Annotated in this window: 92 protein-coding genes, 2 tRNA genes and 3 pseudogenes (2 of these 97 running past the window's edge); 59 read left to right on the plus strand and 38 right to left on the minus strand. The window is 71.3% G+C overall.

Annotated elements, in window-relative coordinates; genetic code table 11:
• From ACICHK_RS21615 to ACICHK_RS21625, 3 genes are all read left to right on the plus strand, one after another.
• Window positions 1-184: the end of an aspartate-semialdehyde dehydrogenase gene (locus ACICHK_RS21615; protein ID WP_406838196.1), read on the plus strand. It extends 878 nt beyond the left edge of the window; 184 of the gene's 1,062 nt are visible here — the last part of the coding sequence; its start codon lies off the left edge, out of view; its stop codon occupies window positions 182-184.
• Between the two features lie 477 nt (window positions 185-661).
• The gene (locus ACICHK_RS21620) at window positions 662-1,288 is read left to right on the plus strand and encodes a SigE family RNA polymerase sigma factor (RefSeq protein WP_151470168.1); all 627 of its coding nucleotides are present in this window, start codon (window positions 662-664) and stop codon (window positions 1,286-1,288) included.
• A complete protein-coding gene (locus tag ACICHK_RS21625) occupies window positions 1,285-2,418 on the plus strand; it encodes a hypothetical protein (RefSeq protein ID WP_406838197.1) in 1,134 nt (377 codons plus the stop codon). Before ACICHK_RS21620 ends, ACICHK_RS21625 begins: the two co-directional genes overlap by 4 nt.
• 85 nt (window positions 2,419-2,503) lie before the next feature.
• Here the strand turns inward: ACICHK_RS21625 and ACICHK_RS21630 are convergent, their stop codons facing one another.
• Both ACICHK_RS21630 and ACICHK_RS21635 read right to left on the minus strand, forming a co-directional pair.
• Entirely contained in the window at window positions 2,504-3,343 is an 840-nt protein-coding gene (locus ACICHK_RS21630; protein ID WP_406838198.1) for an SURF1 family protein, read from the minus strand.
• Window positions 3,344-3,392: 49 nt separating this feature from the next.
• Window positions 3,393-3,767: a nuclear transport factor 2 family protein gene (locus ACICHK_RS21635; protein ID WP_406838199.1), complete on the minus strand. Its 375-nt coding sequence runs from the start codon at window positions 3,765-3,767 to the stop codon at window positions 3,393-3,395.
• A gap of 207 nt (window positions 3,768-3,974) precedes the next feature.
• On the opposite strand from ACICHK_RS21635, the gene ACICHK_RS21640 reads away from it, so the two are divergent.
• Window positions 3,975-5,804 carry a prolyl oligopeptidase family serine peptidase gene (locus ACICHK_RS21640; RefSeq protein ID WP_406838200.1) on the plus strand — a complete coding sequence of 610 codons (1,830 nt, stop codon included), beginning with the start codon at window positions 3,975-3,977 and terminating at the stop codon, window positions 5,802-5,804.
• 115 nt (window positions 5,805-5,919) lie between these two features.
• Here the strand turns inward: ACICHK_RS21640 and ACICHK_RS21645 are convergent, their stop codons facing one another.
• The 3 genes from ACICHK_RS21645 to ACICHK_RS21655 form a co-directional block, all read right to left on the minus strand.
• Window positions 5,920-7,842 carry an NAD-binding protein gene (locus ACICHK_RS21645; RefSeq protein WP_406841280.1) on the minus strand — a complete coding sequence of 641 codons (1,923 nt, stop codon included), beginning with the start codon at window positions 7,840-7,842 and terminating at the stop codon, window positions 5,920-5,922.
• 120 nt (window positions 7,843-7,962) lie between these two features.
• A complete protein-coding gene (locus ACICHK_RS21650; RefSeq protein WP_406838201.1) occupies window positions 7,963-9,648 on the minus strand; it encodes a PQQ-binding-like beta-propeller repeat protein in 1,686 nt (561 codons plus the stop codon).
• A gap of 126 nt (window positions 9,649-9,774) precedes the next feature.
• Complete coding sequence (locus ACICHK_RS21655; RefSeq protein WP_406838202.1) at window positions 9,775-10,785, minus strand: glycoside hydrolase family 26 protein; 1,011 nt, start codon at window positions 10,783-10,785, stop codon at window positions 9,775-9,777.
• A 221-nt stretch (window positions 10,786-11,006) separates the two neighbouring features.
• Here ACICHK_RS21655 and ACICHK_RS21660 point away from each other — a divergent pair, with 221 nt between their 5' ends.
• The 4 genes from ACICHK_RS21660 to ACICHK_RS21675 all read left to right on the plus strand — a co-directional run bounded on the left by ACICHK_RS21660 (window position 11,007) and on the right by ACICHK_RS21675 (window position 16,402).
• Window positions 11,007-11,588 carry a hypothetical protein gene (locus ACICHK_RS21660; protein WP_406838203.1) on the plus strand — a complete coding sequence of 194 codons (582 nt, stop codon included), beginning with the start codon at window positions 11,007-11,009 and terminating at the stop codon, window positions 11,586-11,588.
• A gap of 25 nt (window positions 11,589-11,613) precedes the next feature.
• A complete protein-coding gene (locus ACICHK_RS21665; protein WP_406838204.1) occupies window positions 11,614-13,788 on the plus strand; it encodes a bifunctional polysaccharide deacetylase/glycosyltransferase family 2 protein in 2,175 nt (724 codons plus the stop codon).
• Window positions 13,785-15,074, plus strand: a complete 1,290-nt coding sequence (locus tag ACICHK_RS21670; RefSeq protein WP_406838205.1) for an acyltransferase — start codon at window positions 13,785-13,787, stop codon at window positions 15,072-15,074. The genes ACICHK_RS21665 and ACICHK_RS21670 overlap by 4 nt, the downstream gene beginning before the upstream one ends.
• Before the next feature lie 425 nt (window positions 15,075-15,499).
• The gene (locus ACICHK_RS21675; protein WP_406838206.1) at window positions 15,500-16,402 is read left to right on the plus strand and encodes a hypothetical protein; all 903 of its coding nucleotides are present in this window, start codon (window positions 15,500-15,502) and stop codon (window positions 16,400-16,402) included.
• Window positions 16,403-16,498: 96 nt separating this feature from the next.
• On the opposite strand, the gene ACICHK_RS21680 is transcribed toward ACICHK_RS21675, so the two are convergent.
• Both ACICHK_RS21680 and ACICHK_RS21685 read right to left on the minus strand, forming a co-directional pair.
• Window positions 16,499-17,866: a helix-turn-helix domain-containing protein gene (locus tag ACICHK_RS21680; protein ID WP_406838207.1), complete on the minus strand. Its 1,368-nt coding sequence runs from the start codon at window positions 17,864-17,866 to the stop codon at window positions 16,499-16,501.
• A 223-nt stretch (window positions 17,867-18,089) separates the two neighbouring features.
• Window positions 18,090-18,827 carry an SDR family oxidoreductase gene (locus ACICHK_RS21685; RefSeq protein WP_406838208.1) on the minus strand — a complete coding sequence of 246 codons (738 nt, stop codon included), beginning with the start codon at window positions 18,825-18,827 and terminating at the stop codon, window positions 18,090-18,092.
• Window positions 18,828-18,919: 92 nt separating this feature from the next.
• Here ACICHK_RS21685 and ACICHK_RS21690 point away from each other — a divergent pair, with 92 nt between their 5' ends.
• Both ACICHK_RS21690 and ACICHK_RS21695 read left to right on the plus strand, forming a co-directional pair.
• Window positions 18,920-19,828 (plus strand): LysR family transcriptional regulator, encoded by a 909-nt coding sequence (locus ACICHK_RS21690; protein ID WP_406838209.1) that lies wholly within the window; start codon window positions 18,920-18,922, stop codon window positions 19,826-19,828.
• Between the two features lie 486 nt (window positions 19,829-20,314).
• Complete coding sequence (locus ACICHK_RS21695) at window positions 20,315-21,238, plus strand: GNAT family N-acetyltransferase (RefSeq protein WP_406838210.1); 924 nt, start codon at window positions 20,315-20,317, stop codon at window positions 21,236-21,238.
• 192 nt (window positions 21,239-21,430) lie between these two features.
• On the opposite strand, the gene ACICHK_RS21700 is transcribed toward ACICHK_RS21695, so the two are convergent.
• A complete protein-coding gene (locus ACICHK_RS21700) occupies window positions 21,431-21,628 on the minus strand; it encodes a hypothetical protein (RefSeq protein WP_406838211.1) in 198 nt (65 codons plus the stop codon).
• A gap of 133 nt (window positions 21,629-21,761) precedes the next feature.
• Window positions 21,762-21,923: a hypothetical protein gene (locus ACICHK_RS21705; protein WP_192582441.1), complete on the minus strand. Its 162-nt coding sequence runs from the start codon at window positions 21,921-21,923 to the stop codon at window positions 21,762-21,764.
• A 44-nt stretch (window positions 21,924-21,967) separates the two neighbouring features.
• On the opposite strand from ACICHK_RS21705, the pseudogene ACICHK_RS21710 reads away from it, so the two are divergent.
• A pseudogene (locus ACICHK_RS21710) lies at window positions 21,968-22,342 on the plus strand (sigma-70 family RNA polymerase sigma factor); the annotation flags it as partial.
• Window positions 22,339-23,172, plus strand: coding sequence for an integrase (locus ACICHK_RS21715; RefSeq protein ID WP_406838212.1), 834 nt, complete (start codon window positions 22,339-22,341; stop codon window positions 23,170-23,172). The pseudogene ACICHK_RS21710 and the gene ACICHK_RS21715, both read left to right, overlap by 4 nt.
• A gap of 388 nt (window positions 23,173-23,560) precedes the next feature.
• Here the strand turns inward: ACICHK_RS21715 and ACICHK_RS21720 are convergent, their stop codons facing one another.
• The gene (locus ACICHK_RS21720; RefSeq protein WP_384724218.1) at window positions 23,561-24,130 is read right to left on the minus strand and encodes a DUF4232 domain-containing protein; all 570 of its coding nucleotides are present in this window, start codon (window positions 24,128-24,130) and stop codon (window positions 23,561-23,563) included.
• Between the two features lie 518 nt (window positions 24,131-24,648).
• Between ACICHK_RS21720 and ACICHK_RS21725 the strand changes: the two are divergent.
• Together ACICHK_RS21725 and ACICHK_RS21730 are read left to right on the plus strand one after the other, a co-directional pair.
• Window positions 24,649-24,816, plus strand: a pseudogene (locus ACICHK_RS21725) (hypothetical protein); the annotation flags it as partial.
• A 3-nt stretch (window positions 24,817-24,819) separates the two neighbouring features.
• Window positions 24,820-25,023 (plus strand): hypothetical protein, encoded by a 204-nt coding sequence (locus ACICHK_RS21730; RefSeq protein ID WP_406838213.1) that lies wholly within the window; start codon window positions 24,820-24,822, stop codon window positions 25,021-25,023.
• Window positions 25,024-25,097: 74 nt separating this feature from the next.
• On the opposite strand, the gene ACICHK_RS21735 is transcribed toward ACICHK_RS21730, so the two are convergent.
• From ACICHK_RS21735 to ACICHK_RS21745, 3 genes are all read right to left on the minus strand, one after another.
• A tRNA-Pro gene (locus ACICHK_RS21735) sits at window positions 25,098-25,171 on the minus strand.
• 28 nt (window positions 25,172-25,199) lie between these two features.
• Window positions 25,200-26,000, minus strand: coding sequence for a Pr6Pr family membrane protein (locus tag ACICHK_RS21740; protein WP_406838214.1), 801 nt, complete (start codon window positions 25,998-26,000; stop codon window positions 25,200-25,202).
• Between the two features lie 293 nt (window positions 26,001-26,293).
• Entirely contained in the window at window positions 26,294-27,220 is a 927-nt protein-coding gene (locus tag ACICHK_RS21745; RefSeq protein WP_103550273.1) for a metallophosphoesterase, read from the minus strand.
• A gap of 180 nt (window positions 27,221-27,400) precedes the next feature.
• Between ACICHK_RS21745 and ACICHK_RS21750 the strand changes: the two genes are divergently transcribed.
• Window positions 27,401-27,865 carry a GatB/YqeY domain-containing protein gene (locus ACICHK_RS21750; protein WP_406838215.1) on the plus strand — a complete coding sequence of 155 codons (465 nt, stop codon included), beginning with the start codon at window positions 27,401-27,403 and terminating at the stop codon, window positions 27,863-27,865.
• A gap of 286 nt (window positions 27,866-28,151) precedes the next feature.
• Here the strand turns inward: ACICHK_RS21750 and ACICHK_RS21755 are convergent, their stop codons facing one another.
• Entirely contained in the window at window positions 28,152-30,425 is a 2,274-nt protein-coding gene (locus tag ACICHK_RS21755) for a transglycosylase domain-containing protein (protein WP_406838216.1), read from the minus strand.
• Between the two features lie 406 nt (window positions 30,426-30,831).
• On the opposite strand from ACICHK_RS21755, the gene wblA reads away from it, so the two are divergent.
• The gene (wblA, locus tag ACICHK_RS21760) at window positions 30,832-31,170 is read left to right on the plus strand and encodes a transcriptional regulator WblA (RefSeq protein ID WP_028799159.1); all 339 of its coding nucleotides are present in this window, start codon (window positions 30,832-30,834) and stop codon (window positions 31,168-31,170) included.
• A 162-nt stretch (window positions 31,171-31,332) separates the two neighbouring features.
• On the opposite strand, the gene ACICHK_RS21765 is transcribed toward wblA, so the two are convergent.
• The gene (locus tag ACICHK_RS21765) at window positions 31,333-32,745 is read right to left on the minus strand and encodes an ArsA family ATPase (protein WP_406838217.1); all 1,413 of its coding nucleotides are present in this window, start codon (window positions 32,743-32,745) and stop codon (window positions 31,333-31,335) included.
• Window positions 32,742-33,719, minus strand: coding sequence for an ArsA family ATPase (locus ACICHK_RS21770; protein WP_406838218.1), 978 nt, complete (start codon window positions 33,717-33,719; stop codon window positions 32,742-32,744). The genes ACICHK_RS21765 and ACICHK_RS21770 overlap by 4 nt, the downstream gene beginning before the upstream one ends.
• 126 nt (window positions 33,720-33,845) lie before the next feature.
• Here ACICHK_RS21770 and ACICHK_RS21775 point away from each other — a divergent pair, with 126 nt between their 5' ends.
• From ACICHK_RS21775 to ACICHK_RS21790, 4 genes are all read left to right on the plus strand, one after another.
• Entirely contained in the window at window positions 33,846-34,007 is a 162-nt protein-coding gene (locus tag ACICHK_RS21775; protein WP_075033571.1) for a DUF4177 domain-containing protein, read from the plus strand.
• The gene (locus ACICHK_RS21780; RefSeq protein ID WP_406838219.1) at window positions 34,004-34,474 is read left to right on the plus strand and encodes a RidA family protein; all 471 of its coding nucleotides are present in this window, start codon (window positions 34,004-34,006) and stop codon (window positions 34,472-34,474) included. Before ACICHK_RS21775 ends, ACICHK_RS21780 begins: the two co-directional genes overlap by 4 nt.
• A gap of 369 nt (window positions 34,475-34,843) precedes the next feature.
• The gene (locus ACICHK_RS21785; RefSeq protein ID WP_151472480.1) at window positions 34,844-35,713 is read left to right on the plus strand and encodes an NUDIX hydrolase; all 870 of its coding nucleotides are present in this window, start codon (window positions 34,844-34,846) and stop codon (window positions 35,711-35,713) included.
• Complete coding sequence (locus tag ACICHK_RS21790; protein ID WP_406838220.1) at window positions 35,710-36,540, plus strand: MBL fold metallo-hydrolase; 831 nt, start codon at window positions 35,710-35,712, stop codon at window positions 36,538-36,540. The genes ACICHK_RS21785 and ACICHK_RS21790 overlap by 4 nt, the downstream gene beginning before the upstream one ends.
• Window positions 36,541-36,597: 57 nt before the next feature.
• Here ACICHK_RS21790 and ACICHK_RS21795 read toward each other — a convergent pair whose 3' ends face one another.
• Together ACICHK_RS21795 and ACICHK_RS21800 are read right to left on the minus strand one after the other, a co-directional pair.
• The gene (locus tag ACICHK_RS21795) at window positions 36,598-37,416 is read right to left on the minus strand and encodes a nucleotidyltransferase (RefSeq protein WP_406838221.1); all 819 of its coding nucleotides are present in this window, start codon (window positions 37,414-37,416) and stop codon (window positions 36,598-36,600) included.
• A 153-nt stretch (window positions 37,417-37,569) separates the two neighbouring features.
• Window positions 37,570-38,244, minus strand: coding sequence for a Crp/Fnr family transcriptional regulator (locus ACICHK_RS21800; protein ID WP_006382668.1), 675 nt, complete (start codon window positions 38,242-38,244; stop codon window positions 37,570-37,572).
• A gap of 441 nt (window positions 38,245-38,685) precedes the next feature.
• Here ACICHK_RS21800 and nth point away from each other — a divergent pair, with 441 nt between their 5' ends.
• The 3 genes from nth to ACICHK_RS21815 are packed head-to-tail and all read left to right on the plus strand — an operon-like array spanning window position 38,686 to window position 41,672.
• Complete coding sequence (gene nth, locus ACICHK_RS21805; RefSeq protein WP_406841281.1) at window positions 38,686-39,696, plus strand: endonuclease III; 1,011 nt, start codon at window positions 38,686-38,688, stop codon at window positions 39,694-39,696.
• A 52-nt stretch (window positions 39,697-39,748) separates the two neighbouring features.
• A complete protein-coding gene (locus ACICHK_RS21810; protein WP_406838222.1) occupies window positions 39,749-40,459 on the plus strand; it encodes an NUDIX hydrolase in 711 nt (236 codons plus the stop codon).
• A 13-nt stretch (window positions 40,460-40,472) separates the two neighbouring features.
• Complete coding sequence (locus ACICHK_RS21815; RefSeq protein ID WP_151472485.1) at window positions 40,473-41,672, plus strand: MarP family serine protease; 1,200 nt, start codon at window positions 40,473-40,475, stop codon at window positions 41,670-41,672.
• 41 nt (window positions 41,673-41,713) lie between these two features.
• On the opposite strand, the gene ACICHK_RS21820 is transcribed toward ACICHK_RS21815, so the two are convergent.
• From ACICHK_RS21820 to ACICHK_RS21845, 6 genes are all read right to left on the minus strand, one after another.
• Window positions 41,714-41,893, minus strand: coding sequence for a hypothetical protein (locus tag ACICHK_RS21820; protein ID WP_151472486.1), 180 nt, complete (start codon window positions 41,891-41,893; stop codon window positions 41,714-41,716).
• 162 nt (window positions 41,894-42,055) lie between these two features.
• Window positions 42,056-43,006, minus strand: a complete 951-nt coding sequence (locus ACICHK_RS21825) for an alpha/beta fold hydrolase (RefSeq protein ID WP_406838223.1) — start codon at window positions 43,004-43,006, stop codon at window positions 42,056-42,058.
• Window positions 43,003-43,479: a phage holin family protein gene (locus tag ACICHK_RS21830; RefSeq protein ID WP_151472488.1), complete on the minus strand. Its 477-nt coding sequence runs from the start codon at window positions 43,477-43,479 to the stop codon at window positions 43,003-43,005. The genes ACICHK_RS21825 and ACICHK_RS21830 overlap by 4 nt, the downstream gene beginning before the upstream one ends.
• A gap of 43 nt (window positions 43,480-43,522) precedes the next feature.
• Window positions 43,523-44,875: a Na+/H+ antiporter NhaA gene (gene nhaA / locus ACICHK_RS21835; protein WP_406841282.1), complete on the minus strand. Its 1,353-nt coding sequence runs from the start codon at window positions 44,873-44,875 to the stop codon at window positions 43,523-43,525.
• A 392-nt stretch (window positions 44,876-45,267) separates the two neighbouring features.
• Window positions 45,268-47,268, minus strand: coding sequence for an acetate--CoA ligase (gene acs / locus ACICHK_RS21840; protein ID WP_406838224.1), 2,001 nt, complete (start codon window positions 47,266-47,268; stop codon window positions 45,268-45,270).
• Between the two features lie 494 nt (window positions 47,269-47,762).
• A complete protein-coding gene (locus ACICHK_RS21845) occupies window positions 47,763-50,162 on the minus strand; it encodes a SulP family inorganic anion transporter (protein ID WP_406838225.1) in 2,400 nt (799 codons plus the stop codon).
• 326 nt (window positions 50,163-50,488) lie between these two features.
• Here ACICHK_RS21845 and ACICHK_RS21850 point away from each other — a divergent pair, with 326 nt between their 5' ends.
• Entirely contained in the window at window positions 50,489-51,760 is a 1,272-nt protein-coding gene (locus tag ACICHK_RS21850) for a hypothetical protein (RefSeq protein WP_406838226.1), read from the plus strand.
• 90 nt (window positions 51,761-51,850) lie between these two features.
• Here ACICHK_RS21850 and ACICHK_RS21855 read toward each other — a convergent pair whose 3' ends face one another.
• Window positions 51,851-52,831 (minus strand): ATP-binding protein, encoded by a 981-nt coding sequence (locus ACICHK_RS21855; RefSeq protein ID WP_406838227.1) that lies wholly within the window; start codon window positions 52,829-52,831, stop codon window positions 51,851-51,853.
• Between the two features lie 101 nt (window positions 52,832-52,932).
• On the opposite strand from ACICHK_RS21855, the gene ACICHK_RS21860 reads away from it, so the two are divergent.
• Window positions 52,933-53,757 (plus strand): Fic family protein, encoded by an 825-nt coding sequence (locus ACICHK_RS21860; protein ID WP_151472494.1) that lies wholly within the window; start codon window positions 52,933-52,935, stop codon window positions 53,755-53,757.
• Window positions 53,758-54,124: 367 nt separating this feature from the next.
• On the opposite strand, the gene ACICHK_RS21865 is transcribed toward ACICHK_RS21860, so the two are convergent.
• A complete protein-coding gene (locus tag ACICHK_RS21865) occupies window positions 54,125-54,958 on the minus strand; it encodes an HAD family phosphatase (protein ID WP_151472495.1) in 834 nt (277 codons plus the stop codon).
• 570 nt (window positions 54,959-55,528) lie between these two features.
• Between ACICHK_RS21865 and ssd the strand changes: the two genes are divergently transcribed.
• From ssd to ACICHK_RS21900, 7 genes are all read left to right on the plus strand, one after another.
• Entirely contained in the window at window positions 55,529-56,623 is a 1,095-nt protein-coding gene (gene ssd / locus ACICHK_RS21870; protein WP_406838228.1) for a septum site-determining protein Ssd, read from the plus strand.
• 212 nt (window positions 56,624-56,835) lie between these two features.
• Complete coding sequence (locus ACICHK_RS21875) at window positions 56,836-58,164, plus strand: TadA family conjugal transfer-associated ATPase (RefSeq protein ID WP_406838229.1); 1,329 nt, start codon at window positions 56,836-56,838, stop codon at window positions 58,162-58,164.
• An 11-nt stretch (window positions 58,165-58,175) separates the two neighbouring features.
• Entirely contained in the window at window positions 58,176-59,033 is an 858-nt protein-coding gene (locus tag ACICHK_RS21880; protein ID WP_406838230.1) for a type II secretion system F family protein, read from the plus strand.
• The gene (locus ACICHK_RS21885) at window positions 59,030-59,812 is read left to right on the plus strand and encodes a type II secretion system F family protein (RefSeq protein ID WP_406838231.1); all 783 of its coding nucleotides are present in this window, start codon (window positions 59,030-59,032) and stop codon (window positions 59,810-59,812) included. The genes ACICHK_RS21880 and ACICHK_RS21885 overlap by 4 nt, the downstream gene beginning before the upstream one ends.
• A gap of 142 nt (window positions 59,813-59,954) precedes the next feature.
• Window positions 59,955-60,140 carry a DUF4244 domain-containing protein gene (locus ACICHK_RS21890; protein ID WP_225860790.1) on the plus strand — a complete coding sequence of 62 codons (186 nt, stop codon included), beginning with the start codon at window positions 59,955-59,957 and terminating at the stop codon, window positions 60,138-60,140.
• Window positions 60,127-60,549, plus strand: a complete 423-nt coding sequence (locus ACICHK_RS21895) for a TadE family type IV pilus minor pilin (RefSeq protein WP_406838232.1) — start codon at window positions 60,127-60,129, stop codon at window positions 60,547-60,549. The genes ACICHK_RS21890 and ACICHK_RS21895 overlap by 14 nt, the downstream gene beginning before the upstream one ends.
• Window positions 60,546-61,202 (plus strand): Rv3654c family TadE-like protein, encoded by a 657-nt coding sequence (locus ACICHK_RS21900; RefSeq protein WP_406838233.1) that lies wholly within the window; start codon window positions 60,546-60,548, stop codon window positions 61,200-61,202. Before ACICHK_RS21895 ends, ACICHK_RS21900 begins: the two co-directional genes overlap by 4 nt.
• Window positions 61,203-61,385: 183 nt before the next feature.
• Here the strand turns inward: ACICHK_RS21900 and ACICHK_RS21905 are convergent, their stop codons facing one another.
• The gene (locus ACICHK_RS21905; RefSeq protein WP_406838234.1) at window positions 61,386-63,851 is read right to left on the minus strand and encodes a DEAD/DEAH box helicase; all 2,466 of its coding nucleotides are present in this window, start codon (window positions 63,849-63,851) and stop codon (window positions 61,386-61,388) included.
• Between the two features lie 80 nt (window positions 63,852-63,931).
• Between ACICHK_RS21905 and bldG the strand changes: the two genes are divergently transcribed.
• From bldG to ACICHK_RS21960, 11 genes are all read left to right on the plus strand, one after another.
• Window positions 63,932-64,285 carry an anti-sigma factor antagonist BldG gene (gene bldG, locus ACICHK_RS21910; protein WP_037625427.1) on the plus strand — a complete coding sequence of 118 codons (354 nt, stop codon included), beginning with the start codon at window positions 63,932-63,934 and terminating at the stop codon, window positions 64,283-64,285.
• Window positions 64,286-64,385: 100 nt separating this feature from the next.
• Complete coding sequence (locus tag ACICHK_RS21915) at window positions 64,386-64,823, plus strand: ATP-binding protein (RefSeq protein WP_406838235.1); 438 nt, start codon at window positions 64,386-64,388, stop codon at window positions 64,821-64,823.
• 329 nt (window positions 64,824-65,152) lie between these two features.
• Window positions 65,153-67,561, plus strand: a complete 2,409-nt coding sequence (locus ACICHK_RS21920) for a sodium-translocating pyrophosphatase (protein ID WP_151472502.1) — start codon at window positions 65,153-65,155, stop codon at window positions 67,559-67,561.
• Between the two features lie 229 nt (window positions 67,562-67,790).
• The gene (locus ACICHK_RS21925) at window positions 67,791-68,399 is read left to right on the plus strand and encodes a small secreted protein (protein ID WP_406838236.1); all 609 of its coding nucleotides are present in this window, start codon (window positions 67,791-67,793) and stop codon (window positions 68,397-68,399) included.
• Window positions 68,400-68,600: 201 nt separating this feature from the next.
• Window positions 68,601-70,130: a methyltransferase gene (locus ACICHK_RS21930; protein ID WP_406838237.1), complete on the plus strand. Its 1,530-nt coding sequence runs from the start codon at window positions 68,601-68,603 to the stop codon at window positions 70,128-70,130.
• An 828-nt stretch (window positions 70,131-70,958) separates the two neighbouring features.
• Window positions 70,959-71,156 carry a hypothetical protein gene (locus tag ACICHK_RS21935; protein WP_406838238.1) on the plus strand — a complete coding sequence of 66 codons (198 nt, stop codon included), beginning with the start codon at window positions 70,959-70,961 and terminating at the stop codon, window positions 71,154-71,156.
• A 247-nt stretch (window positions 71,157-71,403) separates the two neighbouring features.
• Entirely contained in the window at window positions 71,404-74,220 is a 2,817-nt protein-coding gene (gene topA / locus ACICHK_RS21940) for a type I DNA topoisomerase (RefSeq protein ID WP_406838239.1), read from the plus strand.
• 113 nt (window positions 74,221-74,333) lie between these two features.
• Complete coding sequence (tmk, locus tag ACICHK_RS21945) at window positions 74,334-77,684, plus strand: dTMP kinase (protein WP_406838240.1); 3,351 nt, start codon at window positions 74,334-74,336, stop codon at window positions 77,682-77,684.
• Window positions 77,685-78,022: 338 nt separating this feature from the next.
• A complete protein-coding gene (locus ACICHK_RS21950; protein WP_406838241.1) occupies window positions 78,023-79,228 on the plus strand; it encodes a DNA polymerase III subunit delta' in 1,206 nt (401 codons plus the stop codon).
• 174 nt (window positions 79,229-79,402) lie between these two features.
• On the plus strand, window positions 79,403-81,010 hold the full coding sequence (locus ACICHK_RS21955) for an alpha/beta hydrolase (protein WP_406838242.1): 1,608 nt from the start codon (window positions 79,403-79,405) through the stop codon (window positions 81,008-81,010).
• 108 nt (window positions 81,011-81,118) lie between these two features.
• Window positions 81,119-81,195: transfer RNA gene (locus tag ACICHK_RS21960), tRNA-Thr, on the plus strand.
• Between the two features lie 73 nt (window positions 81,196-81,268).
• On the opposite strand, the gene ACICHK_RS21965 is transcribed toward ACICHK_RS21960, so the two are convergent.
• A complete protein-coding gene (locus ACICHK_RS21965) occupies window positions 81,269-82,831 on the minus strand; it encodes an APC family permease (protein ID WP_151472526.1) in 1,563 nt (520 codons plus the stop codon).
• 380 nt (window positions 82,832-83,211) lie between these two features.
• On the opposite strand from ACICHK_RS21965, the gene ACICHK_RS21970 reads away from it, so the two are divergent.
• On the plus strand, window positions 83,212-84,126 hold the full coding sequence (locus tag ACICHK_RS21970; protein ID WP_151472527.1) for a glycosyltransferase family 2 protein: 915 nt from the start codon (window positions 83,212-83,214) through the stop codon (window positions 84,124-84,126).
• Window positions 84,127-84,565: 439 nt separating this feature from the next.
• Window positions 84,566-88,354 carry a BTAD domain-containing putative transcriptional regulator gene (locus tag ACICHK_RS21975; protein ID WP_406841283.1) on the plus strand — a complete coding sequence of 1,263 codons (3,789 nt, stop codon included), beginning with the start codon at window positions 84,566-84,568 and terminating at the stop codon, window positions 88,352-88,354.
• Window positions 88,355-88,712: 358 nt separating this feature from the next.
• Here ACICHK_RS21975 and ACICHK_RS21980 read toward each other — a convergent pair whose 3' ends face one another.
• Together ACICHK_RS21980 and ACICHK_RS21985 are read right to left on the minus strand one after the other, a co-directional pair.
• Window positions 88,713-90,407 (minus strand): bifunctional 3'-5' exonuclease/DNA polymerase, encoded by a 1,695-nt coding sequence (locus ACICHK_RS21980; RefSeq protein WP_406838243.1) that lies wholly within the window; start codon window positions 90,405-90,407, stop codon window positions 88,713-88,715.
• Window positions 90,408-90,472: 65 nt separating this feature from the next.
• Window positions 90,473-91,234, minus strand: a complete 762-nt coding sequence (locus ACICHK_RS21985; protein ID WP_406838244.1) for a Clp protease N-terminal domain-containing protein — start codon at window positions 91,232-91,234, stop codon at window positions 90,473-90,475.
• Between the two features lie 241 nt (window positions 91,235-91,475).
• Between ACICHK_RS21985 and ACICHK_RS21990 the strand changes: the two genes are divergently transcribed.
• Entirely contained in the window at window positions 91,476-92,621 is a 1,146-nt protein-coding gene (locus tag ACICHK_RS21990) for a DUF2786 domain-containing protein (protein WP_406838245.1), read from the plus strand.
• Window positions 92,622-92,759: 138 nt separating this feature from the next.
• On the opposite strand, the gene ACICHK_RS21995 is transcribed toward ACICHK_RS21990, so the two are convergent.
• A complete protein-coding gene (locus ACICHK_RS21995; protein ID WP_151472531.1) occupies window positions 92,760-93,314 on the minus strand; it encodes a DUF4232 domain-containing protein in 555 nt (184 codons plus the stop codon).
• A gap of 223 nt (window positions 93,315-93,537) precedes the next feature.
• Window positions 93,538-94,044 carry a hypothetical protein gene (locus ACICHK_RS22000; RefSeq protein ID WP_406838246.1) on the minus strand — a complete coding sequence of 169 codons (507 nt, stop codon included), beginning with the start codon at window positions 94,042-94,044 and terminating at the stop codon, window positions 93,538-93,540.
• Between the two features lie 238 nt (window positions 94,045-94,282).
• On the opposite strand from ACICHK_RS22000, the gene ACICHK_RS22005 reads away from it, so the two are divergent.
• The 4 genes from ACICHK_RS22005 (at window position 94,283) to ACICHK_RS22020 (ending at window position 96,210) form a co-directional block, all read left to right on the plus strand.
• Entirely contained in the window at window positions 94,283-94,669 is a 387-nt protein-coding gene (locus ACICHK_RS22005; protein ID WP_406838247.1) for a VOC family protein, read from the plus strand.
• Between the two features lie 131 nt (window positions 94,670-94,800).
• Complete coding sequence (locus ACICHK_RS22010) at window positions 94,801-95,178, plus strand: ArsR/SmtB family transcription factor (RefSeq protein ID WP_406838248.1); 378 nt, start codon at window positions 94,801-94,803, stop codon at window positions 95,176-95,178.
• A 17-nt stretch (window positions 95,179-95,195) separates the two neighbouring features.
• On the plus strand, window positions 95,196-95,720 hold the full coding sequence (locus ACICHK_RS22015) for an SRPBCC domain-containing protein (protein ID WP_406841284.1): 525 nt from the start codon (window positions 95,196-95,198) through the stop codon (window positions 95,718-95,720).
• A gap of 205 nt (window positions 95,721-95,925) precedes the next feature.
• Window positions 95,926-96,210 (plus strand): DUF397 domain-containing protein, encoded by a 285-nt coding sequence (locus tag ACICHK_RS22020; protein WP_151472535.1) that lies wholly within the window; start codon window positions 95,926-95,928, stop codon window positions 96,208-96,210.
• Between the two features lie 227 nt (window positions 96,211-96,437).
• Here the strand turns inward: ACICHK_RS22020 and ACICHK_RS22025 are convergent, their stop codons facing one another.
• Window positions 96,438-96,959, minus strand: a complete 522-nt coding sequence (locus tag ACICHK_RS22025; protein WP_406838249.1) for an ATP-binding protein — start codon at window positions 96,957-96,959, stop codon at window positions 96,438-96,440.
• 337 nt (window positions 96,960-97,296) lie between these two features.
• On the opposite strand from ACICHK_RS22025, the gene ACICHK_RS22030 reads away from it, so the two are divergent.
• The 3 genes from ACICHK_RS22030 to ACICHK_RS22040 all read left to right on the plus strand — a co-directional run bounded on the left by ACICHK_RS22030 (window position 97,297) and on the right by ACICHK_RS22040 (window position 100,440).
• Window positions 97,297-98,121 (plus strand): helix-turn-helix domain-containing protein, encoded by an 825-nt coding sequence (locus ACICHK_RS22030; protein ID WP_406841285.1) that lies wholly within the window; start codon window positions 97,297-97,299, stop codon window positions 98,119-98,121.
• A gap of 135 nt (window positions 98,122-98,256) precedes the next feature.
• Window positions 98,257-99,717 carry an aldehyde dehydrogenase family protein gene (locus ACICHK_RS22035; RefSeq protein ID WP_151472537.1) on the plus strand — a complete coding sequence of 487 codons (1,461 nt, stop codon included), beginning with the start codon at window positions 98,257-98,259 and terminating at the stop codon, window positions 99,715-99,717.
• 174 nt (window positions 99,718-99,891) lie between these two features.
• Window positions 99,892-100,440 (plus strand): DinB family protein, encoded by a 549-nt coding sequence (locus ACICHK_RS22040; RefSeq protein ID WP_151472538.1) that lies wholly within the window; start codon window positions 99,892-99,894, stop codon window positions 100,438-100,440.
• Between the two features lie 239 nt (window positions 100,441-100,679).
• Here the strand turns inward: ACICHK_RS22040 and ACICHK_RS22045 are convergent, their stop codons facing one another.
• The gene (locus tag ACICHK_RS22045) at window positions 100,680-102,086 is read right to left on the minus strand and encodes a glutamate decarboxylase (protein ID WP_151472539.1); all 1,407 of its coding nucleotides are present in this window, start codon (window positions 102,084-102,086) and stop codon (window positions 100,680-100,682) included.
• 69 nt (window positions 102,087-102,155) lie between these two features.
• The gene (locus ACICHK_RS22050) at window positions 102,156-103,442 is read right to left on the minus strand and encodes an ion channel protein (protein WP_406838250.1); all 1,287 of its coding nucleotides are present in this window, start codon (window positions 103,440-103,442) and stop codon (window positions 102,156-102,158) included.
• Window positions 103,443-103,574: 132 nt separating this feature from the next.
• Here ACICHK_RS22050 and ACICHK_RS22055 point away from each other — a divergent pair.
• Window positions 103,575-104,330 (plus strand): annotated as a pseudogene (locus tag ACICHK_RS22055) (MerR family transcriptional regulator); the annotation flags it as partial.
• A 34-nt stretch (window positions 104,331-104,364) separates the two neighbouring features.
• Here ACICHK_RS22055 and ACICHK_RS22060 read toward each other — a convergent pair.
• Window positions 104,365-104,730 carry a YbjQ family protein gene (locus tag ACICHK_RS22060; protein ID WP_151472542.1) on the minus strand — a complete coding sequence of 122 codons (366 nt, stop codon included), beginning with the start codon at window positions 104,728-104,730 and terminating at the stop codon, window positions 104,365-104,367.
• 142 nt (window positions 104,731-104,872) lie between these two features.
• On the opposite strand from ACICHK_RS22060, the gene ACICHK_RS22065 reads away from it, so the two are divergent.
• Window positions 104,873-106,132 carry a DedA family protein gene (locus ACICHK_RS22065; protein WP_406838251.1) on the plus strand — a complete coding sequence of 420 codons (1,260 nt, stop codon included), beginning with the start codon at window positions 104,873-104,875 and terminating at the stop codon, window positions 106,130-106,132.
• Between the two features lie 60 nt (window positions 106,133-106,192).
• Here ACICHK_RS22065 and ACICHK_RS22070 read toward each other — a convergent pair whose 3' ends face one another.
• Complete coding sequence (locus tag ACICHK_RS22070) at window positions 106,193-107,851, minus strand: threonine/serine exporter ThrE family protein (protein ID WP_406838252.1); 1,659 nt, start codon at window positions 107,849-107,851, stop codon at window positions 106,193-106,195.
• A gap of 157 nt (window positions 107,852-108,008) precedes the next feature.
• Window positions 108,009-108,500 (minus strand): inorganic diphosphatase, encoded by a 492-nt coding sequence (locus tag ACICHK_RS22075; protein ID WP_037625961.1) that lies wholly within the window; start codon window positions 108,498-108,500, stop codon window positions 108,009-108,011.
• 79 nt (window positions 108,501-108,579) lie between these two features.
• Here ACICHK_RS22075 and dacB point away from each other — a divergent pair, with 79 nt between their 5' ends.
• The 4 genes from dacB to hpt form a co-directional block, all read left to right on the plus strand.
• Window positions 108,580-110,136, plus strand: coding sequence for a D-alanyl-D-alanine carboxypeptidase/D-alanyl-D-alanine-endopeptidase (gene dacB / locus ACICHK_RS22080; protein WP_406838253.1), 1,557 nt, complete (start codon window positions 108,580-108,582; stop codon window positions 110,134-110,136).
• Between the two features lie 122 nt (window positions 110,137-110,258).
• Entirely contained in the window at window positions 110,259-111,407 is a 1,149-nt protein-coding gene (locus tag ACICHK_RS22085; RefSeq protein WP_151472546.1) for a zinc-dependent metalloprotease, read from the plus strand.
• Window positions 111,408-111,600: 193 nt separating this feature from the next.
• Entirely contained in the window at window positions 111,601-112,764 is a 1,164-nt protein-coding gene (gene tilS, locus ACICHK_RS22090; protein WP_406838254.1) for a tRNA lysidine(34) synthetase TilS, read from the plus strand.
• 166 nt (window positions 112,765-112,930) lie between these two features.
• Window positions 112,931-113,444: the 5' portion of a hypoxanthine phosphoribosyltransferase gene (gene hpt, locus ACICHK_RS22095; protein WP_151472548.1), read on the plus strand. Its footprint extends 47 nt past the window's final position; the window shows 514 of its 561 coding nt (coding positions 1-514); the start codon lies at window positions 112,931-112,933; its stop codon lies off the right edge, out of view.

The following is a 113,444-nucleotide window of genomic DNA, read 5'->3' on the forward strand; positions in this document are numbered from 1 at the left end:
GTTCCCCACACCCGCGGACGTGGTGGGCACCGACCCGACCTGGGTGGGCCGGGTCCGCCGGGCACTGGACGACACGACGGCTCTCGAACTGTTCGTGTGCGGGGACAACCTGCGCAAGGGAGCCGCCCTGAACACCGCCCAGATCGCCGAACTGGTGGCGGCGGAGATCATCAGGGCTTCGTAGATCCGCCCTTCTTCCTGGTCAGGGCGCTGCCGGGCTATGCTCCAGAGGCCCCGAGGCCGTAATTCCGGTGCCGTGCGGAGGACCGATTTGTAGGATCGCCGACGGTTCGGTGATCAACTTAATGGTCCTGACCACTTGAACGGACTCGTATCGGCGTTCGAAGATTTCGTTGTCGTCCCGCGCAACCGCGAGGTGGTCGACGAGCGTCTTCGCCGTCGCCATTCAGGGGCGTCCGGGGGGCGGCGGAGCATTGGGCACAAGGGAAGAGCTGTTACGCATGAGGGCATCTGGTGCACTGCCGCGCGGGCGCGGCGGCGTAACGGCGGGGGGTCCGGGAGGAGTTCCGGTGGAGCGGATTCCGGCCGATGTGACGCCCGGCGCGATTGTGATGCCCGTCGCGTACAACCCTGTTGGGGGGACGTGTGTCCAACTGGCGTGGCAGAGGTACTCGAATTCACCGCGGTCCAGACGAGGGGCATGGCCCTGCGTCCACCCCGCCGACTCCGCAGCCCCGGCGCGCCCGGCGGCATGCCGGTGATCGCGCCCATGCCCTCGACGCGGCCCGCCCGCATCCCGAATCAGCGTGACGGCGCCCAGGACAGCCTGGCGGCGGGCACGACCGTCGACCATCTGACCGAGACCTACCGGGCGCACTACCGCTCGCTCCTCGGTCTCGCGGCGCTCCTGCTCGACGACACGGCCTCCTGCGAGGACGTCGTCCAGGAGGCCTTCATCCGGGTGCACTCGGCGCGCAAGCGCGTCCGGGACCCGGAGAAGACGCTCGCCTATCTGCGTCAGACCGTCGTCAACCTGTCGCGTTCGGCCCTGCGTCGGCGCATTCTCGGCCTCAAGCTCCTCTCGAAGCCGATGCCCGACATGGCGAGCGCCGAGGAAGGCGCGTACGACCAGTTGGAGCGCGACGCCCTGATCAAGGCGATGAAGGGGCTCCAGCGCCGTCAGCGCGAGGTCCTGGTCCTGCGCTACTTCGCGGACATGACCGAGGCTCAGGTCGCCGAGACGCTCGGTGTCTCCCTGGGTTCGGTGAAGGCGTACGGCTCGCGCGGCATCGCCGCGCTCCGCGTCGCCATGGGGGCCTCGGCATGAGTGAGCACGACGACCGGCGGCGCCCCGACGACGAGGGGCGCCCGGAGCACGAGCACAAGCAATCGCACGCTGGGAACGGAAATGTGAACCACGGCCCCGACGAACAGCTCGGCACACCGGACACGGACGGACCGGGACCCGAAGGGTTCGGCGACGAGCTGGCCCTGCGCCGGCTGCTGCAGGAGGCCGTCCAGGAGATCGAACCCGCCGACGGCACCCTGGAGCACCTGCGCCGGGCGGTACCGGCCAGGCGCGCCCGCAAGCGGCAGGCCCTGGTCGGCATGGCGGCCGCGGCGCTCTTCATGGGCACGGCGATCCCGGCGTTCGTGCACGTCTCCCACTCCTCGGGGTCGAACCCCGACCCGTCCATCGCGGGCAACAGCTCACAGGCCCAGGGCGGCCAGGGCCAGGACAAGGGCTCGGACGGCGGCACCGGCAAGAACACGGGCGGCTCCTCCGGCACGTCCAAGCACGACGGCCCCGGCGGGACCAAGCCGACACCGGGCGGCAAGGACAAGGAGACGGGCGGGGCCACCACGGGCGGCGCCGAACCCACCGCCTCCGCACCGGCCATCACCACGTGCACGGCGGGCCAGCTCGGCGGGGCCTCCGGCACCGCCTCCGCACCGGACTCCACCGGCGCGGTCTACGGCTCCTTCACCGTCTCGAACGTCTCCACCACCGCCTGCACGGTCACCGGCGCCGGCACGGTCACCACGCTCGCCCAGGGCGCGGCGGACCCCGCCAGGATCGGAGTGGCGACGCACGTGGGGGGCGACGCGGCCGCGGGGCTGCCCGATCCCTCCACGGCGGTCACCTCCCTGGTGCTCCAGCCGGGCACCTCGTACGTGGTGAAGTTCGCCTGGGTGCCCTCGTCGACGTGCCCGACCGCGCCGGAGCCCTCACCGGACCCCACCCCGACGGAGGGCACCACCGAGACCGGCGGCGGCACGACCACCAACGCGGCGGTGGCCAGCCCCGCGCCCCAGCTCCTCGTCGAGGGCGGCACGCTGGACGGCAGTGTCGTCGTCTCCAACACGGCGGCGACGGGCGGCGCGACGGCATCGGTGACCGTGCCCAACGCCTGCGCGGGCACGGTGTACCACACGGGCATCCTGGCGTCGTCCTGACGCGGGGCCCGGCACCCGTTCCGACGGATGCGCGACGCCCGGACCGGTCCGGGCGTCGTGTCCCGTCCGGTCCCGCCCCGCTCCGTCAGGCGGTGGCGGACGGCGTCGCCGTCGTGGTGCCGGCCTCCCCGGACTTCTCCCCGGGGGTGTCCTGAGTGCCGGGGACGCCCGGGAGCAGGCCCAGTTCGGCGTCCCGGACGAACTCCACCTCGCGGCGCAGCAGACGGAACCACATGAAGACGACGAAGCCCGCGAAGACGAACCACTCGCCGGTGTAGCCGAGGTTCTGGAACGCCTTGAGGTCGAGCCCGGAGTTCGCCGGCGCGCTCGGAGGCACCGCCTTCATCCCGGCGTCGGCCTTGTCGAGCGTGATCCACGCGTCGTACAGCGTGTACGGCACGAGGTTCACCAGCGAAGCGGAGCTGATCGCGGCCGTCTGCCCCGCGGGAAGTCCGCCGACCGCGCTGACACCGTTCGAACCGGGACTCTCGGACGCCTGGAGCGCACCGGTGACCGTGACCTCGCCGGTGGGCGCGGCCGGGGCCTTCGCCGGGTCGGCGGTACCGGGCAGCCAGCCCCGGACGACGGGCAGCGCCTTGCCGCCGTCGACCCTCAGCAGCGTCAGTACGTAGTACCCGCTCCTGCCGTCCAGTTCCCGGCCGGGCACGAGCAGCTGCTTGCCGTACCGGCCCTTCGCGGTGGTCTGCTTGCCGGACGTCTGCGTGGTCACGGGCAGCATCGCGGCCAGCGGCCGGGCGGGCTCCGACTCGGCCGTGGAGGCCGCGGCCTCCGCCGTCCGGTGGGCCTGAACCCGGTCCTCGAACCGCCCCAACTGCCATGACCCCATGAAGACGCAGAAGGGGATGGCCAACAGCACGAAGACGTTGATCCCCCACCAGCGGGGCGTCAGCAGGAACCGGTACACGCCTTCCACGGTACGGGGCGGCCGGGCCGGACTCGGCCCGGGGGCCCGCTCAGTACCGTTCGGCCAGGTGTTCCCGGCCCGCCGGAGGCTCGTACGGCTCGGGCCAGAAGTCCGTCACCGTGGCTATGCGGCCCCGCGCGTCGGCCGTGAAGAACGTGATCGCGTGCATCTCCTCCAGGCCCACCGTGAAGTGGGTCCAGGTGACGGCCTGACCGGGCTCGGCCACGACCCGTTCGATCCGGACGTGCCAGTCGCCCGGGTACTCGCGGTTGAACTCGACGTACCGCTCCCGTCCGCTGATGCGCTCCCGCGTCTGCGGAAGGGTGTAGACGACGTCCTCGGCGAGCAGCTCGGCGAACGTCCCCCAGTCCCGGGCGTCCGCGGCGGCCCAGTAACCCTCGACGGCCTTGCGTAGATCGGTCATGCGAAAAAGTCTGCACCCCGCCACTGACAACGGCCCCGACCTGTGCGCACGCCCCTGTGGCGCGACCGGTCCCGCCCGCCTCCCGGCAGCGGGGGCGCGGTTTCGCGTGCCGCTCGGCGGACGGCGGGACGGGCGGGGGCCGCGAGGTTGTCCACAGGCTCGGGACCTCGTCGGCGCGAGGCGGGCCGGGCCGGGCACTATGGGGCCATGACTGAGAGCACCAGGCCCACCGAGCCGCAGCAGGCAGACATGCCCGACTGGGAGAAGCGTTTCCGGGCACCGAGGGTGTCACTGCCGGACTGGGCGGAGGACGCCCCGCACCGCTCCCTGTTCGTCTCGAACGCGACGGGGACGTACGAGCTGTACGCGTGGGACCGCGAGACGGGGGAGCAGCGCCAGGTCACCCACCGGGCGAACGGCACGACGGACGGGGTGCTCTCGCCCGACGGCGAGTGGATCTGGTGGTTCGACGACAAGGACGGCGACGAGTTCGGCGTCTGGCGGCGCCGCCCGTTCGGCGCCGCCCTGGTCGTGGGCGAGGCCGACGAGCCGGCCGTCCCCGGTCTCGACGCCTCCTACCCGGCGGGCCTGGCCATCGGCCGCGACGGGCGCACGGCCGTCGTGGGCCGCTCGACGGACGACGACGGATCGACGATCCACCTGGCCCGCGCCGGCGAGGACCCGGTGGAGATCTACCGGCACCGCGAGTCGGCCGGGGTCGGCGACCTCTCGCACGACGGCTCGCTGATCGCCGTCGAGCACACCGAGCACGGCGACGCGATGCACTCGGCGCTCAAGGTGCTGCGCCCGGACGGTTCGCTGGTCGCCGAGCTCGACGACACCGAGGGCGGCACGGTCGAGCTGGGCCTCGAGGTACTGGGCTTCGCCCCCGTCGACGGGGACAGCCGACTGCTCATCGGGCACCAGCGGCGCGGCCGCTGGGAACCCCTGGTGTGGGACGTGGCGACCGGCGAGCAGACCGACCTGGGCCTCGACCTCCCCGGCGACGTGGCCGCCGAGTGGTATCCGGACGGCTCGGCCCTCCTCGTCGCCCACAGCTTCGAGGCGCGCAGCGACCTGTGGCGCTACGACCTCGCCTCCGGCGGGCTGACCCGGGTCGAGACCCCGCCCGGCACGGTCTCCGGGGCGACGGCCCGCCCGGACGGGACGGTGGAGTACCTGTGGTCCTCGGCGGCCGAGCCCTCGACCGTCCGTTCGACGACCGGGGAGATCGTGCTGGACCCGCCCGGCGAGAAGTCCCCGGGATCCGTGCCCGTGGAGGACGTCTGGGTCGATGGACCCGGCGGCCGCATCCACGCCCTGGTCCAGAGGCCGGCCGGCACCACCGGTCCGCTGCCCACCGTCTTCGAGATCCACGGCGGCCCGACCTGGCACGACAGCGACTCGTTCGCGGCGGGCCCGGCGGCCTGGATCGACCACGGCTACGCGGTGGTCCGGGTCAACTACCGCGGCTCCACCGGGTACGGCCGCGCGTGGACCGACGCGCTCAAGCACCGCGTCGGCCTCATCGAGCTGGAGGACATCGCGGCGGTCCGCGAGTGGGCGGTCACGTCCGGCCTGGCCGACCCCGACCGGCTGGTCCTCACCGGCGGTTCCTGGGGCGGCTACCTCACCCTCCTCGGCGTCGGCACCCAGCCCGACGCGTGGGCCCTCGGTATCGCCGCCGTCCCCGTCGCCGACTACGTCACGGCGTACCACGACGAGATGGAGGCGCTGAAGGCCATGGACCGCACGCTCCTCGGCGGCACCCCGGAGGAGGTCCCCGAGCGCTTCGAGGCGTCCTCCCCGCTGACCTACGTCGACGCGGTCAAGGTCCCCGTGTACATCTCGGCCGGTGTCAACGACCCCCGCTGTCCCATCCGCCAGATCGACAACTACGTCACCCGTCTCGCCGCCCGCGAGGCCGTCCACGAGGTCTACCGCTACGACGCGGGCCACGGCTCCCTGGTCGTCGACGAACGCATCAAGCAGGTCCGCCTGGAACTGGACTTCGCGGAGCGGCACCTGGGCAGATGACACCGGTGTGACACCGAGCCCGGCCCCGGGGCCCCGCCGGAGGGCCCCGGGACCCGTCCCGGCTGTCGTCGGGGGGCCGCGCCCCGGGGCCGGCCCCCGCCCCGTCGGGGGGGGGCTACGCCTCCGCCCGTTGCCGGGGGCGTCGGCCGAGCAGTTCCGCCAGACCCCGCCGTGTGGCGGCGAGCACCACGCGGTCCTCGGGCCGCAGGACATGGGTGGAGGGCAGGTCCCACACCAGCCGGGGACCGCTCGGGCCGGACTGCTGGGCCGCCCGGCGCTCTTCGGGGGTCGCGGTGTCCAGCGCGAGCACGCGCCAGGCGCCGGCACGGAACGCCTCCCCCACCGTGCGCCCCTCCAGTTGGGGGTGCCCGCCCACGTCCACCGCGGCGAACAGCAGCACGCGCCGCTCGACGGGAATCGCCCCGAGGATCTGCCGCCCCAGCATCGCCCCGGCGAACGCGGGCGCGGCCAGATGGGACACGCTGCGGCTCCGGGTGAGCGCGCCGGGGTGCGCGGCCCGGAGGGTGCGGTAGACGGCGGTCGCGAAGTCGTCGTCGTACAGCCGCAGGACGACCCGCAGATCGGGCCGCAGCGTACGCGCCGAGAGCACGGCCTCCAGGTTCATCGTGTCCGCGCTGGTCAACGCCAGCAGCGCGTGCGCCCGGTGGATCTTGGCGGCCTCCAGCACGCCTTCCTGCGTGACGTCCCCCAGCACCAGGGGAACCCGCAGGCTCCGCGCCAGCGCGAGCCCCCGGGCCTCGGGATCGGCCTCCACGCACACGACGGGGATGCGCAGTTCACGCAGCCGCGCCAGTACGCGCGTACCGATCTTGCCGACCCCGAGCAGCACCACGTGCCCGGACAGCCCGCGGGGCGGCTTGCGCAGGGCGGTCCCGCTGCGGAAGGTGCCGAGCGCCTCGAGCACGGCGGCCAGCAGCACCGGCAGGAGCAGCAACCCGACCAGTCCCGAGCAGAGTTGGAGGAGCTGCCGTCCGAGAGGCTGCCCGATGGCGGGGTCGTTGATGGCGAAGAGGTCGAGCAGCGTCAGATAGGTCGCCTGGAGCGGCTGCTCCCCGGTGACCAGCATCGACGCCACGGCGAGCCCGACCACGCACGCGACGAGCCCAGCGAACGACCAGCGCAGCCGCCGGGACAGCAGCGAGCCGAACCACGGCACGACACCACGCCCCGGGTTCAGCTGGGGACCGGAGTACGAGACGTTCTCCAGGACGACGATGCCGCGGCCGGTGGCGGCGGCCACCGCCCTTTCGTCGGGCAGGAGTTGAGGACCCTGCGCGCCGCTGCCCTCGGAACCGTCGGCGCCCGCAGGGTCGTTGGTCGTGGCGGACAGCAACGCCAGTGTGCACAGCCCCGGATCGGCGACCTCGCCCGGACCTGGCGGCGGCCGCTCCACCGCGCGCAGCATCAGTCCGTCCGTCTGGACGACCTTGCTGGTGCCGGTCATGGCGGTCGCGGCGAGCGCGGGCGCGGCCGTGTCGGCGTCGGACAGCACGGTGGTGGAGGCGTCGTAGACCTCGGCGTTCCCGTCCGCCCGGGAGCCGTCCGCTCCCGCGCCGGCCCCGGCGGCCAGTGCCGAGGCCTGGTCGAGGAGGGCCTCGATGTGCTGTCCGAGACGCCGGTTGTAGAGCCGCAGGACCAGGCGGATCCGCGGGTTGAGCCGTCGGGCGGTGAGCGCGGCACGGATGTTGGTCTCGTCGTCGTCGTACACGAGGGCGAGCGCGGTGGCCCGCTCGACACCCGCGTAGGCGAGCGCGCCCTCGGTGAGCTCGGCGGCCTCGACGACCCGCTCGGGCGTCTCGTCGCCCCCGGCGGTCACGCCCCCGCCCCCGTTGCCGGAGGCCCGGTTCACCGCCGCGGACACCCGGTCGAACAGGGCCGTGGCCCGGGCCCGCCCGACGACCGGTGGCCGCACACCACCCTGCGCGGGCGGCACGACGAGGGTCACCCGCTCGCCGTACACCCCGCGCAACTCGGCGGCCAGCCGATGGGCCAGGGCGTCGTCCCCGGCCACCACCATGTGCTCGGCGGCGTCACCCGGCGCACTCTGAGACGGAAGATTCCCCACGAGGGAGAAGACTGCCGCACGGACACGGGCGGTTCCAGTGAGGAAGCCGCTCGGCCGCCCCGGCGCGAGGCCCTACCGGTAGAGCCGCACGCCGCCGTCCGACCCGAGGGCGTCGATCTCCAGCACGCCGCCGTCCGGGGTGGCGTACACCGTGCCGGAGGTGAAGTGCCCCTTGCCGGTTCCCGTCGGCAGGACCGCGACCGGGGTGGTGCGACCGGTGCGCGGGTCGATGGTGACGAGCTGCGGGGTGCCGGAGGTGGTGACGGCGTACACCTTGTCGTCCGAGCCGGACGCGGGGACGGCGAGCGCGGCGGAGCGGTGGGTCCAGAGCTTGGCGCCGGTGGTGGTGTCGAAGCCGTCGATCACCGGGTGGCCGGCGGCCGAGGCCGGGGTGACCAGGACGTGGCCGTAGAGCCGGGCGGAGTGGTCGGCGCCGGTGTCGTTGCCGGTGGTGAGTTCGTCGTTGCCCACGGCCAGTCTGCGGCCGGTCCCGGTGGTGCCGAAAACCCGCACGGCGTCCTGGTGGACCGTGTGGACGGCGGCGATCAGCGGTGAGCCGGACAGGAAGTGCGTCACGTCCGCGTGGGCGCTCTCGGACTTCCGCCAGATCACCTTCCCGGTCCTGCCGTCGTACGCGGTGAGGGTGAACCTGGTCTTCCGGTCGAGGCAGAAGTCGTCCACCAGCACGGCGCCTTCGGCGCCCCGGCCGTGGGCGTTGCAGTAGTGGCCGCGCGCCTTGTAGCCCCACACGCGGTCGCCCGTGCGGATGTCCACACCGCCGAGGAAGTTCTGGCCGACGACAGTGGCGACATCGCCCTGCAGATAGGTCGTGGCGGTCGCCGCCTTGGGGTGCTTGGTGTCGGTCAGCGGTACGGACCAGAGGATCTTGCCGGTGGACGCCTTGACACCGGCCAGCCAGGTGCAGGTGCTGCCGTCCTTGCCGAAGGCGACCGTGCCGATGCCCTGGGCGCCGACCTTCGGCGACATCGCGCAGGGGACGTCGCCGCGCTCGGACGCGGCGGCGCCGGACGCGGCGCTCCACACCTGCTTGCCGTCGGTGAGGTCGTAGGCCCGCAGACCGCCTCGGGTGCCGGCCCGGACGAGCAGCTTGTCGGTGAGCCAGCTGCCGATCAGTGTGTCGTCGGCGGGCGCCGGTACCTGCCACGCCTGCGTCAGCTGCTCCGAGGCGACGGCGGCGGCCTCCTCCTGCTTGAGCAGCACGGCGGCGGCCCCGCCGACGGCGGCGAGGACGGCGAGGACGAGCGCGATCCGGCCCACCCGCCTGGTCCTCCCGGCCTGTTCGCCGGCCGCACCCGCAGGGGGCCCCGGCCGCGCGGCGGCGGGTTCGGGACGGCGGAGGGCCGCCTGATCGAGGACGGCGGTCGCCGTCGACGGGTATCCGTGGTGCTGGTGCTGGTGCTGGTGCTGGTGCTGGTCCTGGTCCTGGTAGTGGTACTGGTCCTGATCCGCCGGTTCGCCGGTCCACAGGGTGTGCGGGGGCGTCCGGTGACCCCGTTCGCGCACGGCCTCGTGGGCGCCGGTGCGGGGCTCGGGGGTCCGCAGCGGGACGGTGGAGTCCCACCGCGCGCCGGAGGGTCCGCCGTACGGCTCGTCCCACGACCGGTCGTCCCACGCCCCGGTCGGCTCCGTCGGCCACTGTTCCCGGTACGGCTGCGAACCGGTGGCCGGCGTGCGGGGCCGGAAAGCCCAGCCGTCCTCCTGCGGAGCCCCTTGGCCCGGCGACGATTCCGCCGTCATCTCCGTGATCTCCCCTGGTCGGGCGTCCGCGTGCTCCAGCCGCACTGGTGCGCGATGACGAAAGTCGTTCCCTGCGGGCTCGTGCCCGGATTTCCCTGCTCGCCCTGGAACAGTCGTTATCAGTCGTTATCGGTCGCTCTTGAATGAATGACCGAAACCGTTCCGGGCCGACTCCACCTGGAACGCGGCGAGCGCTCCCACCGAGGTCTTGATCCGCCAGTCCATCAACTGCTTTCCGCCCGGCCAGTCCTTGCGCTGGTCGTACCAGACGACGCCGATGACCCCGGCTTTCGCGGCGCCCCGGAACAGGTCGCGGATGTGCGCCTGCTTCTGGTCGCTCTGCGCCACCCCGGTCTCCGCGATCAGCACCGGCTTGTCGGAGAAGCCCGCGATCTGGCGCATGGTGGGGGTGAACAGGCTGGAGAAGGCGACGCCGTCGATCGGCCCGTAGTAGCCGATGAGGCCGACCCAGTCGACGTAGGCGTCGCCCGGGTAGTAGGGACGCAGCTCGGCGGGCGTGCCCGAGTCGACCACGTGCGGAGTCCACACCCAGATCACGTTGGTGACGCCCCGTTCCTCGAAGACGTCGTGAACGTGCTTCCAGGCCGCGACGAAGCCGGCGGGCTCGGCGTGCTCGGGGCCCCAGGAGTTCCACGGACCGTTCATCTCGCCGGCGAAGGAGAGGGCCAGCGGGCCGTCGTAGGAGGCGATCTGGTCCGCCAGGCGGCGGATGTAGGTGTCGTCCCCGCCCTCGGCGATGTCGGCGAGCGGGGTGTCGGAGGGCACCAGCGCCATCATGGGCAGATGGCCGTGCTTCCACAGGAAGGCGTTGCCCTCCGCGTCGAAGTCGCCGCCCCAGGAGCTGTAGTACTCGCGGATGTCGGGGGCCCGCCCGGCTTCCTCGGTGAAGGTGGTGACGATGCCGTACTGCCAGGGCGTCTTGTCGTCGACGACGCCCAGCGCGCGGCCGGACGGCTCGAGCATCGACGAGACCTCGAAGTGGGCGGCCGGGGTGGTCGTCGTACCCGCCCCCGCGTCACTCCCGCCTCCCGCGCCACAGGCGTTCACCAGGAACGTGACGGCGGCCATGAGGATCGCGGCGGCCGTGAGGCGGCTGCGGCGGCGGGCTATGGCCATGCGTGAGGTTTCCGTTCGGACAAGAAGCAAGCGACTCGCCGGGACTGTACGAGACCCGCGTGACATTCACGGAATCTGCATATTAATCTAGCCGCCTGATTCAGGGGTGGGTCGGATCATGTCTCTTTATCCCCGTATCGATAACTTTTTCAGCACTACTCACTGCTCTCGGCGGCACCGAACCGGCAGACGCGACACGACGAAGGAAGGCCGGGCCGTCGATGACCAGTACTTCCGCGGAGGCTGAGCCGGCTCCCGTCTTCGTCGACGAGACCGGTCTGCGCGGTCGTCGCCTGCGCGGTTTCGGCTGGCTGGTGGGCGTCATCTGCACCGGGTGCGTGGTGGCGATGGTCTCCGGCCTGGTCGGAACCCAGTCGCAGGCACCCGCGCTCACCGTCCCCGGCACCGCGAACACGACGCCGCCCAGCCAGTACCTGAACGCGCCGCTGCCCGCGGCTCCCGGAAAGAGCGCCACCGCCACATCCGAGGCCACCGCGTCCGTCACCGGGACGACCGGAGCCGGCACGGCGGGAGCGGGCACGGTGGGATCCGGCACCACGGCGTCCGTCACCGGTACTGCCGGAACCGGTGCGGCGGGGTCCGATGCCGCCACGTCCGTCACCGGGACGACCGGAGCCGGTACGACGGGGGCCGGTACGGCGGGGGCCGGTACGGCGGGGTCTGGTGCGACGGGATCCGGTACGGCGGGGTCCGGCACCACCACGTCCGTCACCGGGACGACCGGATCAGGCACGGCGGCGTCGGACTCCGTGACCGCCACCGAACCCGCCACCGCGCAGTAGCCAGACGCGACCGACCAGGAAATCCATGTCCCGCTCCCGCAGTCAACGCCGTCGGCAGTCCATCATGCGGCCGCGCCGGCTCGCCGCACCTCCCCTGCGCTTCTTCCTGCCGGTGACCGTACTGGCGACCCTGCTGGCGCTGATGGTGCTCCGGGGCATGGCGAACAACGAGGTCTTCCACGACCAGGGCATCGCCACCTCGGTGGACAAGGCCACCGTCCCGACCAGCGTGCTGGAGGGCGGCCCGGTCGTCGACGCGCGCGGCGACAAGGGCGAGAAGCCGGTCAACTACACGATCCCGGACAAGACCGTCGTCCTCTCCTTCGACGACGGGCCGTCCCCCCAGTGGACGCCGAAGATCCTCGAGGTGCTGAAGGAGGAGGACGTCCGTGCCGACTTCTTCGTCACCGGCTCGATGGTCACCCGCAACCCGGCTCTGATCCGCCGGATCGTGGCCGAAGGCCATCAGATCGGGCTGCACACCTTCACCCACCCCGACCTCGCGCTGCACTCCGGCACCCGGCTCACCTGGGAGCTGGGCGAGACCCAGCTCGCGCTGGCCGGTGTCGCCGGCATCCACTCCAGCCTGTTCCGCCCGCCCTACTCCTCCACCGTGGACGCGCTGGACGACTGGTCGTGGCCGGTGACCAAGCAGGCCGGGTCCGAGGGCTACCTGACCGCGTTCATCGACAAGGACACCGACGACTGGAAGCGCCCCGGCGTCGACGCCATCGTCAAGGCCGCCATGCCCGACCTCCCCGGCCAGGGCGAGATGGTCCTGATGCACGACGCGGGCGGCAACCGGTCGCAGACGCTGGCCGCGCTGCCGATCATCATCGAGAAGCTCAAGGACCAGGGGTACACCTTCAAGACCACCGCCGAGGCGCTCGGCACGGCCTCCGCCAACACCGAGGTCGTCGGCTACAACCTGTGGCTCGGCAAGGCGTTCGTGTGGTGCACCACCTTCTCGGTGGGGCTGATGCCGTGGCTGGTCGTCCTGCTCGCGGTCGTCGGCGTGCTGGTCATGGCGCGGTTCGCGCTGATGCTGCTGCTCTCGGTCATCCACGTGCGGCGCGTCCGCAGGCGGGGATTCTCCTGGGGCGACCCGGTCACCGAACCGGTCACCGTGGTGGTACCCGCGTACAACGAGCAGGAGTGCATCACCAACACCTTGCTCTCCCTGTCCGCGAGCGACCACCCCATCGAAGTGATCGTGGTCGACGACGGGTCGACCGACGACACGTCCGCCATCGTGGAGGAACTCGGCCTGCCGAACGTCCGGCTGATCCGGCAGCAGAACAGCGGCAAGCCGACCGCCCTCAACACCGGTGTGGCCGCCGCCTCGCACGACCTGATCGTCATGATGGACGGCGACACGGTCTTCGAACCGTCCACCGTCCGCGAACTGGTGCAGCCCTTCGCCGACCAGCGTGTCGGCGCGGTGGCCGGGAACGCCAAGGTCGGCAACCGCGACACGCTGATCGGCGCCTGGCAGCACATCGAGTACGTGATGGGCTTCAACCTCGACCGCCGCATGTACGACGTGCTCAACTGCATGCCGACCATCCCCGGCGCCATCGGCGCCTTCCGCCGGACCGCGCTCCAGCAGGCGGGCGGCATGAGCGACGACACGCTCGCCGAGGACACCGACGTGACCATGGCCCTGCACCGGGCCGGCTGGAAGGTCGTCTACGCCGAGGACGCCCGCGCCTGGACCGAGGCGCCCGTCAGCATGAAGCAACTGTGGTCGCAGCGGTACCGCTGGAGCTACGGCACCATGCAGGCGATGTGGAAGCACCGGCACGCGCTGCTGGAGCGCGGCCCGGCCGGCCACTTCGGCCGGGTGGGCCTGCCGTTCGTCTCCCTGTTCATGGTGGTCACCCCGCTCCTCGCGCCCGCGTTCGACATCGGCATGGTCTACGGCGTGGTCTTCGTCGACGCGTACAAGACCCTGGCCGCCTGGTTCGCGGTCATGGCCCTGCAGGCCGTCTGCGCCTGGTGGTCCTTCCACCTGGACAAGGAGAAGGCGTGGCACCTGATCACGCTGCCGGCCCAGCAGGTGGTCTACCGGGTGCTCATGTACATGGTGCTGATGCAGTCCGCCATCACCGCTCTGACCGGGGGCCGGCTGCGCTGGCAGAAGCTGAAGCGCACCGGCGAGGTGGGGCTCGACGTCACGACGGGGGCGATGTCTTCATGAGTACCGGCGATGTCTTCATGAACACCGCGGAACGAGGCGCCTACGGCACCCGCGACTTCTCCGACACCGTCGCCCTGCGGGTGACGGACCTCGCCGCGATTCCCGTGCAGCGCACTCCGGAGCCCGAGGAAGCCGCACCGGCGCCCGCGCGGAAGTCCGGCCGTGACCGCTACCTCGACCTGCTGCGGGCGCTCGCCCTGGTCCGCGTGGTCTTCTACCACACCTTCAACTGGACCTGGCTGCCGATCGTCTTCCCCTCCATGGGCGTCATGTTCGCGCTGGCGGGATCGCTGATGGTGCGCTCCCTCGACCGGCCGGCGCTGAGCGTGATCCGCGGCCGGCTGCGCCGTCTGCTGCCGCCGATGTGGCTGTTCGGCGCGGTCGTGGTGCCGCTGATGGTCCTGGACGGCTGGAGGCCCGACGCCCACCATCCCACCTGGTGGTGGGGCGACCTGGCCTACTGGGTCCTGCCGTTCAGCGAGCCGCCGTTCGGGGTCCCGCTGCACACCTTCGGCGGGCACCTGCCGGCCTCCTGGGCCGAACAGATCTGTGTCCCCCTCTGGTACCTGCGCGCCTACCTCTGGTTCGTACTGCTGTCGCCGCTCATGCTCAAGGCGCTGCGGAAGCTGCCCTGGGTCACCCTGACGGTTCCGCTGGCGCTCGCGTTCGTCATCAACTCCGGCCTGGTCGACCAGTCCGGCCGGCTGATGGAAGCCGCCACCGACTTCACCACCTTCGGCTCCTGCTGGCTGCTCGGCATGGCCCACGGGGAGGGACTGCTCCGCAGGATCCCGCAGTACGTCGTGCCGTCCCTCGCACCGCTGGTGCTCATGTCCGGCTACTGGTGGCTGATGCGGGTGCCGCTGGACAACCCGCGGCTCGGGCACGATCTGGAAGCGGTACCGGTCGCCCAGGCGATCTGGTCGTTCGGTGCGGTGATGCTGCTGCTCCACCTGAGTCCCTCCTGGGAGCAGTGGCCCAAGCCGCTGGAGAAGTTCAACGGCGTGATCAGCCTGCTCAACTCCCGCGCGGTCACCGTCTACCTGTGGCACTGCTGCGCGCTGGTGCTGACGGAGCCGCTGCTCGACCTGCTGTGGAACAACGACTTCTTCTACGACCACGCGCAGTGGCTGCTGCGGAGCCAGTGGACCCAGCTGACGATCGCCGTCCCGCTGATCTGCCTGGCGATCCTCCTCTTCGGCTGGATCGAGGACGTGGCCGCCAAGCGCCGCCCGCGCCTCTTCCCCTACCCCCGCCGCGCCAAGGGCCGCCGCCGCAACCGCTAGAGGACGGCGGCGGATCGCGCGCCGGGGCGGCGCCGGGTACGCGCCGACGGCGTCCGGGAGGCGTCTCCGCATCCCAGGACGGCATCTCAGGCAGTACCTGTCCGCGCAGCTCAGAGTGGGTGGGACGGTTGCGTCGTCGCGGATCGGGCCGCAGTGGTTGCGGTGGGTTCCCGCCGTCTTCGAAGCTGTGGATGTCGCACCGGCCGGGACGGATCGAGGGTCCCGGCAGCAGCCCGGCGACGACTCCCACCCTGTGCCCGTCCACCGGGCATCCGTGTGCCCCGGTACCCGGTGTCCGGCGGCGCCCGCCCCGCGATCTCGGGGCGGGGACGGGTGGCGGGACGTCGGCGGGCACGTCCGGCGGGAGAGCCGGCGGGGGACGGGAGCGACCACTGCTGACCACCGATCAAGAGGGAAGACACGACATGAGCAGGAACATCCACGTACGTCGTCCGGGCCGCCGCGCGGCCTTCGCCGCCGGTCTCGTCCTGGCCGTCGGGCTCGGTGTGTCGACGCAGGCGGCGGCACAGGCGGCCGTCCCGGCCAAGGCGCCCGTCAAGACGTCCGCCGCGGTGCGGTCGGTCCACGGTTTCAACGGTGACGTGGTGACCCAGGTCGCCGACTTCTACGGCGCGTACGTCGATGCGAAGGACGCTCCCCGGGGCCCGGACGCCGCGCTGGCCAAGGCGCTGCGCGGGCACTACCTGGTGCCCGCCTTCGCCAAGAAGCTGGAGGCCTGGGAGAAGACGAACAAGACGGACGGCGTCCTGCGCGCCCAGAACGTCCCGACGCGGTGGACGGTGAGCGAGGGCGGCAACGGCCTCGAGGTCCTCGTCACCCTGACCTTCGGCGGCGCCGGGGAGTCGCCGGTGACGACCACCAGGCTCGCCGTGAAGCTGGACGTGGTCGACGGCATCACCGACATCCGCACCACGAGCGCCGCCCCCGCGAAGGCGTCCCGGTCGGTCAGCGGCCGCACGGGTGACTCGGTGACCCAGGTCGCCGACTTCTACGGCGCGTACGTCGACGCGAAGGACGCTCCCCGGGGCCCGGACGCCGCGCTGGCCAAGGCGCTGCGCGGGCACTACCTGGTGCCCGCCTTCGCCAAGAAGCTGGAGGCCTGGGAGAAGACGAACAAGACGGACGGCGTCCTGCGCGCCCAGAACGTCCCGGTGGACTGGACGGTGAGCGGGGACGGCGAAAGCGGTGAGGTCACCGTCACCCACCGCTTCGGCGGCGGGGAGTCGCCGACGGTGACGACCGACCTCGTCGTGAAGGCGGACGCGGTCGACGGCGTCACCGACATCCGCACCAAGAACGCCCGCTGACGAGGCGTTCGCTGACGAAGCGGCCGCTCCACCCGGTCCGCTCCCGGCTCCGGCCGGGAGCGGACCGCCGGGCGGACTGCGTGATCCGTCGTTCCGTCAGTCGTCGTCTGCCACCGCGCCGTCGGCGAGGGAGGTCGGGACCCAGCGGCTGGGGTGGTAATTGAGACGGTCGTACCGGTAAGCCGGCAGCCCTACGACGCTGGTGCTGCGGAAGGGTCGGCCGTGGTCGTCGATGCGGACCGTGCCGGTGCGGCCTCGTGAGGACCAGTCGAGGTCGAGGTACCAGTCGCAGGTGCAGGACTTGTTGAACGAGGAGACCACCAGGACTTCGGGTTCCTGCAGGGACACCCGGTAGGGGAAGTCGATGGCGGGGGGCGTCGGGCCCGTCCCGTAGCTGTCACCGGGCATCGAAAGAGCCAGGGGCCGGTGCTCGTCGAGGTCCACGGAGAAGAAGCGGGGGATGATGCTGGCGCCGCAGCCGTCGCCCAAGTAGTAGGCGGAGCCCCGGTCGGCGGCGGGGGTGGCGCGGTTGACCACGCGCACGTGCAGGGCCTCCAGGGCGACGGGGGCGGAGCCGCGTCCCTGCACCGTGATCCGCACGTCGGTGCCGCCCCCGTGCACCGCCCGCTGGGAGGCGGCCCACGCCGTGGTGTCCTCCGGGTGCGGGGGCGGCGGAACCTGTTGCGGTGGCTTGGCGACGACGTAGGTCTCGCCGCAGCTGTTGAGTCCGAGTGTGTGCGAGTCGACGGTCCAGGTGAGCGGGGTCGCCGGTGGGGCCGTGCCGGCGTCCGCCCGGTGCTTCCGGGGGCTGCCGCCGGGGTGCGCGGCCGAGGCGGAGGGCTTCGGCGTGGTGCGGGCGGAGGCCGACGGCGAGGCCGTGCGGGTGTTCACCCGGTGCCTCTGAAGACTGCCGCTGCGGTGTGCGGCCGAGGTGGAGGGTTCCGGTGCGGTGCGGGCGGAGGCCGACGACTCACCGCCGGCGGAAAAGGGTCCGGCGAGGAAAGCGGTGAGGCCGGCGAGCGCGACGGCGAGCGGGACCGCAAGCGCCGCCGATCGCACGGACCGTCGTCGGGGGCGCCCGGCGCGGGGCCGCGGATCGGCCGACGGGACCGGCTCGGGTGCCTCGGCCTTCACGGGCACGGCCGGTGCCGCGGTGCTCGTGCCGTCGGAAGGAGTCGGCGCCGGCCGTGCATCGGACGGGCGCGGCCGTTGCCGTGCCGCGACCGCCGCGATCCACCGGCGGTGCAACTCCGTGCGTTCTTCGGGGGAGGCACCGCAGAGCACGGCGAACCGCTCGATCCCGGCGAAGTCCTGCGGGACCGCTTCTCCGGAGCAGTAGCGGTGCAGGGTGGAGGCGTGAACGTCCAGCCGACGGGCCAGTGCCGCGTAGCTGCGGTCGGTGCGCTCCTTCAGCCGCGTCAGCAGTGACGCGAACTGCGCCGTGTCGTCGTGGATCGAATCCATGTGGTCCGTACTCGTATCCGCTCGTGGGCCCGTGCGGGCCCGTGCCGATGGGGTACGGCATCCCAGGCGTTCCCCCTACCCGTAAGCCGATACGCCTGAGACGGTTCCGGGGTTGCACAGCGTGACCCTGCTCACGACCGCCCCACAGAACGCCGAGCCTTCCGGGGACACGGACGACCGCCGTTCTCGTGAGACGCCGCGTCGATTCACGGCGGGTTCGTGATCACCAGGGGACGACGCCGTCGTCCTCGAAGAACGAACCGGTCGGGCCGCCGTCGGGCAGGGTGGCGAGCCGGATCGCCGTGGCCGCGCCCTGCTCAGGGGGGCGGGGCCCTTGGAAGCCTGTGAAGTCGGTCGCGACCAGGCCCGGGCAGGCGGCGTTGATCAGGATGTTCGTACCGGCGAACTGCCGGGCGTACTGCACGGTGAGGGCGTTGAGGAACGACTTCGACGGCGCGTAGGCGGCCATGATCGGGCCGATCTCGATGTCCGGGTCCGATTGCCGGGCCAGGGAGCCGACGCTGCTGGAGACGTTGACGATGCGGGGCGAGGCCGAGCGCCGCAGCAGTGGCAGCATCGCGTTGGTCACCCGGACGACACCCATGACGTTGGTGTCCACGACCGCGCGGAGCACCTCCAGGTCGAGGGCGGTCGGGTCCTGCACCCACCCCGGGTCCATCTCGCCCGAGACGCCAGCGTTGTTGACCAGGGCGTCCAGGCGCCCGGCCAGCCGTTCGACCAGTTCCGCGGCATCGGTGACGCTCTGGTCGTCGGTCACGTCCAGCGGTACCCCGAACGCGTCCACGCCGACGGCGCGCAGCTTCCCGACGGCGGCTTCGCGTCGGGTGGCGTCGCGGGCTCCCACGCCCACGCGGTACCCGAGGCTGCCCAGCCCGGCCGCGATCTCGTACCCGATGCCCTTGTTCGCGCCGGTCACCAGCGCGATCATCGTTTCGCTCATGCTGACGATGCTGGCTCGCGGACGGGTGGCGCGGCCAACACCGATACGGTGCCCTGTCATACCTGCCGGGTATCACCGCGTATGCTGCGGCCGTGGACACCCTGGAGACCCGCGAGCTGAGGTACTTCGTGGCGGTCGCCGAGGAACTGCACTTCGGGCGCGCCGCCGAGCGCCTCGGCATGGCCCAGCCGCCGCTGTCGCGGGCGATCCAGCAGCTCGAACGGCGCCTCGGGGTCTGCCTGCTGCAGCGCAACCGCCGTGGCGTCCGTCTGACCGGAGCCGGAGAAGTGCTGTTGCACGAGGGCCGGGCAGCCCTCGACGCGACCGCTGCCGCCGCCCGCCGCACCCGGCGCTCCGGCGGTGCCGACAGCCCTGGCGGCCCCCGCGGTCGGCTGGTCCTCGCGGTGAAGGCCGCCGCGTCCCACGAACTGCTGCGGAAACTTCTCGACGCCTACGCGGCCGAACCCGACAGTGCCGAGATCGAGGTGCTGCCGTGCGGCATCTGCGAGCAGGAGGAGCTGCTGCGCGACGGACGCGCCGATGTCGCGCTCATGCACACGCCGTGGAACTCCCTCGCCGGGTTCGACAGCGAGGCACTGACGACCGAGGGGCAGGTCGCCGTCCTGCCTGCCGGGCACCCCCTCGCCGCCCGCGAGACCTTGTCCCTGGCCGATGTCAGGGACGTCCCCGATCTGCCGCTCGCGCGCTGGCCCACCCGCGGCACCTACGCACCCGGCCCGGGCCCCGAGGTCCACAACCAGACGCAACTGGCCCAGTTGATCGCCCTCGGACGCACCGTGGCGGTCGTCCCCGACTCCGCCCGCTCCTGGCTGTGGGCCGAGCACACGGCCGTCCCCTTGACCGACGCGCCTCCCGTCGTGACCCACATCGTCTGGCCCGCCCACAGCCGCTCCCTCGCCCTGGCCGGCCTGGTCCGCACGGCTATGACCGGCTCCTGCCTCCCATCGGTCAGCACCCGGGACAGCTCGGACACCACCTGAGCTTGTTCCGCTTCGACAGTCACGCAGTCGGACACACAGCAAAGCCAGAGGGCCCTTACCGATCCGGTAAGGGCCCTCTGGCCTGCTACTCAGCTGTCGGGGTGGCGGGATTCGAACCCACGACCTCTTCGTCCCGGACTCTCGGCGGGCCGGTCATTGATGGTTCTCAGGGTGCTCAATCAGCCGTGGACGGCTTCTGAGGTACAGCCTCGGTCGCTGAGGTTGCCGTACTTCCGTGCTGTACGGCTTCGGCTTGTTCACGGGCGATGGCGAGGTCGTTGCGGATGGTCAGGGCGTTGGGGTAAGCGTTGCCGAGGATCTGAGCCCGAGATTGGGTTCTGGCTCAACTTCTGTGGAGTCGAATCGATCTTCGGCGGTCATGTCCCCTGTGCCTGCCTGGCGTTCGCCCGCACTGCTTGCCCTGCTTCTCTCTCCCCTACGTACCCCGCGTGTTCTGCCGAAGATCGATGAGGAAGGAACCTGAGCATGCTGACAATCCGTACCGCCCGACCCGACGAGATACCCGCGCTGACGACCTTTCCGGACGACGGCGAACGTAATGCCGCCACCGCCGCCTACCTGGCGGGTCTGCTGGAGAGCGGCTGCACCCGGCCGGAGTGGTGTCTGGTGGCCGAGCATGACGGTCGGTTGGCGGGCAACGCGGTGTTGTGGACGATCCCCGGACGCAACGTTCCGATGGACATCGTGCTGCTGGAGCCGGGCGACCCGGACACCGGCCAGGCGCTGTTGGCGTATGCCGCCCAGCAGGCCCGCGAACTCGGCGCGCAGACCCAGGGACACGTGCTGGACATACCGGCCCAGGCTCCACAGTTCCAGAGGAATCCGCAGCTGCGCGAGATGCTGCTCGTCGGCGCCGGGTTCACCGTCGCCCGCGACGGCTGCCGATTCGAATGGACCGTAGACGACCCGATGCCGGCCCAGGACGAGCGGCTGTACTGGCGCTCCATGGCCGACCTGGGCGAGGAGCCATTCGTGGAGCTGTTGGCCGACACGTTCACCGACACCGCGGATTCGATCTTCCAGGCCGAGATCGCCGAGCACGGTCTGCACGGCGCTGCCGAACGCAACGTCGCCGATATGCTGGAGATGGACCACCGGCCCGGCTGGTTCGAGATCGGCTACGACGCGGCGGACACGCCCGTGGCGATCAGCATGCCGGCGCGTACGGCCAGTTCGGCGGTGATCGGCCTGGTCGCGGTCGCGAGGGCCGGCCGGGGCCGGGGCTACGCCACCGCAGTGGTCGCCCGGGGTACGCACGTACTGGCCGACGCGGGCTTCAGCGAGATCCGCGGGGACTGCGACGAGGGCAACACCGGCATGGCCAAGGCGTTCCAGCGCGCCGGCTACCGTAACTTCGCCAACCGGAAGATGTTCACCCGCCCGCTGTGAGGCCATGCCTAACGGGCTCGTGCTCGGCACCTGAGCCCGGTGCCGGGCACAAGCCCGCCAAGATCCCCTACGCCACGCAGTGGGACACCATCCTCCCCGCGGCTACCTGGGGACGGTCCGGCACCCTTCTTCGCGCATCTGAACATGCTCCGAACAGCAAAAGCCCGCACATTCGACAGGGCCCGGGGTTCGCTACGGCCGGTGGTAGGCCTCGGGGTCGACTCCCTCCCAGGGTTCCCTGGAGAAGCTCACATAGACGGGGGACTCGGGATCGCCCACCTGCATGTTGGCGAACTGATCCACATCGTGGTTGGCGAACCGGTGCAGATACTGGAGGAACAACTCCAACTCCGCTTTGGACAGTGCCTCGTCGTGCCGCTCGTTGCGCATGCGTGCACGATACGAGCAGAGCTCGAAGGGACGCCGTGGAGCCGCTCGCTTGCAGCGCCATGTACCCATGGCGCCGACTTCGGGGAGCACCGCATCAGGAGCCCGCTCCGAGCGGGGCGCGCTTCGTGACCGATCAGCGGACGATAGCGACGTCAAAGAACAGCATCCAGATGATCCCTGTGAGCATGAGGAGGACAGTCGGCACGGCGATGATCAACAGAACCACTCCGAGGGTGCGCATAAGGCTTGCGGCGGCCTCATAGAGTGCGTCCTGCACGGGCTCTTGGTCGGTCATGCCCCCTCCTCGCCGGCACTGTACTGCGCGGTCGGTGGAGCCACTACGCCCAGGACCCCGTCCTTGCCTGGGAGCATCCGGACGGTGAGCCGTGGGTCCTGACGGACCGCCGTACCGGCACGTCGTACGGCGCCGGAGCGGACACGGAGCCGTACCGCCCGCATGACGTCGGGTACCTCGGCCGGCTGCCCCGTCCGGACGGGAAGGGCTCGGTGCTCGCCATCGCCGGCATCCACACCGCGGGCTCCCTCGGCGTCGTCCATCTGCTCGCCTCCGACCTCAACACGCTCTGGGGGCAAGTGGGCGAGCGACATTTCTCCACGCTGGTGAGCGTCGACTACGACCCCGAGACCGACGACCCGCGCTCCGTCGAACTGCTCTGCCCCCTCTACCTGCACGACGAGGAGACGACGGCGTGAAGGTCGTCCTCGGCTCGCAGCCGGCCGAACTGTCGCAGGAGAACGAAGACTTCGCCGCCGCCGTTCCCGGTGCGGCCGTCCTCCTTGACGGAGCCGGCGTGGCCGGGGCGGAGACCGGATGTGAACACGGCATCGCGTGGTTCTCCGCGACCCTGGGCGGCCTGCTGCTGAGCGCCATCACCACGCAGTCCGGCCGCTCGCCGAGTGCCTGGCCGACTCGATCCGGGCTGTCCGCTCCCTGCACGGGGGCACCTGCGACCTGGCCCATCGGGCCAGTCCGACCAGTACGGTCGTCGCCGTCCGGGCCGGTGCGGGAGTTCTGGAGTTCTGGAGTTCTGGAGTACCTCGTACTGGGTGACTCGACGCTCCTCCTCGCCGACCTGGACGGGAAGACGACCGCCGTCACAGACCAACGGTTGGACGAGGTGGGTAAGCGCCTTCGCATACCGGTCGATTTGCTGCTCACCGGTTCGGCTGAACACGTGGTCGCCCTGGCGGAGTACCGCGACGCCCTCACGGGGCTGCGGAACCAGCCGGGCGGTTTCTGGATCGCCGGGCCTGACCCGCTGGCGGCCGAGCACGCCTTCACCGGGACGGCACCGGTGGAGTCGCTTACCTCGGTGACACTGCTGAGCGACGGCGCAACGAGACTTGTCGACCTCTTCGAACTCGCCACCTGGCACGATACGTTGACCGTTCTCGGGTCGGTCGGACCCGACGGGCTGATCCGCCATGTGCGGGAAGCAGAGGCAGACGACCCTGAGGGTCGGCGTTTGCCGCGAGGCAAGGCGCAGGATGACGCGACGGTCCTGCATTGGGTTCTGGCGTAGCGCCGCGCCAGCTTTGTCAGGACTGACGGCGTGCGAAGAGGACCGCACCTGGAACGCTCTCGTCGGGGGCGATCAGCATGTGGGCCTCGACGATGAACCCGGCATCGCGTAGCCAGGCCGTCACTTGCCCAGGCCGGCGGCGGTGCACAACGATCAGGGTTCGATGACGCAGGCCAGCTGTCCCGCGCCACTGGATCTTGACCGTTTGTCATCGGACTTTGATGGACGCGAGTTTGTGTCATCGGAGTTTGATCACCGCAGGTCAGCGACTCAGCGCACCGAGGGGACATTGAGTCGCTGACCTGCACTTATGTGCAGTTCCTCGTAAACGTGTAGGTCAGAGCCTTGCGATCGTCATGCAGGCTGCTCGATTTGTGGGGACGGGGGGTCAGGAAGGCTTGACCGCCGAGACCGGGGTGACGGTCACCTTGTTGTCGCACTCGGCCCACCACCCGTCGTTCAGGGCGACCTGGTGCTTCCCGGAGTGCGGCAGCCCGATGACCATCGTCGGATACACCGCCGGGGTCTTGCCCGACACGCAGTAGCCGTCGCCCTCCCCCTGGACCTGGACGAAGGTCAGCTTCACCCACGCCTTGCCGTGCGGCCGGACCGTCACGGTGGCCGCCCTGCCGGTGGGGGTGACCTTGAGCGGGGTGTTGTGGGCGGGGGAGCCGTTGCCGGCGCCCGCGACCGTCGGATGGCCCTTCAGGACGCACGTCTTCCGGGAGACGTTGGTGAACTGCACGACCGCCGCCCCGGTCCCGGTCCCGACGGGCGGGTGGGCGGCCTGCCGGGCGCTGACCTGGAGGGCAGAGGCCGGGCAGGCGGGCGGCGGGGTGGAGGTGGTGGTGCTCGCCGCCATGGCGGTGCCGGGCAGGATGCCGGTCACCGCCGCCGCGACGGCCGTGACCGCCGTCGTCGCCAGAGCCGCCCTGCGAATGCCGTTGCTGTGACGCATGCTGTCGTCCCCCTGAGTCGTCTCGTCCGCGGGTTTCGGTCGTCGGTTGTTGCCCCGCGGTACGCGTGGTCGTGGTACGTGAGTGCAGATAGGGCGGGAGAGCGGCAGGTTCCGTGCGGCGACTGCTTGTGACGGAACGGTGACGACGGGCTGCACCCGTGCAGGTGGCCGTCAAGGCGGACAGAAACGCCTCCAGCGCGCCATGGGCTTTACCACGCCCCCGGCGCGCACCGAAGGTGCGCTGAGTCGCTGACCTGAGGTGATCAAACTCCGATGACACAAACTCGCGTCCGTCAAAGTCCGATGACAAACGGTCAAGATCCAGTGGCACGGGACACCAGCGGGGGTGTCGTTCCGCTGTCACTCGCTGCTCCGGCCGACACCTCTTTGATGCATCCCGACATGACGGAGGCCTCGGAGGCGGTGCTCCCGCTGCCTGACGTCTGCCTGACCGCTCTCCGGCTCCGCCAGAAGGAGCAGCAAGCGGCTAAGGAGCGAGCCGCGGATCTCTGGACGGAATCAGACCTCGTCTTCACCACCCGCTACGGCACCCGGTCGAGCCGAGGAACTTCACCCGTGAGTTCGACCGCCGCTGCGAGCGCGCCGGCGTCCGCCGTATCCGGGTCCACGACACCCGCCACACCTGCGCCTCGCTCCTGGCGGCCCTCGACGTCCACCCCCGGCTCGCGATGCAGATCCTCCGCCACTCGGAGATCGCGGTCACGATGGAGGTCTACACGCACGTGCCCTCCGCCGAGACCCGCCGGGCGCTCCGCAAGCTCGGCAAGGCGCTGGGCGGCGGCAGCAAGCAGAAGAAGGAAAAGAAGGGGAAGCGCAAGCAGCAGGAGCGGGCGGAGAAGCCATCGGCCGAGGACGGCCAGCAAGAGTCATAGCGGTTGCTGTACTCCGCTGCTGTACGCACGACAGAGGCCCATTCGCGATCAAGCGAATGGGCCTCTGACCAGTGTCGGGGTGGCGGGATTTGAACCCACGACCTCTTCGTCCCGAACGAAGCGCGCTGCCAAGCTGCGCTACACCCCGATTGTCGCTGCTCTCGCGGCGACGTCGTTTACTTTAGCCCACCGGTGGCCTGAGACGAAATCCGGTTTTCTGGGCCTCGGACGCGGCGTCGGACCGGGTCGGGGCGTACGTGGTCGAGGACGACGACGAGGAGGCCCAGGGCGTAGAAGGCGACGCCCAGGATGGCGGTGTTGCCGAGGACGCCTCCGTAGCCGTGCCGGTCCACGTCGACGAAGGGGTAGAGGTAGCGCGCCGGGGTGCCGGGTGCCAGCATCGCGCCGCGGGCGAGGCAGAAGACCAGGTAGGCGAGGGGGTAGATCAGCCACGTCGCCGCGTTGCGCAGGGCCAGCGGGGTCGGGCGGGTCAGCAGCAGCCAGTCGAGGGCCACGGCGATCGGCGTGATCGTGTGGAGGAGCTGATGGGCGACCGCGGGCCAGCCGGAGAGCGTGTCGTCGCTTCCGGTCATGGAGAACGGGGTCGACTCGTTCACCAGGATCAGGTGGTAGACCAGGCCCGTGATCGAGGCGTAGATCAGTGTGCCGCCGGTCAGCACCCCGGGCAGGGGCCTGCGCGCCGACCAGGCCCGGCGGGCCGACGCCGCGAAGACCACGGCGACGAGCAGGTTGGTCTGGATCGTGAAGTAGCTCAGCACCCGTGCCGGGGCGCCCAGCTTCATCTCGACGGCCACGCCCGTCGCCGCCGCGAGGGCCACCAGGGCGCGGTAGGCCGCCGTGACCGGGCGGCGGGACGGGGCCACCACCGCCGTCGCGGGGACGAAGGAGTGGGTCGAAGGGATGATGCCCGGTATCGCGGGGAGATCGGGTATGTCCCTCGGCATAGGGGTGATCATGCCCTCACGCTAAGCGGATCGGGGCATTCGGGCGATATGGGTCGACCGGGCGGGTTACGCGGCCGTTCGGTGGCGTCATCCGGTGACGCCGCCCGGTCACGTTTCGTGTCGGCGGGACTCTGTACCGTCTCCGGTTCGCAACAGTCGAGTTCGTGTCGGCCAGGGTCGGCCGTGGCCTGTGGGATTTCCCCGTTTCGGCTCGCCCGGCCATTGCGCAGCTTCGACCGCCGTACGGTCTCCGGTCGACGCCTTCCAGCTGTCGACCGGGCACCGTCCTCAGGGGCCCCGAACCCCTACTGCCGCTCCACCAGCGTCAGCAGTGACGCCTCCGGCGGGCAGGCGAAGCGGACCGGCGTGTAGCGGCTCGCGCCGCAGCCCGCCGAGACGTGCATGTACGAGGTCCGGCCCTCCGCCGTATGCCTGGAGAGGCCCTTGACGCGGTCCGTGTCCAGGTCGCAGTTCGTGACGAAGGCGCCGTAGAAGGGGAGGCAGATCTGGCCGCCGTGGGTGTGGCCCGCCAGGATCAGGGGGTAGCCGTCGGCGGTGAAGGCGTCCAGGCTGCGCAGGTACGGGGCGTGCACCACACCCATCGAGAAGGCGGCGGACTCGGACGGACCGCCAGCCACGCGTGCGTAGCGGTCGCGCTTGATGTGCGGGTCGTCGAGACCGGTCAGCTCGATCTCCGTGCCCTCTATCTTCAGCGTCCCCCGGGTGTTCGTCAGGTTCAGCCAGCCCGCGGTGTCGAAGCCGTCGCGCAGGTCCTCCCACGGGTTGTGGACGGCGCCCACGACCGGCTTGTTGCCGTTCAGCCCGTGACGGCCCGCCGCCTTCTCGAACAAGTAGCGGGCGGGGTTGCGGAGCGTGGGGCCGTAGTAGTCGTTCGAACCGAAGACGTAGGCGCCCGGGAACTCCATCAGGGGGCCGAGCGCGTCCAGTACCTCGGGCACGCCCTCCGGGTCCGAGAGGTTGTCCCCGGTGTTGATCACGAAGTCGGGGCGCAGGCCGGCCAGGGAACGCAGCCAGCGCTGCTTCTTGCGCTGTCCGCTCACCATGTGGATGTCCGAGACCTGCAGGACGCGCAGCGGCCGCATCCCCGGCGGCAGGACCGGGACGGTCACCCGCCGCAGGCGGAAGGAACGGGCCTCGAACCCCGCCGAGTACAGCAGACCGGCGGCACCCACCGCCGTGATTCCCAGGGGTACTTTGTATCGCGCGCGCATGCGCCCATCGTGTCAGACTCCGGCGAGCGCTCTCACCCGCCTGTGGACGGCCCGGAAGCCCGTCCGGGATCGCGGGGGAAGGGGAGGGGAGGGCGGGTCCCGGGCGGCTTCCGGGCGACCGGCGGGCGCGCTGCGAAATCAACAGGCGTCCGCATCACCGCACCTGCGACACTTGGCGGCATGACCACGCTCAAGTCGAAGTTGCAGGAAGACCTCAACGCCGCGATCAAGGGGCGCGACGAGCTCCGCTCCTCGACGCTCCGGCTGACCCTCTCCGCGATCACCAATGAGGAGGTCGCGGGCAAGTCCAAGCGCGAACTCTCCGACGACGAAGTACAGAAGGTGATCGCCCGCGAGGCGAAGAAGCGCCGCGAGGCCGCCGAGGCCTTCACGCAGGGCGGGCGCCCCGAGTCGGCCGAGCGTGAGCGGGCGGAGGGCGAGGTGCTCGCCGTGTATCTGCCCAAGCAGCTGTCCGACGAGGAGCTCCAGCAGATCGTCGCCCAGGCCGTCGAGGAGGCGAAGGCGGCCGGTGCCGAGGGCCCGCGCGCGATGGGCGCCGTCATGAAGATCGTGAACCCGAAGGTGGCCGGGCAGGCCGAGGGCGGCCGCGTCGCCGCCGTCGTGAAGCAGTTGCTCGCGGGCTGACGCTCTCGTTCGTTCCCGGGCCGGCCGACCGGTGTCATCGGCGGGCCGGCGGGCCGGGCGACCGGCGGCCCGACGGACCGGGTGACGTCGCGCGTACGAGTGCCTCGCGGGCCGTACGGACGGATGTCTCATGGATGCCCGCCCCGCGCGGCGCGTTCGCCCCGTGGATGTACGTCCCACCCTGCTCCGCCCGCCCCGCGACACCCCGGACGCAGAACGCCCCGTGGGCCAGGATCGACTCCTGGCCCACGGGGCGTTCGGGCGCTCGCGCGCTTCCGGTGGACGGTCAGCGCTGGCCGCCGTTCCCGTTGCCGCTGTTGGTGTTGCCCTGGATGAATCCGTCCGGGAAGGAGAAGGAGGGCGTCGGGAACGTCACCCCGCCGTCGCTCTGGCCGACGATGGTGTTGCCGGTGGTGTTGTCGTTGCCCCGGCCGCCGTGGCGGCCGCGGCCGCGGTTGTCGTCGTCCTGGCCCTTGCCCTTGTCCTTGACGGGGTCGGGAATGTTGATCAGGTTGAAGGACGGGGCGTCCTTGCCCTCGAGCGCGCCCGTCATCAGGTCCCGCCAGATCGGGCCGGGGACCTGACCGCCGTACACCTTGTCGTAGTAGGAGCCGCCGATCTGGATGCCCCTCATCTTGACCTGCTGGGTCGCGCTGCCGACCCAGACGGCGCCGGAGAGGTTCGGCGTGTAGCCGACGAACCAGGCGTTCCTGCGCTCGTCGGTGGTGCCCGTCTTGCCGGCGTTGGCGCGGTCGGTGAGGCCGGCCTGCTGGCCCGTACCGGAGTCGATCACGCCGCTCAGCAGGCTGTTGACGGTGTCCGCGGTCGTCTCGGACATGGCCCGCGAGCAGGTCGACTTGGGCACGTCCAGGGACTTCTCACGCTCGCCGACCTGCTGGCTGATCGACTCGATGGCGATCGGGGTGCAGTACATGCCGCGGGAGGCGAAGGCGGCGTAGGCCGTGGCCATGGTGAGCGGCGAGATGCCCTTGGAGCCCAGGGCGATGGCGGGCACCTCGGGGAGCTTGTCGCCGTTGCCCTGGACCACGCCGAGCTTGTCGATCTGGTTCATCACCGGGCACAGGCCGATGTCGGAGATCATCTGCACGAAGTAGGTGTTGACCGACTTGGCCATCGCCTCCTTCAGCTGGTACGGGCCCTGCTCGGACGCGCTCTCGTTCGGGACCTGCTCGTTCGCCTGGTTCGTCCACGGCTTGCTGCTGCAGGTCTGCACCGGGCTCGGGTACGGCATCTTGTTCGGCGAGGAGTACTCCTGCGTCGCGGGCCGGCCCTGCTCCAGCGCCGCCGCGGCCACGAACGGCTTGAACGTCGAACCGGTCGGGAAGCCGTAGTTCGACCCGCCCATGGCGTAGTTGACCGAGTAGTTGTACTCGGTCTCGTTCTTCCCGTAGCCGTACGGCTTCGACTGGCCCATCCCGAGGATCTTGCCGGTGCCGGGCTCGACCAGGGTGGCCGCCGCGGCGACCTTGTCGGACTTGTAGACGTGATCCTTCAGCGAGTCCTGGATCGACGCCTGGGACTGCGGGTCGAGCGTCGTACGGATCGTCAGGCCGCCCTGGTTCCAGACCTTCGCCCGCTCCTCCTTGGTCTTGCCGAAGACCGGGTCGCTCAGGAAGACCTTCTCCACGTACTTGCAGAAGAAGCTGGCGCCCTTGATCGCCGTGATGCAGCCGTTCTTCGGCTGGCTGACGTGCAGCCCGAGCTTCGTCTCCTTGGCGGCGTCGGCCTGCTCCTGGGAGATGTCGTGCACCTCGGCCATGCGCTGCAGCACGGTGTTGCGGCGCTTGAGGGCCTCCTCCTCGTCGTTGACCGGGTCGTACCGGCTCGGCGACTGGACGATGCCCGCGAGCAGCGCCGCCTCCTGGAGGTTCAGCTTCTTGGCGGGCTTGGAGAAGTACCGCTGGGAGGCGGCCTCGATGCCGTACGCCTGCTCCCCGAAGAACGTGATGTTCAGGTAGTTCTCGAGGATCTTCTTCTTGCCCAGCTTCTCTTCCAGCTGGATCGCGTACTTGAGCTCGCGGATCTTGCGGCCGATGGTCTGCTGGGTGGCCTGGGCGACCTTGGTCGGGTCGTCGCCGGCCTCCTCCACGAAGTAGTTCTTCACCAGCTGCTGGGTCAGGGTCGAGGCACCCTGGGCCACGCCGCCGTTCTGCGCGTTCTGGTTGACCGCGCGCAGGATGCCCTTCAGGTCGATCGCGCCGTGCTGGTAGAAGCGCGAGTCCTCGATCGCGACGATCGCCTTCTGCATGTAGGGCGAGATGTCCTTGAGGTCGACCACCGTGCGGTCGCGCGAGTAGACGGTCGCGATCTGACCGCCCTTGCTGTCCAGGATCGTCGTCCGCTGGCTCAGCGAAGGACTCTTCAGATTGTCCGGAATGTCATCGAACCCCTGGACCGAGCCCTTGGCCGCCAGACCGAGCGCACCCGCGGCGGGCAGCGCGATTCCGGCCATGACGGCGCCCGCGAGCACGCTGACACCGAGGAACTTGGCGGCCTGCTGCGTAGGGGACAGACCACCACCCGAGCGCTTCTTTGGCATGAGGGCAGCCTACGTTCTCATTCGCCGGACACGCGTATATGCCTTGGCCTAAGCTGCTCTCAACTGTCACAGCAGTGCGGCCACGTATCAATACGTCCGGCGACCCCGAATCGTTCCGGAGGTTCCGCGCTCCTGTGGAGCGGGTGTCCGAATCAGCCTCGTGTGTCATATGGCGTCCGTTGTGGCGCGACTGAACTGTCCCGGTTTGCCGGGATGGTCGCGCATGTCCTCGGCTCACTCCCCCGGGTGATCTGCCGCTTACGCATAGTCCGTTCGGGCCATTCAAGATTGGGCCCGAAGGGGGTGTTGCGCTGTGCCCACCTTCCGTAACGTCCTCAACTGGCGGCGGTGAATATGCCGCTGCCGCCGTGGGGGAGCCTCGAATTCGGGAGAGGACGGCGCCGGTATGGGCTGGGTAACCGACTGGAGTGCGCAGGCGGCCTGCCGCACTACCGATCCGGACGAACTGTTCGTTCAAGGAGCAGCGCAGAACAGGGCCAAGGCAGTGTGCACCGGATGTCCGGTTCGCACGGAGTGCCTCGCCGATGCGCTCGACAACCGCGTCGAATTCGGCGTGTGGGGCGGCATGACCGAGCGCGAGCGCCGCGCGTTGCTGCGGCGGCGGCCGACCGTCACCTCGTGGCGTCGCCTGCTCGAGACCGCGCGCACGGAGTACGAGCGCGGGGCGGGCCTGCTGCCCCTCGACGAGGAAGAGGTGTACGAGCGCTACGCGGCGGTGGGCTGAGGAGGGCCTCTCGCCCCGTCGAGGACCTCCGTCCCGTCACGGTGGCCGGGGCGGGGCCGGGATCGCCGCTCCCGGGCCCTCAGGGCCGTGCGGGCCCCTTCCCGGGCCCGTCGGCGGCCGCCGACGGGCCCGGGCGAGGTCATCCTCCAGGGGCCTCCGCGCTCAGCTTTCGGGAAGCTCCGGCCGGTGGGCCGCGAGCCGGTTCCCGATGTCCCGCAGCCCCGCGAGATCGTGTACGTCGCCGGGCAGCGCGGCGACTTCGGCCACCGGCACCTCCGGGTGGCGCGCGGCGAAGCGGTCACGTGTGCGCTGCTCCCGGGAGAGCAGCTGCATGCGCTCGGCGTGGAGCCTCAGCAGGCCCGCGGTGAGCTGGTCGATGGATCGCTCGGGGTCCGTGGCGGCGGTCCTGTCCATGGCGGTGGGGTGGTCCGTGCCGGCCGTCCTGTCCGTGGGGGCGGGGGAGCCTTCGTCAGGAGCTGATGACCCGGAAGCCGGTGATTCTGAACTGCCGTACGTGCCGGGAGAGTTACGAAGTCCAGCTTTCCCGTCCGCCTGATCCACAATGCGGGCGTCGGCAAGATTTTCTGCGGCGGTGGTTTCAGGACCCCCGGCATCGCCCGCTCCGGGATCTTCCGCGTCGACGGAGTCGAGATCCTCCGCGGCGGCGAGCGCCCGCTCGGCGGACAGCTGGGCGGCCCCGCTGCCGTGCACCCGGTTGAGCACCAGCCCGGCGAACGGCATGTCCTCCGCGGCCAGCCGCTCCACGAAGTACGCGGCCTCGCGCAGCGCGTCCCGCTCGGGCGCCGCCACCACCAGGAACGCGGTGCCGGGTGCCTGGAGCAGCTTGTACGTGGCGTCGGCCCTGGTACGGAAGCCGCCGAAGGTGGTGTCCATGGCCGCGACGAACGTCTGCACGTCCTTGAGGAGCTGCCCCCCGAGCAGCTTGCCCAGGGTGCCCGTCATCATCGACATCCCGACGTTCAGGAACTTCATGCCGGCCCGGCCGCCCAGCTTCGCCGGCGCCGTCAGCAGCCGGATCAGCCGCCCGTCGAGGAAGGAACCGAGCCGCTTCGGGGCGTCCAGGAAGTCCAGCGCCGAGCGGGACGGCGGCGTGTCGACCACGATCAGGTCCCACTCGTCGCGCCCCCGCAGCTGGCCCAGCTTCTCCATCGCCATGTACTCCTGCGTGCCCGCGAAGCCCGCCGAAAGCGACTGGTAGAAGGGGTTGTTGAGGATGGCCGCCGCCCGGTCGCCGTCCGCGTGCGCCTCGACGATCTCGTCGAACGTGCGCTTCATGTCGAGCATCATGGCGTGCAGCTCGCCTGTCCCCTCGACGCCCTTCACCCGGCGCGGGGTGTTGTCGAGGGAGTCGATGCCCATGGACTGCGCCAGCCTGCGCGCGGGATCGATGGTGAGCACGACCACCTTGCGGCCGCGCTCCGCGGCACGCAGCCCGAGGGCCGCCGCCGTGGTCGTCTTGCCGACGCCGCCCGACCCGCAGCACACCACGATGCGGGTTTGCGGGTCGTCGAGCAGCGGGTCGAGATCGAGGACGCGGGCGGGGTCCAGACTCATGACATCCCTTGCTTACGCAGCTGTGCGGCCAGTTCGTACAGGCCCGCCAGATCCAGGCCCTCGGCGAGCAGCGGGAGTTCGTGCGACGGCAGGCCCAGTTCGGCCAGCACGCTCCGCTGTTCGGTCTCCAGCGTGTACCGCTCGGCGTACTCCTCCGCCTGCTGGAGAAGCGGGTCCACCAGACGCTCGGCGAGCCCCCCGCGGCGCGCGCCGCCGAGGCCGGCCGAGGAGAGCGACTTGGCGATCGCCGAACGCGGAGCGGCCTTCGCCAGCTCCAGGTCGGCACCGTCGAGGAGCGCCGGGCGCACCATGTTCACGATGATCCGGCCCACGGGAAGTTTCGCGGCGCGCAGCTCCACGATCCCGTCCGCGGTCTCCTGTACGGGCATCTCCTCCAGCAGCGTCACCAAGTGGACCTCCGTCTCCGGGGACTTGAGGACGCGCATGACGGCCTGGGCCTGATTGTGTATCGGGCCGATCTTGGCGAGGCCGGCGACCTCGTCGTTGACGTTCAGGAAGCGGGTGATGCGGCCGGTGGGCGGCGCGTCCATCACCACGTAGTCGTACGTGAAGCGGCCGCTCTTCTCCTTGCGCCGCACCGCCTCGCAGGCCTTGCCGGTCAGGAGCACGTCCCGCAGTCCGGGCGCGATGGTGGTCGCGAAGTCGATCGCGCCGAGTTTTTTCAGGGCGCGGCCGGCGCCGCCCAGTTTGTAGAACATCTGGAGGTAGTCCAGCAAAGCCAGTTCGGGGTCGATGGCGAGGGCGTACACCTCCCCGCCACCTGGAGCGACGGCGATCTTCCGCTCCTCGTAGGGCAGCGCTTCTGTCTCGAAGAGCTGCGCGATGCCCTGTCTGCCCTCGACCTCGACCAGGAGGGCGCGCTTGCCCTCGGTCGCGAGGGCGAGCGCTAGGGCTGCGGCCACCGTGGTCTTGCCGGTACCGCCCTTGCCGCTGACGACCTGGAGCCTGCTCACGTATTCGAGCCTAACCAGTCCGCCGCCGGAGTAAGCAGGAGGCTGTGGACAAGCGGCGCCGTCGGCGGCGGGGCAGCGGGCGGCTCGGGCGGGAGACGGCGGTCGCCAGCGGCTACAGTCGGCCACATGACCAAATGGGAATACGCCACCGTTCCGCTGCTCGTCCACGCCACGAAGCAGATTCTGGACACCTGGGGAGAGGACGGCTGGGAGCTCGTCCAGGTCGTGCCCGGCCCCAACAACCCCGAGCAGCTCGTGGCCTACCTGAAGCGCGAGAAGTCCGCGTGAGCGGGGCCGTCGATGCGAAGCTCGCCGAACTCGGACTGAGCCTTCCGGACGTCGTTCCGCCGCTGGCCGCGTACCAGCCCGCCGTGCAGTCGGGCGTGTACGTGTACACCGCCGGGCAGCTCCCGATGGTGGACGGGAAGCTGCCGGTCACCGGGAAGGTGGGGGCCGAGGTCACGGCCGAGGAGGCCAAGGAGCTGGCCCGTACGTGCGCGCTGAACGCTCTCGCGGCGGTGAAGTCGGTCGTGGGCGACCTCGACCGGATCGCGCGTGTCGTCAAGGTCGTGGGCTTCGTGGCCTCGGCGTCGGACTTCACCGGGCAGCCGGGTGTGCTGAACGGCGCGAGTGAGCTGCTGGGGGCCGTGCTGGGCGACAAGGGGGTGCACGCCCGGAGCGCCGTCGGCGTGGCCGTGCTGCCGCTGGACGCGCCTGTGGAGGTCGAGATCCAGGTGGAGCTCACGCACGCGTAGCCCTCCGGGGTGTCACCGGGGGCGGTGTCCCTCCGGTGGGGGTCGGGGCCGTGCCGGTGCATCAGCCCGTCGCCGTCGGACGAGAGGTGGGCGTCGGTGGCGACGGGCATCGATGTACCGGCACGGCCCCTTCCGCCGCATCCCGGCTGCGGGTGATCGATGGCTCGGGTGCAGTTCCTCACCGGCGTGAGAATCCAGCCCCTCCGGCGTTCGAGGAGCGGGGTCCGGGGCGGAGCCCCAGGGGTGATGGGGCTCCCCCCTGGTCGAGCGAAGCCGAGACCTTGGGGGAGGGTAGGGGCGGAGTGGCGAAAAGGGCTTGTGGGGCGGTGAGGTCTCGAACATCCGCCCGGCTCGGGATAGCCTCCGGCCATGGGGAATGGGCAATGGTTTCCAGCGGAGTGGCCGGAGCGGATTCGGGCGCTCGCCGAGGGCACGCTGACGCCGGTCGCGCCCCGGCGCGCCGCCACGGTGATGCTGCTCAAGGACGGCGAGGCCGGCCCTGTGGTCCACATGCTGCGCCGACGCGCCTCCATGGCCTTCGCCGGAGGCGCGTACGCCTACCCGGGCGGCGGCGTGGACCCGCGTGACGACGAGCACCAGATCCGCTGGGCTGGGCCCACGCGCGCGTGGTGGGCGCGGCGGCTCGGCGTGGACGAGACATCGGCCCAGGCCGTCGTCTGCGCGGCCGTACGGGAGACGTACGAGGAGGCGGGCGTCCTGCTCGCCGGCCCCAGCCCGGACAGCGTGGTCGGCGACACCACGGGGGACGACTGGGAGGCGGACCGGGCGGCCCTGGTCGCCAGGGACCTGTCCTTCGCCGAGTTCCTCGACCGCAGAGGACTCGTGCTCCGCTCGGACCTGCTCGGGGCCTGGGCCCGCTGGATCACCCCGGAGTTCGAGTCCCGCCGCTACGACACGTGGTTCTTCGTGGCCGTCCTCCCGGAGGGCCAGCGCACGCGGAACGCCTCCACGGAGGCCGACCGTACGGTGTGGATCCGCCCGGCCGACGCGGCGGCCGGGTACGACAAGGGCGAGCTGCTGATGATGCCGCCCACCATCGCGACCCTGCGCGGGATCGTGGAGTACGAGAGCTCCGCCGACGCCCTCGCCGGCGCGGCCGCCCGTGATCTGGCCCCCGTCCTGGCCGAGGCGCGCCTGGAGGACGGCGAGGTCGTCCTCTCCTGGCCCGGACACGACGAGTTCACCAAGCACGTCCCGACCGGCGGAGCCCCCGCATGACCGACGCAGCGGCCCTTCCCGGCCAGCCGCGGGGCACGGTCCTCTCCGGCCCCGCCACCGCGCGCGCGGTGAACGTCCTCGCCCCCAACGCGTCCGCGATGACCCTGGACGGCACGAACACGTGGATCGTGTCCGAGCCGGACTCCGAGCTCGCGGTCGTCATCGACCCGGGCCCCCTGGACGACGTACATCTGCGCAATGTCCTGGACACGGCCGAGAAGGCCGGGAAGCGGGTCGCGCTGACCCTGCTCACGCACGGGCATCCCGATCACGCGGAGGGCGCGTCGCGCTTCGCCGAACTGTCGGGGACCGCCGTGCGCGCCCTGGACCCCGCGCTGCGGCTCGGGGACGAAGGGCTGGCCGCGGGAGACGTGATCGGCCTCGGCGGGCTCGAACTGCGCGTCGTGTCGACTCCCGGGCACACCGCCGACTCGCTGTGCTTCCATCTCCCGGCCGACCGGGCCGTACTGACCGGGGACACCGTCCTGGGACGCGGTACGACCGTGGTGGCCCATCCCGACGGGCGCCTGGGCGACTATCTCGACTCCCTGCGCCGGCTCCGCTCGCTGACGGTCGACGACGGCGTCCACACCGTCCTGCCCGGTCACGGACCGGTCCTCGACGACGCGCAGGGCGCGGTCGAGTTCTACCTCGCCCATCGCGCCCACCGGCTCGCCCAGGTCGAGACCGCCGTCGAGAACGGCCTCCGGTCGCCGGAGGAGGTCGTCGCCCGCGTCTACGCGGACGTGGACCGGTCGCTGTGGCCCGCGGCCGAGCTGTCGGTGCGGGCGCAGATGGACTATCTGCGGGAGCACGGGCTCATCTAGGGCACGGGTCCGGGGCCGCGGCGCCCGAGGCGCTCCGCGGGGTTCTGGAGGGGGTCTTCAGGGGCGGGGCGTCTTGATGCCGTGCACGCGCGCGTACTCCCCGGCCAGCCACGGTCCCAGCTCGTACGCGTACGAGTGGAGCACGGCCGGGTCGCCGGTCGGTTCGTGTCCGCGTACGGCCGCGCCGCGCATGTCGGCGGCCCGCTCCGGGTAGTACGCGCCGAACGCCCCGGCCATCTCCCCGAGGTCGCTGGTCCAGCCGTTCCAGCGCGGCATGACGAGCGTGAAGCCGGTGCGGACGAGGTGCCGGGACATCGAGCGGACCAGCGGGCGCCTGGCCTCGTCGGTGTCCGCGGCCGCGGCGATCCGTTCGCGCCAGCGCGGCAGCAGCAGGGCGAGGTCGCCGTTCGTCTCGCGGGCCAGCAGCGCGTCGGGGCGGTAGCGCGGAAGCCGTCCGGCCAGGTCCTCGCCCAGGAGCGGGGTGCAGAGACAGGCGACGAACCAGCCGAGGTCGTGTCTCTCCAGGTCGCTCAGCAGCCGCGCACGGCTGAACAGCAGCGTTCCCACGCCGTCGATCTCGGTGAACTCCTCGTCGAGCGCCGCTTCGAGCGCGCGGGCGTCGGCACGGTCCGCGCCGGTCGGCTCGTCCCGCAGGGACAGCAGCAGATCGAGGTCGGAGCGTCCCACGCGCGCGGTGCCGCGCGGGATCGAGCCGTAGAGGTACGCGCCGTCCAGCCGGGACCCGAAGACGTCCAGGAGGCGCTCACGGGCCGCCGCGACGAGGGGCCGGAAGGCGTACGGGACGAGCGCGAGTGATCCCTCGCGCTCGATGTGTCCCCGGGCGTCGAGTCCTCTGCGATGTCTCTGCGCGGCCATGCGCCCACTGTGCCGCGAGGGCTGCCGCAGCGCAGATCATTTATGGCTGCGCGGCTGGCGGCGGACGGCCGCGGGCGTCTTCGGCCCGGGGACACGCCGACGGGGTCCCGCCTCGGAAGGAGGCGGGACCCCGTCGGCGTACGGGCGGAAGCGTCAGCGCGAGCGCTTGGCGAGTCTCTCCACGTCCAGGAGGATCACCGCGCGGGCCTCCAGGCGGAGCCAGCCGCGGCCCGCGAAGTCGGCGAGCGCCTTGTTGACGGTCTCGCGGGAGGCGCCGACCAGCTGGGCCAGCTCCTCCTGCGTGAGGTCGTGCACGACGTGGATGCCCTCTTCGGACTGCACGCCGAAGCGGCGCGACAGGTCGAGCAGGGCGCGCGCGACACGGCCGGGCACGTCGGAGAAGACCAGGTCGGACATCTGGTCGTTGGTCTTGCGCAGGCGCCGGGCGACGGCGCGCAGCAGGGCGGCGGCCACCTCGGGCCGCGCGTTCAGCCACGGCTGGAGATCGCCGTGGCCGAGGCCGAGCAGCTTGACCTCGGTGAGCGCGGTGGCGGTCGCCGTGCGCGGACCCGGGTCGAACAGCGACAGTTCGCCGATCAGCTCACCGGGGCCGAGGACGGCCAGCATGTTCTCGCGCCCGTCGGGGGAGGTGCGGTGGAGCTTCACCTTGCCCTCGGTGACCACATAGAGGCGGTCGCCGGGGTCGCCCTCATGGAAGAGGGCGTCGCCTCGCGCGAGGGTCACCTCACTCATGGAGGCGCGGAGCTCCGCGGCCTGCTCGTCATCGAGCGCCGCGAAGAGCGGGGCGCGCCGCAGAACGTCGTCCACGAGTTCTCTCCTTGTCGGCCTGCTCAGGGGATCTTGCTCCCCCTTGGTACCAGGGGACCGTGTTCCCCATCTTGCCGGACGGTCCAAACAGTGTGATCAGTCACAAGTCTGCCGCACTGACGTCCCAACCAGTGCGGCAGGGGGCCAATTGGGGGCCGATCTTCGGGGTCCGGGGCGGATGCCGGTGCCGGGCTTTAGGCTGGCCGGGTGTCCAAAACGCCGGTGAGAGCACAGGCCAAGGGGGCTGGGCAGGTGGCCGCACACCACGATTCCGCTGTGGGCGAACAGGCCCCCGGCGGAACCAAAGAAACGACAGAAGAGACAGAAGCGACACCGGTGAAGGCGGTGCGGAAGACGGCGCCCGAGGCCGTGTCCGAGGGGGCGTCGGCTGCGGCCGGCGGGAAGAGCGCGAAGAAGGCCGCCCCTCGGACCGCCAAGAAGGTGACACCCGCGAGAACGGCCGCCGGGAAGACGGCACCGGCGGGAGCGGCCTCCAAGAAGGCTGCACCGGCGGGAGCGGCCTCCAAGAAGGCTGCCGCCGGGAGAACCGCCGCAGGGAAGGCCACTCCGGTGAAGGCGGCTGGGAAAGCGGCCTCCAGGAAGAAGACGAAGACGGCGTCCGGTGAGGCCCTCTCCGGGAAGGCCGCGTCCGTACGGCCCGCCGCCGCGCCGCCGCGCGACGAGTCCCGCACCGCCCTCGTCCGCCGTGCCCGCCGCATCAACCGCGAACTCGCCGAGGTGTACCCGTACGCCCACCCGGAACTGGACTTCGAGAACCCCTTCCAGCTGGTCGTCGCCACGGTCCTGTCCGCCCAGACCACCGACCTGCGGGTGAATCAGACGACGCCCGCGCTCTTCGCCAGGTACCCGACCCCCGAGGACCTCGCCGGGGCCGACCCGGAGGAGGTCGAGGAGATCCTGCGCCCGACCGGGTTCTTCCGGGCCAAGACCAAATCCGTCATAGGGCTTTCCAGGGTCCTGCGGGACGACTTCGGGGGCGAGGTGCCCGGCCGCCTCGAAGACCTCGTGAAACTTCCCGGAGTGGGCCGCAAGACCGCCTTCGTCGTGCTCGGCAACGCCTTCGGGCGGCCCGGGATCACCGTCGACACCCATTTCCAGCGGCTCGTGCGACGCTGGCGGTGGACCGCGGAGACCGATCCGGACAAGATCGAGACGGCCGTCGGCGGGCTCTTCCCGAAGAGCGAGTGGACCATGCTGTCGCATCACGTGATCTTCCACGGCCGCCGCATCTGTCACGCCCGCAAGCCGGCTTGCGGCGCCTGCCCCATCGCCCCGCTCTGCCCGGCGTACGGGGAGGGCGAGACCGACCCCGAAAAGGCGGAGAAGCTCCTGAAGTACGAGAAGGGCGGCTTCCCCGGACAGCGGCTCAACCCCCCGCAGTCCTACCTGGACGCGGGCGGCAGGCCCGCACCCCCGCTGGGCGCCGGATGACGGAACGAACACGGCCTCGGCGGGCGTTGGAAACAGCAGAACGGGGGTGGCGATGAAGCACGCAGGCGGCACACAGGACGCGAGCAACACGCAGGGCGGGCCGATGCTCAGCAAGGACGGTCTGCCCGGCTGGCTGGGGCCGGTCGCGCGGGTCGCGGAGACCGTGGAACCCCTCCAGCTGAGCCGCTTCCTGCCGCCGGCCAACGGCGCGGGCCGCCAGTCCGCGGTGCTCATCCTCTTCGGCGAGGGCCCGCGCGGTCCCGAGCTGCTGCTCATGGAGAGGGCGGGCACCCTCAGGTCGCACGCCGGACAGCCGTCCTTCCCCGGCGGCGCCCTCGACCCCGAGGACGGCGACCCGGCGGCCGACGGACCGTTGAACGCCGCCCTGCGCGAGGCCGAGGAGGAGACCGGTCTCGACCCGAGCGGCGTCCAGCTCTTCGGCGTCCTGCCCAAGCTGTACATCCCGGTCAGCCGTTTCGTGGTCACCCCGGTCCTCGGCTGGTGGCGCCGCCCGACGCCGGTCGGCGTCGTCGACCCGGGCGAGACGGCCCGGGTCTTCACCGTCCCCGTGGTGGATCTCACGGACCCCGCCAACCGCGCGACCACCGTGCACCCCAGCGGTCACCGGGGACCGGCATTTCTGGTCGAATCGGCCCTGGTCTGGGGTTTCACGGCCGGGGTGATCGACAAGATCCTGCATTTCGCGGGCTGGGAGCGCCCGTGGGACCGCGAGAAGCAGGTCCCGCTCGACTGGCGCTCGTGACAAGGTGACCTTCGTGAATGTGCTGGACATCCTGTTGCTGGTCGCCGCCGTGTGGTTCGCGATCGTGGGCTACCGCCAGGGCTTCGTCGTCGGCATCCTGTCGGTGATCGGCTTCCTGGGCGGCGGTCTCGTCGCCGTCTACCTGCTCCCGGTCGTCTGGGACTGGACGACCGACGACAGCAAGGTGAGCACGACCGCCGCCGTCGTCGCCGTGGTCGTCGTCATCGTCTGCGCCTCCGTCGGCCAGGCACTCACCACACACCTCGGCAACAAGCTGCGCCGGTACATCACTTGGTCACCGGCCAGAGCCCTGGACGCGACCGGCGGCGCCCTCGTGAACGTCGTGGCGATGCTGCTCGTCGCCTGGCTGATCGGCTCCGCCCTCGCCGGCACGACGCTGCCGACGCTCGGCAAGGAGGTCCGCAACTCCAAGGTGCTGCTGGGGGTTTCCCGCGCGCTTCCCAACCAGGCCAACACCTGGTTCGCCGACTTCTCCTCGGTCCTCGCGCAGAACGGCTTCCCGCAGGTCTTCAGCCCGTTCGCCAACGAGCCCATCACGGAGGTCCAGCCGCCCGACCCCCGGCTCGCCGCCAGTCCCGTCGCCACCCGCTCGCAGAACTCGATCGTCAAGGTCATGGGCACCGCCCAGAGTTGTGGCAAGGTCCTCGAGGGCACCGGTTTCGTCTTCAGCGACCGCCGTGTGATGACCAACGCGCACGTGGTCGGCGGGGTCGACGAACCCACCGTCCAGATAGGCGGCCGGGGCAAGAAGTACGACGCCACGGTCGTCCTCTACGACTGGGAGCGCGACATCGCCGTACTCGACGTGCCGAACCTGAAGGCGCCCGCGCTGCGGTTCAGCACCGGGGACGCGAGCAGCGGTGACAGCGCGATCGTCGCCGGGTTCCCGCAGAACGGCTCGTACAACGTCCAGCCCGCGCGCGTGCGGGGCCGCATCACGGCCAACGGCCCGGACATCTACCACCGCAAGACCGTGCGCCGCGATGTCTACTCGCTGTACGCGACGGTCCGCCAGGGAAACTCCGGCGGACCGCTGCTCACACCCGAGGGCAAGGTGTACGGCGTGGTCTTCGCGAAGTCGCTCGACGACGCCGAGACCGGCTACGCGCTCACCGCGGACGAGGTCCGGCAGGACATCGCCAAGGGGCGCACGGCCGACCAGCAGGTGGACAGCGACAGCTGCGCGCTCTGACCGGTGGGCGGGGCCTCGGCCGCGGGTCTCGGCCTCGGGTCTCAGCCGCGTGGATGGCGCAGCCGCACGGAGACCCAGCGGGCCCGGCGCCGCAGAATGCGCGGAATCCCCACGCGGGGATCCGTGCCCGTCAGCTGCGGGTCGCCTCCTCGATGAGAGCTCGGACCTGCGGCCGAGCGGCGATCGCGTGCTGCGTCACTGTAGTCGTGCGTCCAGCCCATACCCCGACGTCTGCCCCCGCCCCAAGGTCGATAACCTCGCCCCGGCCCCTCAATTGGCCTATGCGCCGGGCAATTGGCCTTTCGTAGGACGGGTGTTCACGGTCCGCGTTCCGGACACGGCACCGGGTGTGTCCGGACGGTCGCGCGCGGGTGACCGAGGTGTCACCGATCGGGTTCCGGATCCTTCAGCCAGTTGATCAGTTCGGTGGAGAATGCGACCGGATCCTCTTCGTGCGGGAAGTGGCCGAGCCCGTCGAACAGCCGCCAGCGGTAAGGCGCTTCGACGTACTCCCCGGAGCCCGCCGCACTCCGCGTCCGCATCACCGGATCGAGCGAACCGTGCAGATGCAGTGTCGGCACCCGCACAGGCCGCTTCATGCGCCGGTTGAACTGGATGCCGTCCGGGCGCGCCATGGACCGCACCATCCAGCGGTACGGCTCGATGGAGCAGTGCGCGGTCGAGGGGATGCGCATGGCCCGGCGGTACGTCTCCAGGGTCTCCTCGTCCGGCTGCCGGGGGCCCGACCAGTCGCTCACCAGACGGCCCACCAGGGCGGCGTCGTCGGCGAGGAGTTGGCGCTCCGGGATCCAGGGGCGCTGGAATCCCCAGACGTACGAGCCCGCCGCCGTCTGTCTGACGTCGGAGAGCATCGCGGAACGCCAGCGCCGCGGATGCGGCATGGACGACACCGCGAGCCGGCGGACCAGCTTGGGCCGCATGGCGGCCGCCGTCCACGCCAGATAGCCGCCGAGGTCGTGTCCGACCAGGGCGGCGTCGGGCTCGCCGAGGGAACGCACGACCCCGGTGATGTCGAGCGCGAGGTTGGCGGGGTCGTAGCCGCGCGGGGTGCGGTCGCTGCCGCCGACGCCCCGCAGGTCCATGGCGACGGCCCGGAACCCGGCGTCGGCGAGCGCGACGAGCTGGTGCCGCCAGGTCCACCAGAACTGCGGGAAGCCGTGCAGCAGCAGGACGAGCGGTCCGTCGCCGAGCTCGGCGATGTGGAAACGCGCGCCGTTGGCGGCCACGTCGCGGTGCGTGACCTTGCGGCCGCCGGGAAGGTCGATCCGTACGACCGAGGTGGGTTGAGCCGAAGGTGTGGCGGGGTCCGTCATGAGGATGAGCGTGCCACAGCCTCGACGGCGTCCTCGACCGGTTCGGGCCGGGGGTGCGGCTTGGCGTTCTGCAGAACACCCGCCGTCTCCTTCACGGAGGCGGCGACCTTCTGCGGTCCCTTGCCCTTCTTGGCCTTCTTGGCGAAGACCGTGCCGATCAGCGCGAGCACGGCCGCGACCAGCACGTTCGCCGCGAACGACAGCAGGAAGCAGATCGCGAGGTTCCAGTCGCTCCAGGTCCGGATGCCGTACGCGAGGGCGAAACTGAGCATCGGCAGGGAGAAGATCAGGACCGCCCCGGCCGCCGAGAACGCGCCGCCGCTGACCGCGCCGCGCTTGACGTCCTGCTTGAGCTGCGCCTTCGCCAGCGCGATCTCGTCGTGCACCAGCGCGGACATCTCGGTCGTCGCCGCGGCGACCAACTGGCCGATACTGCGTTCGGCACCGACCGGCGTCCCGTCGGGTGCGCTCATCGCGATCTCCCTCTTCTGCATGTGTTTGTACAGTCCTGTCAGATCATGCCGGACCGTCGTCCCCCTCGCCTGCCCCACCCGCCACTTCGCCAAGCCTGCGGTGTTCCGCGGCCTTCCGTTCATAGATCTCGGCCATGCGCAGGTGGTACGCGGGATTGTCCTTCTCGTAGATGTCGGGGATGCCGTCGAGGTCGTCGTCGCGCTCCTCGGCCTCGCACAGCGAGCGGTACTTGGAGTTGCGTATCTTCAGCAGCGCCGTGGCGAGCACGGCCGCGACGAACGAGCCGATCAGGACGGCCGCCTTGGTCTCCTCGGTGAGGATCGGGTTGCCCTCGTAGGCGAGTTCGCCGATGAGGAGGGAGACGGTGAAGCCGATGCCGGCGAGGGTGGCGACGGCGACGACGTCGGCCCATTCCAGGTCGTCGCTGAGCGAGGCCCTGGTGAACCGGGCCGTCAGCCAGGTGCCGCCGAAGATGCCGACCGCCTTGCCGACGACGAGTCCGAGCACCACGCCGAGCGTCTCGGGCCGGGTGAACACGTCGTGGATCGCGCCGCCGGAGACCACGACGCCCGCGCTGAACAGGGCGAACAGCGGCACGGCGATCCCCGCCGACACCGGGCGCACGAGATGCTCGATGTGCTCGCCCGGGGAGTGCTCCTCGCCTTCGCGCTGGTGGCAGCGGAGCATCAGGCCCATGGCGACACCGGCGATGGTGGCGTGGATGCCGCTGTTGTACATCAGGGCCCAGATGACCAGCGCGAGCGGGACGTACACGTACCAGCCGCGTACTTCCTTGCGCAGCAGCAGCCAGAAGAGGCCGAGGCCGAGGAGGGACCCGCCGAGCGCCGCGAGGTCGATGGAGGACGTGAAGAACACGGCGATGATCAGGATCGCGAACAGGTCGTCGACCACGGCGAGGGTGAGGAGGAAAGCGCGCAGGGCGGACGGCAACGACGTCCCGATGACGGCGAGCACGGCGAGCGCGAAGGCGATGTCGGTGGCGGTGGGGACGGCCCATCCTTCGAGCGAGCCGTGGCCGGAGACGTTGGTCAGGACATAGACGACCGCGGGAACGGCCATGCCGCAGACCGCGGCGGCCACGGGCAGCACGGCGGCCTTCGGGTCCCGCAGATCCCCGGCCACCAGCTCGCGCTTCAGCTCGATGCCGGCGACGAAGAAGAAGATGGCGAGCAGCCCGTCGGCCGCCCAGTGCTCCACGGACAGGTCGAGCCCGATGGCGGCCGGTCCGAAGTGGTAGTGGGAGACGGTCTCGTAGCTGTGCGGCAGGGTGTTCGCCCAGATCAGCGCCGCGACCGCGGCGATCAGCAGGAGCACTCCGCCCACGGTCTCGGTGCGCAGCGCGTCCGCCACGAAGTTCCGCTCCGGCAGGGACATCAGGCCGAGGAACTTGCGGGGGGCGGTGCCGGTGGGTGTGGCCACGGGGAGGACCTCCGGTCGAGCAGGCAGGACGGAGCACTCGCCGACCAGACTTCCCGGCACACCATGAACGATCTTGTCACGTCTTTGACGCTTTGCTCACCTTACCCACGGTGCGGCCGGCTCGGTGGGGGGATCTTCACGTTACGGCCGAACCGGGCACGGGGCCTGTCGGCTGGGCCGATGGGGCGCCGCGGCGACGACCGCCGACGGATCGGGCCTCGCGGGCCCCGCGGTCGTCGTGGGCGCGGGCGGAAACACCTGAGGGGGTGGAAACACCTGAGGGGTGCGGGAGCACGGTGACCGTGCTCCCGCACCCCTCAGGGCCGGGCCGGCGGGGTGAGCCCGCCTCAGTCCTCGCTGGGCGCGGCCGGCAGCTTCGCCTGGATCAGATCCATGACCGTGCTGTCGGTCAGCGTCGTGACGTCACCGAGTTCACGGTTCTCGGCGACGTCGCGCAACAGACGACGCATGATCTTCCCGGACCGGGTCTTCGGCAGCTCGGCCACCGGCAGGACCCGCTTCGGCTTGGCGATGGGACCGAGCGTGGTGCCCACGTGGTTGCGCAGCTCCGCCACCAGTCCCTCGTCCTCGGCGGAAGCCGTCCCGCGCAGGATGACGAAGGCGACGATCGCCTGCCCGGTGGTCTCGTCCGCGGCGCCCACGACGGCCGCCTCGGCGACCGCCGGGTGGGAGACGAGGGCCGACTCGACCTCGGTCGTCGAGATGTTGTGCCCGGACACGAGCATCACGTCGTCGACGCGCCCGAGCAGCCAGACGTCACCGTCGTCGTCCTTCTTGGCGCCGTCACCGGCGAAGTACTTGCCCTCGAAGCGGGACCAGTACGTGTCGAGGAACCGCTGGTCGTCACCCCAGATCGTGCGGAGCATCGACGGCCACGGCTCGGTCAGCACGAGGTAGCCGCCACCGCCGTCGGGCACCTCGTTCGCCTCGTCGTCGACGACCGTGGCGGAGATGCCGGGCAGCGCCCGCTGTGCCGAGCCGGGCTTCGTCTCAGTGACCCCGGGCAGCGGCGAGATCATCATCGCGCCGGTCTCGGTCTGCCACCAGGTGTCGACGATCGGCGTCCGGTCCCCGCCGATGTGCTTGCGGTACCAGATCCACGCCTCGGGGTTGATCGGCTCGCCGACCGACCCGAGCACCCGCAGCGAGGTGAGGTCGAACTTCGCGGGGATGTCGTCGCCCCACTTCATGAACGTGCGGATGGCCGTGGGCGCCGTGTAGAGGATCGTCACCCCGTACTTCTGCACGATCTCCCAGAACCGGCCCTGGTGCGGCGTGTCCGGGGTGCCCTCGTACATGACCTGCGTCGCGCCGTTCGAGAGCGGCCCGTACGTGATGTACGAGTGCCCGGTGACCCAGCCGATGTCGGCCGTGCACCAGTACACGTCCGTCTCCGGCTTGAGGTCGAAGACGGCGTGGTGGGTGTACGAGGCCTGCGTGAGGTAGCCGCCCGAGGTGTGCAGGATGCCCTTGGGCTTCCCGGTGGTCCCGGAGGTGTAGAGGATGAACAGCGGGTGCTCGGCGTCGAACGCCTCCGGCGTGTGCTCGGCCGACTGCCGTCCGACGACGTCGTGCCACCACACGTCGCGGCCCTCGGTCCAGGCGACGTCCTCACCGGTGCGGCGCACCACCAGCACCTTGTCGACGCCGTCGACCCGGCTCACCGCGTCGTCGACGGCGGGCTTGAGCGCGGACGGCTTCCCGCGCCGGTAACCGCCGTCGGCGGTGATGACCAGCTTGGCGTCGGCGTCCTGGATGCGGGTGGCGATCGCGTCGGCGGAGAAACCGCCGAAGACCACCGAGTGCGCCGCGCCGATACGGGCGCACGCCAGCATCGAGACGACGGCCTCGGGGATCATCGGCAGGTACACGGCGACCCGGTCGCCCTTGCCGACGCCCAGCTCGGTGAGGGCGTTCGCGGCCTTCGACACCTCGTCCTTGAGCTCGGCGTAGGTGATGGCCCGGCTGTCGCCCGGCTCACCCTCGAAGTGGATGGCGACGCGGTCACCGTTCCCGGCCTCGACGTGCCGGTCCACGCAGTTGTACGCGACGTTCAGCTTCCCGTCGGCGAACCACTTCGCGAACGGCGGGTTGGACCAGTCCAGTGTCTCGGTCGGCTCGGTGGCCCAGGTCAGCCGACGGGCCTGCTCGGCCCAGAAGCCGAGCCTGTCAGCCTTGGCCTGCTCATACGCCTCCGCGGTGACATTGGCGTTCGCCGCCAGGTCGGCGGGCGGCGCGAACCTGCGCTCTTCCTTCAGCAGGTTGGCCAGGCTTTCGTTGCTCACGACATCTCCCTTTCCCAGGGTGTCCGTTGTGTCCCAGGCCACAGCTCATCAGACCGGGGGCCCGGTGACAAGGGTCGATCGTAAATTGGTTTAGACCTATCCTGTGTCGTCGGGCCGGGCCTCGGCCCGCGCCGTACGTCCTCGCCCCGCGGTACGGCCCCGCTGCCCTTCGCGAGACCACACGGGTCCGCACGAGTCTGCCCCTTCGGGACACGTCCGTACCGCCCGTCGGATTCATACTTCGGGTTCGCCCCGTCCGCGCCCACGGGAACGTGCCGCCCCGGTTTTCTCAACCCCCACTCCGCCCCGTACCCCGGCTCCCCGTGCCCCGGTTCCCCGCCCCCTTCCCCCGCCCCGTGCCCCCGCCCCCGCCCTCCTTCCCCTCGTGCTTCCCCGTCCGGCGCCGCGAGCCCCGGCACTCCGTCGTGCAACCGGGCGGACCGGCGCCTCGCCCGGCGACCGGGACCGGAACGCCGGCGGCGGAGGTCGTTCGTGGTGCGCGGCCCCGCCGACCAGGGCCGCGCACCACCGCCCGATCACACCGGGTGTTGCGGTTCCTCCGCCACGCCCGCGTGATCGAAAGCGCCCACGTGATCGAACAGCTCGGTCCCGTCGACGTCGGCCAGCAGATACGCCTGGGCCTCCCCGACGTGGAAGTACATCCCCTGCAGTTCGAGCGCGCCCTCCCGCAGGGCCCGTGCCACGGACTCATGTGCGCGCAGGTGCTCCAACTGCTGCACCACGTTGCTCAGGCAGAGCTGCTCCACCGCGTCGGCGGGTGCCCGTCCGGCGATCCGTGCCCACGGCCTGTCGTCCGCGGCCATCCGGTCCAGGCTCGGCCGCCCGTGCCGCAGCCACCGCTTGAGCGGTGTGAGCGCCCCTCCGGGCTCGGAGGCCAGCAGGGCCTGCATGGCCCCGCACCCGGAGTGCCCGCACACCGTGATGGACCGCACCTTCAGCACGTCCACCGCGTACTCGATGGCCGCGGCCACCGAGTCGTCCCCGCTCTCCTCTCCGGGCGGCGGCACGAGGTTGCCCACGTTCCGTACGACGAAGAGGTCGCCTGGACCACTGGATGTGATCATCGAGGTGACGAGCCGGGAGTCGGCGCAGGTCAGGAACAGCTGGGAGGGCCGTTGTCCTTCCCGGGCCAGCCGGGCCAGCTCGTCGCGCACCAGGGGTGCGGTGTTGCGCTGGAACGCGCTGATTCCGCGCGCCAGTTGATGTCCGCTCGGTCTGGTCTCGCCGCTCTCCTTCTCCTCCTGTCCGTCCGAGCCGTCCGAAGACGCGTCCGAGGGCGGGGATCCTGGTTCGGCGGCGGCGTCGCACTGGTGGTTCCGCCAAGGTGTCCAGGGCCGGCAGCGGCAGTGTCCGGAGGTCTCGGGCTCGGCGATCCGCGTTCCGCTCCGTCCGCCGAGATCGACCGTGCCTCCTTGGGCGACGTGGGTGCTCTGCCAGTCCTGCAGCGACTCGTACGCGGCGTGGTCCATGAACGAGCCGTCCAGCCGCACGACGGCGTCCGCACCTCGGGGCACGAGGTGCAGGGCGCGGCTGAGCCGGGGCACCGCGAGGAACGTCAACTGACCTCGTACATGTACGTGATGGACTCCTTCCCTCTCTTCGTGTGTGATGCGGGTGCGGCCGAGGCGGTGCAGGGCGACACCGACGGCCACGGAGACACCCAGGGCCACGCCCTCGAGAACCCCGAGGAACACGACGCCGAGCGTGGTGACGGCGTACACCAGCACCTCACGGTGGCGGGTGACCGTGCGGATGTGGAGCAGGGACACCATCTGGATGCCGACGGCCATCACCAGGGCGGCGAGCGATGCGAGGGGGATCAGCTCCAGGATCGGGACCATCAGCAGCGCGGCGATCACTACGAAAACGCCGTGCAGGATCGTGGAGTTCCGGCTGACGGCACCCGCTTGCACATTCGCGGAACTTCGTACCGCGACCCCGGCGACGGGCAGTCCGCCGAGCGCGCCGGAGACGACATTGGCGGCGCCCTGTCCGAGCAGCTCCCGGTCGAGGCGGGAACGGCCCACGCGGCCCTGGAGTTCCGGACGGCCGCTCACCAGCTTGTCCACCGCGACGGCCCCCAGGAGCGACTGCACGCTGCACACCAGCGTCACGGTGAGGACGGCGGCGACGACGCCGAGCACCGGGCCCTCGGGCAGCCCGGCCAGCGCGTGGCTGCTCCAGGACGGCAGTTCGACCCGGGGCAGCTTCAGTCCCGTGGTAGAGGCGGCCAGGGTGGCTCCGGCGACGGCGATCAGCGCGGCGGGGACCTTGCGCAGCACCTGCCCGGCCCGCCCGGGAAGGCGCGGCCAGGCGAACAGCAGCGCCAAGGTCAGCACGCTCATCGACAGTGCCGCGGGGTGCGTGCGAGCCACCTGGTCCGGCAGCGCGACGAGGTTGTCCAGAACGGAGCTCTGCGGGGTGCCTCCCAGCACGATGTGCAGCTGGGCGACGGCGATGGTCACCCCGATTCCGGCGAGCATGCCGTGCACGATGGCGGGGCTGACGGCCAGGGCCGTACGGGCCACGCGCAGGCAGCCGAGGCCCAGCTGGGCGATTCCCGCGAACACGGTGATCGCGCAGGTCGCGCGCCAGCCGTAGTGCTGGATGAGCTCGGCCGTGACGAGGGTGAGTCCGGCGGCGGGCCCGCTCACCTGGAGCGGCGAGCCGCCGAGCCGTCCCACTACCAGTCCGCCGGCGGCGGCGGCGACCAGGCCGGCCTGGAGCGGCGCGCCGGTGGCGAGGGCGATGCCGAGGGACAGGGGAAGGGCGATCAGGAAGACCGCGATCGAGGCGGACAGGTCGGCGCCCGCGACGCGGAAGCGTCGGGGCGGGGTCGGTGGGGGGCTGTGGGGCTGATGGATCTGCGCGGGCCGAGTCGAGTCGGCGGCGCGGGTGGGGACGCAGGCAGACATGGTTCCCGTCTCCTCCGGGGCAGCGCGGTCGCGGAACAGGTGGTCCCCCGTCCGAAGTGGCGGGGGCGGGTCGCGGCCGTGGGTCACGGCGTGCAGCGGCGGGATTTTCAACGTTCGGTAAACGGATCGTAATGCAGAGTAAAGGGTCGATGTCGAAAATAGGAGCAAATGGGGCATTGATTCATCCCCTGGGGTGAAGTGAGCCTTTGATCGGCTTGTCGTACTTATTCCTTCTCGGTCCCGTGAAACCTTGGCGGCGCCGCCGGTGCCCAGCCGCACCGGCGCCCCGACCGGCGCTGCCCGACCGAGGAGAAGGAGGGTGGAACATGGCCGTCACCCAGAGGACCGCCACGGGTGTGGCGCTCGCCGCGGCCTGCGCCACGGCGCTCGCCGGTTGCGCGGGCGGCACCACGGCTTCCCCGGAAGGCGCGCGTGGCGCGAGGAAGGCCGTGGGGGCCCCGGCGCCCAGGGCCCCGGTCCGCCTGATCGGCGACGGTTCCACCTCGTACACCGGGGCGCAGCCGCATCTGCCGCGGCCCGAACGGCTGAAGCCGGGGCAGCGGCCGCCGCAGTTCGTGGTCTTCTCCTGGGACGGTGCCGGCGAGGACGGCCAGAAGCTCTTCTCCCACTTCCGGAAGCTCTCCAGGGCCAACGGGGCGACGATGACGTACTTCCTGAGCGGCGTGTACATGCTGCCGGAGGACAAGCGTGATCTGTACCGGCCGCCGCAGCACTCGCCCGGCAGCTCGGAGATCGGCTTCAACGACGAGCGGGGCATCGCGGACACCGTGAAGCAGCTGCGCGGTGCGTGGCTGGAGGGCGACGAGATCGGCACGCACTTCAACGGTCACTTCTGCGGTGCGGAGGCCGGGGTCGGCCAATGGTCGGTCGCGGACTGGAAGAGCGAGATCGCCCAGGCGAAGTCGTTCGTGAAGTCCTGGAGGACCAACTCGGGCCTGAAGGAAGCGGCTTCGCTGCCCTTCGACTACGACAAGGAGCTCGTCGGAGCCCGCACCCCCTGTCTGGAGGGCCGGGAGAACTTCATGAAGGCGGCCCGTGAGCTGGGCTTCCGCTACGACACCAGCGGCGTCGGCCACCAGGTCTGGCCAGAGAAGAAGGAGGGGCTGTGGGATTTGTCGATGCAGCTCGTGCCCTTCCCCGGGCACTCCTACGAACAGCTCGCCATGGACTACAACTTCATGACCGGCCAGTCGGGCACGCGGACCCAGGGCGACCCGGGCAAGCGGAAGCTCTGGGGTGACCAGATGCGTGACGGACTGCTGAGGGGCTTCGACCGTGCCTATGACGGCAACCGGGCGCCGCTGATCATCGGCAACCACTTCGAGTCGTGGAACGGCGGCACCTACATGCGTGCCGTCGACGAGGTCGTCGAGCGCGTCTGCACCAAGGCCGAGGTGCGGTGTGTCTCCTTCCGGCAGCTGGCCGACTGGCTCGACGCCCAGGACCCGGCCACCCTCGACAAGCTCCGCGGTCTCCAGGTCGGGGAGGCACCGAAGCGGGGCTGGGCCTCCTTCCTCGCCCGCCGTCCGGCTCCGGCCCCGAAGGGCGTCCCCGGGGCGCCGGCGGTCAAGCCTTAGCGGCGCCCCGGGCGGTCCTGCCGCTCGGGCCGTCGTGACGCTCGCGGCCGTCCTGTCACTCAGCACACGGCGGTGCTTCGCGCCGGCCGCTCACGCGGTGGCCAGGGGGCTTTCGCCGAGCACGAAACCGGGGTCCACCTGTTCGGCGAGGTCGGTCCCGGTCCTGGCGTTGCCCCAGCCGACGGCGTTCTTCAGGTGGAACTGCACCATCTGACGTGTGTACCGCTCCCAGTCGCGCAGTCCGTACGTGGCGTCGGTGGCGGTCCGCAAGGCGCGCAGCGAGTGCCGGTTGGTCTCCTCCAGGGTCTCGAACCGGGGAGGGCGGCCCTTCTCCATGGCGCGCACCCAGTCCGAGTGTCCGACCGTGACCAGGAGGTCGTCACCGGTCTCCGCTCGCAGGAAGTCGATGTCGTCCTGGTTCTGAACCTTGTTGCCGACGACCTTCAGGGTGACGCCGAAGTCGCGGGCGTGCTCCTTGTACTGGCGATAGACGGAGACTCCCTTCCGGGTCGGTTCGGCGACGAGGAACGTGATGTCGAAGCGGGTGAACAAGCCGGACGCGAAGGAGTCGGAGCCCGCCGTCATGTCGACGACGACGTACTCGCCGGGGCCGTCGACGAGGTGGTTCAGGCAGAGCTCCACCGCACCGGTCTTGGAGTGGTAGCAGGCCACTCCCACATCGGCCTCGGTGAACGGGCCGGTGACCATCAAACGGACGACGCCGCCGTCGAGTTCCACCGGCCGGGCGCAGGCGTCGTACACCGGATTGGTCTCGTCGACCCGCAGCAGCCGGGAGCCCTCCCCGGGTGGGGTCGTCTTGATCATCGTCTCGGCGGACGCGATGCGCGGATTGGAGCCGCGCAGGTAGTCCTTGATGAGCGGCAGCCGCTCGCCCATGGCGGGGAGCGCCGCGGCCTCCGTCTCTTCGAGCCCGAGCGCGGCTCCCAGATGCTGGTTGATGTCGGCGTCCACGGCGACGACAGGCGCGCCCGAAGCGGCGAGGTGGCGGATGAAGAGCGACGACAGAGTGGTCTTGCCACTGCCGCCCTTCCCGACGAAAGCAATTTTCATGTTCACCAAGAGTAGTGCGATCGTCGCTCCACGTGCTCGCGCGGCGTGAAGAAGACCACTCCTTCGTGGGGCGCGGACCCAGGGTGCGTAATGTCGTACTCATGAGTACGACAGGTGCGACCGCCGATCCGCTCGCGGCCCTCGGTTCGCTTCCCGGAGTGGCCGATTCCGTGGAGTCCGTGCGCAAGGCCGTGGACCGGGTCTACGGACACCGGATCATGCGGCGCCGCAGCAACGAGATCACGTCCGAGGCGGCGTTGCGCGGGGCCCGCGGTTCCGCGGCGCTGTCCGGTGCCGACTGGGCACTCGAAGAGGTGCGCCGGCGTACCGACTTCAGTGCGGCGGAGGAGGACCGTACGGTCGGCGCCGCCCTGCGGCTGACCGCCGAGGCGGGTCAGCTCCTGTCCATCTGGCGGCAGTCGCCCCTGCGTGTGCTGGCCCGGCTCCACCTGGTGGCGGCGGCCGACCGGGGCGACGCGGTGGGCCGGCCGAGGCGGAGCGGGGAGAAGGCCGATGAGCCCCTGGTGGAGCTGCCGCTGCCGGACGCAGACGAGGTCGCCGGCCGTCTCGAAGGCCTGTCGCAGCTGATCATCGCGGGTGGCTCCGCCCCGGCCCTGGTCACGGCGGCCGTCGTCCACGGCGAGCTCATCGCCCTGCGTCCCTTCGCCTCCCACAACGGGCTGGTCGCGCGCGCCGCCGAACGCATCGTCCTGATCGGCAGCGGTCTCGACCCGAAGTCCATCTGTCCGGCGGAGGTCGGCCACGCGGAACTCGGCCGCGCGGCCTATCTCGCGGCACTGGACGGTTACGTCTCCGGCACCCCGGACGGCATGGCCGCCTGGATCGCGCACTGCGGCAGGGCCGTCGAACTGGGCGCGAGGGAGTCGGCAGCGGTCTGCGAGGCGCTGCAGCGAGGCGCCGCGTAAAGGGTGCGGGACGTCCGGAAAAGGGTTGCGGCGGTACGAGAACTCGTACCGCCGCTGGCATGTTCACCGGGTTACCAAGCGTCCTCGAGTGTGTTGCCCATCAGGTCGGGAACTTTTGCCCGCCACCTGGTGCGGCTGGCCCGTAATCGACGGGTCGACGTCGCGTGGGTGCTCGATGTTCATGCTCGGTCCGTGGGGCCTGATTGCGTTTGAAGGTGATCCTCTCGGATGTCCTTGGTCTCGCGGGCCGTTAAACCCTTTGTACTCCAGGTCCCGAGGAAGTGAAACCCCTGGCCGCAGTTCTTTACTTTTAGGTTCAAAATGGTGAGAACCGGACTTCAGTGGGTCGCCGCGTGCGCGTGACGGCTCACACCGCCGTCGCACGCCGTCGGCTGGCGTACCAGACGAGTCCCGCCGTGGCCGCCGCCGCTCCTATCGCGGCCGCGGCGACGAGGGCGGGGCGGGGAGGCACGGACAGGGCGGGCAGTCGCTGCTTCAGCCGGACCGGGCGGTGGAAGTCCAGGATCGGCCACGAACGGGTGACCGCCTCCCGGCGCAGCGCGCGGTCCGGATTCACCGCGTGCGGGTGTCCGACGGACTCCAGCATCGGCAGGTCGGTAGCCGAGTCGCTGTAGGCGTAGCAGCGGGCCAGGTCGTACCCCTCCGACGCGGCCAGCTCCTTGATCGCCTCGGCCTTCGTGGGTCCGTAGGCGTAGTACTCCACCTCCCCGGTGAAGCAGCCGTCCTCGCCGACGACCATGCGGGTCGCCACGACGCGGTCGGCTCCGAGCAGCTCGCCGATCGGCTCGACGACCTCGGCGCCGGACGTGGACACGATCACGACGTCCCGGCCGGCCCTGTGGTGCTGCTCGATGAGCGACGCGGCCTCGTCGTAGATGATCGGGTCGATGAGGTCGTGCAGCGTCTCGGCGACGATCTCCTTGACCTGTTGGACGTTCCAGCCGCGGCACATCGAGGACAGGTACTTGCGCATCCGCTCCATCTGGTCGTGGTCGGCGCCCCCCGCCAGGAACACGAACTGGATGTATGCGGTACGCAAGGCCGCCCTGCGGTTGATCAGTCCGCCTTGGTAGAACGACTTGCTGAAGGTGAGCGTGCTCGACTTCGCAATGACCGTCTTGTCCAGGTCGAAGAAGGCCGCTGTACGAGGCAAGGAGTGGTTTTCCACGAGGTCGAGCATAGGGCCCACCATTCGGCGTAAGGTGAGGCGTGTGGGTTTGCCTGAGAAGGCTCTCGGGTACACCATGGAAGTCACGGATCGTTCGCGACCGTGCTAACCCGGTCCGACTCCTCCCCCCCCGAGTCGGCCGTGGGGACGACCCCCGCTCTCCCCCCCGGCGGGGGTCGTCGCATGTCCGGACGGGTTTTTCCCCTCCTGCGCGGCCCTGGAGCCTTCCCGGCGCGGTTGATTCCGCCCTCTTTGCGCGCTCACGATTCGTCACCGTGCGTAGTCGTCGGGATGCTCTGCGGAAGTCGTTGAGTGTTCACCGGTAGGCGTGAAGGCGATATTCACAGCCGCCGAGTTGTCCACAGTTTTCGACCAAGATCCACACGATTTCCGGGATCGCTGCACCGTGATTCTCACGCGCTCCGTTCGCGGCCAGTTCGTGACCGGTTCCGTTTGTCGGACGCGTTTGACCGGTTCGTATCGGCCGCTCATATGGAGGCCGCTCGCCGGTTCTTCACACGAGCGGGAATCAAGGGGCCCTGGAGGGCCCCGCGCTAGAAGCAGCGAAGGGGGCTGGAGATCGTGGCGGGAGCCATCACCCATGACCGGCCGCCCACCGCCGAGGGGCGGCAGGGCGGACCATTGATCGTCACCGAGGACGTCGACCTCCTCGACGACCTGCTGCGCCTGTGCGCGGCGGCGGGCGCGCGGCCCGAGGTCCATCACGGGATTCCGGAACGCAGGGGCGGCTGGGAGACGGCACCTCTCGTCCTGGTCGGCGACGACGCGGCACGGCGCGTGCGGGGCGCCGTGCGGAGAAGGGGAGTGGTGCTGGTCGGCCGGGACCAGGACGATCCCGGAGTCTGGCGGCGTGCCGTCGAGATCGGCGCCGACCACGTCCTGGTGCTGCCGGACGGCGAGCAATGGCTCGTCGACCGCATCGCCGACGTGGCCGAAGGAGTCGGCCGGCCCGCTCTCACCGTCGGCGTGCTCGGCGGCCGTGGCGGGGCCGGTGCCTCCACGCTCGCCTGCGCGCTCGCCGTCACCTCGGCGCGGGAGGGGAAGCGCACCCTGCTCGTGGACGCGGACCCCCTCGGAGGCGGACTGGACGTACTCCTGGGCGGGGAGGCGGCCGAGGGGCTGCGCTGGCCTGCGTTCGCGGCATCCCGCGGCAGGGTCGGCGGCGGTGCCCTGGAGGAGTCCCTTCCGGAACTGCACGCCCTGCGCGTCCTGAGCTGGGACCGGAGCGACGCGGTCACCGTTCCTCCGCAAGCGGTGCGCGCGGTGCTGGCCGCCGCCAGACGGCGCGGTGGCGCGGTGGTCGTCGACCTGCCCCGTCGCATCGACGAAGGTGTCGCCGAGATCCTCGCCCAGCTCGACATGGGGCTGCTGGTGGTGCCCGCCGACCTGCGCTCCGTCGCGGCGGCCGGGCGGGTGGCGTCCGTGGCCGGCATGGTCCTGCGCGATCTGCGGATCGTGGTCCGCGGCCCCTGCGCGCCGGGTCTCGACGACCGTGAGGTCGCCCGTCTGCTCGACCTGCCCCTGGTGGGCGAACTGCCTTCGGAGTCCCTCCCGCCGGACGGCGGGCCGCCGCCGGGGAGCGCGGCGAAGGGGCCTCTGGCCCGGTTCTGCACGGCCTTCTGGGAGCGGGTTCCGGTCGAAGGAGGGGGCGTATGAGCTGGGACGCGAACCGAGGCACGGACCGCGGCGCGGGAATCGACGGCCGGGCGCGACCTGGGCTCCGGGACCCGTACGAGGGTCGCTCGCCAGGGCGGACGGAGGCGCGGGACGGGCCCGGGCCTCACCTGTCCGGTCGTGTCGCGGCACGGGACGGCACCCGGCAGTACCGTTCCCGGCGGGCGGAGGCGCGGGGCGGCCCCGCAGGCTCCGTGTCCGGGGGAACGGAGGCCCGGTACGGAGCCGGGAGCGGCCCGGACCGAGGCACGGGACTGCTGGACGGCGTGCGGCAATGGCTGGCCGAGAGCGGATCCGAACCCACCCCCGCACGTGTGGCGCAGGCGCTGCGCGAGCAGGGGCGGGTGCTCGGGGACGCCGAGGTCCTCGGCACGGCCGAGCACCTGCGCTCCGAACTGGTCGGCAGCGGTCCCCTGGAACCGCTGCTCGCCGACCCGTCGGTGACCGACGTGCTCGTGTCGGCGCCCGACCGGGTCTGGGTGGACCGCGGGGGCGGTCTGGAGCTGACCTCCGTGTCCTTCCCGGACGCGGCAGCCGTACGACGCCTCGCGCAGCGCCTCGCCGCGGTGGCCGGCAGGAGACTCGACGACGCCCGCCCCTGGGTGGACGCCAGACTGCCGGACGGAACGCGTCTGCACGCGGTGCTGCCGCCGGTCGCCGTCGGTTCCACCTGCCTCTCCCTGCGTGTCGTACGGCCGCGCGCGTTCACCCTCGACGAGCTGGTGGCGGCGGGCACGGTGCCGCCCGGCGGGGACAGGGTGCTCAGGGCGCTGCTGGACGCCCGGTTGTCCTTCCTCATCAGCGGAGGCACGGGCTCGGGGAAGACGACCTTGCTGAGCGCGCTGCTGGGCCTGGTGGGTCCCGGGGAGCGGATCGTGCTCGCGGAGGACTCGGCCGAACTGCGGCCCGACCATCCGCATGTGGTGCGCCTGGAAGGGCGGCCCGCCAACCAGGAGGGCGTCGGCCTCGTCTCGCTCCAGGACCTCGTCCGGCAGGCCCTGCGGATGAGACCGGACCGGCTGGTGGTCGGCGAGGTGCGCGGTCCCGAGGTCGTCTCGCTGCTGGCCGCCCTGAACACAGGACATGAGGGCGGCTCGGGAACCCTTCACGCCAACGCGGCGGCGCAGGTCCCGGCCCGGCTGGAGGCCCTGGGCACCGCGGCCGGACTCGACAGGGCCGCCCTGCACAGCCAGCTGGCGGCGGCACTGTCCGTGGTCCTGCATCTGGTGCGGGACCGGACGGGACGGCGCCGGATCGCCGAGGTGCACGTGCTGGAACGCGACCCGTCGGGGCTGGTGGTGACGGTACCGGCGCTGCGGTGGGGTGAGGACGCCTTCGCGTACGAGCGCGGGTGGGAGCGGCTGCGGGAACTCCTCCGGACCGGAAACCGGGGGCATCGCGGGCGAGTGGACCCGGAAGACAGCAGGGTGCCTTCGGACGGACGGGGTGAGCCCTTCGGCGGTGATGGACACCGGGGCACCGACAGGAACCCGGTGCCGGGATGCGGACGGGGAGCGGGATGAGGATCGGTGAGATGGCGGACGCGCCCGCGGGAGCTGCGGTGGCGTGTGCCGGGATCGCGGCCTGGCTGATCGGCGGGTGCGGCTCGGGAGCGCGCAGAGCGAGGGCGCTGTTCGCCGGTGGCGGGGCGGCGACCGGTCCGCCCCGGTGGGAGTGGGTCCGCGTCGACTGGCGACGGCTGCGCGGACGGTTGCGGCCCGAGGCATGGTCGCTGGTGGCGGGATCGGTGATCGCGGTGCTGGGCGCGTCGGTCGTGCCACTCCTCCTCGGAGCCGTCGGGATGCCCCTGCTGCGCCGGGTGCGGCGGGCGGGAGAGGCCCGGCGCGAGCGGGAGCGGCGTGGCGACGCGGTGATCGTCCTGTGCGGCGCCCTGGCCGGTGAGGTGCGGGCCGGACGTCAGCCCGGCGAGGCACTGCTCGCAGCCGCACGTGACTCGGACGGACTTGCCGACGCGCAGCCGGTGGTGCTGGCCGCGGCGAGGTTCGGTGGGGACGTGCCGGCTGCGCTCACCGAGGCGGCACGGCAGCCCGGCGCCGGCGGACTGGTGGGGCTCGCCGCGTGCTGGCGTGTGGCCGTGGACCGGGGCGCGGGACTCGCGGCGGGACTGGACCGGCTGGAGGCCGCGCTGCGGGCCGAGCGCGATCAAAGAGCTGACATGCGTGCCCAGTTGGCCGGATCCCGCTCGACGGCCTCGATGCTCGCGGGTCTGCCGGTTCTCGGCCTGCTGCTCGGTACCGCACTCGGCGCGGACCCCCTGCACGTGCTGTTGCACACCGGTCCCGGGCTGGGCTGCCTGCTGGTCGGCGGGACGCTGGAGGGCGTGGGTCTGTGGTGGGCGCTGCGGATCGTACGAGGAGCGGAGACGGCATGAGCGCGGAAGTCGCCCACAGGCTGGGGGTACTTGTGTGCGGAGTGCTCCTGGTCGGCGCGTCGGCCCATCGGCTCGGGGCGGTGCGGCGTGCCAGGAGAGTGCGCAGACGGCTGGCCGGATTGCTGCTCCCGGAACCCGCGCCGTCGCCACGGCGCTACGCGGTACGGAGCTACGGCCGGTTGTGGCTGCCCTTGCTGGGAGTGGTGTGTGCCGGCTGGGTCCTGATCGGAGGCCGCGCCGGAGTCCTGGTGGGGGTGGCGGCCGCCTTCGGGGTCCGGTGGTGGCTCCGGCGGAGGAATCAGACACTCCCCGAGGAGTACGACGTGATGTCGGCGGCCCGCCAACTCCCTCTCGCCGCCGATCTGGTGGCCGCCTGCATCGCGGCGGGGGCGAGCCCGGTGGCGGCCGCCCGGGCCGTGGGCGAGGCGCTGGACGGACCGGTGGGTGAACGGCTGGCCCGGGGTGCGGCGGAGGTGCGGCTCGGGGGCGAACCGGCTGACGCGTGGCGGATGTTGGCGTCGCTGCCGGGCGCGTCAGGGCTGGCGAGGCTGCTGGAGCGGGCGGGCGAGTCGGGCGTACCGGCGGCCGTGCCGGTCGGCCGGCTCGCGACGGAGGCCCGTGCCGAGTGGGGGCGCACCGCGACGGCGCGGGCACGCCGGGCGGCCGTCATGGTCACCGCGCCGGTGGGGTTGTGCTTCCTGCCCGCTTTCCTCGCGATCGGCGTGCTGCCCGTGGTGATCGGGCTGGCCGGCGGGTTGCTGCGAGGAGGTGGTGGATGACGGGTGACGGCAGACGACAGCGGTGAGCCGTGAACGGCGACAGGCGAAGTGACCGACAGGGCTGAATCTCAAGGAGGTTGGAATGAGCAGGACGGTGCGGGTTCCCGGAACGGGGCGAGGACGAGGGAAGAAGTGTGCGCGGATGCGGGCCTGGATGCTCGCGTCGATCGCGGCGCGGAGGGACGCTGGAATGGTCACGTCCGAGTACGCGGTGGGCGTCATCGCCGCGGTGGCCTTCGCGGCCGCTCTCTACAAGGTGGTGACGAGCGGGCAGGTCGGTGAGGAACTGCAGGGCATCGTGGGCCGGGCGCTCAATGTCCAGATGTGAAAGGGGCTTGAGGGCGGTCCGGTCGAGGGCCGGTCCGGTCCGGTGCCGGGACGGTGGATTCGTCACCGCGGAGGCCGCCGTGGTGCTGCCCTCCCTGGTGCTCGTCGGCATGGCGCTGGTCTGGGCCCTGCTCGCCGCGTCCGCGCAGATCCGGTGCGTGGACGCGGCGAGGGCGGGCGCCCGGGCGGCGGCGCGCCAGGACCCGCCGGAAGCGGTCCTGGCGACGGTCCGCCGCGCGGCCCCGCCTGACGCGAAGGTCACGGTGAGCCGGGAGGGCGACCTGGTCCGGGTGACGGTCGGAGCGAGAACACCCGGTCCTGCCGCGCTGTCCCTCGAACTGAAGGACGAGGCGGTGGCGTTGGCGGAGGAGACGGTGGAGGACACGGCTGCGGGGGTGAACGGAAGATGAGGAGCCAGAGCCAGAGCCAGAGCCAGAGCCAGAGCCAGAGCCAGAGCCGGAGTCGTCGGCGGAGGCGGCGGTACGCACGGTCACCCGCCGGCAACGGGCGCCGTGCCAGGTGGCGTGTGTCCTCCGACAGGGGATCGGCGACGGTGTGGACGGTGGGCGCGATCGCTGTGCTCTGTGCCGTCTTCGGAGCGGTGCTGTCGATGGGGCAGGCCGTCGTGGTGCGGCACCGGGCGGCAGGGGCCGCGGACTTGGCCGCGCTCGCCGCGGCCGACCACTGGAGCGAGGGCGGCGCGGCGGCCTGCGCCCGGGCGGACCGCGTGGTCCGGGCGCAGAGCGCACGGCTCGTGCGGTGCGAGGTCGAGGGCCAGATCTCGGACGTGACGGCGTCGTCCGGAACCGGACCGATCACCGCCGAGGTCAGATCGAGGGCGGGACCTGCGGCGCCCGCTGATCCTTCGGGGCCTTCAGGTCCTCCGAGACCTCCAGGTCCTGTGGGATCCGCGGATCCTCTGGAGTCTGTTCCAGGACCTGTGGATCGTGCGGGGTCCACGGATCCTCCGGGGCCTCCGCCAGGATCTCCGGAGCCGGTGGGATCCGCGAGTCCTCCGGCTTCTCCCGGTTCTGCGGGGCCGCCGGTTCGCCGGGGTCCGTGAGAACGACGGGACCCGCGGTCCCTCACCCCTCTTCGCCCGGCTTTCCGGGTCCGGCCCTCGTCCCCAGGGCCCCGGCCCGTGACCGTCACGGGCCGGGCGTTCACCCGTTCGGCCCATGCGGGCCCGACTTTCATCCGGCCGGCCGTCGGTCTCACCCGTCCGGCCCTGACTCACCCGCCCGGACTACTTCCGGTCCGGCTCCTCCGGTGCCGTCCGCAGCAGTTCCGTGAGCAGGCGCACGGCGCCCCGCTTGTGCAGCGGGTCGTTCCCGTTGCCGCACTTGGGGGACTGGATGCAGGAGGGGCAGCCAGCGTCGCACTCGCACGAGGCGATGGCCTGACGGGTGGCCGTGAGCCAGGAGCGCGCCGTGTGGAAGGCGCGTTCGGCGAATCCGGCGCCACCCGGGTGGCCGTCGTACACGAAGACGGTGGGCAGGAGGGTGTCCGGGTGGAGCGGGACGGAGACACCGCCGATGTCCCAGCGGTCGCAGGTGGCGAAGAGCGGCAGCATGCCGATCGACGCGTGCTCGGCGGCGTGCAGGGTGCCGCCGAGGATCTCCGGGTTGATCCGGGCCGCGTCCAGCTGGTCCTCGGTGACCGTCCACCAGACGGCACGCGTACGGAGCGTACGGGGAGGGAGGTCGAGCTTCGTCTCGCCGAGCACCTCGCCGGTGATGACGCGCCGGCGCAGGAAGGAGACGACCTGATTGGTGACCTCGACGGAGCCGTAGCACAGCCGGCCTTCGCCCCAGGGGACTTCGACGTCGGTCTCGAGGACGGCGATGGTGGTCGTGTCGCGGGCGACCGTCGAATACGGGGGGCTGGCCTCCTCGACCAGCGCGACGGAGTCGTCCAGGTCCAGTTTGCGCACCAGGTACGTACGGCCCTGGTGCAGATGGACCGCGCCCTCGTGGACCGCCGTGTGCGCGGCGCCCTCGTCGACCGTGCCGAGCAGGCGGCCGGTCCCGGACTCGACGATCTGCACGGGGCTGCCGCCGCCCCCGCGGATGTCGGTCAGGTCGACGGCCCGCTCCCGGCGCGTCCAGTGCCAGGCCGCGGTCCGGCGGCGCAGCAGCTTCGCGGCCTCCAGCTGCGGCAGCAGACCGGCGGCGGCGGGGCCGAAGAGCTTCAGGTCCTCGTCCGTGAGCGGGATCTCGGAGGCGGCGGCGCACAGGTGCGGGGCCAGGACGTACGGGTTGTCCGGGTCGAGGACCGTGGATTCCACCGGTTGGTCGAACAGGGCCTCGGGGTGGTGGACGAGGAAGGTGTCCAGCGGGTCGTCGCGGGCGACCAGGATCGCCAGCGCGCCCTCCCCGGAGCGGCCCGCGCGGCCCGCCTGCTGCCAGAGGGAGGCCCGGGTGCCCGGGTAGCCGGAGATGACGACGGCGTCGAGGCCGGAGATGTCGACGCCGAGTTCGAGGGCGGAGGTGGCGGCGAGGCCGAGGAGGTCTCCCGAGTGCAGCGCGCTCTCCAGGGCGCGGCGTTCCTCGGGGAGGTAACCGCCGCGATAGGCGGCGACGCGCCGGGCCAGTGAGCGGTCGATCTCGGCGAGGCGTTCCTGGGCGATGACCGCGATCAGCTCGGCGCCGCGCCGGGACCGTACGAAGGAGATCGAGCGCATGCCCTGGACGGTGAGGCCGGTCAGCAGGTCGGCCGTCTCGGCGGTGGCGGTACGCCGTACGGGTGCACCTTTCTCGCCGTGCAGTTCGGTGAGCGGGGGCTCCCACAGGGCGAACACGAGTTCCCCCCGTGGGGAGGCGTCGTCGGCGACCTCGACGACCGGGAGGCCGGTCAGGCGGCTCGCCGCGACCGAGGGTTCGGCGGCGGTCGCGGAGGCCAGCAGGAAGACGGGAGAGGCGCCGTAGCGGGCGCAGAGGCGGCGCAGGCGGCGCAGTACCTGGGCGACGTGGGAGCCGAAGACGCCGCGGTAGGTGTGGCACTCGTCGATCACGACATAGCGCAGGGCGCGCAGGAAGGAGGACCAGCGGGGGTGGGAGGGCAGTATCCCGCGGTGCAGCATGTCGGGGTTGGTCAGGACGTAGTTGGCGTACTGGCGCACCCATTCGCGTTCTTCGAAGGGCGTGTCGCCGTCGTACACGGCCGGGCGCACGGCGTTGCCCAGCGGTTGTGAAAGTTCCTTCACCGAGCGTCGCTGGTCGGCCGCCAGAGCCTTCGTGGGAGCCAGGTAGAGGGCGGTGGCACCCCGGCCGTTCGGGGCCTCGGAGCCTTCCAGGAGAGCCGTCAGGACGGGGGCGAGGTAGGCCAGGGACTTGCCGGAGGCGGTCCCGGTGGCCACGATCACCGACTCGCCGTCCAGGGCGTGCTCGGCGACGCGCGCCTGGTGGGCCCAGGGGTGCTCGATGCCCGCGGCCTGTACCGCCGCGACGACCTCCGAACGGATCCGGTCGGGCCAGACGGCATGACGGCCCGCTCGCGGGGGCAAGTGCTCCGTATGAGTGATGCGCGAAGCCCGGCTCGGCCCCGAGGCGAGCCGGTCCAGGACGGTGCTCGGCGAAGGGCGGGAAGCGGTGTCCGCCGAGGGTCGATCGGATCGGTGATTCTTGGCCATCGGCATCGAGTGTGTCACTGGCGTGACGGACAATGGGCCCAAGGCGTCGTGCACGCCTGCCGGTAAGTGATTGAATGCCATCGCGGCTGGCGAACCGTCCCGGGGGCTCTGCCGAGGTGTCCCATGGGGCGACCGCTCGATAGCAAGGTGCTGGAGGATCCGTGGACCTGTCCCTGTCGACTCGCAATGTGTCCGGCCCTAACGGCGACCGTACGGTCGTCGAGGTCGGCGGCGAAATCGATGTATATACCGCGCCCAAGCTGCGGGAGCAGCTGGTCGAGCTGGTGAACGACGGCAGTTTCCACCTCGTCGTCGACATGGAGGGCGTGGACTTCCTCGACTCCACCGGTCTCGGCGTTCTGGTGGGCGGCCTGAAGCGCGTCCGGGCCCATGAAGGCTCGCTGCGTCTGGTCTGCAACCAGGAGCGCATTCTGAAGATCTTCCGTATTACCGGTCTCACCAAGGTGTTCCCGATCCACACCTCGGTGGACGAGGCGGTCAACGCGACCGACTGACGGCCGGTCTCCCGGGTCGTGGGCCCGGCATCGCACACATCGGGGACCGGGCCCACGGCCCGGTCCCCGGACAGCACGCCCGTAGTTCAGAGGGGGATGCATGGCCACCGTTGAACTCCGCTTCAGCGCGCTGCCCGAGCACGTCAGGACCGCCCGACTGGTGGCGGCAGCGGTGGCGCGCAGGGCCGGGGTGGACGAGGCCGTCCTCGACGAGGTCAGGCTCGCCGTGGGTGAGGCCTGTACGCGTGCCGTCGGACTGCATCAGAGCAGCGGTATCTCGGCGCCGGTGCACGTGGCGCTGATCGAGGAGGAGAAGCAGTTCTCCATCGAGGTCGGTGACGAGTCTCCGGGTTCGGTGCCCGGTGGAGCCGCGTCCGGCGCGGCCCCGGACGGCTCCGACGCGGAGGCCGAGGAGGACGAGATGGGCCTCGCGGTCATCAGCGGCCTCGTCGACGACGTGGAAGTCATCGCCGGAGAGCACGGCGGACTGATCAGGATGAGCTGGCCCACCACGCCGCCGGCCGTGGCTCTTCCCTGAGACCGTCCCTCTTCAAAGCTGTCCCGAAGGGCCCTACTCGGTGGGGCCCTTCGGCATGTCCGGGAACCCGCGCTCGTCCATATGGTGATCGTGAACCGCGTTGATCGTGCACGGCGTTTCGTGAATTGATTCACGATCATTCGCGCGATAATTGGATCAAGCGTCAATGCTTCTGGGGCATTACTGCATTTGGCTCCGTGGGCGCCCGCCGATCATTTGCTGAAGGGCAAGTGAAGGCTAATTCCGCTTACCGCGCACTGTTTTGATCAGGTTCCGGTACCTAGAATCCGTCCACATCTTGAGCTCAGCCCAAGCGTCAAGGAGGACGAATGGCGGGGCTTTCTACCCCTCAGCAGTTTGACCACCCCACAACCCTCGCGGCCGCGGTTCTGACGGACGGCAACCGCCTCATCGTGACGGCCGTCGCGATCGTCGCCGTGGCGGCGCTCGTGGTCGCCGGAATCCTGGTGCGCCAGGTTCTCGCGGCCGACGAGGGCACCGACAGCATGAAGAAGATCGCGACGGCGATCCAGGAAGGCGCGAATGCCTACCTGGGACGGCAGATGCGCACGCTCGGCGTATTCGCCGCGGTGGTGTTCTTCCTGCTCATGCTGCTGCCCGCGGACGACTGGAATCAGCGCGCCGGACGGTCGGTCTTCTTCCTGATCGGCGCGGCGTTCTCGGCGGCCACCGGCTATATCGGTATGTGGCTCGCCGTACGGAGCAATGTCCGCGTGGCCGCCGCGGCACGGGAAGCGACCCCGGCGGAGGGTGAGCCCGAAAAGGATCTCACCGCCGTCTCGCACAAAGCCATGAAGATCGCTTTCCGCACCGGTGGCGTCGTCGGCATGTTCACGGTGGGGCTCGGTCTGCTGGGCGCCTCCTGCGTGGTGCTCGTGTACGCGGCCGACGCGCCGAAGGTCCTGGAGGGCTTCGGTCTGGGCGCGGCGCTGATCGCCATGTTCATGCGTGTCGGCGGCGGCATCTTCACCAAGGCGGCCGATGTCGGGGCCGACCTGGTCGGCAAGGTCGAGCAGGGCATTCCGGAGGACGATCCGCGCAATGCCGCGACCATCGCCGACAACGTGGGCGACAACGTGGGCGACTGCGCCGGTATGGCCGCCGACCTCTTCGAGTCGTACGCCGTCACGCTCGTCGCCGCGCTGATCCTCGGCAAGGTGGCGTTCGGTGACTCCGGGCTCGCCTTCCCGCTGATCGTGCCCGCGATCGGCGTGCTCACCGCGATGATCGGCATCTTCGCGGTGGCGCCCCGGCGTTCCGACCGCAGCGGCATGTCCGCGATCAACCGCGGGTTCTTCATCTCCGCGGTGGTCTCGCTCGTGCTGGTCGCTCTCGCCGTCTTCACCTACCTTCCGGACACCTATGCCGAACTGGACGGGGTCACGGACGCGGCGATCAAGGCCAAGGACGGCGATCCCCGGATCCTCGCGCTCGTCGCCGTCGCGATCGGCATCGTGCTGGCGGCGCTCATCCAGCAGTTGACCGGCTACTTCACCGAGACCAGTCGCCGTCCCGTCCGGGACATCGGCAAGAGTTCCCTCACCGGCGCGGCCACCGTCGTCCTCGCCGGCATCTCCGTCGGTCTCGAATCGGCCGTCTACACCGCCCTGTTGATCGGCCTCGGCGTGTACGGGGCGTTCCTGCTGGGCGGTACGTCGATCATGCTGGCGCTGTTCGCCGTGGCGCTCGCCGGAACGGGCCTGCTCACCACGGTCGGTGTCATCGTCGCGATGGACACCTTCGGTCCCGTGTCGGACAACGCACAGGGCATCGCCGAGATGTCCGGCGACGTCGAGGGCGCGGGCGCGCAGGTGCTCACCGACCTGGACGCCGTCGGCAACACCACCAAGGCCATCACCAAGGGCATCGCCATCGCCACCGCCGTCCTCGCGGCCTCTGCCCTCTTCGGCTCGTACCGTGACGCGATCACCACGGCCGCGAGCGACGTGGGGGAGAAGGTCTCGGGCGCGGGTGCGCCGATGAACCTGATGATGGACATCTCGCAGCCCAACAACCTGGTGGGTCTGATCGCGGGCGCCGCGGTCGTCTTCCTCTTCTCGGGGCTGGCGATCAACGCGGTGTCGCGGTCCGCCGGGGCCGTGGTCTACGAGGTGCGACGGCAGTTCAGCGAGCACCCCGGGATCATGGACTACTCGGAGAAACCCGAGTACGGGCGCGTCGTCGACATCTGCACCAAGGACGCGCTGCGCGAACTCGCCACGCCAGGACTGCTCGCGGTGCTCACACCGATCGCGATCGGGTTCACGCTCGGCGTCGGCGCGCTCGGTTCGTTCCTCGCGGGCGCGATCGGCACCGGCACGCTGATGGCGGTCTTCCTCGCCAACTCCGGTGGCGCGTGGGACAACGCCAAGAAACTCGTCGAGGACGGTCACCACGGAGGCAAGGGCAGCGAGGCGCACGCCGCGACGGTGATCGGTGACACGGTCGGCGACCCGTTCAAGGACACGGCGGGTCCCGCGATCAACCCGCTGCTGAAGGTCATGAACCTGGTGTCGCTGCTGATCGCCCCGGCGATCGTCAAATTCTCGTACGGCGACGACAAGAGCGTCGGCGTACGGGTGTTCATCGCCATCCTCGCGTTCATCGTGATCGTGGGCGCCGTGTACGTCTCCAAGCGGCGCGGGATCGCCATGGGCGACGAGGAGGACAACGACGAAGGGATCGCCAAGTCGGCCGATCCGGCGGTCGTTTCATAACTCACCGGTTTCGCACCCGGTCCGGCACGGACTTGCGTGCCGGACCGGGGAACGAGCCAACGGGCGGGTGGACGGCGTGTGCTGACGCGCCGTACGCCCGCCCTGCGCGTGTTCACGTCATCGCGTGAGCCTTCTCTCGCTTGGTGCAAATGGCTTCAACAGATGCCTTAACGGACACTCGCCATGTGGGCGTCGCCCACATGGCGTGTATGTTCCGGGGCCGAGAGCCATGGAAGGGACCAAACCGGTGAACAAGAAGCTCACGGCCGCACTGTCCGGCGGTGCGGTACTGGTGCTCGCGCTGTCGGGTTGCAGCAGCGACGACGGCAGCGGCAGCGGAGGCGGCAACGACAAGCTGAACTCCTGGGCCAAGCAGGTCTGCGACGCGTTGAAGCCGCAGGCCCAGAAGATCCAGGAAGCGAACGCCGCGATCCAGAAGCAGACCTCGGACAACAGCACGCCGGAAGCGGTCCAGAACACCGACGCGCAGGCCTTCCAGGACATGTCCGACGCGTACAAGGCACTGGGCACCGCCGTCGACAACGCGGGACCGCCGGACGTCGAGGACGGCAAGACGAAGCAGGCCAACGCGGTCAAGGAGCTCAACGCCCTCTCCGCGTCGTACGCCGACCTGAAGACGCAGGTCGCCAAGCTCGACACCAAGGACCAGGCCAAGTTCGCCGAGGGCCTCAAGGACGTCGCGACCCAGCTCGGCAAGCTGAGCCAGAGCGGGAACGACCCCCTGAAGCAGCTGGAGCAGGGCGACGTGGGCAAGGCGATGGCGCAGCAGGAGGGCTGCAAGTCGGCGTCCGGGTCCCCGGCGGCGGTCAACGGCTGAGACCGTCCGCGGGACCGGGGAGGGCCCGGCACACGGACGCGCCGGGCTCCCGGCCGGCGCCACGCGTGCCGCGGGCCCACGGGGCCGCCGCCCGGCACGCGCCACGTGCGGCACCCGTTGCGCGCAGCGGGTGCCGCACGCGCTGTCCACAGGCGAGGCTCTGTCCACAGGTGTGGGTGCCGGTGGGCGATAGCGGACACAATGGGAGGCGTGAGTCACACCAGCCTGTCACCGTTGCCCTCGTCCGATCGTGCCGACACCGCCGCCCGGCTGCGGAGAGCCCTCCTCGACGCTTCCTTCACCGCGGACGGTCTCCTCGACCTGCTCGGCGCCCCCGCGTACGCGGCGCTGGCGCGCAGTGAGACCGTGCCCGCGCTCCGGGCGACCCGTGGTGACACACCGCTGGAGACGCTCGTACGGCTGTTCCTGCTGCAGCAGCCCGTGCCGTACGCGCGCGTGGCGGACGTGCTGCCGGCCGAGGACGCCCTGGAAAGCGGCTGGCTGACCCGGACGGGCGGGGACGAGGTCGCGGCGAGCGTCGACATCCGGCCGTACGGCGGGCCCGACGGCGAGGACTGGTTCATCGTGTCCGACCTCGGATGCGCCGTCGGCGGAGCGGGCGGCATCGGCAGCCGGGAGGAAGGGGTCGTCCTCGGAGTGGGGGGCGCCTCGACGACCCTCGCCGGCATCACCGTCCGCGAGCCCGTCGGCTCCGCCCTCGACCTCGGCACCGGCTCCGGAATCCAGGCGCTGCACGTCGCGCAGCACGCCACACGCGTGACGGCGACCGATCTGAACCCCCGGGCGCTGCACATCGCCGCACTCACCCTCGCGCTCTCCGGCGCCCCGGCCGCCGACCTGCGCCAGGGCTCCCTCTTCGAGCCGGTCCGCGCCGACGAGAAGTACGACCTGATCGTCTCTAACCCGCCCTTCGTGATCTCGCCGGGCGCCCGGCTGACGTACCGTGACGGCGGAATGGGCGGGGACGACCTGTGCCGCACGCTCGTCCAGGAGGCGGGAGACCGGCTGAACGAAGGGGGATACGCCCAGTTCCTGGCCAACTGGCAGCACGTGGAGGGCGAGGACTGGCAGGACCGGCTGCGCTCCTGGGTGCCGCGCGGCTGTGACGCGTGGATCGTGCAGCGCGAGGTGCAGGACGTCACGCAGTACGCGGAGCTGTGGCTGCGCGACTCGGGCGACCACCGGGCCGACCCGGCCGACTACCAGGCGCGGTACGACGCGTGGCTCGACGAGTTCGAGGCGCGCAAGGTGAAGGCCGTCGGCTTCGGATGGATCACGCTGCGCAGGACGGCGGCGGCCGAACCCTCGATCACGGTCGAGGAGTGGCCGCACTCCGTCGAGCAGCCCCTCGGCGAGGCCGTACGGGAGCACTTCGACCGGGTCGACTACCTGAGACGGCACGACGACGCGGGTCTGCTCGCCGGTCACTTCAGACTGGTGGCGGAGGTCGTGCAGGAGCAGGTCGGACTGCCCGGTGCCGAGGACCCGGAGCACGTGGTGCTGCGCCAGCACCGGGGAATGCGCCGGGCCACCAAGGTGGACACGGTCGGCGCGGGTTTCGCCGGCGTGTGCGACGGCACGCTGAGCGCCGGGCGGATCCTCGACGCCATTGCCCAACTGGTCGGCGAGGACCCGGTGTTGCTGCGGGACCGGACACCCGCTCAGATCCGTCTGCTGGTCGAGCAGGGATTCCTGGAGCCGGTCGGGTAGCCGTCCCTCGCCGGTGAGGCCGGGGGAGGGCCGGGCCGGTGCCGGGACCGAGGGGGGCAGGTGCGCGGGGGCCGGGTGAGAGCCAGGCCGACGCCTCCTGCGATCCCCCGGCTCCCCGGCCCCTGCTTTTCTCCGGCCCTCGGTCCTCGGCTCTCCGGGCTCCCGCTTTTCTCCGGCCCCTGCTTTTCTCCGGCCCCCTGGTTTCTTCCGGTCCGCTGATTCCACCGGTCCTCCGGCCTGCCCGTTTCTCGGGCTTCCCGACCCGCTGGTCCTTCGGTCTCCCGGTCTGTTTCCCGGTCCTCCGGTACTCCGGTCTCCGTCCTCCGATTTTCCGTTCCTCCGGTTCCCCGGTTCCTTTTGCGGCAGCGACCGGGCCATGGGGAGGAGGCCGGAACTCCCGCCTCCTCCTCTCGCCGCCGAAGTGCCTCCGTCGCCCCGCGCGCACCCCTCCGGACACTTGATCGGGTACTTCGACCGGGAGGGGAAACCGGCCAACATCCGAGGAGCCGCGGATGCGCCCCTTCCCGTGTCCCGCGCTCTTCTCCGTAGCCGGATCCATATCCGTGTCCGTCTCCCTCCCCACGCCCGGGTCCGCCTCCGGTTCCCTCTTCGCCGTCCTCCCCGTTCCCGCTCCTGTCTCCGTCTCCGTGGGGCGGAGCCGCTCCCCGGGCGGCGACGGATTCGCCACAGTCGGGAGCGCCGGGAACCGTGCGGTGCGGGTACCCCCATGGGGTGCCGGTCGCCCGGAGTTCACCGTGGGTTCGCACGCCGGCCGCCGGGACGTGTCAGCCTCCCGGGGCCGAGGACTCGGGGTGAAAGGGCGGAACCATGGAAAGCGGTCCGGCGATCTTCGCGGGGATGGTGTTCGCCCTGTTCGGAGGCGGAATCCTGGCCTGGACGGTGCTCCGGGTGCGGCAGGGCGAGCCGGTCGCCCACGGTGTGAACCGCGTCGCATCGGCGACCCTCGCGAGCGTCGCCGGAAGCGGGGCGCTGGCGCTCGGGGTGTGGTGCTTCACGCGCGTGTGAGACCGCGCGAGGACCGCGGCTCCGGTAACTGGGAAGTTACCCTCCGGATGGGCCCGAAAGAGCGGGTCGACACTCCGGGCGGCAGGAATGGCGGTAGTCGGGTTACCGTTCGAGTGGCCGTTGCGGGCTTTTCCCGTTTGACACGGGGGCGGGATGTACCGTCACACTCCGCAGCGTCAGCATGACCCGATCCCCCGGGATTCAAGCCCCCGGGGAGATTCCGCGTCGACCGGAGAGAAGAGCGAAGTTGTCCCCGACCAGCGACACCGCACACGGCGGCCGCCGACTCGTCATCGTCGAGTCGCCTGCCAAGGCGAAGACGATCAAGGGCTACCTCGGCCCCGGCTATGTCGTCGAAGCGAGCGTCGGGCACATTCGCGACCTCCCCAACGGCGCCGCCGAGGTGCCGGAGAAGTACACCGGCGAGGTCCGCCGCCTCGGTGTGGACGTCGAACACGACTTCCAGCCGATCTATGTGGTCAACGCCGATAAGAAGGCCCAGGTCAAGAAGCTCAAGGACCTGCTGAAGGATTCCGACGAACTCTTCCTCGCCACCGATGAGGACCGCGAGGGCGAGGCCATCGCGTGGCACCTCCTGGAGGTCCTGAAGCCCAAGGTGCCCGTCCACCGGATGGTCTTCCACGAGATCACCAAGGACGCGATCCGCAGCGCCGTCGCCAACCCGCGCGAGCTCAACAAGCGCATGGTCGACGCGCAGGAGACCCGCCGCATCCTCGACCGCCTCTACGGCTACGAGGTCTCGCCGGTCCTGTGGAAGAAGGTCATGCCGCGTCTGTCGGCGGGCCGCGTCCAGTCCGTGGCGACCCGGCTCGTCGTCGAGCGGGAGCGCGAGCGCATCGCCTTCCGGTCCGCCGAGTACTGGGACCTGACCGGCACCTTCGGCACCGGCCGCACCGGTGACGCGAGCGACCCGTCCAGCCTCGTCGCCCGTCTGACCTCGGTCGACGGCAAGCGCGTCGCCCAGGGCCGTGACTTCGACTCGCTCGGCCAGATCAAGAGCGCGAACACGCTCCACCTGGACGAGACGAACGCCCGCACGCTCGCCGCCGCACTCCAGGACACGGACTTCGCCGTCCGCTCGGTCGAGTCCAAGCCCTACCGCCGCTCGCCGTACGCGCCGTTCCGCACGACGACGCTCCAGCAGGAGGCCTCGCGCAAGCTCGGCTTCGGTGCGAAGGCGACCATGCAGGTGGCGCAGAAGCTGTACGAGAACGGCTTCATCACCTATATGCGTACGGACTCCACGACCCTGTCGGACACGGCCGTCGTCGCCGCCCGCGCCCAGGTCACCCAGCTGTACGGCGCCGACTACCTGCCGGCGCAGCCGCGTACGTACGCCGGGAAGGTCAAGAACGCGCAGGAGGCGCACGAGGCGATCCGCCCCTCGGGCGACCGCTTCCGCACCCCCGCCGAGACGGGACTGACCGGCGACCAGTTCAAGCTGTACGAGCTGATCTGGAAGCGGACCGTCGCCTCTCAGATGAAGGACGCGGTCGGCAACTCCGTCACCGTGAAGATCGCCGGCACCTCCGCCGACGGCCGGGACGCCGAGTTCAGCGCGTCCGGCAAGACGATCACTTTCCACGGCTTCCTGAAGGCGTACGTCGAGGGCGCGGACGACCCGAACGCCGAGCTCGACGACCGTGAGCGCCGGCTCCCGCAGGTCGCCGAGGGCGACCCGCTGTCCGCCGAGGAGATCACGGTCGACGGCCACGCCACCAAGCCGCCGGCCCGCTACACCGAGGCCTCCCTGGTCAAGGAGCTCGAGGAGCGCGAGATCGGCCGCCCGTCGACGTACGCGTCGATCATCGGCACGATCCTCGACCGCGGTTACGTCTTCAAGAAGGGGACGGCCCTGGTGCCCTCCTTCCTGTCGTTCGCCGTGGTCAACCTTCTGGAGAAGCACTTCGGGCGGCTCGTCGACTACGACTTCACGGCCAAGATGGAGGACGACCTCGACCGCATCGCCCGCGGTGAGGCGCAGGCCGTGCCGTGGCTCAGGCGCTTCTACTTCGGCGAGGGTGAGGTGACCGGCGCCGCCGACGCGGGCAACGGCGACGGCGACCACCTGGGCGGCCTCAAGGAGCTCGTCACCGACCTGGGCGCCATCGACGCCCGTGAGGTGTCGTCCTTCCCCGTGGGCAACGACATCGTGCTCCGCGTGGGCCGCTACGGTCCGTACGTCGAGCGCGGGGAGAAGGACGCCGAGAACCACCAGCGCGCCGACGTCCCCGAGGACCTGGCCCCGGACGAGCTGACGCTCGACCTCGCCGAGGAGCTGCTCGCCAAGCCGAGCGGTGACTTCGAGCTGGGCGCCGACCCGCAGACGGGTCACCAGATCGTCGCCAAGGCCGGCCGCTACGGCCCCTACGTCACCGAGGTGCTCCCCGAGGGCACCCCGAAGACCGGCAAGAACGCCGTCAAGCCGCGCACCGCCTCGCTCTTCAAGACGATGTCGCTCGACACGGTGACCCTGGAGGACGCGCTCCGGCTCATGTCGCTGCCGCGCGTCGTCGGCGCGGACGCCGAGGGCGTCGAGATCACCGCGCAGAACGGCCGCTACGGCCCGTACCTGAAGAAGGGCACCGACTCGCGGTCGCTGACCACCGAGGACCAGCTCTTCACCATCACGCTGGAAGAGGCGCTGGCGATCTACTCCCAGCCCAAGCAGCGGGGCCGCGCGGCCGCCAAGCCGCCGCTGAAGGAGCTGGGCACCGACCCGGTCAGCGAGAGGCCGGTCGTGGTCAAGGACGGCCGCTTCGGGCCGTACGTGACCGACGGCGAGACCAACGCGACCCTGCGCTCCGGCGACAGCGTCGAGGACATCACGCCGGAGCGCGGCTACGAGCTCCTCGCCGAGAAGCGCGCCAAGGGCCCGGCCAAGAAGACCGCGAAGAAGACGGCCGCGAAGAAGGCGCCCGCCAAGAAGGCACCGGCCAAGAAGACCGTCGCCAAGAAGACGACGGCTTCGAAGACGGCGGCCGCGAAGAAGGCGCCCGCGAAGAAGACCGCCGCGAAGAAGACGGCGTCCTCGGAAGGCTGAGCCACCCGCCGGCCCCTGTCGCAGAGCGGAAGCCCCTACACCATTTGGTGTGGGGGCGTCCGTTTGTTCGGGCACCCCTTCGGGGAGTCAGCGGGTCCGGATAGGCTGGCAGGATGACGCGAGCCGAGCAGCCAACGGCCCACAACTGGGCCCCCGACGAAGCCCTGGTCGCGGATTCGCGCGAGCGTGCCGTCCGCGCACTGTTGCGTCAACCGCAGCTGAAACGGTTGTGGAGCGCACATCTCGTGGGAGGTGTCGCGGACGCGCTGGCCCTGCTCGTCCTGGTCATGCTCGTCCTCCAGGCGGCGGTCTCCGAGGGCTCCTTCGGAGGCGGCGCCCGCGGGGCCGCCCTCGCCGTGTCGGCCGTCTTCGGGGCGCGCGTCCTCGCGACGCTGCTCTTCGGAGCCGTGCTCCTGGGGCCCCTGACGTCACTCACCTCCCCCGACGGCCCCCTCGACCGGCGCTGGACCATGCTGGGGGCCGACGGCCTGCGGGCCGCGCTCCTCATTGTCGCGCCGCTGTTCATCGACTGGACCCCGGACAACGCGCCCGCCGTGCTCCTGGTCATCGTCTTCGTGTCCGGAGTCGCCGAGCGGTTCTGGACGGTGTGCCGGGAGAGCGCGGCGCCCGCGCTGCTGCCCGCGCCGCCCCTGGAGGGTGCCGCCGTGCGCCCGCTGCCGGACCACATGGACGCGCTGCGACGGCTGTCCCTGCGCACCGGGTTCGTCGCGCTGCCGCTCGCGGCCCTCACCCTGGTCGTCGTCTCCCTCGTCAGCAACATGCTGGGAGCCGGGATCGACTGGTTCCACCTGCACCAGGCGGCGCTCGCCTCGTACGTAGCGGCCGGACTGTTCGCGGCCTCCCTGTCGGTGATCACTTTCCTCGAACTGCCCGACGCCCGCACCCCGCGCGCGCGGTCGCCGCTCGAAGGACTGCGCCGCCCGAAGACGGGCACCGCCGGTGACAAGGGCCGCACCGGCGCGATCCCGCTCCTGGTACCGGCCTGCGCGGCCGTCGCCGGGGCGATCTCGGCCGCCGTCGCCGTCTCCGTGCTGGACGCCATCGACCTGGGCGGCGGCCCGGTGACGTACGGGCTGCTGGTGCTCGCCCTGACCGGCGGCGTCGTCGCCGGCATCCGTACGGCCCCCTCTCTGCTCCCGTCGCTGTCGCGGCGCAGGCTGCTCGCGCTCGCGATCGCCTTCACCGGGATCGCGCTGCTGGCCGCCGGTCTCGTCCCGGACGTCACCACCGTGCTGCTGATCGTCGCCTTCGCCGGTTTCGGCGCGGGTGTCGCCGCCAACACCGGGCACGCGCTGCTCGACCAGGAGACCGAGGACTTCCGGCGGGTCCGCACGACCGAGCACCTCCACGCGGTCGTACGGGTCTTCGTGGCGGTCGGCGCGATCGTGGCGCCGCTGGTGGCCGCCGCGATCGGCCCGCACCGTCTGGAGAACGGCAAGTTCGTGTTCGCGCACGGCGGCGCCGCCTTCACCCTGATGCTGGTCGGCGCGCTCCTGCTGCCCGTCGCCGCCCTGGTGCTCGCCAAGGTGGACGACCGTTCCGGCGTGCCGCTGCGCAAGGACCTGCTGGACGCGCTGCGCGGCGGCGACGACCCGGCGCAGGTGCCCGCGACGAGCGGCTTCTTCATCGCCCTGGAGGGCGGCGACGGGGCCGGCAAGTCCACCCAGGCGCAGGCCCTCGCCGACTGGATCCGCGCCAAGGGCCACGAGGTCGTGGTGACCCGTGAGCCGGGCGCCACGCCGGTAGGCAAGCGGCTGCGATCGATCCTCCTCGACGTGTCCTCCGCGGGCCTCTCGCACCGCGCCGAGGCCCTGCTGTACGCCGCCGACCGCGCGGAGCACGTCGACACGGTCGTCCGTCCCGCGCTGGAGCGGGGCGCCATCGTCATCTCCGACCGCTACATCGACTCGTCCGTGGCCTACCAGGGCGCCGGGCGCGACCTGTCGCCCACGGAGATCGCCCGCATCAACCGGTGGGCGACGAACGGGCTCGTACCGCATCTGACCGTTCTGCTGGACGTGTCTCCGGAAGCCGCCCGCGAGCGGTTCACCGAGGCGCCCGACCGGCTGGAGTCGGAGCCGCTCGAGTTCCACGCGCGCGTGCGGTCCGGTTTCCTGACGCTCGCCGCCGCCGACCCGGGCCGTTACCTGGTGGTCGACGCCGCGCAGGAGCCCGAGGCCGTCACCACGGTCGTACGGCACCGGCTCGACGTCATGCTGCCCCTCTCCGAGGCCGAGGTGAAGGCCCAGGAGGAGGCCCGGCGCAAGGCCGAGGAGGAAGCCCGGCGCAAGGCCGAGGAGGAGGCCGCCCGCAAGGCGGAGGAGGAGCGCCTGGAGCGCGAGCGCCAGGAGCAGCTCGCGAAACTGCGCGCCGAGGAGGAGGAGCGCAAGCGGCGCGAGCTGGAAGAGGCCCAGCGGCGCGAGGCCGAGCGCCAGGCGGAGGAGGCCCGGCAGCGCGCCGAGGAGGCCCGCCGCCGCGCCGAGGAGGAGCGGCTCCGCCTTCTCGCCGAGGAAGAGGCCCGCGCCGCGGAGCAGGAGCGGGCCCGCAGGCAGGCCGAGGAGGAGGCGCGGCTGCGCGCCGAGGCCGAGGCGCGCCGTCTGGAGAAGCAGCGCAAGGCCGAGGAGGCGTTGCTGCGGGCGGAGGAGGCCCGTCGGATCGCGGCGGAGGCCGCCGCCGCCTCGGCGGCCGCGGCGGCTTCGGCCGAGGCCGTGGTGTCGGGCGCCGGGACGGCCCCGAGGGCCGAGGGCCCGAAGGGGGCGGAGCCCGGTGCCGGGACGGCACGTGACGCCGGTGAGGCTTCGGCGGCCTCGGTGTCCCCGTCCTCGTCGGCGCCCTCACCGTCCGCCTCCCGTTCCGCCTCCACGCCTTCGTGGGCCGTGGCGGCTTCCGTGTCCGACAACGAGACGACGGTGCCCACGCCCGTCGTCACCGATCCGGCGGCGGTCGACGAGACCGCCGTGCTCCCTCCCGTACGGCCGGACGGGGGCCGCTCGGGCAAGCGCGTGGGATCCCGCTCCGACGTCGAGGACACGGCCACGCTGCCGAAGCCGCCGGTCCCGGGCGGGGCGGCGGACGAGACGGCGGTGCTGCCGCCCGTCTCCCCGGGCCCGGGTGCGGCCGACGAGACGGCCGTCCTTCCTCCGGTACGGGGCAGGGACGCGGGGACCGCCGACGGACCGTCCGGCGACCCCACGGACCGGATGCCCCGGGGCTTCTTCCGCGACGAGCGGCCGGCGGGGTCCGAGGGTCCCTCCGACCGCACGCGGGAACTGCCGCAGGTGGACGAGACGGGCGCGCCGCGCCGCAGGCCCCGCCCCGACTGGGCCGAGGAGACCCCGCTGGACGACCTTCCGACCCTGGCGGACGAACTGCTGGGCCCGCGCGGGGACGAGGACGACTGGGACGAGGGCCGCGAGCAGGGCCGCGGCGGGCGGCGACGCTAGTCGGGCCGAGGCCTGAGGGCTTGAGGGCCGAGGGCAGAAGACCGAGGCCCTGGGCCGGGCCGTCGAACCGGTGGGTGCCGGGCTGCGCCGGATGAAGCCCGGCGGCCGAGGGCCGGACTCGGGCCGGGCCCGGCCCCGGCCCACTGGGGCTGGTGCCCGGCGGGCCGTGGTCCACGGGCGACGGCCCGGTCCGGGTCCGGCTTCGGACCGCCGGGCCAGGCCCGCCCAGGCCCACCCGGCCCGGTTTCGGGCCGGTTGACCGGTCGGGTGTGCCCGCTGTCAGTGGCGACCCGCACAATGGACGACGCGAGACAAAGCACGACGGAAGGGCGGAGCCCATGCCTGTGTGGGACGACCTGGTGGGACAGGAGAAGGTGGGCGAGCAGCTCGCCGCCGCTGCCCGGGACGCCGACGCCCTCGTCACGGCGGCCGCCGCGAACGCCCCGCTCCCCGAGGCGTCCAAGATGACGCACGCCTGGCTGTTCACCGGGCCGCCCGGCTCCGGCCGTTCCACGGCGGCGCGTTCGTTCGCGGCCGCGCTGCAGTGCGTGAGCCCCGACCGCGCGCTCGGCGGGATCCCCGGCTGCGGGTTCTGCGACGGCTGTCACACGAGCCTGGTCGGCACCCACGCCGATGTGGAGATCGTCCGCACCGATCTGCTCTCCATCGGTGTCAAGGAGACCCGGGACCTGGTCCGTCGCGCCCAGCTGTCCCCCGCCGGGGGCCGCTGGCAGGTCATCGTCCTGGAGGACGCGGACCGTCTCACGGAAGGCGCGGGCAACGTCCTGCTCAAGGCCGTCGAGGAGCCCGCTCCCCGCACGGTCTGGCTCCTGTGCGCCCCCTCCATCGAGGACGTGCTGCCCACCATCCGCTCCCGCTGCCGGCTGCTCACGCTGCGCACCCCTCCGGTGGAGGCCGTCGCCGACATCCTCGTGCGCCGTGACGGCATCGAGCCCGACGTCGCGGCGGCCGCCGCGCGCGCGACGCAGGGTCACATCGGGCGGGCCCGTCGCCTGGCGACGGACCCGAGCGCACGTCAGCGCCGCGCCGCCGTCCTCAAGCTCCCGCTGCGGATCGATGACGTCGGAGGCTGCCTCAAGGCCGCCCAGGAGCTGATCGACACGGCGTCGGAGGACGCGAAACAGCTCGCCGAGGAAGTCGACGTCAAGGAGACCGAGGAGCTGAAGGCGGCGCTCGGCGCGGCCCAGGGCGGCCGGATGCCGCGGGGCACGGCGGGCGTCATGAAGGAGCTGGAGGACCGGCAGAAGCGCCGGAGAACGCGTACGCAGCGCGACAGCCTGGATCTGGCCCTGATCGACCTCACCGGTTTCTACCGCGATGTGCTCGCCCTTCAGCTCGGCTCCCGCCTGGCCATCGCCAACGCGGAGGCGGAGGACGTGCTGGAGCGGCTGGCCCGCGGCAGCTCGCCGGAGTCGACCCTGCGCCGTATCGACGCGATCGCCGCGTGCCGCGAGGCACTCGACCGCAACGTCGCTCCGCTGCTGGCGGTGGAGGCGATGACGATGGCGCTCCGGGCGGGCTGACCCCGGCCGGTCGTCCCCTCGCGCCCGCCCCTGGCGGTGGCGGCCGTCCGGTGGCGGGACCCGGCCGGCCCGGCCGCGGGCGGCACGTCCGGGAGCGGGTTGACCGGGTCACTCGTACGAGCCGCTTACGCGACTGAAGGTGATCGAATGATCGCGCAAGGTTACGCTCGCGGGATGCACATGAGGCGCACCCCACGGCAGGCCCGACCCCTCCGAGCGGGCGGCGCCCTGCTGGCCGCCGTGGCGCTGCTCGTCTCCGCCTGCTCCTCGGAAAGCCCTTCGGGAGGCTCCTCCGGGAGTTCCACGAGGACGGCCGCGCCGACCGGGGCGGCGCTCACCCCGCTGCCGCGCGACACACCGTCGGCGCTGGCGCCGTACTACGGGCAGAAGCTGAACTGGCGCAGCTGCGGTGTCCCCGGCTTCGAGTGCGCCACGATGAAGGCACCGCTCGACTACGACAAGCCCGGCTCGGGCGACGTCAGGCTGGCGGTCTCCCGCGCGAAGGCCACGGGACCGGGCAAGCGGCTCGGTTCGCTGCTGGTCAACCCGGGAGGACCGGGCGGTTCGGCGGTCAACTATCTCCAGTCGTACGCGGGCATCGGCTATCCGGCGGAGGTCCGGGCCCGCTACGACATGGTCGCGGTCGACCCGCGGGGAGTGGCCCGCAGCGAACCGGTCGAATGCCTCAACGGCCGGGCGATGGACGCGTACACGCAGACGGACACCACGCCGGACGACGGCCGGGAGACGGATCAGCTCGTCGAGGCCTTCAAGAAGTTCGCCGAGGGCTGCGGGGCGCACTCGCCCGATGTGCTGAGGCACGTCTCCACCGTCGAGGCGGCCCGTGACATGGACATCCTGCGGGCGGTGCTCGGCGACGAGAAGCTGACGTACGTGGGGGCGTCCTACGGGACGTTCCTGGGGGCGACGTACGCGGGCCTCTACCCGGACCGGGTGGGCCGGCTCGTCCTGGACGGCGCGCTGGACCCGTCCCTGGACGCGCGCAGGCTGAACAAGGAGCAGACGGCGGGGTTCGAGACGGCGTTCCAGTCCTTCGCGAAGGACTGCGTGCGGCACAGCGACTGTCCGCTCGGCGACGCGGGCACGAGCCCGGACCAGGTGGGCAGGAACCTGAAGGCGTTCTTCCGGCAGCTGGACAAGAAGCCGATCCCGGCGGGCGACCCGGACGGCCGCAAGCTCGGGGAGGCGCTCGCGACGACCGGGGTGATCACGGCGATGTACGACGAGTCGTCCTGGCCGCAGCTGCGTGACGCGCTCACCTCCGCGATGAGGAGGAACGACGGCGCGGGTCTGCTCGCCCTCTCCGACAGCTACTACGAGCGGGACGCCGACGGGCAGTACGCGAACCTGATGTCCGCCAACGCCGCCGTGAACTGCCTCGACCTGCCCCCCGCCTTCTCCGGCCCGGACCAGGTGGAGCGGTCCCTCCCCGCTTTCGAGAAGGCGTCCCCCGTCTTCGGCGAGGGCCTGGCCTGGGCCTCGCTCAACTGCGCGTACTGGCCCGTCGGGAACACCGGCGAGCCCCGCCGCATCGAGGCGAAGGGCGCGGCGCCGATCCTCGTCGTCGGCACCACCCGCGACCCGGCGACCCCGTACCCCTGGGCCCGGTCCCTCGCCTCCCAGCTCTCCTCCGGCACCCTCCTCACCTACGTCGGCGACGGCCACACCGCTTACGGACGCGGCAGCGCCTGCATCGACTCCGCGATCGATCGCTACCTCCTCCAGGGCGTCCCTCCCGAGAAGGGAAAGCGCTGCTCATAGCCCTGCCGACCACCTGCGGAGCACCCGCCCGGGGGCGTGTACGGAGCACTCCCAGAAACTGTGTAGACTTACCGACGTTGCTGATCGCACCATAAGTGCGGACAGCGCGCCGCCTTAGCTCAGATGGCCAGAGCAACGCACTCGTAATGCGTAGGTCTCGGGTTCGAATCCCGAAGGCGGCTCCATCGGAACCCCAGGTCAGATGTCTCTGACCTGGGGTTTTCTCGTTCGTTCGGAATGCCTCGGGGCGTGAGCGGATCAGTGGCTCGTCCGGTCGTGGGACGAGACCGGGATCGTCTCCTTGTGGAAGTACGACGGGCGGAACGCGCTGTACAGGAACATCAGGACGGCTCCGAGGAGGAGGGCGCCGACACCGGTGACGAAGACGCCGCCGAGCTGCCGGTGCGGCGGGAACGGCAGGGTCCACGAGGTGCTGCCGTAGTCGGCGGCGGCGTACACGAAGCAGGCGTTGACGAAGAAGTAGAGCAGCAGCAGACCGCCGAGGCCCGGCATGATGCCGCGCGTCCACAGGTCGCGCGTGCTGCGGGTGAGGACCTTGCGGTAGTACCAGACGCAGGCGAAGCCCGTGAGTCCGTAGTAGAAGGCGATCATCAGGCCGACCGAGCCGATGGAGTCGGCCAGGACGTTCTCGCTCACCCGGGTCAGCATCACGTAGAAGACGATCGAGGCCAGGCCCATGCCCACGGTGGACCAGGTGGGGGTGAGGAACCGGGGGTGGATGCGGGCGAAGCGCTGCGGGATGGCCTTGAAGGCGGCCATGGACAGGGTGGTGCGGGCCGTGGGGAGGATCGTCGTCTGGGTGGAGGCCGCCGCCGAGGTGAGGACCATGACGATCAGGAGTTTGGTGGCGACCGTGCCCCAGCCCCCCGTGCCGAAGACCTCGGCGCCGAGGCTGGAGAGGACGTCTCCGGAGTTGTCCGGGTTCCCCAGGCCGATGCCCTTGTCGCCGACCCCGGCGAACGCCTGCGCGGACGTGGTGACCATGACGTAGACGAGCAGCAGGACGACGGTCGAGATGACGGCCGCGCGGCCGGGCGTGCGGTCGCGGTCGACGGTCTCCTCGTTCACGGACACCGCGGTGTCCCAGCCCCAGTAGATGAACACTCCGGCGAGGATGCTCTTGGTCAGGTCGTCGAACGAGTCGATCTCGAAGGGGTTGAACCACGACCACGACAGCTCCGAGGAGACGCTCGGCGCCGTGCCCCCGTACACCTTGACCAGTGCGGTGACCGACAGCAGGAGCAGCACCGCGACCTCGATGGTGAGCAGCGCCTTCTGCAGGTTGGCCGAGAGCTCGATGCCGATGTAGCAGATCAGGGTCATCACGGCGATCCACAGGACGCCGACGAAGGTGACCCAGAAGGTGTCCTGCGCCAGCCCGTCCGCGCCGACGAGCTGGAAGCCGTACGCGCCGGCGATCTGGGCCAGGTTGGCCATGACGATGATGTCGGCCGCGACGATGCCCCAGCCGCCCAGCCAGCCGGTCCGGGGGCCGAAGGCCCGCGCCGCCCAGGTGAACGTGGTGCCGCAGTCGGGGTCCGCCCGGTTCAGTTCCTTGTAGCCGTAGGCGATGAGGAACATCGGGACGAACGAGAGGACGACCACGATCGGCGACTGGAAGCCCACGATGCCCACGATGACGCCGAGGGTGGCCGCGAGGCTGTAGGCGGGGGCGGTGGAGGCCAGCCCGATCACCGTGCTGGAGAACAGGCTCAGGGCGCCGCTCTTGAGGCCCTTGTCCGTGGCCCCGGGTCCCAGTGGGGGCAGCGGCGCGGGCGGCGGGACGGATGGTGAGCTCATGGCGCCCTCCGGAACCTGGTGGCGTCCGTCGGCGGTGGACCGGGCGCCCGCTGTCCCCGGCCCGGGAGACCGCGCGCGTCCCCGGTGGTCACCGGGGACGCCCAGGGGCGCCGGGCCGCTCCCACCAGCATGAACCCGCTCCTCGGCAACCGGTAGTCGAGTCGACCGGTGGTCGGGCCGACCGGTGGTCGGGCCCCGTCCCCGGCGGCGGGGACGGGCCGGTCACGGCCGGAATCAGTCCGCCGCCAGGAGAAGCGACGCTCCCTGTCGTGGGCGTATGGGCTGATATAGGTATGTACGTACGACGGACACGGCGGAGTACGTCAGGGGGAATCCCGGTGAACGACTAGCATCGCGGCACAGTCGTCGGCCGGGATGGGGTGGGTGTCGTGTCGCAGGTGGAGGAGGGGCCACGGATCGCCGTTGCCGTGGTGACCATGGGCAACCGGCCCGTCGAGGTCGACGCGCTGCTCACCTCCGTGGCCAAGCAGGACGTCGCGCCCACCCGGATCGTGATCGTCGGCAACGGCTGCCCGCTGCCCGAGTTCGCCGAACGCCTCGGTCTGCCGGGCGAGGTGACCACCATCGAGGTGGACGACAACCTCGGCTGCCCCGGCGGCCGGAACGTGGGCCTGAGCCGGCTCCGTGAGTTCGGGGACGTGGACGTGGTCGTCGAACTCGACGACGACGGGCTCCTCGTCGACGCCGACGTGCTGCGCAAGGTGCGTGATCTGTACGCCGCCCGGCCGCGGCTCGGCATCGTCGGATTCCGCATCGCCGACGAGAACGGGGAGACGCAGCGCCGCCACGTACCGAGGGTCGGGGCCAAGGACCCGATGCGCGGCGGACCGGTCACCGGCTTCCTCGGGGGCGGCCACGCGCTGTCCATGCCGATGCTCGCCGAGACCGGGGACTGGCCCGCCGAGTTCTTCTTCGCGCACGAGGAGACCGACCTCGCCTGGCGGGCGATCGACGCGGGCTGGACCGTGCTGTACGAGCCCGGACTGCTCCTCCAGCACCCCAAGACCTCACCCGCCCGGCACGCCATCTACTACCGCGTGACCGCCCGCAACCGGGTCTGGCTCACCCGTCGTCGGCTGCCCCTGGCGCTGATCCCCGTGCACCTGGGTGTCTGGATCGTGCTCACGCTGCTGCGGACGCGGTCGGTCGGCGGGCTGAGGGCCTGGTTCGGCGGATTCGCGGAGGGGCTGCGGCGCTCCGGAGGGGAACGGCGCCCGATGCGGTGGCGGACGGTCTGGCGGCTCACCCGTCTCGGCCGCCCGCCGGTCATCTGAGCCCTGCCCCCGGCTCTGCGCATCGCTCCTGCACCGCGGTCCTCCGCGGGATCCCGCCACGGGAATCCCGCGGAGGGTCTGTGTGTGGTGGGGTGGGGGATTTCGTACGGAGATCGCGTGTAGAGATCGCGTGCGGGGATTTCGTACGGAATTTCGTACGGACGGAGGCCCCGGTCGATCACCTCGACAACCGGGGCCTCTGACGTCCCCGGATCCGGCCACGGCGGCGACACTCCCCCGAGTTACGCGTAGTACGCGCGCACCGTCGGGCCAGATCCGATGGCTTGATCACATCAGCCCGCGCCAACGGATCGCTAACATATGGCCAACGGTTCCCTCGGGGACGATCACTTGACCGGCGTGAACTCGTCTCGAGAGGGCGCGAAACCGCCGTGGTGCGCGGCCGGCGCGGCCGGGCGGAAAGGCAATGGGCGGCGTGATGCGGAACGGGCTGCGGTTCGGACTGCTGGGCCCGCCGGTCCTGTACGACGCCGATGGCGCGGTCGTCTCGATCGGCAGTCGGAAGATGCGTGCCCTGCTGGCCGCACTGCTCCTCGAACCGGGCCGGGTCGTCTCCGTCGACGTGCTCAAGGACGCGTTGTGGGGCGGTGCGCCGCCCGCCTCCGCCCAGGCGTCCCTGCAGAACCACGTGACCCGGCTGCGTCGTCTCCTCGACGATCCGGAGCGGCTGCGCGCGGTGCCGCCGGGGTACGTCCTGCGGGTCGGCGAGGGCGAGTTGGACGTCCGCGTCTTCGAGCGGCACGCCACCGTCGCGCGTGACGCGCACGCCGAGCGCGACTGGGGGCGGGCGCTGCGCGAGTCCACCGCCGCGCTCGCGCTGTGGCGCGGCACCCCGCTCAGCGGCCTGCCGCCCGAGATCGGCGGGCACGCCTTCGTCCAGCGCCTGGAGGAGGCCCGGCTGCTCGTCCTGGAGTGGGGCTACGAGGCGGAGCTGTGCCTCGACCCGACGGCCTCGCGGCTCGACCGCCTGGCGCCGGAGCTGGCCGCCCGTACGGCCGAGCATCCGCTCCGCGAGTCGTTCCACCGGCTCCTCATGCTCGTCCTGCACCGTGCCGGACGCCAGGCCGAGGCCCTCGCCGTCCACCGCGACCTGCGGGCCCGCCTGGTCGACGAACTCGGCATCGAGCCGGGCCCGGCCGTGCGCACGGCCCACCTGGAGATCCTGCGGGACAACGACCGGGTCCCGGGTGAGGTCCGCGCCGCCGACGTGACCCGGGGTGAGGGGAGTGCCGGGGACCGGGGCGCCTCCGGTGCCGGGGGCCCGGGCGGGAGCTGGAGCGGCGGTGGGATCCCCGGTGGGGGAGTGGACCGGAGGAAGGGCGGCGACCGGCGCAGGAACGCCGGCCGGGACCGGGCCGGCGCCTGGAGCGGTGAGGGCGGCGAGGGCGCCAGGGGCGGCGAGGGCGCCAGGCGCAGGTCCGACGACGGGGACCGAGCAGGGGACGACGGCTGGAGCGCCGACCGCGCCGGGGGCGACGGCCGGAACGGGAGCGACGGCCGGAACGGGAGCGGTGGCCGGGACGGAAGCGACGACCGGAACGGGAGCGGTGGCCGCGACGGGAGTGATGGTCGCGGCGGTGGTGCCGACCAGGGCGGGAACGTCGGTCGGGGCGGGAGCGGTGGCCGGGACGGAAGCGACGACCAGGACGGGAGCGGTGGCCGGGACGGGAACGCCGGTCCCGGCGGTGACGGCGGGGCGGAGGAGCCGACGGACGGCGCCGCCCGGGGTGGACAGGAGATCGCCTCCCCGCCCCGGCCCGCCCAACTTCCGCCGCCCCCGGCCCACTTCACCGGACGCGAGGACGTCCGCGACCGGCTGTTCCAGATCCTGGACCCGGAACGCTCCGTGCGCCTCCCGCGCCCGGAGGAAGCGGCGTACCCGGACGGTGACGCCGGCGGCCGGGCATCCGCACGTGCGTCCGCCGGTGCGTCCGGGGGCGAGCCCGGTGCCACGACGGCCGCCGGGGAGTCCGACGGGACGCGGGGGGACGCGCGCGGCCGGTCCTCCGGCGGAGACTTCGCCGCCGGGATGCCCCGCGTCGCGGTGATCAGCGGGATGGCGGGTGTCGGCAAGAGCGCGCTCGCGCTGCACGTCGCACACGGGCTGAGGGAACGATTCACCGACGGTCAGCTGTACGTCAACCTGCACGGCGCCACCCCCGGCATGACCCCGCTCACCGCCGGTCAGGCGCTCGCCGCGCTCCTGCGCGACCTGGGGGCCGAACCCCGCCGTGTCCCCGAACACCCCGACGCGGCGGCGGCGTTGCTCCGGTCGATGCTCGCGCCCACCCGCACCCTCATGGTGCTGGACGACGCGGCGCACGCCGCCCAGGTGCGGCCGCTGCTGCCGGCCGGGGCGGGCTGCGCGGTGATCGTGACGAGCCGCTCGCCGCTCACCGCCCTGGACGGAGCCGACCGTTTCCCGCTCGCGCCGCTGACGGACGAGGACAGCGCGGCTCTGCTCCGCGCGGTCTCCGGCCGCCGGGACGGACTCGACGGCGGCCACCCCCTGGTCGAACTCACCGGCCGGCTGCCGCTCGCCCTTCGGGTGGTCGCGGCCCGTCTCGCCGCCCGCCGCGCCCTGACCCCCGATGCCCTCGCCGGTCAACTGGCCGCCACGGAAGGGCGGTTGCACCATCTGGAGTACGACGACCTGAGTGTGCGCCGCTCACTGGCCGTCGCGCACGACGCGCTGCGCGCCTCCGAGCGCGAGGCCGACCGGGACGCGGCGCTCGCCCTGTGCCGTATCGGCGCGCTCGACCTGCCCGCCTACGGAGCCGCCCTCGTCGCCCGCCTCACCGGCACCGACGAACGCCGCGCCGAGGCCGCGCTCGACCGCCTCGTCGACGTCGCCCTCCTGGAGGAGACCGCCTACGGGCGGTACGCGCCGCACGATCTCGTACGGGATTTCGCCCGGGAGATCGCGGGCGCGGCGGAGTGCGTCCTCGTGACGGCGGGCACGGGTGCTGGCGCGGCCGCTCCCGCGGCTGAGTCCGTCGCCGTCCTCGGCGGTGCCGGGCAGGTCTTTTCGGGTGGTGACGGTCGGGTCTTTCCGGGCGGTGCCGACGGTGCCGTGCCTCCCGGCCATGACGTGGTTGTCGCCGAGCGGGCCCTGCGCTGGTACGCCGGTGTCGCGGCCCGCTCCCTGGAAGCGATCCTCGAACCCGGTCTCGACAAGGAGGACCGCACCAGGCCGACCGCCTCGCAGCCGGCCGGGCACGCGGCGGACGTGGCGGCCACGCCCCCGTTCCGTTCCGGGCGGGAGGCCTTCGCCTGGGGCGACACGGAACTGGTGAACGTGGTCGCGCTGGCGGAGCGGTACGCGCACAGCTCGCCGTACTTCCCCCTGCTGGCCCGCATGCTCAACCCGTACGTCCAACGCAGTGGCCGTGTGGCCGAGTTGGAGGTCCTTCAACGGGCCGCGCTCGCGGCGGCGCGGCTGCTCGGCGACGAGGCCGCGGAGGCGTACGCGCTCGGCGACCTCGGGGGTCTGCACTTCATGACGGGCCGGGTGGGCGAGGCCCTCACCCTGAACGACGAGGCGCTCGCGATCTGGCGCCGTCTCGGGGCACGTTCCTGTCTGCGGCGGGCTCTGAACAACCGGGGCATGCTCCTCGAATCCCTCGGCCGTCATGCCGAGTCCGGTGAAGCCCTGCTCCAGAGCCTGCAGTTCTCGCGGGAGTTGGGCGACCCGCACATGGAGGCCATCACCTACAGCCACCTCGGCAACCTGTACGAGCACACCGACCCGCGGGCCGCCATCGAACACCACAAGCGCAGTCTCGCCATCGGCGACGCCGTGCAGGACGTGATCATCCGGCACTCCGCGCACTGCAACATCGGCTACGCCCATCTCACGCTCGGCGAACCGGCCGCCGCCGTACCGCACTTCGAGGAGAGTCTGCGCATCCTGGGCGGCCACGGCGACTGGCACGGCGAGTCACAGACCAGGCTGGGCCTGGTGCGGGCCCTGCGCGAGGTCGGCCACTGGGAACGGGCCGCGCGCGAGTGCGATCTGCTGCGGTGCCGGGCCGACCGTCGTGCCGACCGCTACACCGGAGGCCTCGCCCGTCACCAGAGCGGCCTGCTGCTGCAGGAACGCGGCGACATCGAAGCGGCCCACCGGGAGTGGGCGTCGGCCCTGGAGGCCCTGGAGGAGACGGACAGCCCGGTGACGGGCGAACTGCGGAAGCTGCTGGCGCGGTAAGCGCCGGGGACGGCGAACCGGGAACACCGTCGGGGCGATGGACCGCCGGGGCGATCGACCGCCAGGAACAGCGAGCTGCGGAAGCTGCTGGCGCGGCAACGCCGGGGACGGCGAACCGAGAAGGCCGCCGACGCGATGGGCTACTGGTGACGGGCGGATCGCGGGAGCCGCGGTGCGACGGGGTGCCGGGGGCGGGCGGATCGCGGGAGCTGCGGTGCGACGTGGTGCCTGGTGACGGGGGCGCGGAAGCTGTCGGTGCGGTGGGTCGCCTACGGACGGGCGGGTCGCGGAGGTCGTCGGCGCGGTGGACTGCCCGGTGACGGGCGGAGGCGAAGTCTGCTTCGGCTCGGGGAGTGCCTCATTTGGCGTCCGCGTAGCACCGTACGACCGCCGTCGTGAAGGGAAAGCGCACCGGCGTCGGCCCGAAGGTGAGGCGGCCCGCGAGTTCGGCCGCGTCGCGGATGGCGGCCACCACGGTGTCGGCCTCCTCGGCGGGGCAGTGCACGATCACCTCGTCGTGCTGGAAGAAGACCAGCTCGGCGGCGAGGCCGGAGCAGGTGCGGCGCAGTGCCGCCAGCATCAGCAGGGCCCAGTCGGCGGCGCTGCCCTGCACGACGAAGTTGCGGGCGAACCGGCCACGGGCGCGGGAGTCGGAGGACGCGTAGCCGGGCACCCAGCCTTGTTCGGTGGCGTCGGCGTCGGCGGGGTCGTCCTGCGGGATGCCCGCCTCCTCCCCGCCGCCCTCGCCCGCCCCGGCCGCCGGAGGGCAGGTCCGCCCCAGCCAGGTCCGCACGAGGCGTCCCTCCTCGCCCGCGCGGGCCGCGTCGTCGACATAGGCCACCGCCTTGGGGAAACGGCGGCGGAGCAGGGCGAGGTTCTTCAGCCCGTCGCCGGACGTCTGGCCGTAGACGGCGCCGAGCACGGCGAGCTTGGCCTGCGTCCGGTCGCCGGAGAAGGCCTGGTCCGACACCGACTGGTAGAGGTCGCTCTCCCGGCCCGCGACCTCCATGAGGCCGGGATCGCGGGAGACGGCCGCGAGGACGCGTGGTTCCATCTGGTCGGCGTCGGCGACGACCAGCCGCCAGCCGGGGTCGGCGACGACGGCGCGCCGGATCACCTTGGGGATCTGGAGCGCACCGCCGCCGTTCGTCACCCAGCGTCCGGTGACGGTCCCGCCCGGCAGGTACTCGGGCCGGAACCGCCCGTCGCGCACCCAGTCCTGGAGCCAGGACCAGCCGTGGGCGACCCAGATCCGGTACAGCTTCTTGTACTCGATCAGCGGTTTCACGGCCGGATGGTCGACCGACTCGATCTCCCACCGCCGGGTGGACCTGACCTTGATCCCGGCCTGCGCGAACGCCTTGACGACGTCGGCCGGCAGGTCGGGTCTGACCCGCCGCCCGAACGCGGCGGACACCTCCTCGGTGAGCTCGGCCAGGCGCCGGGGCTCACCGCCTCCGGCGTACCGCTCGCCGAGCAGTTCGCGCAGCACGTCCCGGTGGACGTCCGCGCTCCACGGCAGCCCCGCCCGGTTCATCTCGGCGGCGACCAGCATCCCCGCGGACTCGGCGGCCGTCAGCAGCCGCATCCGTTCCGGGTGCGCGGTCGCGTCATGGCGGCGCTGCTGGTCGGCGTAGACCTCGAGGAGGTCCGCCAGCGGCACGTGCACCGGGCGGGGTTCGAAGAGGGAGGACTGCGAACCGGGCTCGGCGGCACGCTGTGGCGGGTCCGGCGGTACGGGGCCGCCGCGCAGTCTCGCCAGCGCGGCGGCCGCCGACCGGGGCTCGCCGAGCCGCCCCTCGTGTCCGAGCAGCAGGGTCTCGGCGGCCTCCATGTCGTAGCACCGCTCCACTCGCACCCCCGTGGCGAGCAGTCGCGGATAGACATCGGCCGTCGACCGCCACACCCACCGGCTCACGTCCGGTCGGGTCCGTACGGCCTCCGCGAGGTCCGCCTCCCGGCGGACCCCTCCCGTGGGCAGCCCGTCCGGGCCGAGGGCGGCGATCTCCGCGCCACCGTCCTCGGCCGGAGCGAGAGCCCAGCGCCCGGTCATGATGGCGAGTCTCGCAGGAGGGTCTGACAACGCGGTCCGGCGGCGCGGCCGGCGGCCGGTGACTCCTACGCCTGCTTCTCCGCCTTCTCCGCCTTCTCGTTCTCGTTCTTCTCGTTCACGAGCTCCGTGATCATGCGCGCGATGTGGCCTTCGGCCGCCGCCTTGCCGACGCCCGCGCCGCTGAGGACGCCCTCGCCGTTCTCGAACTCCAGCAGGGCCAGCAGGATGTGCTCGGTGCCGACGTAGTTGTGGCCGAGGCGGAGGGCCTCGCGGAAGGTGAGTTCCAGGACCTTCTTGGCGGCCGGTCCGTACGGGACCAGTTCGGGGACCTCGTCGGCGGCCGGCGGGAGCGCGGCGACGGCCGCCTCGCGGACGGTGTCCAGGGACACCCCTTGCGCGGTGACGGCCCGCGTGCCGATCGAGTCGGGCTCGCCGAGCAGGCCGAGGACGAGGTGCTCGGGCAGCCCCTCGGTTCCGCCCAGGGCCTTGCACTGTTCGTGCGCGACCATGACGGCCTTGCGGGCCCGCTCGGTGTAACGGCCGAACCCCTGGCTGGGGTCGAGGTCCGCCTCCGCCTTCGGCACGAACCGCTTCTGCGCGGCCTGCCGGGTGACGCCCATGCTCCTGCCGATGTCCGTCCAAGAGGCTCCCGAACGCCGCGCTTGGTCCACGAAGTGCCCGATCAGGTGGTCGGCCACGTCGCCCAGGTGGTCCGCCGCGATCACCGCGTCCTGGAGCTGGTCGAGCGCGTCGCTGTGGGTCTTCTTGATGGCCTCGATGAGGTCGTCGAGACGCACGGTTGCCTTGCCGGGTGAGTTCGTCGTCATGTGTCAACGGTAGGTTGACAGTCATGGAGTGTCAACCCGAAGTTGACAGTCGGTGTCGACGGTCGGCGCGCGGGGTGCTCGTGCCGCGTCGGTGCGACGCCTGAAGGGCTGGGGAGGGGGCGCGGCAGGTGTGCGGGGCCCCGGAGACGGCGACCGGTGCTCTGTCCACAGGGTGTGGACGAGTCGGCGGCGGCGCCGGGGCGTACGGCGGCCTCCGGTCCGCCCGTGACACGATCGGGGGATGAGTACGTCCAGCACCGTGGAGCGCGCCTTCGCGGCCGCCCTCTACTCCGACTCCGACGCGGCCCTCGACACCGGAGCCTCCCTGCTCGCCGCCGACCCGGCCGCCGACGCCGAATTCGCCCGGCGCGGCGAGGAGTTCGTCGCGGCGGCCTGGCTGCGCGGCTGGCAGCCCGCCGATGTCGTACGGATCGTGCGGCGCGACCTGGACGACGTGCACGTACGCCTGCTGGCCTCCCTGATCCTCAAGGAGGGGGAGGGGGACCGCTCGTCGCGGGGCGACCGCTCGTCGCGGGGCGCGCGCTGGGCGGCCCAGCTCGACGAACTGGAGGCCGACCCCCACGACCTGCGGACCGACCGCTTCTCGCGCGCCACCGCAGCCCTGGAGCTCTACCGCCTGCTCCTGCGCCTGCCTTCCATCGAGCCGCTGGACCCGCCCGGGGTACCGGTCACGGCCTCCGCCCCGCAGGAGACGCGCATGCTCACCCGCATCCGCGCCCTGCTCGCGAAGGCGGAGGCGACCGGGTTCCCGGAGGAGGCGGAGGCGCTCAGCGCCAAGGCCCAGGAGCTGATGGCGCGGCACAGCATCGACGAGGCGCTGCTCGCGGCCCGGACCCACGCGAAGGACGCGCCCGGCGCCTGCCGCATCGGCGTCGAGCCGCCGTACGAGACGGCCAAGGCGGTGCTCCTGGACGCGGTCGCGGGGGCGAACCGCTGCCGGGCCGTGTGGAACGAGGCCCTCTGCTTCTCGACCGTCGTCGGCTTCGAACCCGACCTGGAAGCGGTCGAACTCCTCTACACCTCGCTCCTCGTGCAGGCCACGGCGGCGATGGCGAAGGCGGAGGCCGCGCAGCGGGCGGGTGGGCGCAAGCGCACGAAGACCTTCCGGCAGTCGTTCCTGGCCGCGTACGCGCACCGGATCGGCGATCGGCTCGCGTCCGTCGCCGAGGACCAGGTGAGCGCCACGGAGGGGGAACTGCTGCCGGTCCTGGCGGCCCGTGACGTGGCGGTCGCGGACCACCTGGACCGGATGTTCCCGGAAACGGTGACGACCCGGATGCGCGGTGTCACCGACGAGGCCGGATGGCACGAGGGCGCCGCGGCGGCGGACCGGGCACGGGTCCGGGGCGGGCGCCCCCTTCCGTAGGACCACGGTCGCCGGCGGCCCCGCGGGGTATCGGCGGAGCGCCCGCTCCGGCGGGGCCGGCGGCCCGCGAAGGGCACTGACGGGATGTCCGCTCCGGTGGGGCCGGGGGTGTCCGCGCCCGCGGGACCGTGGCGCTCGTCAGTCGCCCGCGTGCTGGAACGGCGTCACGGAGGCGTTCGGCTCGCTCGCCGATCCCTTGCCCGCGACCGGACCGTACGACCAGGGGAAGCTCTGCGCGGTGTCGGCGCCGGGCAGGGCGATCTTCAGCGTCTTCACGGCGAGGGTCTTCGCGTCGCCCTCCGCGCCCCGTACGTAGGTGATGGTGAAGGACGCGGTGTCGCCCTCGGCGAGGGTCAGCTCCTCCGGCGCCGCGGACTCGTCCGCCGGGATCTTCGCGGAGGTGCCGCCCGCCTCCACGGAGAGCCCGGGGAAGCCCTTCAGGGTGCACCGGTCGCCCTTGTTGGTGAGCGTGACCGGGATGTTGCCCGTGTCCCCGGCGGCCGTGGCGGCGTTCGCGGGACCGACCTGGATCCCGGTGTCACCGATCGCGCAGGCCGCGGCGGCGGCCTTCTTCGCCGAGCCGGCCGTGTCGCCGGACTTCCCGGGACTGCTGGAGTCGCCGGAGCCGCCGTCGCAGGAGGTCAGGGCGAGGGCCGCCGCGAGGACGGTGACGGCGATGGGCAGAGCGCGCATGGGTTCCCCCGGGAGTCGTGACGATGTGCATGGATCATCACGCACACCGGTCCACCGGGGTTGCCCGCCCCTGGCCGTTCACCCGCACGGGGCCGATATCGCCCGGTATTGTCCGCGGGCCTTCCCGTCTTGTCGCGGCCTGGTCGGAGTACTGCCGGAGCGCTGTCGTAGTGCTGCCGGAGACCGTGGGAACGGACCGCGCGATCTCGCGAGGACGCGCCGCTCAGGAGCCCAGGCTCGCCGTGGGCAGCCCCGTGGGCAGCTTCCCGCCCTCGCTCTTGGTGTACGTCTCCTTGCCGAGGCCGCCCTCCCAGGTGATCGTCAGCGTCGTACCGCTGACGGAGTCGACCATGCCGACGGCGCGCTTCTTGCTGCCGTCCGTGCAGGCGAGGCGGATCATCTGCATGCCCGCCTCGTCGGACGAGGTGCCGCTGCACACGGTGCCGCCGGTCGCGAAGAGGCCCGCCTGCTTGCCGTTGACCATGAGGGCCACGGCCTTGCCGCCCGCGGTGGTGAGCCAGCTGCCCTGGAGCTTGCCGCCCGCCGCGGACGGGGTGCCGGAGCCGCCGCCCGTACCGGCGCCGTCCGTGGCGGACGCGCTCGGGTTCGCCGACGGGTCACCGGAGTCGTCGCTCCCGCTGCTGCAGCCGGTCAGTACGAGCGCGGCCGCCAGTCCGGCGGTCACGGCCGCCGCGCGCGCGTGGCGGGACGGGAAGGTCGCCGTGGTCACTGAAGCCCCCAAGGGTGGGATGGATGCGGGTCGCCCGAACGATCGCAGCAAGCTATCAGGAGGGCCGGAAGCCCCCTGCGGGAACACCGACGTGCGGTCGTTCACGGGCCGGGTGCGGCCGGATGTGGCCAGGTGTGGCCGGGCGACGTGGCCGGACGGCGTGCCCGGACGGGACGCTCATAGGTAGGAGTTTCCCTACGGTTGACGCGTAGGGAAATTCCTACCTATCCTCCTCGTCATGAACATCACCCACGCCTCCTTCGTCACGCTTCCCGTCGCCGACCAGGACCGGGCCCTCCGCTTCTACCGGGACGTCCTCGGGTTCGAGGTGACCGCGGACCTGGACATGCCGTCCGGCCGGTGGCTCCAGGTGGCGCCCGAGGGGGCGCAGACCGTCTTCACCCTCTCGGGCCCGGGGATGGGGGGTTTCACGCCCGGCGAAGCCCGGGGGATCATGTTGGTGACGACCGATGTCGACGCCGACTGCGCGCGGCTCACCGACGCGGGTGTCGCGGTGGAGGGGCCCGACGACCTTCCCTGGGGCCGCATGGCCTCGTTCCGCGACCTCGACGGCAACGGTCTGATGCTGATCACGGAGAGGGCCCTGGAGTCGGCCTCGGAGTAGGAGCGAAGGGTGCTGAGCGTGCCATGACGGGGACCGGGGCAGGACCGGAGGCCGCAGCCGGAGTGCGTGCCGGAGTCGGATTTTCCTCCGGCGGCCCTGCCGGGGCTCGTGCTGTGGCCGGGGCTCCCGCCGTGACTGAGGCCCCCGTCGTGGCCGGTGTTCCCGCCGAAGCCCCAGCGGCCCGTGAGGACCGGCTCTTCGCGGCGCTCGCCAACGCCACCCGCCGCGAGGTGCTCCGGCTGCTGCGTGAGCGGGGGCCCCAGCCCGTCCAGGCGCTGGCCGACCACTTCGCCATGCGGCGCCCCAGCCTCTCGGAACACCTCAAGGTGCTCCGGGAGGCCGGACTCGTGTCCGAGGAGCGCGCGGGCCGACAGCGCATCTACCGCCTGGAGGCGGCCCCGCTCGCCGACGTCCAGGACTGGCTCCATCCGTACGAGCGGTTCTGGCACGACAGGTTGAAGGGCCTCGGCGACCTCCTGGACCGCATGCCCGACGATGCCGAGACATGAACTCCGATCCGCAGGACATGAACTCCGATCCGCAGGACGTGAACCCCGATCCGCAGGATGTGAACCCTGGTCCGCAGGGTCCGGCCCCCGTCGCCGATGACGACCTCACCACCATCCGCGTCGCCCGGTTCCTGCCGCATCCGCCCGCCAAGGTCTGGCGCACCCTCACCGAGCCCGGACTGCTCGCGCAGTGGCAGATGCCGGGGTCCGAGGACTTCCGGCTCGAGGTCGGTCACCGGTACACGCTGACCGCGGTCCCGCGCCCCAACGCGAACTTCTCCGGCACCGTCGACGTGCGTGTCCTCGCCTACGAGCCGGAGCGGATGCTGAGCGTCCGGTGGGCCGACGCGAACGCGCCGCGGTCCGCGGACTGGACCATTACCTGGAGACTGGAACAGGAAGGGCGCGGTACGCGTCTCTTCCTAGTACACGAGGGATTCGATCCGGACGATCCCGCACAGATGATGGCGCGGAAGATCATGGACGGGGGCTGGAGATCGCATGTGATGCGGTCTCTGGGGAATGCGCTGGACCGGATGTAGTCCGTACCGCACTTCGGTGAGCTGCGGAACGTAGTCGGACGGGCGACAGCCGGTGGTCAAGGGACGGTAAAAGCTGTAACCGCAGGACCACCCCGCGTGCACGTGCATCTGCCCATGCATCTGCACATGAACAGAGCTATGATCCGAGTCAGTTGACTACTGCATCTATGGCCACCTCAGCCACTGCACGACCGGGGAGTGACCTGTGGACCACGACGTGTTCGACGTGGATGACGTGTACAACGGTATGGCTGAATTTGCGTACAACGGCATGGCCGCGACCGAGCTCGACGGCGTCGCCTGGCAGAAGAGCCGACACAGCAACTCGCAGGGTTCCTGCGTGGAGTTCGCGCGGCTGCCCGGCGGTGACGTGGCCGTGCGGAACTCGCGGTTCCCCGAGGGGCCCGCGCTCGTCTACACGCGCGCCGAGATCGAGGCCATGCTCCTGGGCATCAAGGACGGCGAGTTCGATCATCTGATCGCGGGCTGACGGCCGTGATCGTGAACTGTCCTGAACCGGCCGGTCACGGAAGGGTCGGTCACGGATGGGCCGGCCGCGGAACGGCCGGTCGGGAAAAGGTCAATCGCGGGACCGCTCGCGGAAGGACCGGTCGGGGAAAAGCCGCCCGAGGGGCGAACGGTGTCGATCAGGGGTGAACTTCACCCTGCGTTCCGTAACGCGCGTAGAACCGCGGCGCCAAAAGGCGCCGCGGTTCGTCATTCGGGGGAGAGCGCGGCCGTCTCCGGCTGTGGCCCCAGCCGGAACAGCGCCCACACGACCTTGCCGCTGAGCGTTCCGGCGAGCGGGTGCCAGCCCCAGCTGTCCGAGAACGAGTCGACCAGGAAGAGGCCGCGTCCCGACTCCGCCGCGAAGTCCTCCGAGTCGCCGGCGACCGGACTGTCGTGGCTGGGGTCGCGCACCGCGCACACCAGGCGCGAGGTCCACCTCATCAAGTGCAGCCTCACGGGCGGCCCCTCGTCGTCCTTGCGGGGGGTGTCCGAGGGCAGCGCGTGCCGCAGGGCGTTGGTGACGAGCTCGGAGACCACCAGGCAGACGTCGTCGAAACGGTCGCCGATCTCCCACTGGTCCAGCGTTCCGCGGGTGAACCGCCGGGCCTCGCGCACCGCTTCGTAGCGGGCGGGCAGGGCGCACGAGGCTGCGCCGGACACGGCCGCGGGATCGAGAGGCGGAAGTCCCTGCCGTAAGGGTTCGAGCATGGTCGATCCATTCGTCCCCATGCGAGGCACTCCCGGGTGTTCGCGGTCGTTGCGATGCAGCGGTGGCGCGGGGACCATGGTTCCGAATGCGTACAGCAGATGCAAGGGCAGATGCACGTGCACGCGCCCGAATTGGACCTTCCTCTGCTACTTCTTGCTCATTTCTTCCTTCACCTTATTCTCAGTTGTTGACGATCCACTGATCTTTTTTGCGCTCCGGCTTTGGCCGCTTTCCGTTTCCGTAACTGAACGAGTACTGCTTGAAGTGTTTTAGTGGCAGACTGCGGCGTCTGGAAGACGGTTGGGGAGGCTGACGAACGTGAGCGCTGGTGAGTCGAGCGGCTCGGTGGTGCGGCGCATGCTGCTGGGGTCACATCTGCGGCGCCTGCGTGAGGCGCGCGGTATCACCCGTGAAGCGGCCGGCTACTCGATCCGTGCCTCCGAATCGAAGATCAGCCGTATGGAGTTGGGAAGGGTGAGCTTCAAGACCCGCGACGTCGAGGACCTGCTGACGCTCTACGGCATCAACGACGAGGCCGAGCGCGCGTCCCTGGTCTCGCTCGCCAAGGAGGCCAACGTCGCGGGCTGGTGGCACAGTTACTCCGACGTCCTGCCCAGCTGGTTCCCCACCTACGTCGGCCTGGAGGGCGCGGCCCACCTGATCCGGGTGTACGAGGTGCAGTTCGTGCACGGCCTGCTGCAGACCGAGGCGTACGCGCACGCCGTCGTCCGGCGCGGGATGAAGGGCGCCTCCGCCGCCGACATCGACCGGCGCGTGGCCCTGCGCCTGGAGCGGCAGAAGTACCTGGTCTCAGAGAACGCCCCCGAGTTCCACATCGTCCTCGACGAGGCCGCGCTGCGCCGCCCGTACGGCGACCGCGAGGTGATGCGCGGACAGCTCCAGCATCTGATCGAGGTCTCCGAGCGGCCCAACGTACGACTTCAGGTCATGCCGTTCAGCTTCGGCGGCCACTCCGGCGAGAGCGGTTCCTTCACCATCCTGAGCTTCTCCGAGTCCGACCTGTCGGACGTCGTCTACCTGGAGCAGCTCACCAGCGCGCTCTATCTGGACAAGCGCGAGGACGTCAACCAGTACGAGGGCGCGCTCAAGCAGCTGCAGCAGGACAGCCTCGGTCCGGACGAGAGCCGCGATCTGCTGCGAGGACTGCTCCAGCTCTCCTGAGAATGCCGGCGGAGTTCTCTGCTCTCCCTCAACTCCCTTGAAACACAAGTACGATGACATGTGATCAGACCGTGATCGGATGTCTGCTGACCCGGGCCAAGGACTGCCTCGGCAGCACAGGGATTGAGGGAGAACATGTCGTCCTACTTCACCGACCTGGCCCAGCAGTACATCGACGGCGAGTGGCGCCCGGGAACGGGCTCCTGGGACATCATCGATTTCAACCCGTACGACGGCGAGAAGCTGGCGTCGATCACGATAGCCACGGTCGACGAGGTCGATGACGCCTACCGCGCCGCCGAGCGCGCCCAGAAGAAGTGGGGCGCGACGAACGCGTACGCGCGCCGCGCGGTCTTCGAGAAGGCCCTCGCCGTCATCGACGAGCGCGAGGAGGAGATCACCGAGGTGATCATCGCCGAGCTCGGCGGCACCCGCCTCAAGGCGGCCTTCGAGCTCCACCTCGTCCGGGAGTTCCTGCGCGAGTCGGTCCAGCTGGCGCTGCGTCCCGAGGGGAAGATCATCCCTTCGCCGGTCGACGGCAAGGAGAACCGCCTCTACCGCGTCCCGGTCGGCGTCGTCGGTGTCATCAGCCCCTTCAACTTCCCCTTCCTGCTGTCGGTCAAGTCCGTCGCCCCGGCCCTCGCGCTCGGCAACGGCGTGGTCCTCAAGCCGCACCAGAACACCCCGATCGCCGGCGGCTCCCTGGTCGCGAAGATCTTCGAGGAGGCGGGTCTGCCCGGCGGTCTCCTCAACGTCGTCATCACCGACATCGCCGAGATCGGCGACGCCTTCATCGAGCACCCGGTCCCGAAGGTCATCTCCTTCACCGGCTCCGACAAGGTCGGCCGGCACGTCGCCACGGTCTGCGCCGCGAACTTCAAGCGCTCGGTGCTCGAACTGGGCGGCAACAGCGCCCTGGTGGTCCTGGACGACGCGGACATCGACTACGCGGTCGACGCGGCGGTCTTCAGCCGTTTCGTGCACCAGGGGCAGGTCTGCATGGCCGCCAACCGTGTCCTCGTGGACCGGTCGGTCCAGGCCGAGTTCACCGAGAAGTTCGTCGCCAAGGTCAGGACGCTCAAGACCGGCGACCCGAGGGACCCGCAGACGGTCATCGGCCCAGTCATCAACTCCTCCCAGGCGGACGCGCTGTCGGGCGTCGTCGAGCAGGCGATCGCCGAGGGCGCGACCGCCCTGCTGCACGGCACGGCCACGGACAACCTGGTCGAGCCCTCCGTCCTGACCGGCGTCCCCGCCGGCTCGGACCTGCTCCGCCAGGAGGTCTTCGGCCCGGTCGTCTTCCTCGTCCCGTTCGACGGGGAGGAGGAGGCGGTCGAGATCGTCAACGACACCCCGTACGGCCTCTCGGGCGCCGTCCACACGGCCGACGTCGAGCGCGGGGTGAACTTCGCCAAGCAGATCGACACCGGCATGTTTCACGTCAACGACGGCACCGTCCACGACGAGCCCCTCGTCCCCTTCGGCGGCGAGAAGCACTCCGGCATCGGCCGCCTGAACGGCGAGACGACGGTCGACTCCTTCACCACCACCAAGTGGATCTCGGTGCAGCACGGACGGAGCCGCTTCCCCTTCTGAACCCTTTCGAGGCCTGATCCCTCCTGGGGCTTGATCCCTTCCCGGACCTGATGCCTTCCTGAACGCCTTCGCGTGACCGTTCAGCGTGCCCGGACCCTTGCGGACAGAACCTGACCGCAAGGGTCCGTAGCGTCTTCCGTGTCAGCCAGGAGGACCCACGAAAGGCGGCCGGTCATGGTCACGCACGTGCGAGCGGAAGAGCAGGGCGACGAGCGCGGGGCGCTGCTCGCCTTCATCGAGGAGCAGCGCGGCGGCATCCGCCGGTCGCTGCTCGGACTGACCGAGGAGCAGGCCGCGAGCCGGCCGAGCGCCAGCGAGCTCTCCCTGTCCGGACTGCTCAAGCATGTCGCGGAGGTCGAGCAGGGCTGGATCGCGCGGGCCAAGGGCGAGCCGCCCGCCGTCGCCCGGGACGAGTCGAACTGGCACGAGTGCTTCGTCCTCGCCGACGGCGAGACGGTCGCCTCGCAGCTCGCGTACTGGGAGAAGGTCGCCGCCGAGACGGAGGCCTTCCTGCGCTCGGTGCCGAGCCTGGACGACACCTTCGCGCTTCCGCCGGACCCCTGGTTCCCGCCCGAGGGCCGCGTCTCGATGCGCTGGCTGGCCCTCCACCTGATCCGCGAGACGGCCCGGCACGCCGGGCACGCCGACATCATCCGCGAGTCCCTGGACGGGAAGACGGCCTTCGAACTGGTCGCGCAGGAGCAGGGCTCCTCCTGGGGCTGACGGCACCACCCCTGGGCCGGACGCCGTGTCAGCGATCCGTCTCCTCACTTTCGATGAGTTGACCAGTCTGGAAAGTTGGACCTCGGTGGCCGCCGGCCCCGCTCGCGGTCTTCTTCCCGCCGGCGGTACAGCGGTTCGCCTGCCTGAGCCGCTGAACCGACGGAGCGCCGCGGAGCGGGACCGCTCCGGCGGCCCGGGGCGCTCCGGCCCCGGGCCGCCCGGTTCCCGGGCGGGGGCGGTCAGTGGTGGAAGCTCGTGGCCGCCTCCTTGTCGTGGGTCAACGGATGCGGCTGGCGGCGTAGTTCGGGCAGCAGCCGGGTCAGGTCCTCGACGAAGAGGTCGGCGAGGTCGGACGAGAAGCCGTTGCGGCAGACCACGCGCAGCACGGACAGGTCCTCGCGGTTCTCGGGGAAGGTGTACGCGGGTAGCAGCCAGCCGCTCTCGCGCATTCTCCGGGACACGTCGAACACGTCGTACGTGGTCACCTCGGGCGCCGTCGTGAAGGCGAACACCGGCAGTTCGTCGCCCCGGGTGATGAGCCGGAAGTCGCCCATGCAGTCGACGCGTTCGGCGAGCGCGCGTGCCACGTCCCTGGTCGTCTGCTGCACGGCGCGGTAGCCCTCCCGGCCCAGCCGCAGGAACGTGTAGTACTGCGCGACGACCTGGGCCCCGGGGCGGGAGAAGTTGAGCGCGAAGGTCGGCATGTCGCCGCCCAGGTAGTTCACCCGGAAGACCAGTTCCTCCGGCAGTTCCTCCGCCGTCCGCCACAGCGCCCAGCCGACGCCCGGGTAGACCAGGCCGTACTTGTGGCCGGAGGTGTTGATCGACGACACCCTGGGCAGCCGGAAGTCCCAGACCAGGTCCTCGTCGATGAAGGGCGCGACCATCGCGCCGGACGCGCCGTCGACGTGGACCGGGATGTCGAGTCCCGTGCGCTCCTGGAGCCGGTCCAGCGCCGCGCACAGTTCCTGGATCGGTTCGTAGGATCCGTCGAAGGTGGATCCCAGGATGCCGACGACGCCGATCGTGTTCTCGTCGCACAGCTCGGCCGCCGCCTCGGGGTCGAGGTGGAACCGGTCGCCCTCCATGGGGATCTGGCGGGCCTCGACCTCCCAGAAGTTGCAGAACTTCTCCCAGCACACCTGGACGTTCACGCCCATGATCAGGTTCGGCCGGGCGCCGGGGTAGCGGTCCGCGTTGCGCTTGGCCCAGCGCCGCTTCAACGCCATGCCGGCGAGCATGCAGGCCTCGCTCGACCCGGTCGTGGAACAGCCCACCGCGGCCGACGGGTCCGGCGCGTTCCACAGGTCGGCGAGCATCGACACACAGCGCCGCTCCAGTTCGGCCGTCCGGGGGTACTCGTCCTTGTCGATCATGTTCTTGTCCCGGCACTCCGCCATCAGGAGGCCCGCCTGCGGTTCCATCCAGGTGGTGACGAAGGTGGCCAGGTTCAGCCGGGAGTTCCCGTCCAGCATGAGCTCGTCGTGGACGAGCTGGGCCGCGATCGTCGGCGGCAGCGGACCGTCCGGGAGACGGTGCTTGGGCGGAGCCTCGATCATGCCGCTGACCGGGTTGGCCTCGCCGTAGAAGGGGTTGACGCGGTGCGAGTGGGCATCGGGCTTCTGCTGGCCCTGGTGGAGCGGCATGGGCTTTCTCCCAACGGTTCGGCGGGACGGGTGTCCCATTTGTTCATCGGACGAGGGTGCCTCGGCGGTTCACCGGACGGAGCTCCCGTCCTCGTGCAGTTGCATCTGCGGCCGTCCGGTCACCAGCAGCCAGGCCGGCAGGGAGGCGATGCAGAGCAGGGCGATGATCGTCGGCGAGCTGACCAGGACGGCGGCCGTGAACAGGCTCACCCAGCCCTGCCGGGTGATCGCCAGGAGCGTGCCGAGAACTCCCGCGGCCAGTGCCAGCGACGGCGGGACCGACGACACCAGGGCGTGGGCGCACAGACCGAACGAGGCACCCACGAAGACGGAGGGGAAGATCCGGCCGCCCCGGAACCCGCAGCACGTGGCGACGACCAGCGCGGCCAGCTTCACCACGGCCATCAGGGCGAACCGGCCCGCCGACCAGTTGTCCGGGTGCCGGGCGATCTCGGCGACCTGGTCCAGGCCCTTGAACAGCGTCAGCGGCCCGCCCAGGCAGCCCAGCAGGCCGAGGACGAGCCCGCCGACGGGCAGGGCCGCCATCGGATGACGCAGGAGGGCGAACGCCTTGTGGACGTAGGGGAGGGCGCGGACACCGGCCATGCCGAGCACCGCCGCGGCGGAGGCGATCACCACCGCGGCCAGGACATCGGCCCAGCCGGGACTGCCGAGCGGGGGCAGACCCAGGTCGAAACTCGGGTGCCCCAGCAGCGACGTGACGATCGAGCCCACCGCGGCGGCTGTCAGCGGCCCGAAGAGGTTGTCCCACAGCAGACCCCTCATCTGCCGCCCGGCTAGCGCCTCGGAGACGACCAGCGCCGCCGCGACCGGCGTACCGAACAGGGCGCCGATCGTCCCCGCCTCGGCCAGGACCACCCACAGCTCGCCGGGCGCCCTGGGCGCGAACCGGCGTCCCGCCCAGAAGGCCAGCGCGACGTTGGTGGCGATGATCGGGTTCTCGGGACCGAGGCTCGGACCGCCCGCCAGCATCAGCACGGTCGCCACCAGCAGCCCGGGCAGGACGTAGGGGGCCATCGGCTTCGCCTGGAGCCCCAGGGTGGCCGGATCGGGGCCCGCGTGCCCCGGCGCCTTCCACACCACCAGGCCGACCAGGATGCCGGTGGTGGTGAGCATGACGATCATCCAGAGCGAGGAGTACCCGCCGATGCCGAGCGCGTCCGGCAGGTCCGTCCACAGCACGTCCTTGAGCTGGTCGGCGAGCCTGCTCACGCCCACGTACAGAAGGCTCGCGACCGCGCCCACGACCACGGCGGGGAGGAACAGCGGCAGCAGCGTCCGAGCGGGTGTCGCCCGGGCGGTGGCCGGTCCCGGGGGAGCCGCTTCATGGGTCACGGGCTCACATTAAGCGCGCCATTCGGACATAACATCCCGAGCGGCGCCGCCGGAGCGGCCCCGGGGCTCCGGGCTTGCACCTCACGTCACGTCAGGGCTCATCGTGAAGGGCGTACCGAGGAAGGAGCGGAAGTGAGCTACTCAGTGGGCCAGGTCGCCGGGTTCGCCGGGGTCACGGTGCGCACGCTGCACCACTACGACGAGATCGGTCTGCTCGCGCCCGGCGAACGCAGCCACGCGGGTCACCGGCGCTACGGCGACGCCGACCTCGACCGGCTGCAGCAGATCCTGTTCTACCGGGAGCTCGGCTTCCCGCTCGACGAGGTCGCCGCCCTGCTCGACGACCCGGAAGCGGACCCGCGCGCGCACCTGCGCCGCCAGCACGAGCTGCTGACCGCCCGGATCGAGAAGCTGCAGAAGATGGCCGCGGCCGTGGAGCACGCCATGGAGGCACGCACGATGGGCATCAACCTCACGCCCGAGGAGAAGTTCGAGGTCTTCGGGGACAAGGACCCCGAGGAGCACGCGGAGGAGGCCGAACGCCGCTGGGGCGGCACGGACACGTACGCCGAGTCGCAGCGCCGCACGGCCCGCTACACCAAGGACGACTGGAAGCGCATGAAGGCCGAGGTGGCCTCCTGGGGCGAACGGTACGACGCCCTGATGGAGGCCGGGGAGCGGCCGGACGGCGAGCGGGCCATGGACATGGCCGAGGAGCACCGGCAGCACATCACCAAGTGGTTCTACACCTGCACGTACGAGATCCACAGGGGACTCGGCGACATGTACGTCGCCGACGAACGGTTCAAGGAGTTCTACGACTCCATGCGGCCGGGGCTGGCCGAGCACCTGAGGGACGCGATCACGGCGAACGCCGCCCGGCGTTCCGGGGAGGCCGGACCGAGGGCCCCGTCGGCGGGGCCTACTCCTTCACCAGGACGACCGCCGTGCCGTAGGCGCACACCTCCGTGCCCACGTCCGCCGCCTCCGACACGTCGAAGCGGAACATGAGCACGCCGTTGGCACCACGCGCGCGTGCCTGGTCGACGAGCCGCTCCATGGCCTGGTTGCGGGTCTCCACCAGCGTCTTCGTGAGCCCCTTGAGCTCACCGCCGATCATCGACTTCAGGCCCGCGCCGATCTGGCTGCCCAGATGGCGCGAGCGCACCGTGAGGCCGAAGACCTCGCCGATGACCTGCTCGACGCGATGGCCGGGAACGTCGTTCGTCGTCACGACCAGGACGTCCGCGTGCGGACCCTGGCCGCCTCCGTATTCATCGATGCCCATGGCCCACAGCTTTGTCCCAGTCGTCGCACAGTGCATCCTGGAGGCACGGGTGGAACCTGGCGTCGGCACACCGCGTTGATAGCTTTGGTCGGCCGTACAAGGACCGCCGTACCTCCCTTCACCCCCTCAGGAGCCCGGACCCGTGATGACGCTCGCCCTCGGTCCCAGCTGGCTGGATCCGAACACGCTCCTGGACAACTTCGGCATATGGGGCCTGCTGCTGGTGGTCTTCGCCGAGTCCGGCCTGCTCATCGGCTTCTTCCTGCCGGGCGACTCGCTGCTGTTCACCTGCGGTCTGCTGATCGCCACGGGCGCCATGGACTTCCCGCTGTGGGCGGCGATCCCGCTGATCTGTCTCGCCGCCGTCCTCGGCGACCAGGCGGGCTACCTCTTCGGCAAGAAGGTCGGCCCCTCGCTCTTCACCCGCCCGGACTCCCGCCTGTTCAAGCAGGAGAACGTGGTCAAGGCCAACGAGTTCTTCGAGAAGTACGGCCCCAAGTCCCTGGTGCTGGCCCGCTTCGTGCCCATCGTGCGCACGTTCACGCCGATCATCGCGGGCGTCAGCGGCATGAGGTACCGCCCCTTCCTCACCTTCAACATCATCGGTGGCGTCCTGTGGGGCGCGGGCGTCACGCTGCTCGGCTCCTGGCTCGGCAAGATCGAGTTCGTCAACAAGCACATCGAGCTGATCCTGATCCTCATCGTGCTCGTCTCGGTGGTCCCGATCATGATCGAGTTCCTGCGCGCCCGCTCCCAGGCCAAGAAGAACCCGCCCCAGGAGTCCCACGAGTCCGACGGGCCGGACGCGTCCCAGGACTTCCCGGACTTCCCCGACTTCCGGGCCCGTCCCGCCACGCCGGTCATGGACGACGCCACCAGGCCGCTGCGCGTGCCGCCGGTCCACGAGGGCCGGGACGCGTCGTACGGCCGTCAGGACCGCGACCGGTCCTACGGCGACCAGGGCCACGGCCAGCCGTACGCGAACCAGGGCGGTCACGGCCAGTCGTACGGGGACCAGGGCGGTCACGGCCAGTCGTACGGGAACCAGAACCAGGGCCGGCCGTACGCGAACCAGGGCCACGGACAGCCGTACGGCGACCACGGCCAGGGCCGGTCCTACGGGGACCAGGGCCAGGGCTACGGTCACCAGGGCGACGCCTACCCGCCCCAGCAGCAGTACCAGCAGCCGCAGCAGCAGTACCAGCAGCCGTACGGCTCGGACCAGGGCTACGGCTACGACCAGCAGCAGTACGACCAGGGGTACCAGCAGGGCTACGACCAGGGCCAGGCCCAGCCGCGGCGCGACCCCCGGCAGCAGGACCGGCAGCACCCCCAGGGCCACCCCCGGCGTGAGTACGGCGCCGAGCAGTACCCCTACGGCCAGGGCCCCGCGCAGAGCTGAGCCGGCCGCCCGGTCCTCCCGGGCCCGGTCCTCCCCGGGCCCGGTCTTCGGGCCCGGGTCTCAGAACCCGCGTGTCCGCTTGGCGGCCCGCCGCCCGGCGGCGGAGCCGCCCGGCAGGCGCAGGAACAGCCGTGAGATCTCCGAACCCAGGTTCACCCCGATCGCGATGGCCATGGCGAGGGCCGCGGCCTTGGTGAGCGACACCAGGCCCTTGTCGACGTTGTTCTGGGCGATCGACAGCAGCCCGAAGTAGGTCGCCGAACCGGGCAGCAGGGGCCCGATCGCGGCCGTCGTGTACGGCAGCGCGGAGGCGAACCGGTAGCGCGAGAGCAGCTGCCCGAAGAGCCCCACCAGGCCCGCGGCGACGGCCGTGGAGGCCACCGGCGAGATCCCGCCCGCGTAGTGCATCGCCCCGTACACCGACCAGGCCACGCCCCCGTTGAGGGTCACGGCGAGGACCGTGGAACGTTCCTGCTGGAGCAGGACCGCGAAGGTGAGCGACAGCGCCATCGACGCGGCGATCTGGAGCAGCGGCCGCTCGGAGATGCTGAGGGCCGCGTCCGGGTTGAGCTGCGCGCCCAGCTTCACCCCGAAGTAGAGCACCACCAGGACGCCGACGACGATGCCCACGAAGAGGTACATGACTTCGAGCAGTCGCGCGGACGCGGTGATGTAGAAGCCGGTCAGGCCGTCCTGCACCCCGGCGACGAGCGCCCGCCCCGGGAGCAGCGCGAAGAGCCCACCGGTGATCACGGCGGACGCCTTCACGTCGACGTGCGCCACCGTGAGCGCGACCCCTATCGCGGCGGGCGGCATCGCGGCCGCCGTGAACTGGTAGAACTCCGGCAGTCCGCGTCCCGCGCACAGCCACGCGAGCCGGTCGCCGAGCATCGCGCCGAGCGCGGCGGCGACGAACACGATCGCGTCACCGCCGACGAGCACGGAGGCCGCGCCGGCCAGCAGTCCGCCGGAGGCGGTCAGCACCCAGCCGGGGTACGGGTGCCGGTTGCGCCGTATCTCCGCGAGCCGCCTGTAGGCCTCCTCCAGGTGGATCGAGGTCTCCGGGTCGCTCAGGTCGTCGACGAGCCGGTAGACGGCCGCCAGGCGCGTGTAGTCGGTGCCCCGGCGGCGGACGGTCCGTGACGCCGTCACCGGGTCGTCCACGAGGGACGGCTGGTGCGAGATCGACAGCAGGGTGAAGGTGACGTTCGGCTCGCAGCGGTCGAGCCCGTAGGCGCGGCAGACGGCGAGCATCGCCGTCTCCACGTCCTCGGCGCCCTCGCCGCCCGCGAGCAGCAGCTCGCCGATGCGCAGGGTCAGGTCGAGGACGCGCGGGACGGCGGGCCCCGACTCGTCCTCCTTGTGTACCGGCTCGGGCGCGGGCCGCTCGGTCACCGGCATCCGCAGCATCGTGCGCATGCGGTCCTGCCAGGGCGCGTCCTTGGTCAGGCTGACCAGGGGGATGCCGGTCGCCGGGGTGAAGGCGGGAGGCGCGTTCCGGGCGCTGTAGGTGTGCGGCGTGCTGAACGCCGAGCCCTCCTGCTCCGGCCCGGCGGACTGCGGCGCCTCGAGGCCCTGGGGGAGAGCGAACTCCGAGGTCGTCGACGAGTCCTCGTCGGCCGCCGCCCGGCCCGGCGGCGTCACCCCCGTGGGCGGGCTGAAGGCGCTCCTCGCCTCGTCCGAGTGCGGCTTGCGGTCTTCCGCTTCCGGGTCCGCCACCAACTCCAGCCTCGCCTTTCGCTCCTGTGTGGTTCTCCTTCTTGCCTTCCGTATGCCTCAGTATGCGTACGGACACACGAACGGGCCGCGTGGCCCCCTGGGGAGCACGCGGCCCGTTCGGAAAAGGGCGGGAGGTCGGTGACCGCCCGCGGGGAGGTCAGTGACCGCCCTGGTCCTTGAAGCGCTTGTAGGAACGCTCGATCTCGGCCTCGGCGTCCGCGCGGCCGACCCAGTCGGCGCCCTCGACGGACTTGCCCGGCTCCAGGTCCTTGTAGACCTCGAAGAAGTGCTGGATCTCCAGGCGGTCGAACTCCGACACGTGGTGGATGTCGCGCAGGTGCTCCACGCGCGGGTCGTGCGCCGGGACGCACAGCAGCTTGTCGTCGCCGCCGGCCTCGTCCGTCATGCGGAACATGCCGATCGCGCGGCACTGGATGAGGCAGCCCGGGAAGGTCGGCTCGTCCAGGATGACCAGGGCGTCCAGCGGGTCGCCGTCCTCGCCGAGGGTGTTCTCGACGAAGCCGTAGTCGGCCGGGTAGCTGGTCGAGGTGAAGAGTCGACGGTCCAGACGGATCCGACCGGTCTCGTGGTCCACCTCGTACTTGTTCCGTGAACCCTTCGGAATCTCGATCGTGACGTCGAACTCCACCGGTGGCTCCTCCATGATCAGCACATAGTTCGGGTGATTAAGTGTCCCTCACGCAGGTGGGTGATCGCGAAAGGGGCTGGTGGTCGTGCCAGAGCTGAGGGCTTGGCGGGCCGCGAGACCGCATGTGGTGCGGGTCGCGCGGACGGTGAAACCGCATGTGGTGCGGATCACCCGTGCCGTGCGGCCGCGTGCCGTGCGGTTGACGACATCGCAGCTCACAGCCGTCTCCGCCACCGTCGGCCTGGCGCTCGCGGCCGGAGCGGTGACCGTGGCCGGTCCCTGGGACTCCACCGGCCAGCGTACGGCCGAGCGGGACTGGGCCGCATCGCGGACGCCCGAGGGTGGTACACATCACGCACGTACGTCCGGTACGCACCGGACGTCACCCCGGCCCGCCCCCAGCGCCGACTCCGTGCTCACCGGGCTCGGCGGCCCGGCGGGCACCGTGCCCGTGCCCGCCGGCAAGGCCCTCGCCGACGTCCTCGACCCGCTGCTGGCCAACCCCGTCCTCGGCTCGGTGCGCACCGCCGTCGTGGTCGACGTGGCGACCGGCGAGCGGCTCTACGGCAAGGGCGCCGAGCAGGTCCAGACACCCGCCTCCACCACGAAGATCGCGACCGCGGTCGCCGCCCTCGCGGCGCGGGGCCCCGACCACCGCATCCGGACGCGCACGGTCCTGGAGCCCGACACCAAGGAGGTCGTGCTCGTCGGCGGCGGCGACCCGACGCTGACCGCCCGCAAGCCCGCGGACGGCTGGGCGGACCTGGACACCCTCGCCGACCGGACGGCCACCGCCCTGAAGGCCCGTCACATGGACCACGTGACGCTCTCCTACGACACCTCGCTCTACTCCGGCCCCGGTCTTCACCCCATGGGGGTCAACGACAACATCGCGAAGGTCACCCCCCTGATGGCCGACGAGGGGCGCCTCGACCGCTCGACGAGCGGGCCGGCCGGGCGGGCCGCCGACCCGGCGGCGGACGCCGCCGGCAAGTTCGCGGACCTGCTCCACGACCACGGCATCACCGCGACGGCTCCCGGCCCCTCGAAGGCTACGGGCCGTTCCCAGGCCCTCGCCTCCGTCTCCTCACCGCCGCTGTCCGTCCTGGTCGAGCGGATGCTGACCAACAGTGACAACGACATCGCCGAGGCCCTGGCCCGCCAGGTCGCCCTCGCCGCGGGAGAGGAACCCAGCTTCGACGGGGACGCGAAGGCGATCCTCGCCGAGCTGAAGAAGCTCGGACTCCCGCTGGACGGGGCGCGGTTCGCGGACGGCAGCGGTCTGAACCGAGCCGACCGGCTCTCCGCCGACCTGCTCACCGCCCTGCTGGCCAAGGCCGGCGACCCGGCCCACCCCGAACTGCGTCCGGTCCTCACGGGCCTGCCCGTCGCCGGCTTCACCGGCACCCTCAGCTCCCGTTACACCGACGCCCCCACCGCCACCGGGGTCGTCCGCGCCAAGACCGGCACCCTGACCGGGGTCAACACCCTCGCCGGCACCGTCGTCGACAAGGACGGCCGCCTGCTGGCCTTCGCCTTCCTGACCTCGGACGCCGCCAACCCGCCCGACGCCGATCTGGCGAGGGGGGCGCTGGACCACACGGCGACGGCCCTGGTGGCGTGCGGCTGCCGGTAGCCGCACGCGGAACCCGGACCCTCCCGGCCCGTGAGAACCACCCGCACCACCCGCCTCCCGGCCGGGGTGTACGCGGCGCCGGACCCTAACCGCGGCAGGACCCGCTCACGTACGGTTGACGCATGACGAGCATCGGTGGTGCTGCATCTCCTGGGATGGTCGACTGGAATCTCGCGGTGGCGACCGCGACCCGGCTCGTGCGGCCGGGCCCGGAGGTGAGCCGCGACGAGGCGAGGGCCATCGTCGCGGAGCTGCGCCGGCACGCCAAGGCCTCGGAGGAACACGTCCGGGGCTTCACCCGTATGGGTGAGGATGTCGTCCACGACACCCCCGTCCTCGTCGTCGACCGCCCCGGCTGGGTCCGGGCGAACGTCGCCGGGTTCCGGGAGATCCTCAAGCCCCTTCTGGACAAGATGCAGGAACGGCGCGGGAGCAGTCCGGGCGGAGCCGTCCTCGGCGCCGTCGGCGGCAAGGTCACCGGCGTCGAGCTGGGCATGCTGCTGTCGTTCCTGTCGTCGAGGGTCCTGGGGCAGTACGAGACGTTCGCCCCCGCGACCCGTGACCTTCCCGCGGGGGCGCCCTCCGCCTCCGGCAAGGGCGGCGGCAGGCTCCTGCTGGTCGCCCCGAACATCGTGCACGTGGAGCGCGAACTCGACGTCCAGCCCCACGACTTCCGCCTGTGGGTGTGCCTCCACGAGGAGACGCACCGCACCCAGTTCTCGGCCGTGCCCTGGCTGCGCGACCACCTGGAGGGCGAAATCCAGTCGTTCTTGGCGGAGACCGAGGTCGACCCCATGACCGTCCTGGAGCGCATCAGGGAGGCCGCGCAGTCGCTCTCCGGCTCCCGCCCGGACACCGAGGAGGACGACGGCGGACGTTCCCTCGTGGAAATCGTGCAGACGCCCGCCCAGCGGGAGATCCTCGGCCGGCTCACCGCCGTGATGTCCCTCCTGGAGGGGCACGCCGACTTCGTCATGGACGGTGTCGGCCCGGCCGTGGTCCCCTCCGTCGCCGAGATCCGCGAGAAGTTCCAGCAGCGCCGCGCCAAGGGCGCCTCCCGCCTCGACATGGCGCTGCGCAAACTGCTGGGCCTGGACGCCAAGCTCAGGCAGTACAGGGACGGCGAGCGGTTCGTGCGGGCGGTCGTCGACGAGGTCGGCATGGACGGCTTCAACCGGGTGTGGACCTCTCCGAACACGCTCCCGACCAAGGCGGAGATCGCCAAACCGGCGGACTGGGTCGCGCGGGTGCACCGCAAGCCGGAGTCGTGAACCCCGCGGGACGGTTGTGAAACGAATCCGGCCGACGGCAGGCAAACGCTCCTGCTATCACCCGTCCGAGGGACCGTGGAGCATGGGTAGGCGTGCAATGCTCGGGGAACGCCCCGGTTCTGTCACCATCTACACACTCTGAGTGACAGATCCCCGGGCTAACCCCCCGAAAACTTCATGAAGGGAACCGGACATGGGTCCCCATCCTGCGGTCGCGGCGATACGCCTGGCGGTCCGCCGCGTACTCCACGACATCCTGACCGAACAATCGCCCGCCCACGACACCCCGCGCACACCCGCACGCGGTGCCGCGCGCCCCTGCGCGCCCGACGCGGAACGCGTCCCCGCCCCCGGAACACGGCGCAGCCTCGCCGCGCCCGCCCGGACCCCGCACGACCAGGACCGCGCGGGCTCCCGGCCCCGGCCGGACGAGGACGCCCCCCAGGCGCCGCTCGTGCTCGTCGCCTGCTCCGGCGGCGCCGACTCCATGGCGCTCGCCTCCGCCCTCGCCTTCGAAGCCCCCAAACTCGGCATCCGCGCCGGTGGCATCACCGTCGACCACGGTCTGCAGCCCGGCTCCGACCTGCGCGCCGACGAAGTCGTGCTGCGCCTCACCGAGCTCGGGCTCTCCCCGGCCGAGTCGATCGCCGTCACCGTCGGCCGCGACGGAGGCCCCGAGGCCGCCGCCCGCGACGCCCGGTACGCCGCCCTGGACTCCGCCGCCGAGCGCCACGGCGCCACCGCGATCCTCCTCGGCCACACCCGCGACGACCAGGCCGAGACGGTCCTGCTCGGCCTCGCCCGCGGCTCCGGCATCCGTTCGCTGTCCGGAATGGCCGCGGTCTCGGGGGCCGACGGCCGCTACCGCCGCCCCTTCCTCCACCTGGACCGGCAGACCGCCCGCAAGGCGTGCATGGTCCAGTCGCTGCCCGTCTGGGACGACCCGCACAACGCCGATCCGGCCTACACCCGCTCCCGGCTCCGCCACGAGGGCCTGCCCGCCCTCGAGAAGGCCCTCGGCAAAGGAGTCGTCGAGGCTCTCGCCCGTACGGCCCAGCTCTCCCGGGACGACGCCGACGCCCTCGACGCGTGGGCCAGCCAGGCGGAGGCGTCCGTGCGCGACGCCTCGGGCCTCCTGGAGTGCGCCAAGCTCTACGCCCTGCCGCCCGCCGTACGCCGCCGGATCCTGCGCCGCGCGGCCATCGAGGCGGGCGCTCCGGCCGGTTCCCTGTTCGCCCGGCACATCGAGGAGATCGACCGGCTGATCACCGGATGGCGAGGCCAGGGGGCCATCAACCTCCCGGGCAAAGTCGTCGCCCAGCGCCAGGGTGGCAGACTGGTGATTCGGCAAGGCTGAAAACCGGACCCTGCACCGGGGCCGCTCACGCGGCTCTCCGGGACCCCTTCACTCGGGTCGCGGGCGGTCCGAACGGCCGCGCGGGTGAGCCGAAGGGGAGCATCGCCGGTTACATGGCGCCCTGTAGGTGACGAGCCCAAAAAAGTGGGACGGACGACCGAAAGTGATGCGGGTGGACGCGAAAGACATGGGCACCGACCTCAAGTCGGTGCTCATCACCAAGGAAGAGATCGACGCGAAGCTGGCCGAGCTGGCCGCGAAGATCGACGCGGAGTACGCGGGCAAGGACCTGCTGATCGTCGGAGTGCTCAAGGGTGCCGTGATGGTCATGGCGGACCTCGCGCGTGCGCTGTCCACCCCCGTCACCATGGACTGGATGGCCGTGTCGTCGTACGGCGCGGGCACCCAGTCCTCCGGCGTGGTGCGGATCCTCAAGGACCTGGACACCGACATCAAGGGCAAGCACGTCCTGATCGTCGAGGACATCATCGACTCCGGGCTGACGCTGTCCTGGCTGATCTCCAACCTCGGCTCCCGCGAGCCCGCCTCGCTCAAGGTGTGCACGCTGCTGCGCAAGCCGGACGCGGCCAAGGTCGCGATCGACGTGGAGTGGGTCGGCTTCGACATCCCGAACGAGTTCGTCGTCGGGTACGGCCTGGACTACGCCGAGAAGTACCGCA

It is taken from the genome of Streptomyces sp. AHU1 (genome assembly GCF_045343905.1).
GTDB lineage: Bacteria > Actinomycetota > Actinomycetes > Streptomycetales > Streptomycetaceae > Streptomyces > Streptomyces triticiradicis.

What these genes read in the sequence shown, in the direction of transcription:
- ACICHK_RS21660 (WP_406838203.1), top strand. Translation starts at nt 11,007, where the DNA reads ATGACCAGTACTTCCGCGGAGGCTGAGCCGGCTCCCGTCTTCGTCGAC.
- ACICHK_RS22085 (WP_151472546.1), top strand. Translation starts at nt 110,259, where the DNA reads ATGACGAGCATCGGTGGTGCTGCATCTCCTGGGATGGTCGACTGGAAT.
- ACICHK_RS21965 (WP_151472526.1), bottom strand. Translation starts at nt 82,831, where the DNA reads ATGAGCTCACCATCCGTCCCGCCGCCCGCGCCGCTGCCCCCACTGGGA.
- ACICHK_RS21635 (WP_406838199.1), bottom strand. Translation starts at nt 3,767, where the DNA reads ATGACCGATCTACGCAAGGCCGTCGAGGGTTACTGGGCCGCCGCGGAC.
- wblA (WP_028799159.1), top strand. Translation starts at nt 30,832, where the DNA reads ATGGGCTGGGTAACCGACTGGAGTGCGCAGGCGGCCTGCCGCACTACC.
- ACICHK_RS22040 (WP_151472538.1), top strand. Translation starts at nt 99,892, where the DNA reads ATGGTCACGCACGTGCGAGCGGAAGAGCAGGGCGACGAGCGCGGGGCG.
- ACICHK_RS22005 (WP_406838247.1), top strand. Translation starts at nt 94,283, where the DNA reads ATGAACATCACCCACGCCTCCTTCGTCACGCTTCCCGTCGCCGACCAG.
- ACICHK_RS21830 (WP_151472488.1), bottom strand. Translation starts at nt 43,479, where the DNA reads ATGAGCGCACCCGACGGGACGCCGGTCGGTGCCGAACGCAGTATCGGC.
- ACICHK_RS21860 (WP_151472494.1), top strand. Translation starts at nt 52,933, where the DNA reads ATGAGTACGACAGGTGCGACCGCCGATCCGCTCGCGGCCCTCGGTTCG.
- ACICHK_RS22015 (WP_406841284.1), top strand. Translation starts at nt 95,196, where the DNA reads ATGAACTCCGATCCGCAGGACGTGAACCCCGATCCGCAGGATGTGAAC.
- ACICHK_RS21675 (WP_406838206.1), top strand. Translation starts at nt 15,500, where the DNA reads ATGAGCAGGAACATCCACGTACGTCGTCCGGGCCGCCGCGCGGCCTTC.
- ACICHK_RS21650 (WP_406838201.1), bottom strand. Translation starts at nt 9,648, where the DNA reads ATGACGGCGGAATCGTCGCCGGGCCAAGGGGCTCCGCAGGAGGACGGC.
- ACICHK_RS21695 (WP_406838210.1), top strand. Translation starts at nt 20,315, where the DNA reads ATGCTGACAATCCGTACCGCCCGACCCGACGAGATACCCGCGCTGACG.
- ACICHK_RS21670 (WP_406838205.1), top strand. Translation starts at nt 13,785, where the DNA reads ATGAGTACCGGCGATGTCTTCATGAACACCGCGGAACGAGGCGCCTAC.
- ACICHK_RS21740 (WP_406838214.1), bottom strand. Translation starts at nt 26,000, where the DNA reads ATGATCACCCCTATGCCGAGGGACATACCCGATCTCCCCGCGATACCG.
- nhaA (WP_406841282.1), bottom strand. Translation starts at nt 44,875, where the DNA reads ATGTCCCTGCCGGAGCGGAACTTCGTGGCGGACGCGCTGCGCACCGAG.
- ACICHK_RS21665 (WP_406838204.1), top strand. Translation starts at nt 11,614, where the DNA reads ATGTCCCGCTCCCGCAGTCAACGCCGTCGGCAGTCCATCATGCGGCCG.
- ACICHK_RS21730 (WP_406838213.1), top strand. Translation starts at nt 24,820, where the DNA reads ATGCAGATCCTCCGCCACTCGGAGATCGCGGTCACGATGGAGGTCTAC.
- ACICHK_RS21720 (WP_384724218.1), bottom strand. Translation starts at nt 24,130, where the DNA reads ATGCGTCACAGCAACGGCATTCGCAGGGCGGCTCTGGCGACGACGGCG.
- ACICHK_RS21920 (WP_151472502.1), top strand. Translation starts at nt 65,153, where the DNA reads ATGGCGGGGCTTTCTACCCCTCAGCAGTTTGACCACCCCACAACCCTC.
- ACICHK_RS21655 (WP_406838202.1), bottom strand. Translation starts at nt 10,785, where the DNA reads ATGGCCATAGCCCGCCGCCGCAGCCGCCTCACGGCCGCCGCGATCCTC.
- ACICHK_RS21955 (WP_406838242.1), top strand. Translation starts at nt 79,403, where the DNA reads ATGCACATGAGGCGCACCCCACGGCAGGCCCGACCCCTCCGAGCGGGC.
- ACICHK_RS21915 (WP_406838235.1), top strand. Translation starts at nt 64,386, where the DNA reads ATGGCCACCGTTGAACTCCGCTTCAGCGCGCTGCCCGAGCACGTCAGG.
- ACICHK_RS21750 (WP_406838215.1), top strand. Translation starts at nt 27,401, where the DNA reads ATGACCACGCTCAAGTCGAAGTTGCAGGAAGACCTCAACGCCGCGATC.
- ACICHK_RS21935 (WP_406838238.1), top strand. Translation starts at nt 70,959, where the DNA reads ATGGAAAGCGGTCCGGCGATCTTCGCGGGGATGGTGTTCGCCCTGTTC.
- ACICHK_RS21980 (WP_406838243.1), bottom strand. Translation starts at nt 90,407, where the DNA reads ATGACCGGGCGCTGGGCTCTCGCTCCGGCCGAGGACGGTGGCGCGGAG.
- ACICHK_RS21705 (WP_192582441.1), bottom strand. Translation starts at nt 21,923, where the DNA reads ATGACCGACCAAGAGCCCGTGCAGGACGCACTCTATGAGGCCGCCGCA.
- ACICHK_RS21850 (WP_406838226.1), top strand. Translation starts at nt 50,489, where the DNA reads ATGGCCGTCACCCAGAGGACCGCCACGGGTGTGGCGCTCGCCGCGGCC.
- ACICHK_RS21685 (WP_406838208.1), bottom strand. Translation starts at nt 18,827, where the DNA reads ATGAGCGAAACGATGATCGCGCTGGTGACCGGCGCGAACAAGGGCATC.
- ACICHK_RS21985 (WP_406838244.1), bottom strand. Translation starts at nt 91,234, where the DNA reads ATGACGACGAACTCACCCGGCAAGGCAACCGTGCGTCTCGACGACCTC.
- ACICHK_RS21680 (WP_406838207.1), bottom strand. Translation starts at nt 17,866, where the DNA reads ATGGATTCGATCCACGACGACACGGCGCAGTTCGCGTCACTGCTGACG.
- ACICHK_RS21865 (WP_151472495.1), bottom strand. Translation starts at nt 54,958, where the DNA reads ATGCTCGACCTCGTGGAAAACCACTCCTTGCCTCGTACAGCGGCCTTC.
- ACICHK_RS21890 (WP_225860790.1), top strand. Translation starts at nt 59,955, where the DNA reads ATGCGGGCCTGGATGCTCGCGTCGATCGCGGCGCGGAGGGACGCTGGA.
- ACICHK_RS21900 (WP_406838233.1), top strand. Translation starts at nt 60,546, where the DNA reads ATGAGGAGCCAGAGCCAGAGCCAGAGCCAGAGCCAGAGCCAGAGCCAG.
- ACICHK_RS21645 (WP_406841280.1), bottom strand. Translation starts at nt 7,842, where the DNA reads ATGGTGGTGGCCGGGGACGACGCCCTGGCCCATCGGCTGGCCGCCGAG.
- ACICHK_RS21895 (WP_406838232.1), top strand. Translation starts at nt 60,127, where the DNA reads ATGTCCAGATGTGAAAGGGGCTTGAGGGCGGTCCGGTCGAGGGCCGGT.
- ACICHK_RS21905 (WP_406838234.1), bottom strand. Translation starts at nt 63,851, where the DNA reads ATGGCATTCAATCACTTACCGGCAGGCGTGCACGACGCCTTGGGCCCA.
- ACICHK_RS21925 (WP_406838236.1), top strand. Translation starts at nt 67,791, where the DNA reads ATGGAAGGGACCAAACCGGTGAACAAGAAGCTCACGGCCGCACTGTCC.
- ACICHK_RS21810 (WP_406838222.1), top strand. Translation starts at nt 39,749, where the DNA reads ATGAAGCACGCAGGCGGCACACAGGACGCGAGCAACACGCAGGGCGGG.
- ACICHK_RS21745 (WP_103550273.1), bottom strand. Translation starts at nt 27,220, where the DNA reads ATGCGCGCGCGATACAAAGTACCCCTGGGAATCACGGCGGTGGGTGCC.
- ACICHK_RS21880 (WP_406838230.1), top strand. Translation starts at nt 58,176, where the DNA reads ATGGCGGACGCGCCCGCGGGAGCTGCGGTGGCGTGTGCCGGGATCGCG.
- ACICHK_RS21785 (WP_151472480.1), top strand. Translation starts at nt 34,844, where the DNA reads ATGGGGAATGGGCAATGGTTTCCAGCGGAGTGGCCGGAGCGGATTCGG.
- tilS (WP_406838254.1), top strand. Translation starts at nt 111,601, where the DNA reads ATGGGTCCCCATCCTGCGGTCGCGGCGATACGCCTGGCGGTCCGCCGC.
- ACICHK_RS21990 (WP_406838245.1), top strand. Translation starts at nt 91,476, where the DNA reads ATGAGTACGTCCAGCACCGTGGAGCGCGCCTTCGCGGCCGCCCTCTAC.
- ACICHK_RS21765 (WP_406838217.1), bottom strand. Translation starts at nt 32,745, where the DNA reads ATGAGTCTGGACCCCGCCCGCGTCCTCGATCTCGACCCGCTGCTCGAC.
- ACICHK_RS21825 (WP_406838223.1), bottom strand. Translation starts at nt 43,006, where the DNA reads ATGACGGACCCCGCCACACCTTCGGCTCAACCCACCTCGGTCGTACGG.
- ACICHK_RS21930 (WP_406838237.1), top strand. Translation starts at nt 68,601, where the DNA reads ATGGGAGGCGTGAGTCACACCAGCCTGTCACCGTTGCCCTCGTCCGAT.
- ACICHK_RS22060 (WP_151472542.1), bottom strand. Translation starts at nt 104,730, where the DNA reads ATGGGCATCGATGAATACGGAGGCGGCCAGGGTCCGCACGCGGACGTC.
- ACICHK_RS21995 (WP_151472531.1), bottom strand. Translation starts at nt 93,314, where the DNA reads ATGCGCGCTCTGCCCATCGCCGTCACCGTCCTCGCGGCGGCCCTCGCC.
- ACICHK_RS21845 (WP_406838225.1), bottom strand. Translation starts at nt 50,162, where the DNA reads ATGTCTGCCTGCGTCCCCACCCGCGCCGCCGACTCGACTCGGCCCGCG.
- ACICHK_RS21620 (WP_151470168.1), top strand. Translation starts at nt 662, where the DNA reads ATGGCCCTGCGTCCACCCCGCCGACTCCGCAGCCCCGGCGCGCCCGGC.
- ACICHK_RS22045 (WP_151472539.1), bottom strand. Translation starts at nt 102,086, where the DNA reads ATGCCGCTCCACCAGGGCCAGCAGAAGCCCGATGCCCACTCGCACCGC.
- tmk (WP_406838240.1), top strand. Translation starts at nt 74,334, where the DNA reads ATGACGCGAGCCGAGCAGCCAACGGCCCACAACTGGGCCCCCGACGAA.
- ACICHK_RS22035 (WP_151472537.1), top strand. Translation starts at nt 98,257, where the DNA reads ATGTCGTCCTACTTCACCGACCTGGCCCAGCAGTACATCGACGGCGAG.
- ACICHK_RS21755 (WP_406838216.1), bottom strand. Translation starts at nt 30,425, where the DNA reads ATGCCAAAGAAGCGCTCGGGTGGTGGTCTGTCCCCTACGCAGCAGGCC.
- ACICHK_RS21795 (WP_406838221.1), bottom strand. Translation starts at nt 37,416, where the DNA reads ATGGCCGCGCAGAGACATCGCAGAGGACTCGACGCCCGGGGACACATC.
- ACICHK_RS21700 (WP_406838211.1), bottom strand. Translation starts at nt 21,628, where the DNA reads ATGCGCAACGAGCGGCACGACGAGGCACTGTCCAAAGCGGAGTTGGAG.
- ACICHK_RS22030 (WP_406841285.1), top strand. Translation starts at nt 97,297, where the DNA reads ATGCTGCTGGGGTCACATCTGCGGCGCCTGCGTGAGGCGCGCGGTATC.
- ACICHK_RS21625 (WP_406838197.1), top strand. Translation starts at nt 1,285, where the DNA reads ATGAGTGAGCACGACGACCGGCGGCGCCCCGACGACGAGGGGCGCCCG.
- ACICHK_RS21975 (WP_406841283.1), top strand. Translation starts at nt 84,566, where the DNA reads ATGCGGAACGGGCTGCGGTTCGGACTGCTGGGCCCGCCGGTCCTGTAC.
- ACICHK_RS21950 (WP_406838241.1), top strand. Translation starts at nt 78,023, where the DNA reads ATGCCTGTGTGGGACGACCTGGTGGGACAGGAGAAGGTGGGCGAGCAG.
- ACICHK_RS21775 (WP_075033571.1), top strand. Translation starts at nt 33,846, where the DNA reads ATGACCAAATGGGAATACGCCACCGTTCCGCTGCTCGTCCACGCCACG.
- ACICHK_RS22025 (WP_406838249.1), bottom strand. Translation starts at nt 96,959, where the DNA reads ATGGGGACGAATGGATCGACCATGCTCGAACCCTTACGGCAGGGACTT.
- ACICHK_RS21790 (WP_406838220.1), top strand. Translation starts at nt 35,710, where the DNA reads ATGACCGACGCAGCGGCCCTTCCCGGCCAGCCGCGGGGCACGGTCCTC.
- ACICHK_RS21885 (WP_406838231.1), top strand. Translation starts at nt 59,030, where the DNA reads ATGAGCGCGGAAGTCGCCCACAGGCTGGGGGTACTTGTGTGCGGAGTG.
- ACICHK_RS21820 (WP_151472486.1), bottom strand. Translation starts at nt 41,893, where the DNA reads ATGGGCTGGACGCACGACTACAGTGACGCAGCACGCGATCGCCGCTCG.
- ACICHK_RS21855 (WP_406838227.1), bottom strand. Translation starts at nt 52,831, where the DNA reads ATGAAAATTGCTTTCGTCGGGAAGGGCGGCAGTGGCAAGACCACTCTG.
- ACICHK_RS21640 (WP_406838200.1), top strand. Translation starts at nt 3,975, where the DNA reads ATGACTGAGAGCACCAGGCCCACCGAGCCGCAGCAGGCAGACATGCCC.